This is a genomic window from Eggerthella sinensis (assembly GCF_003339815.1).
In the GTDB taxonomy this organism is placed as follows: Bacteria; Actinomycetota; Coriobacteriia; order Coriobacteriales; family Eggerthellaceae; genus Eggerthella; species Eggerthella sinensis.
The window spans coordinates 1-97071 of sequence record NZ_PPTT01000014.1 but is presented as its reverse complement, the minus strand read 5'-3'; the positions used below and the strand labels follow the sequence as shown (position 1 = coordinate 97071).

The window sequence follows — 97071 nt, the reverse complement described above, 5'->3', positions numbered from 1 at the left end:
GGAGGAAGGGGCTGGAGGGCAAGCAACCTACCCGGCAAGCGCCTGTCCGGCGGCTACGCCGTCGCCTATGCTGCTGACGCCGCAGATGGTGTTGCGGGCTTCTCCGGCGGCGTAGAGGCCGGGGATGGGGGCGCCGGATTCGTCGAGCACTTCGTGCGTCTCGTCGTCGGCGGTGAGGCCGCCGAGGGTGATGTGGGCGGCCCAGGTGGCGGGGGAGGCGAAGAACGGGGGCTCTTCAACCGAGCTTAGCTCGGTGTAGATGTAGCGGCCGAACTCGTCGTCGTCGCCCGAGGCCGCGTGGGCGTTGAACGCGTCGATGGTGGCCTTCAGCGTTGCGGGATCGCAGCCCATCTGCTCGGCCAGCCCTTCGATGGTGTCGGCCTTGAACAGCTGCTTCGTGCGCAGCAGCACCTCCTGACGCTCGGGCGAGGGGTAGTCGCTGCACTTGTTGTCGCAGACGAAGAAGCAATAGTTGTCGGTCTGCTGCATGAGCGCGTCGGCCAACGTGAAGCGGTCGGTGGTCTCGTCCGCGAAGCGCTTCCCTTCCTTGTTCACCACGGGGCTGTCGCCGAAGGCGCCCATGATGTCCTCGGCCGACAGGGTGATGGGGCTGTTGAACGGGAACAACATCTGGTTGCCCATGTCCTCCACGCCCGCGCCCAGCTCGACGGCCATGCGGATGCCGTCGCCGGTGTGGCCGTTGACGTTCGTGGTGGACAGCGGCCCGTCGGGGTAGTTCCACGAGGTGTTGTACTCCTTCAGCATGTCGGAGTTGCCGGCGAAGCCGCCCGAGGCGATGAGCACCTGCGGCGCGGACACCGTGTAGGCGGTGCCGTCCTCGCCGAGCGCCTTCACGCCCGCCACGGCGCCGTCCTCCACGATGAGCTCCTGCGCGGCGCAGGCCAGCATCACGTTCACGCCGAGGTCCTGCGTGCCCAGCACCTCGTCGAAGAAGTCGAAGTAGCCCTCGCCGCCTTCGCCCACCGTGGGGTTCGACCAGCGCGGATAGGTGTAGCCCGTGATGGCGTGCAGGGGCGTGGCCCACTCGAAGCCCAGGTCGGTCATCCAGTCGTTGAGGTTGGCGATGTTGTTCGCCGTGGGGCGGTACGCCTCGGGCGGAAGTCCCTCGCCGGAGGTGGCGGCGAAGTCAAGCGTGTAGAAGTCGAGCGAGTCGAACAGCTTCGTGGAGCCCGAGGCCTTGAACTCGTCGTACTGCGCGCGCACCTGCGCGATGAAGGCGGGGTCCGACGCCGCTGCCGTTTCGCTTGCCAGCACGTCTTCCACGTAGCGGTCGAATTCGGGCGTCATTGCGGGACGCGCCGCATCGGGGGCCGTGAGGTACTCCAGGTAGCCGCCCGACACGAGGCAGTTGCCGCCGATGTTCGAGTTCTTCTCGAGCACCACCACGCGCTTGCCGCCCTGTGCGGCCGCAATGGCGCCGCCCATGCCCGACGCGCCCGCGCCGATGACCACGACGTCGGCTTCGAGCTGCTCGACGGCTCCGGTGGGCTCCGTCGCGCCGACGCGCTTGAGGGCGCTCGCGCTGCCGCCCGCCTGCTCGACGCACGATGCCACCGCCTGCACGATGCCCATGCTGGTCAGCGTCGCGCCCGTGACGGTGTCCACGCCGAGGCCCTGCGCGCTCACGATGCGCGCGGGCATCTGCTCGAGCGCCGGGGCCGAGATGCGCTCGGTTTCGGCGCTGTACATCACGCGCACGCCCTCGATGGCCTGCTCTGAGAAGTCGGCCTCCACGACGATCTTGTCGAACTTGCCCTCGGCTTCGCCGGTGTACGTGCCGGCCTTATACGACGCCTCCTCGCCGGAGGCCTTCGGCGCGCACCCGGCCAAGCCGAACACGGCCACCTGCACGCCCGCCACCGCGGCCGCTCCTAAAAACGTCCTTCTGCTGATGCCCGTGCGGGCCCGGTTGTTTTCCATGGGTTCCTCTCGTTTCTCCCTTGCGCCCGAAACGCGTCGTTGCGGGCTGGTTCGCGTCGAAACCGTACCGAACGCGGCAAAAACCGGGTACACCCCAAAGGTGGGTTTCTGATATTTTCGCTGGTTACGCGCATATTGTGCGCGTTTGCACTATCATGGTCGGGCCGGGCTTTTCGCGCGGCATCTCAAACAGGAACATACAGGTGTAAGGTGGTTACCGTTATGACGAAGAAGGTGCTCGTTACCGAGAAGCTGGCCGACGCCGGCCTTGCGGTGCTTCGCGACAAGGGCTACGAGGTTGACGTCGTGTTGGAGCTGTCGCCCGAAGAGCTGATCGCGACCATTCCCGCCTACGACGCGCTCATCGTGCGTTCGGCGACGAAGGTGGACCGCGCGGTCATCGAAGCGGCGAAGAACCTGCGCATCATCGGCCGCGCCGGCGTGGGCGTGGACAACGTGGACGTGGAAGCCGCCACCGAATGCGGCGTCATCGTGTGCAACGCCCCCACGTCGAACATCGTGTCGGCCGCCGAGCACGCGCTGGGTCTCATGCTGGCCTGCGCGCGCAAGGTGCCGCAGGCGAACGCCTCCATGCACGAGGGGAAGTGGGAGCGCAGCAAGTTCACGGGCGTCGAGCTGTACGAGAAGACGCTGGCCATCTTCGGCCTCGGCCGCATCGGCGGGCTCGTGGCCGAGCGCGCACGCTCCTTCGGCATGAAGCTCATCGGCTACGACCCGTACTGCAGCCCCGAGCGCGCCGAGCAGCTGGGCGTCACGCTGTACGACGACGTGGACGCCATCGTGCCGCTCGCCGACTTCATCACCGTGCACCTGCCCAAGACGAAGGAAACCATCGGGATGTTCGGCCCCGACCAGTACGCGCGCATGAAGGACGGCGTGGTGCTGGTGAACGCCGCGCGCGGCGGCATCTACAACGTCGACTCGCTCGCCGACTTCCTGGCGGCCGGCAAGATCGGCGCCGTGGGCCTCGACGTGTACGAGAGCGAGCCGTGCCTGGCGAGCCCGCTGCACGAGTTCGACAACGCCATCCTCACGCCGCACCTCGGCGCGTCGACGAAGGAGGCGCAGCTGCGCGCCGGCGTGCAGACCGCCGAGTACGTGGCCGCCGGTCTCGAGGGCTCCATCGTGCCGACGGCCCTCAACATGGCGCCCGTGCCGCCCGAGGTGATGGACGCGGTGGGCCCGTACGTGCCCGCATGCCAGATGATGGGCAGCATGCTCGCGCAGATCGACGGCGAGATCCCGCAGTTCCTCAAGCTGACGGCCGCCGGCTCGCTGGCGAACGCCGACGTGTCCATCCTCGTGGCGGGCACGCTCAAGGGCCTGCTGTCGTACCAGAACACGGCCACGGTGACGCCGGTGAACGCCGATGCGGTGGCGAAGCGCCACGGCATCAAGGTCGACACGCTGTCGGCGCCGGACGCCGGCGGCTACGCGTCCACCGTGTCGGTGGTGGCGGACGGCACCGAGGTGGCCTGCACGCTGGCGGGCGAGGCGCAGGCCGCGCGCCTCGTGTCGCTGCTGGGCTACCAGCTGGACATCGCGCCGGCCAGCCAGTCGCTCGTGTTCGAGTACGTGGACGCGCCGGGCCGCGTGGGCACCATCGGCACCATCCTGGGCGAGGCGGGCATCAACATCACCACGATGCAGATCGGCACGAAGCCGGCCGAGCAGTGCGCGCTCGTGTACATGAACGTGGAGGGCGCGGTTGACGACGCCGTGCTGGCGAAGCTGCGCGCGGGCCTGGGAGACCTCAAGAACCTCTGGTACGTGAAGCTGTAGCCGGGCAGAAGCAGGAGCCATGTTCAGCCCGCTCATCGTCATCTACCTGTTCCTCGCGGGTGCCGGCTGCGGCGCGTTCGTCGCGGCCGTGTACCTGTCGTGGCGGGCGCGCACGGTGCCGGGGCTGGCGAAGCCGCTCGGGCGCATCGCGCTGCCGGCGCTCGTCGCGTCGTGCGGCATGGTGGCGGTGGGGGCGACGTGCCTCCTGCTCGACCTGGGGCGCCCTGAGCTGGCGCTCGAGGTGCTGCTGAACCCGGCGGGTTCGGTGCTGTCGGTGGGCGCGTGGGCGCTCGTGGCGTTCGTCGGCGCGGCCGTGCTGCTCATCGCGTGCAACACGAAGGCGCTGCGCCTCGGGCGCGGTGCCGTGCTGGCCGTGAAGACGGCGGGCTGCGCGAGCGCCGTCGTGGTGATGGTGTACTCGGGGCTGTTCCTGTCCACCATCTGGACGCTGCCGTTTCTGGGGTCGCCCCTCGTGCCCGTGCTGTTCGTGTGCTCGTCGCTGTCGTGCGGGGGCGGCGTGCTGCTCATCCTGCCGCTCGTGTGCGACGCGCCGTCGGGCGTGCTGTTCCGCGCCGTCGCGCGCGTCGATGCGGTGCTGCTCGTGCTCGAGGCCCTGGCGCTGACGGCGCTGCTTCTGCTGGCGATGACCGACCCGCTGTCGAGCGCGGCGGCCGCGCGCCTGGTGACGGGCGACTTGGCGCCCGTGTTCTGGAGCGCGCTCGCGGTGGCGGGTTTGGCGGCGCCGTTCGTGCTCGAGCTGGCCTTCTACCGCGCCGACGCGCGCACGAGCGCCTGCATCGGCATCCTGCTCCTGCTCGGCGGCTTCTTCCTGCGCTACTGCCTGTGCGTGGCCCCGTTCATGGAGCTTATCTCCTATCTATGAGCGTGCTCGATCGAATGCGCGATTCTCGCCACGATACGGCGTGCCGCGCGCTAAAATGTATACGGTCGTAGTTGGCTACGGATATAAGATAATGAGCGCCGGGATGGGAACTCGCGCCGAGGAAGCAACCATATGGAGAATTTCAGCATAGACGAACGCAGCGGCGTGCCCATCTGGGTGCAGCTGCGCAATCGCCTCGTCTTCCTTATTCAGACGGGCCAGTACCAGCCGGGCGATCAGCTTCCCACCGTGCACGAGATGGCCGTCAACCTCAACATCAACTACAACACCGTGAACAAGGTGTACCGCAGCATGGAAACCGCCGGCCTCATCATGTCGAAGCGCGGACGCGGCACGTTCGTGGCCGAAAACCCGGCGTTCGACGATGAGGATTCCGTCGAATCCACCGTCGATGCTATGATGAGCGACTTCATTCGCCAATGCGAGGAGCTGGGCATGACGCGCGAGGAGATCGCGGGGCGCTTCCAGGATAAAATCTCCCAGATGGGATAGGAGCGAGGTATGATCAAGTTCGGCAAACGCGGCAACGATCGATCGAACGACGTGCTCTCCGGCGGGGAAGAGACCGCCTCCGGACGGCGAAAAGCGTCGCGCCGCGGTGCGTTCGTGCTGGCCATCACGCTGTTTCTCATCGGGTTCGCCGTGGTGGTGGGCGTCACCTACCCCTTCCGCTCTGCGTTCACCGTGGGGCTGGGCGTGCTGGCGGGCCTCGGCTTGGCAAGCAGCGTGCACATCGCCTACGAGTGGGAGCGCGCCGTCGTGCTGCGCTTCGGGCGCTTCCGCCGGTTGGCTGGACCGGGCCTGTACGTCACCGTGCCCGTGGTCGATTCGGTGACCATCGTCATCGACCAGCGCATCTCGTCCATCGCGTGCTCGGCCGAGCAGGTGCTCACGGCCGACCTCGTGCCGGTGGACCTCGACGCCGTCGTGTTCTGGATGGTGTGGGACCCGAAGAAGGCGTGCCTGGCGGTGGAGGACTACGAGCACTCCGCATCGCTCGTGGCGCAGACCGCGCTGCGCGACGCCATCGGCCAGGTGGAGATCGCCGAGCTGTCCATGCAGCGCGCGCACATCGACAAGCAGCTGAAGAAGAACATCGAAGAGAAGACCGAGCAGTGGGGCGTCACCATCATCGACGTGGAAATCCGCGACATCCGCATGCCCCAGGAGCTGCAGAAGGCCATGTCGGCCGAAGCGCAGGCGCAGCAGGAGCGCAACGCCCGCGTGGTGCTGGCCGAGGTGGAGAAGGACATCTCCGACATGTTCATCGCGGCCGCCCACGCCTACCGCGAGGACGATCTCGCGCTGCAGCTGCGCATGATGAGCCTCGTGAACGAAAGCGTGAAGGAGGGCGGCAACATGGTGGTCGTGCCGAGCCCCTACGCGCAAGGCTTCACCGGCGACATCGCCTCCGCGCTGCGCAAAGGGAAGTAGGGGCCGAAAGGGGAGCGTCCCCGAACAAATGTTTCACGTGAAACATCGGGGGTGCGGGACGTCCCTCCGAACACATTCGTCAACAGATCATACTTAGTTCCTGACGTGGGTATACGATGCCCTTGACGCAGGATTCTCGTAAGCGAAAGGCCGCGGCGTCATCCGACGTGCGCGGCCTTCGTCGCTCTTCCGCTACCGTTTACCGCAGCTTGTGTTTATTCTTTGTTTGTATATATTCAATTTCCTATTTAACTATATTACTATGCAAATCAGTTAATAACGGTCGAGGAAACGGTCATGCGAGTCACTGAGAAAGGGGATGCAATGGCCATAGACGAGGCGAACGTAACGCGACGCGGATTCATCAAGGGAACCGCGGCCGCGGGAGCCGGCCTGGCGCTGTTCGGCGCTGCCGGTGCGATGGCGACATCCGAAGAATGGTTGGTGCCGGCCCATGCGGATTCGGGCGAGGAGTACACGGCGTACACGTACCACCAGTCGCACTGCGGCGGCATGTGCCCGCTCGCGTGCACGGTGCGCGACGGCCGCATGGTGTCGGTGCAGCCGAACAACTGCTGCGACGACCGGTACGAGACCATCTGCGTGAAGGGCATCTCCGAGGTCCAGCACATCTACGGCGACCACCGCGTGCAGACCCCTCTCAAGCGGACGGGCGAGCGCGGCGCGGGCGAGTTCACGCCCATCTCCTGGGACGAAGCGCTCGACGAGGTGTGCGACACCCTCAAAGAGCTCCAGGCCAAGCACGGCAAGGACTGCGTGGTCATCTCCTCGGGCGCCGAGGCCAACTTCCCCTGGCTCGCCGCCACGCTCGGCGCGCAGGTCGACGGCAGCTCGGGCATCGACGTGGGCATCGGCAACGGCCTGGACCCCGCCATCGGCTTCGGCGGCGGCTACGCCATGGCCACCTGCGAAGCGCGCGACTGGGTGAACTCCAACCTCGTGCTCAACGTGGGCAGCAACTTCCTCGAATCGAGCCTGCCCAACGTGCGCCTGTTCTTCGAGGCGAAGGAGTCCGGCACCCGCATGGTGACGGTGGACCCGCACTTCTCCACGACGGCCGGCAAGTCCGACCAGTGGGTGCCCATCACGCCGGGCACCGATGCGGCCTTCTTCCTGGGCATGGCCAGCGTCATCCTCGACGAGCAGCTCTACGACGAGGACTTCGTGCTGAACCACACCTCGCTGCCGTTCCTCGTGGACGCCTCCACCGGCAAGCTGCTGCGCGACCATGCCGAAGACCCGGCGGCCGAAGAGCCCGAGACGGGCGAGCAGAACCCCTTCTTCGTGTGGGACGCGGCCGCAGGCGCGAAGGCGCCGCACACCGACGCCACGGTCACGCCGGCGCTCGAGGGCACCTTCACCGTTGACGGCACGCAGTGCACTACCGTGTTCTCCCTGCTCAAGAAGAAGCAGGCCTCCTACACCGCCGAATGGGCCGAAGGCGTGTCCGGCGTTCCCGCCGACACCATCCGCGAGCTCGCCCGCGAATACGCCGAAGGCCCCGCGTGCCTGGCGCTCGGGTGGGGCGGCAACGACAAGATGGGCAACGCCGACATCGCCGGCCATGCCGCCGCCACGCTCGTGGCCCTCACGGGCAACGTGGGCAAGGTGGGCGCCGGCGTGGGCGTGTTCGTCGGCGGCAGCTACAACGGCCATGCCGGCGCGCTCGGCGCGTGGGAGCTGCCCGAGGAGATGGCGGCCGGCACGCTCGAGATGCCGCTGTACGACGCCCGCGAGGGCAACGCGAAGGTGCGCGCCTGCGTGTTCTGCGGCGACGTGCTGCAGCAGCATATTGGCAACATGAACAAGACCGCCGATTTCGCGCGCGGCCTCGACTTCATCGTCACCATCGACCCGTACTTCACCGAGGGCGCCAAGTGGGCCGACATCATCCTGCCCGCCTGCACGCGCTTCGAGAACGACACCGAGGTGGGCAACGTCAAGGTGGGCTACAGCAACATCGTGCTGCAGAACAAGATCATCGACCCGCTGTTCGAGGCCCGCACCGACTTCTGGATCGGCAAGGAGATCGCGAAGCGCTTCGGCGTGGACCAGTACCTGCCGAAGACCTCTGACGAGTGGGTGGCGAAGGTGCTGTCCTCCTCCGAGGACCCCTACGTCTCGTCGCTCACCATCGACAAGATCAACGAAAAGCAGGGCGTGTACCCGCTCGAGGGCATCGAGGAGCCGCGCCGCGAGTTCATGGACCGCGTGTTCGCCACCACCTCCACCCGCATGGACGTGTACTACGACGGCCTGGTGGCCTACGACCAGGCGCTGCCCACCTACGAGCCGCCGCTCGAGGCGCACGCCGACAGCGAGCTGGCGGGGAAGTACCCCCTGCAGCTGGCCAACGTGCGCACGCGCTACCGCATCCACAACCAGTTCAACGACGCGAAGTGGCTGCAGCAGTTCGCCGAGCCGCGCATCGAGCTCAACCCGGTGGAGATGGAGACGCGCGGGCTTGCCACGGGCGACGCCGTCGAGGTGTTCAACGACCGCGGCTCCTACCAGTGCCGCGTGAAGGCCAACGAGTCCATCCGCCCCGGCAGCGCGCGCATGTTCGAAGGCCAGACGGCCGACTACCTCATCGAGGGCAACGTGCAGAACGTGACGAACGACGGGTACGTAGAGCGCGGCGCCGAGCTGATGTGCGGCCCGGTCATCCCGTTCTCCGACACCCTCGTCGAGATCAAGAAAGCGTAGGTGAGCAACCATGACGAAGCTTGGCATCGCCATCAACCTCGAGCGTTGCGTTGGGTGCAACACCTGCGCCAACGCCTGCAAGATGCAGAACAACATCCCCATGAACATGCTGTACATCCGCGTGGAGACCGACGGCGTGGACACGGTGGACGGCGCGCAGGGAACCTACCCGAACCTCAGCCGCACGTACATCCCCGTGGCCTGCCAGCACTGCGAGAACCCCGCGTGCCTCAAGGTGTGCCCGGTGGGCGCCACGTACAAGGACGATAAGGGCCGCGTCGAGATCCACTACGACAAGTGCATCGGCTGCCGCATCTGCATGGCCGCGTGCCCGTACAACGCCCGCGTGTTCAACTGGAACGAGCCCGAGCGCGACCCCAACTGGAACTACGGCGACAAAGACGTGCCGGTGCGCCCGAAGGGCGTCGCCGAGAAGTGCACGCTGTGCAAGGAGCGCACCGACCGCGGCGACATCCCCATGTGCGTGCGCGTGTGTCCCGGCCGCGCCCGCGTGTTCGGCGACCTGGACGATCCCGATTCCGAGATCTCGAAGGTCGTGCGCGAGAACAAGGCCCATCAGCTGCTCGAGGAGTTCGGCACCCGCCCGCAGCTCCGCTACTACAACGACTAGGGGGTAGGAATGCAAACGAAACGAATCTCCCGGCCGGTGATGATCGTCTTGGCCGTCATCGCCGCCTTCGGAGCCGCTGCCTGGATCTACCAGACCATGTTCGGCCTGGGCGTGACCGGCATGAACAACGGCACCTCCTGGGGCCTGTACATCGCCTCGTTCATGTTCTTCGTGGGACTCTCCGCCGGCGGCCTCATCGTGGCCTCCTCGGCGTCGATCTTCCACGTGACCGAGTTCAAGAAGGTGGCGCTGCCGGCCGTGTGCGTGTCCACGGTGTGCATCTGCTGCGCGGGCCTGCTGGTCATCCTCGACCTCGGCGGCGTGGCGCGCCTGTTCAACCTCATCCTGTCGCCGAACCTCATCTCGCCTTTGTTCTGGGATATCTGCGTCATCACGTTGTACCTCGTCATCAACCTGATCTACCTGTACTTCATGACCTCGAAGAAGGCCGACAAGTCCAAGATCGCCATCGTGTCGCGCTTCGCCCTGCCCATCGCCATCCTCGTGCACACGGTGACGGCGTGGATCTTCGCCCTGCAGATCGCCCGCGAGGGCTGGCACAGCGCCATCATGGGCCCGCTGTTCGTCGCGTCCGCCATGGACTCCGGCCTGGCGCTGCTGCTCATCGCGCTCGTGTGGCTCAACAAGCGCGGCATCTTCGAAACGTCGAAGAAGCTGTTGGCCATGCTGGCGGGACTGTTGGCCACCTGCATCGCCGTCGACGGCTACATGGTGGGCTGCGAGCTTCTGACCACCGCGTATCCCGGCACGGAGGGCGGTTGGAACGTGCTGTCCCAGATGTTCTTCGGCGCCACCGCCCCGTACTTCTGGATCGAGATCATCGTGGGCGTGCTCATCCCGTTCACCATCCTCGTGTTCGCCAAGAACCGCCAGAAGACCGGTCTCATCGTGTTCTCCTCGGCGTGCGTCGTGGTGGGCGTGTTCTGCAAGCGCGTGTGGCTGCTGTTCACCTCGTTCATCACGCCGAACACCTACGGTGCCCCCGGTCTCATCGACGGTACGTCGGCGAGCGCCACAGGGATGGACGTGTGGGCTGTGACCAGCTGGTACGCGCCTTCCTGGGTGGAGATCGCCGTGCTGTGCGGCGTCATCGCCCTCGGCGCGCTGGCCTTCCTCGTCCTCACCGAGCGCTTCATCATGAAGGCCTCGCCGAACGACCTGCTCGTCGCCGATGGCGACCACGGCGCGACGGGCGCCGACGCGAAAGCGAGCTCACCCTCCTGCTAGCGCGTGCGACCTCCTCTTCAGCACGTCGTCGGCATCGGGCCCGGCAAGCGCTCCCTGCGCTTGCCGGGCTTCTTTTTCGCGCGCCGGGAGACAATCCGAAGCGATACGCCTGGCATATTTGCTATGATAGTCAAACTATATAGTGGGTCGAGAAGGAAGGAACACGCACATGACTCGCAAGATTGACATCTTCGACACGACGCTCCGCGACGGCGAACAGTCGCCGGGCGCCTCCATGAACACCGAGGAGAAGCTGGTCGTGGCGCGTCAACTTCTGCGACTCAACGTCGACGTCATCGAGGCGGGCTTCCCCATCTCGAGCCCCGGCGACTTCGAGTCCGTCCGCCGCATCGCCGAGCTCGCGGGCGACCAGGCCACGGTGTGCGGCCTCACGCGCGCGGTGGAGAAGGACATCGACGCGGCGGCCGACGCGCTCAAGTACGCCAAGCGCCCGCGCATCCACACGGGCATCGGCGTGAGCCCGAGCCACATGCGCGACAAGCTGCGCATCACCGAGGACGAGTGCGTCGAGCGCGCGGTGAAGGCCGTGTCCTACGCCAAGAAATTCGTCGAGGACGTGCAGTTCTACGCCGAGGACGCGGGCCGCTCCGACTACGCCTTCCTCGCGCGCGTCATCGAAGCCGTCATCAAGGCCGGCGCCACCGTGGTGAACATCCCCGACACCACGGGCTACTCGCTGCCCGAGGAGTTCGGCTGCCGCATCAAGTACCTCATGGACCACGTGGACGGCATCGAGCGTGCCACCGTGTCGGTGCACTGCCACAACGACCTCGGCATGGCCACGGCGCTGTCGCTGGCCGGCGTGAGATGCGGCGCCACGCAGGTGGAATGCACCATCAACGGCTTGGGCGAGCGCGCGGGCAACACGGCCATGGAAGAAGTGGTCATGGGCATCCGCATGCACGGCGACGAGCTGGACGCCCACACCGATATCAACGCGCGCGAGTTCATCAAGGCGAGCCGCCTCGTGTCGTCCATCACGGGCATGAACGTGCAGGCCAACAAGGCCATCGTGGGCGCGAACGCCTTCGCGCACTCCTCCGGCATCCACCAGGACGGCGTGCTCAAGAAGCGCGACACCTACGAGATCATCGACCCGGCCGACGTGGGCGCGGGCACCAGCCAGATCGTGCTCACGGCGCGCTCGGGCCATGCGGCCCTGAAGCACCGCCTCGACGAGCTGGGCTACGAGCTTGAGGGCGAGGCGCTCGATCAGGTGTACGAGGCGTTCCTCAACCTGGCCGACAAGAAGAAGGAAGTGTACGACGAGGATCTGGAAAGCCTCGTGAACGAGCGCGAACGCAACGAGAGCGCGCTGTACACGCTCGAGGGCGTGCAGATCAGCTGCGGCTTCCCGCTCACGCCGACGGCCACCGTCACGCTGCGCAACCAGGCCGACCAGGTGGTCACCGCCTGCGAGTACGGCGCGGGCCCCATCGACGCCATGTGCAAGGCCGTGAACAAGATCGTGCAGGTGGACAACGACCTCACCGAGTTCTCGGTGCAGTCCGTCACGCGCGGCATCGACGCGCTGGGCGAGGTCACCATCCGCGTGACCGACCCGTCGGGCGACGCCTACACGGGCCGCGGCGCCGACGGCGACATCGTCGTGTCGTCCACGAAAGCCTACCTCAACGCGCTCAACCGCCTGCTCAACGACAAGCAGGAGCAGCGCCGCTAGGGCGACCCGCGGCGCGACGACGCGCCGACCTGCGGCCGCATCGCTGCGGCACGCAAAGCACTGCGCACGTCTCGAGGGCGCGCGGCGATCATGCGCCGCGCGCCCTTTTCAGCGCGGCTTCCAGACGAAGGCGCGGGCGAAGGCGATGAAGCTCTCGAGCGCGCGGGTTTTGAAGGCGCTCGTCTTGTACACGAGGTTGATGGCGTGGAAGGCGTCGTCGACGCCGGCGAGCGGCTTGACCGCGATGTCGGCGAACGGGGCGAGGCCGATGGTGTCGAGCGCGAGGCCGACGGCGCCCTGCGTGCTTTCCACCATGCTGGCCAGGGTGATCTCGTCGTGGTAGAAGGGCCCGGCGAGCGCGATGCCGTGGCGCTCGAGCAGGCGCGCCACCTCGCATCCGACGGGCGTCTGCGGCGGGTAGGACAGCAGCCGCTCGGCGGCGTGCACGTCGTCGAAGGTGACCTCGTCAGCTGCGGCAAGCGGGTGGCGGCGGTGCATGATGGCCACGAGCCGCTGCTCGAACACGGGCACGAACGTGAGCTTCGGCTTGCCGGGCACGTGCGCCGCGAACACCACCTCGTAGCGGTCGCGCTCGAGGTCCTCGACGAGGGGCAGCGTGAGCCCCTGGGAGACGTTCGTGGTGACGGCCGTTCCGCAGGCGGCGCGGTAGGCGCTCATGAGCGCGGGCAGGTAGTCGCCCTGGATGCTGTAGACGGTGCCGATCTCGATGGTGCCGGACAGGGAGCCGGCGTGCTCGTGCGCGATGGCCACGCCCTTGTCGAGCAGCTGGAGCGCCTGGCTCGCGTAGGCGTAGAACTCCTCGCCGTAGCGCGTGAGCCGCACGGCGCGGTTCTCGCGCTCGAACAGGGGGATGCCCAGCTCGCGCTCGAGCTGGGAGATGGAGTTCGACAGCGTGGGCTGCGAGATGAACAGCTCCTTCGCCGCACGCGTGTAGTGCTGCACCTCGGCCAGCTTCTTGAAGTAGCGCACCTGTGAGAGATTCATGGTCGGCCCCCGTTTCGCGTTCGAGGCCAGTGTAGCTCACGAGCGCCCCTGCGCGGCCGGTCAACCTCGCGCATCTAGGGGGTGCGCGAGGAAACGGCCGCGGCGCAGCGGTTTCCCCGCACGGGGAGGGCTAGGCGAACGTGTAGTCGAGGGCGCCGCCGCGGGCTTCGGCCTCGCGGGCGATGGTGATGCGCTGCACGCAGGGCGCGCCTTCCTCGAGCCACATGGCGCGGCAGTCGCGGTATAGGCGCTCGACGGGGCCGTAGGGGCAGTCCTCGAAGTAGCCGTCGCCGCCGAATATCTCCAGCATCTCGTCGGACACGAGCTTCACCGTGTCGATGGAGAACAGCTTGCAGATGGCGGCCTTCTCGGTGATCTGCGGGTTGTGCGGGTCGCGGTCGAAGTCGCGCGCGAAATCGTACACGGCGCAGCGCAGCACGTGCACCATCTTCTGCATGTCGGCGATCTTCGCCTTGATCATCTGACGCGCGGCGATGGGCTTGCCGAAGGTCACGCGGTCCTGCGCGCGCTTGAGGGAGATTTCCAACATGCGCTGCGCCATGCCGAGGTTCGACATGGCGATGTGGACGCGCGACACCGACAGCGAGTGGATGGCCACCTCCATGCCCTGGCCTTCCTCGCCGAGCAGGTAGAGCGGGTCGAGCCTGACGTCGGTGAACCTAAGCGCGGCATGGCCCGCGCCGCGGCAGCCCATCATATGGGGCATGGGCACCACTTCGAAGCCGGGAGCGTCGTTGGGCACGAAGAACGCCGAGAGACGGCTGTCCTTGTCGCTCGCGGGGTCGGTGACGGCGATGACGTAGGTGAAGTCCGAGCAGTCGGTGTGCGAGATGAGCCACTTCTCGCCGTTGAGCAGGTAGGTGCCGTCGGGCTGCTTGAGGGCGGTGGCGTGGATGTCGGCGCCCGTGCCGCCCGTCTGCTCGGTGATGGCGAAGTTGCAGTACACGCCCTTGTCCTGGAAGCGCTGCATGTGGCGCGCCTTGAGCTCGGGCTTGCCGTAGTCGTCGAGGATGCGCCAGTTCATGTCGGCCGCGTGATGCAGGTGCATGCGCATGCCGCCGGGGCCGCGCGAGAACTCCTCCTGCACGCGCAGGATCTCGAGCTCGCTGAGGTTCCAGCCGCCGTAGCAGGCGGGCAGGTAGAAGCGGTAGAGGTCGTTCTCGCGCGCCAGCTCGTAGAACTCGTCGGGGAAGGCGTTGGTCACCTCCACCTCCTTCTGCAGCTCCTCGAAGGGGCCTTCGACAAGCGCGCGGATCTGCGCGAGGTAGGCTTCGAACTGTTCGTCGGTGATGGTGGCGTTCGGGTTCATCTCATCCTCCTGATGTCTGCGTCTCGAGCGGCGCCGCGCCGCCTGCTTCCAGTATGGCGCGCGGCGGCGCATCCCTCCAATTCAAGGTGGCCGCGAATTGGCGGCGTATCCATTTGGAAAAGGAATACCAGCCTCGGAGCGCTTTTCTATGGTCGCGCGGCCCGTGCGCGGGGCATTCATTGGTCAAACCCGCACCTTCTGATGGCCGAGCGCATTCGAAGGCCAGAATAACAGCAGGTCAAACACCATAGAGCGGCGAGCGCCCGCGTCGTTATCCACATGAGCAAGAATCATTCATTGAAACCTTCAATGGAATGCGCGAAGGGTGGCAAGAGGGCGATTTCTGTCCGTGTTCGGCGCGGGCGGCGGCCTGTAGCCTGTGTCCCATGCGATCCCGGATGCTCAGGGTCACCGGGACGAACCGTATCTGAGGAGGAACAACATGAGTGTGTACCAGGAGAAGTACTGCGTCCCCGAGTTCACGTACGACAACTACGAGAAGATCACCGTCGAGAAGGACGGCCCCGTCTACATCGTCTCGTTCAACGACCCCGGCAACCTCAACGCCATGTCCTACGCGCAGATGGCCGAGTTCAACGAGTTCCTCATCAAGGTGCGCATGGACCACGAGTGCCGCGTCATCGTGCTGACGGGCGAGGGCCGCGCCTTCTGCGCCGGCTTCAACCTGAACGACCTGGCCATGGAGCATCCCGACGACATGGGCGACGTGCAGACGATGTACTACCTCATGCAGCGCATCTGCTCCGACCAGGTGGTGTACATGCACCGCTGCGAGCAGCCCATCATCGGTGCCCTCAAGGGCTACGCCGTGGGCGGCGGCATGTCGTTGTCCTGCGCCTGCGACATGCGCATCCTGGGCGAGTCGTTCAAGATGAACGCCGGCTACCTGGCCATCGGCTACACCGGCACCGACATGTCCGGCTCGTTCTACCTGCCGAAGATCGTCGGCTACGAGCGCGCCTTCCGCATCATGTCCTCGCCGGACCGCTGGGATGCCGAAACGCTGCACAGCTGGGGCTTCGGCCTCGAAGTGGTGCCCGACGACGAGGTGGTGGCGAAGGCCGTCGAGCTCGCGCACCACATGTGCGACACCACGGCTCCCATGGCGCTGCGCCTCACGAAGGAGTCCATCCATGCGGCCGTCGACGGCACGAGCTTCGAGACGCAGGTCAAGATGGAGAACCGCAACCAGGTGCTTGGCGCCGTGTCTCAGGACGGCGTGATCGGCCGCGCGAAGATGAACCCGCGCAACAAGCAGGACGTCAAGGACAATCCTGAGAAGTACCAGTTCAAGAACCTCTAATCTCCGCCGCGCCTCGGCGCTGGCACCCCACCCTGCGAACCCGGACGCCGCTCAACGTCCGGGTTCGTTCCACCCATTTCAAGAGGGGGTTGTATGGCTACTCAAGCACGCGAGAAACTCTCGTCGCGTCATCTGCTCGTCGTTCTCACCGGCATCATGATCACGTTCGGATGTTCGGCGCTCTGCTTTTCAACCTGGGGATTGTTCCAACCGGTCGTGTCGGAGGCCCTCGGCATCCCCACGACCTCGTTCGCGCTGTACGTGACCATCATGTACCTCACCATGACCGTCGCCTCGCCCTTCGCCGGCAAGCTGCTGCAGAAGGTGGACGTGCGCATCATCTTGAGCGCATCGGCCTGCAGCGTGGCCGCTGCGTTCGCGCTGATGGGCTTCTCGACCAATATCTACCTGTTCTACGTGGCCGGCGTGCTGCTGGGCCTCGGCGAGATATCCATCCTGTGGCTGGCCATTCCCGTGCTGGTCAACAACTGGTTCTACGAGCGGGCCGGGTTCTTCATCGGCCTGTGCATGGCCTTCACCGGCATCGGCGGGGCGCTGTGGTCCATGGTGTTCACCGCGCTCAAGTCCGGCGGCATGGACTTCCATCAGATCTACCTCATCTGGGCGGTCATCGCGCTGGTCACCTCGCTGCCGTTCACGCTGTTCTGCGTGCGCACGCGCCCGTCCGACTGCGGCCTGGCGCCCTACGGCGCCACGGTGTCCGAGGGCAAGGAGGCGCCGAAGCCGCAGGGGTTGTCCGCGTCGCTCGCCATGAAGTCGTCGGCGTTCTACCTCGTGTGCATCTGCGCGGGCATCATCAACATCGCGAACCTCATCGCCATGCAGTTCCCCACGTACACGAAGTCGCTCACGGGCGTGGCCTTCGATGTGCTCGTGGTGGGCGGCATCATGTCCACCGTCATGATGGTGGGGCAGGCGCTGTTCAAGATCATCCTGGGCGCGGCCGTGGACAAGAGCGTCAAGGGCGCCTTGTGGTTCGCGTTCGCGGCCGGCGTGGTGGGCATCTTCCTGTGCTGGTTCGGCTTCGCCTCGGAATTCATGCTGTACGGCGGCGCGTTCATCTTCGGCGCGTTCTACGCCACGGCGGTGGTGCTCGTGCCGGCGCTCACGCGCTCCATCTTCGGCACGCGCGAGTACCCGGTGATCTACTCGCGCATCTCCACCGTGTTCAACCTCATCGGCGCGTTCGCCTCGATGATCTGGGCGTGGGTGGGCTCGTCGTACGGGTTCGACACCGTGTTCGTGGTGGGGCTCGTCATGCTCGTGGTGGTGCTGGTCACCGGCCTGGCGGCCATCTCCATCGGCAAGCGAAAACTGCGGGCGCTGTGGGAATAGGCGTTTGGAGGGGCGCGCACGATGCGCGCCCTTTTTGCAGCGCAACAGAACGCTCAGGCTGGCCGTGGCGTCGTCCGCGATAAGGGCCTAGGATAGGGACAAGGGCCGAACGTCGGCATCGCGGCGGCAGATGAGGAGGCATCCATGAACAACTCTTCTTCGCTTTCCCTTTCGCAGCTGTACAACTTCAAGAAGCTGGCGGAGACGCAGCACATGACCCGCGCGGCGAAAGAGCTCTATATCACCCAGCCCACGCTCAGCCTGTCCATCAAGGCGCTCGAGCACGAGCTGGGCGTGCCCCTGTTCTTCCGCGACGGGCGCCAGATCAAGCTCACGAAGCACGGGCGCGACTTCTACGCCGACGTCGCCGGGGTGCTCGGCGAGCTCGACCGTTCCATCGCGTCGGTGCGCGCGCAGGGCACGGTGAACTGCGGCTCGCTCAGCATCGGCACCATCCCCACCATCCAGCACGACTTCCTTCCCGCGCTGCTGCAGCAGTTCTGGCAGGAGTACGGCTACGAGGTGAAGATGGGGTTCTCCGTGGAGTTCACGCTGCCGCTCATCCGCTCGCTCAAGGCGCAGGAGTTCGACCTCATCTTCGCGTCGAAGGCCGAAAACGAGCCGAACCTGTGCTTCGTGCCCATGCTGTCGAAGCGCCTCGTGCTGGTGGTGCACGAGGACAGCCCCTTCGCCGCGCGCGACAGCGTGTCGCTGTCCGAGCTTGCGGGCGTGCCGTTCGCCAGCTACGCGCCGGGCACGCCGCTCGGGTTGGAGGTGAGGCGGCTGTTCGAGGGGCACGGCATCCAGCCCACCATCGTGTACGACGACGAGTTCATGCTGACGAGCGTCGTCGTGGCCAACCACGCCATGCCGGGCGTCATGCTGGACACGTTCGCCATCGAGCGGTTCGACCACGTGAAAAAGCTCGAACTCGTCGACGTGCCCGACGATCTGCACATCATCTACCTCGCCTACGACAAGCGCATCTACCGCAGCCAGGTGGTGGAGAGCTTCATCGAGACGGCCACGCGCTTCTCGTCCATCGCCTCGGCGTCCGAGCCCGCCGCGACGGAGCCTGCCGCGTCCGACGAGGCGGAGCGCACGTTCGCCGTGCCTGCCTGATCATTCCTCGCGCGGCTTGGCGTTGGGAGGCAGCTCGCAGAGGAAGCGCAGGCCGGCTCCGTCGGCGCGCAGCACGTACAGCTTGAAGCCGCGCTTGCAGCGCGCCACGCACCACTCGCAGGGATCGAGGTCGCAGTAGCAGTAGGCGTCCTCGTCGGCGAGGAAGAACGTGACGGTGCGGCCGCGCGGCGCGTCCGCCACTTGCAGGCCGGTGAACGTCTTGAGCACCGCGAGCGTCGGCGCGGGCGTTTCGGGCGCCCAGGAAAGCGTGAGCCTGTTCGCGTCCATGCCGCCGGTGAAGGCGTAGGAGAACCCCTCGTCGGCGGCGCACGCGGCGCGAAACGCCACGGGCTGCAGCAGGTCGGGGGAGCAGGAAGCGCACGAAGCGCACGAGGCGCAGGCGGGCTCGGCGTAGGGGGAGCGCACGATGGTCGAGCGCCACAGGTCGGTGTCGACGGAGGCCGCCGCGGCTCCCACTGCCACGAGGACGCGCCCGCAGCGGGCGCATCGGTACACGGGCACGTCCGCCTCGTCCACCCGAGGCTTCCAGGTGGCGCGCGTGCGCGTGGGCGAGAGCCGTTGGGGTGCGCACGCGCGCGAGGAGGATGTCGAAGGAACGGTCATGCAGCCGAGACGCTAGTCGCGGTACGCCATCTGGCCGCCGTGCTTGATGCAGTCGCGCGCGATGGTGATGCGTTGCACCGTGGGCGCGCCCTCTTCGAGCCACATGGCGCGGCAGTCGCGGTAGAGGCGCTCGACGGGGCCGAAGGGGTTGTCCTCGAAGTAGCCGTCGCCGCCGAAGATCTCCAGCATCTCGTCGGACACGAGACGCGTCGTGTCGATGGAGAACAGCTTGCAGCACGCCGCCTTCTCGGCGATGTAGGCGCCGTTGGGCTCGGCCATGTAGTCCTTGCAGAAGTCGTACACCATCGTGCGCAGCGCGTGGATGTACATCTGCATGTTCGCGATCTTCATCTTGATGGCCTGGCGCGAGATGATGGGCTTGCCGAACGTGATGCGGTCGTTGGCGCGCGCGAGGGAGATTTCCAGCATGCGCTGCGCCATGCCGAGGTTCGACGCGGCGATGTGCACGCGCGACACGGCCAGCGAGTGCATGGCGATCTCCATGCCCTGGCCTTCCTCGCCGAGCAGGTACTTCTTGTCAACCTTCATGTTGGTGAACTTGAGGCCCGTGTGGCCGGCGCCGCGGCAGCCCATCATGTGGGGCATGGGCGTGACCTCGTAGCCCGGGGTGTCCACCGGCACGTAGAACGTGGACAGGCGATGGTCGGGGTCGGCGGCGGGGTCGGTGACGGCGTGGATGTAGGAGTGGGTGTTCATGTCGGTGAACGAGATGAGCCACTTCTCGCCGTTGAGGATGTAGTCGCCGTTCTCGTCCTTCACGGCCGTGGTGTGGAGGTCGGCGCCCGTGCCGCCCGTGGCCTCGGTGAGGCACCAGGCCGAGAAGATGGACTTGTCCTGGAACTTCGGCATGAGCTCGGCCTTGAGCTCCTCGGAGCCGTAGTCGTAGAGCGGGCGCCAGTTGAGATCCTGGGCGAAGTGCATGTGCATGCGCATGCCGCCGGGGCCGCGGGAGAACTCCTCCTGGCACTTGAGCGTCTCGAGCTCGTTGAGCCCCCAGCCGCCGTACTCCTCCGGCAGCGACATGCGGTAGATGTTGTGCTCGTTGCACTGGTCGTAGAACTCCTGCGGGAACTTGTTCGTCACCTCGATGTCGGCTTGCATCTCCTCGCAGGGCCCCTCGACGAAGGCGCGCAGTGCTTTGAGGTGCGCATCGAATTCCTCTGGCGTGAGCTTACCCATGGTTCCTCCTCTGCTTCGAGCGCCGCGGTACTGCGGCGCGGTCTACCTGCCGTCCATTGTCCGTGCCCGCGTGCGCGCCCGTCCAATTGAAAAGGCGCGCCCTTTCGATTGAAACGTTTTATGCAACGGTCTCATGCGCGCGAGTTCGCTCGTGCGACCTGGCGATATAGGTTGCGCGAGCACCTTTCATTGGCAATGCCAATGAAAGCGCCCTCCTCGGCGGGGCGCGGGTGGGGTATCGTTGGGGAAGGGTTCGAGCGCGCGATGCGCGCAGGTTCGAAAGGAGCGACTCATGGGCAATCCCTCGTTCGCGCGGCTGCGCGTGCTCGATTTGTCGCGGTACCTGCCCGGCGGCTACGCCACGCAGGTGCTCGCCGATTTAGGGGCCGACGTCATCAAGGTGGAGGACACGGGGCTCGGCGACTTCTGCCGCCACGAGCATCCGCAGCGCGGCGGCATGAGCTACTACATCGAGGCGCTCGGGCGCAACAAGCGCTCGGTGGCGCTCGACTTGAAGGACGCCGACGCGCACGCGGCGTTCATGAAGCTCGTGAAGGGCGCCGACGTGGTGGTGGAAAGCTTCCGCCCCGGCGTCACGAAGAAGCTCGGCATCGACTACGCGGCTGTGCGCGCCGTCAACCCGCGCATCGTGTACTGCTCGTTCTCGGGCTACGGCCAGGACGACCCGCGCAGCCAGCTGCCGCTGCACGATTTGAACATGCAGGCGCAGAGCGGCTACCTCTCGCTCAACGGCGGCGTGAAGGCGCCGCTGCACCTGTGCGACCTCGCCAGCTCCATGGTGGCGGCGCAGAGCATGCTCGCGGCGCTGTACGACCGCGAGATATCGGGGGAGGGGCGCTTCATCGACGTGTCGATGTTCGACTCGTTCGTGTGGTGGAACTCGCTCATCGACACGCGGTGGGGCTTCCAGGACGAATCGATCAGCGAGGACACCATCGCGTTTCCCGAGCGCTGCTGCTTCTACAACATCTACGAGACGTCCGACGGCGGCCGCTTGGCGTTCGGGCTCATCGAGGACAAGTTCTGGGCGTCGTTCTGCGAGGACGCGGGCGTGCCCGAGCTCATCGACCAGCCCGACGACGCCTACGAGCGCATGTGCGCGCTCGTGGCCTCGCGCACGCTGGCCGAATGGGAGGCGTGGCTGGCCGACAAGGACCTGTGCATCGCGGCGGTCATCGACAAGAACGCGGCCCTCGCGCAGCTCATGGAGCGCGAGCCGTCCATGGTGGCCTACCGCGACTTCCCGCGCGCCGGGCGCGTGCTGCAGACGAACCTGCCGCACGCCATCGCCGGCATGCGGCCCTCCCTCGACGACGCCGTCGAGGCGCCCGCCCACGGCGAGCACACCGCGGAGGTGCTGCGCGAGCTGGGCTTCGACGCCGACGCGGTGGACGAGCTGGCGCGCCGGGGCGCCGTGCGCTGCGGGTCGTAGGGCGGCGGGCATGACCCGAACCGTGCGGTTTGGCCGTGTCGCGGCGCGGCGCGGGACGCTACCATGAAAGGAGGATACGACGAAGAGGGAAGGGCGGCACGCGCTATGGGCACCATGAATCCGGATCATGCGAACGCGGTGATGGAGCTGATCAACCGCTCGCCGTACTTCGAGCTGCTCGGCATCGAGCTCGTGGAACTGGCCGAGGGGTCGTGCCGCGTGGCGTGCACGTTCGAGCGCAAGCATATGAACGCGTTCGGCGGGGCCCACGGCGGCGCGTACGCCTCGCTGCTGGACTGCGCCGCGTACTGGGCGCTGTACGGCTCGCTCGCCGAGGACGAGGGGTTCACCACGATCGACCTGTCCACGACCTGCCTGAAGGCGACCGGCACGGGGCCCGTCACGGCAACGGGGCGCGTCATCAAGCGCGGGCGCACCATGTGCCTGTGCGAGGCCGAGGCGTTTGACGGGCGCGGCGCGCTCCTGGCGCACGCGACGTCGAAGATGCTCGTGGGAGCGCACCTGCAGCCGATGAGCGCCGCCGTGCGCGAGCTGGGCGCGGCGGCGCTGCCAGTGAAGTTCGCGGACTGAGCGCGCTCGCAGGCGCGGGCCTACAGGTTGCGGCGCAGCTGCGCTTCTTTGATCTGCGCTTCGAGCGAGCTGTGGATGATGTTGGCGAAGGGCCCGGCCTGCCCGGTGAGGCGGTCGGCGCCGGGCTGGTCGCACTTGCGGATGAAGTAGTACAGGAAGGCGCACGTGTAGAACTCCGCGAGGAACTGGATGTTCTCCTGCGGCAGGTAGCGGTTCGCCAGGATGAGGTCGATGTCGTTGCGCAGCGCGGGCAGGTACAGGTGGTACAGGTAGTTGCGCAGCGAGTACGGGTTCGTGTCGGCGAGGGCCTGGGTGTAGAAGTGGCGCTTCGCCTCGAGCACGCGCGCGAAGCACTCGAAGAACTCGGCGTGATCGAGCGAGCGCACGCCCGACTTCTGCAGGATGTAGAAGGGGAACTGCGCCGAGGAGTCGTTCGTGCCGGCCTCGTACACGAGGGCGCTTTCGGGAAAGCGGCGCTTGAGCTCCTGGCCGAGGTCGTAGCGGAAGATCCACGTGATGAGGCAGTCCTTGTTCTCGAAGTGGTAGTAGAACGTCTTGCGGTTCTTGCCCGTGCGCTCGATGATGTCGCTGATGGACACCTTCTTGAGGGGCATTTCGTCGCAGAGGGACACGAAGGTGTCGGCGATGAGGAGCATCGTGCTGAGCGCGTTCATGGGATCGGGCCTCGCTCTCGGTAATGATGATAGTGCCAGAGCTATTATACGTCGCGTTTTCGGACATTTCTAGGACAAAGAACAAAATATGTGCAGTATTCTTCGGAACCATATCCGGTCGAGTGCCCCTGTTTTGGGGGAATTACCCGTGATTAGCGGTTCATCTTGCCTTAAATTGGGAGACTTTTTTAACGCTTACTCTACAAACTGATAATTCTGTCCATCGTATCGAGCTTTTAGGGAGCCTACAATGATGGCAGCGGGGTGAGCGGACGCGTTGAGAGGGATAGTTCGCATAGATCGACCTCGCGACAATCGCGCAGAGAGACGCTTGAGCACTGCATAAAGCGGAAAGGGGTTTGCATCGTGGCAAAGTATCAGAAGCTGCTGGAACCGTTCAGCATCGGAGACGTTGAGATCAGGAACCGGTTCGTCATGCTGCCCATGACCACCGAGATGGTCGACAACTACTACATCACCGATGCCATCGTCGACTTCTACGAGGAGCGCGCCAAGGGCGGCACGGGTCTGCTGGAGCTGGGCAGCGCCTACATCAGCGACTGCTTCAACGCGACGCCGAAGTACCACACCACCACCGGTGCGGCCGGCATCTGGGACGACGCCTTCGTTCCCGGCCTCGCCCGCATCAACGAGGCGTGCCACAAGCACGGTGCCAAGACGGCCGTGCAGCTGCAGCTGTGCTACGAGTGGCGCGCGTCGGGCGACGACGAGCTGAAGTCCTACGCCCCGTCGAAGGACGTGCCGAGCGGCCCGTTCGTGGGCATGCCCGAGTGCGAGTACACCAAGGAAGAAATCGCCATCGTGGTGAAGCAGTACGGCGAGGCCGCGCGCCGCGCCGTCGAAGCCGGCTTCGACATCATCGAGATCCACGCGGGCATCGGCTACATGGTCATGCGCTTCCTGTCCAAGTACTCGAACCACCGCACCGACGAGTACGGCGGAAGCCCCGAGAACCGCGCCCGCCTGCTCACCGAGATCCTCGACGAAGTGCATCGCGTCTGCCCGAACACCCCGGTGCTCGTGCGCATCTCCGCCGACGACCTCATGCCGAACGGCAACCGCATCGAGGACACCCTCGAGCTCATCCCGATCATCGAGAAGCACGGCGTGGACGCCTGGTCGGTGCAGGCCGGCTTCCATGAGGCCCCGCGCCCCGTGGCGAACCAGATCGTGCCCGAAGGCGAGTTCATCGACCTGGCCAAGCAGGTGAAGACCGTCACGGACAAGCCCGTGTTCCCCGGCACGCGCATCAACACGCTGGACATGTGCGACAAGGTGGTCACGCAGGGCTACGGCGACGCCGTGGGCATGGCGCGCCAGTTCATCGCCGATCCGGAGACGGCCGGCAAGGTGGCCGCGGGCCATCCCGAGCAGGTTCGCCCCTGCATCGTGTGCAGCCGCTGCCTCGACCACACGTTCCTCGGCCAGCCCATCTGGTGCTCGGTGAACGGCAACATCGACAACATCGCCATCGGGCATCCCGAGGACAAGCCCGCCGACGAGAAGAAGCACATCGTCGTCGTGGGCGCCGGCCCCGGCGGCCTCGAGACGGCGCGCGTGGCGGCCGTGCGCGGCCACAAGGTGACCGTGCTCGACAAGTCCGACCGCGTGGGCGGCCTGCTCAACATGGCGCAGGTGCTCAACGAGAAGATCGAGCCCCTCGTGACCTACTGGAAAGAGGAGATGAAGCTCCATCCCAACATCGAGCTCAAGCTGAGCACGTACGTGAACGCCGACACCATCAAGGCGCTCAACCCCGACGAGGTCATCGTCGCGCCCGGCGGCGAGGTCATCGGCGTGGACGTGCCGGGCATCGACGGCAAGAACGTCGTGAGCTCGCAGGACATCAAGGACATGGTTGCCGGTATCGTGCCCGAGGGCAAGGGCCTCATCTGGAAGGCGGCCGTGGCGGCTATCAAGGCGCAGGGCGGCACCGTGGGCTTCATGCGCATGGGCCTCAACATGGCGAGCGGCCCCACCGCTATCGTGGGCAAGCGCGTCGTGGTGGTGGGCGGCGGCTTCGCCGGCCTCGAGGTTGCCGAATCCATGAGCGACGGCCGCGAGATCACGGTCATCGAAGAGGCCAAGAAGATGGGCAACGGCATCGGCATCATCGACAAGAACCCCACCATCAACCTCGTGAAGCAGAAGGGCGTCAAGCTCATGCCCCTCACCAAGCTCGTCGAGGTGACGAAGAAGGGCGCGAAGGTCCAGAACGTCGAGACGGGCGAGGAGCAGCTGCTCGAGTGCGATACCGTGCTGCTGTCCCTGGGCGTCGAGGCCAACACGAAGCTGTACGACGAGGTGGTCAAGGCGTTCCCGAACGCCAAGCTCATCGGCGACGCCACCACGCCCGCCGGCAAGGTGTACCGCACGCTCGAGGCCGTGAACGCGGGCTACAAAGAGGCCATGGCGTTCTAGGCGCTGCCCGGCACGACCGGCGCCCGCCTCGTCCGCTGCACGAGGGGGCGGGCGCCGCAGAACTTCGGTTCAAACACGCACGTGTTTTGAATATAGGGAAAATCGTTAAGGAGGAAGCATGGATTTCGCATACAGTGAGGAACAGCTCCGCATCAAGAGGGGCATCCGCGAGTGGGCCAAGGAGAACCTGACGGAAGAGGTTATCGCGGCGGGCTACAAGAACCGCGGCATCGCTCCCGAAGTGGCGAAGGCCTGGGTCGATTCGGGTTGGGGCATGTACGGCCTGCCCGAGGAATACGGCGGAAAGCCGGTCGACCATCAGACGATGGCCATGATCATCGAAGAGCTCAACCACGCCGGCGGCAACATCCCTATGGCTCCCAACCTGCTCATCATGTTCGACGTGTGCGAGTTCGGCACGCCGGAGCAGATCAAGTACGCGATGGACTACTACGTTGAGAACGGCTACCCCCCGTACTGCCTGGCCATCTCCGAGCCCGAGGCCGGCTCCGACAACCAGGGCATGGAATGCCTGGCCACCCGCACGGGCGACGGCAAGGTGCACATCAACGGCGTGAAGACCTGGGTGACCCAGGGCGAGCACGTCGACGGTTTCATCGTGGTGTGCAAGGACGAGGACCCGTCCCGCGAGAACAAGAACATGTCCATGTACCTCGTGCCGGCCAACGCCAAGGGCGTCACCATCGAGCCGCTCAACAAGATCGGCATGCAGATCATGCCGTTCGCGATGATCCACTTCGACGACGTGGTCATCGACGAGAGCGACCTCTTGGGCATCCAGGGCAAGGGCTTCTACCAGCTCATGAAGAACTTCGAGTGGGAGCGCTGCGTGCTTCTGGCCGAGCTGCTCGGCGAGGCGCAGGCCGCCATGGAAGACGCGTGCGCCTGGACCAACGAGCGCATGCAGTTCGGCAAGGGCATCAAGACCTACCAGCTCGTGCAGGAGCACATCGTCGAGATGCAGATCGAGCTCTCGAACACGCGTAACTTCCTGTATCGCACCTGCTGGAAGATGGACAACGGCATCCCGGTGAACAACGACGCCGCCATGCTCAAGCGCTACGGCGCCCCGGCGCTCACCGACTGCTGCTCGCGCGCCCTGCAGCTCATGGGCGGCCTCGGCTTCACCGACGAGACCCGCGTGTCCCGCCTCATGCTCGACTGCCGCGGTTTCCAGATCGGCGGCGGCACCGTGGAGATCATGGTGCACATCTCCGGTCGCGGCATCCTCAAAGAGTACGCCAAGGTTGCCGAGGATCCCGATTACCTGTACACGATCTAACCCATCGTCGCACCCCGAGGCGTTTCGCCCGCCTCGCCCCAGCGCCCCGACCGGATGGTCGGGGCGCTCTTCTGTAGGGCTTGAGCTTGCGTGGCAAGTTTTTTCGCGATTGCGATGGATTGCGAGCATTCGACGCGCGGGAGAAAATCGCGACCTGGGGTTTCTTTCGTATTCGAGCGCAGCAGGAGCCGAAAGCAGGCGAAATCAGGGCCGAAATCCCGCAATCGCGAAAAAACTTGCCATTCGGCAGGCCTCCGCGCATAGAAGGGGGCCGGGATGCCCGCTTCGCGCCCCGACTCTTGCTCGCGGCCCGTGCATCCGCCGAAAGGGGAGGCGCCGCCCTCCGATGCGGGCGGCGAAGGCGGCGAAGGCGGAGGCGGCGAAGGCGGCGGGGGTGCCGCCTCCGCTATTTCGCGAAGGTGCCTTTGGCGCCGTGGCAGGTCATGCCGATGGCGCGGATGGAGCAGTAGGAGCGGTACTTGCAGCGCCCGCAGGCGCGCTTGCGGTTCTTCTGCGACGGGTCGTAGAGGCCCACGACGCCCACCGTGCTGTAGCGGGGGGAGAACGCGCCGTCGGCGCCCAGCTTGAGGCCGAGGCGCTTCTCCGACTGGGTGTAGAACACGAACTGCGAGCGCGTGTCGAGCGGGAAGTCGCCCATGCCGGGGCTCAGACGGTCGTCGGTGTAGAGGTCCTCCTCGAGCGCCGCGCTCACGATGGCGGCGTTCACGTGGTCGGCCGCGCACTCCACGAGCGCCTTCGCGCAGGCGTCGGCCAGCGCGCGGTCGAGCTCGTCGGCGTCGGCGGGCAGCGCCTCGGGGTTGTCGGGACCGATGGTCACCGCCATGAGCGCGCAGTGCGCCGCGCGGCGCAGGCGCTCGTACACGCTCTGGCCGTGGAACATCATCATGGTGCCCACGAGCTTGATGGCCGGCTCGACGTACTCGGGCGGCAGCGTGCAGATGGCGGGGTTGAACACCTTGTACGCCCCGCGCGGCTCGTAGGCCGCCAGGCACGCCGCGCTCGCGGCGTCGATGCGCCGCGCGGCCTCGTCGCTCAGCTCGGGCGCGGACTCGGGCTCGGCCGCGCTCAGGGCATCCGGGTCGAGGCCGAGCGCGCGCAGGGCGGGCGCGTCGAGCTGCCGCAGCACCTCGAATCGCGGGATGGCGTCGACGGTGCAGGGGACTTCGATGATCGGCCGGAGCGGTGCGGGCATGGTTGATACTCCTTCGAAACGTGATTCCTTCTACAGAGATCATAGAACAGCAGATGTCCTCGTGAACCGGCTATTTTGACCCGAATGTGCGGTTTTGTCGCAGGACGGTGCCGCACCGTCGATGCCGGCCCCGCCGCGCAGCGGGCGCTCGATGATCGTGCCAACAAACGCGAGCGTTTGACCAGTTCGTATGCTCATGACCGTTCTTTTGACCATGGTCAATCAATAGACACAGCCTATTATTTTAAGGGGAATCAATAGGCAAAGGAAATGAATCATGGCTACGGGGAAGGGGTTCCATGTACGAGCTGACGCAAGAAGAGCGCATGATCCTCGCGATGGTGGACGACGTGTGCGTGGACGTGGTGGCGCAGCGCGCCGCCGAGATCGACGAGGAGGACGCGTTCCCGCACGACATCTACGACCTGTTCGTGGAGCAGGGGCTGTTCGCCCTGGCTTACGGCGAGGAATTCGGCGGGGTGGACGTGTCCATGCACTGCTGGGTGCAGGTGATCGAGCGCATCGCGCGCGAGTCGCCGGCCGTGGCGCTCATGATCCTCATCTCGGCCATCGGCTCCGACGCGCTCGTGTTCTCGGGAACGCCGGCGCAGAAGGAGGCCATCCTGCCCGCGCTGGCGGCCGGCGAGGCGAAGATCTGCTTCGCGCTCACCGAGCCGAACGCCGGCTCCGACATCTCGTCCATCGCCACGACGGCGCTGCCCGACGGCGAGGGCTACGTGATCAACGGCAGCAAGATATTCATCACGAACGGCGAGGTGGGCGACTGGTTCACCGTGTTCGCGCGCGTGGCGGAGGACGGGCAGTCGAAGCCGTCGTGCTTCGTCGTGCATCGCGACACGCCCGGCCTCGTCATCGGGCGCAAGGAGGACAAGATGGGCCTGCGCGGCTCGGTGACCTCGCAGCTGTTCTTCGAGAACATGCACGTGGGCCCCGAGGCGCTCGTGGGCGCGGTAGGCGACGGCTTCGAGATCGCGCACCACACGCTCAACCGCGGGCGCTTGGCCGTGGCGGCGCTGGCCACGGGTGTGACGGCCGCCTCGCTCGCGGCTGCGGCGGCGTACGCGAAGGAGCGCATCCAGTTCGGCAAGCACATCGCCGATCTGCAGGCCATCCGCTTCATGCTGGCCGACCTCGAGATCTCGCTCGAATCGTCGCGGCTGCTGCTCGACCAGGCCGCGACGGCCTACGGCGGCGACGTGGCCACGATGATGAAGACGGCGTCGGTGGCGAAGGTGTACTGCTCGGAGGCGGCCGTGAAGGCGTCCGAGACGGCCGTGCAGATATTCGGCGGCTACGGCCTGTGCAAGGACTACCCGGTGGAGCGCTACTACCGCGACGCCAAGTCGTTCACCATCGTGGAGGGCACGAGCCAGGTGCAGCGCACGCTCATCGCGAAGTCCGTGCTGAAGGAATACTAGGGAAGGGGCGAAGCATGAACATCGTCGTATGCATCAAGCAGACCGTGGACACCGAGGCCGCCGTGAGCGCCGACGCCGAAGGGCGCCTGCTCGCCGACGGGCAGACGCTCGTCATCGACCCGTACAGCGAGTTCGCCGTGGAGCGCGCCGTGCAGCTGGTGGAGGAGCACGGCGGCGAGGCGGCCGTCGTGTGCATCGGGGGCGACGAGGCGCTGCCGGCCGTGCGCCACGCGCTGTCCATGGGCGCGAGCGCGGGCTACCTGATCGACGATGCGGCGCTGGCGGGCGCCGACGCCGCCGCGCGCTCGCGCGTGCTGGCCGCGGCGCTCGCGCGCATTCCGGCCGACCTCGTGCTGGGCGGCTGCAAGTCGGCCGACACGTCGAGCGCGCAGACCATGCCGCGCCTGGCCGTGCTGCTGGGTTTGCCGTGCGTGGGAGTGGCGACGGCGCTCGCGGTCGACCCGGCGGCCGGCACGGCGCGCGTCACGCGCGAGATCGACGACGGCGTGGCCGTGGTGGAGGTGCCGCTGCCGGCCGTGGTGACCGCGCAGCAGGGCCTGGCCGAGCCGCGCTATCCCAACGTGCGCGCCATCATGCAGTCGAAGAAGAAGCCCGTCACCGTGTGGGCGCTGGCCGACCTCGGCGTCGAGGCGGCCGACGCGGGCGCCGAAGCGTCCCGCACGCGCGTGCTGCGCTACCGCGCCAAGCCCGCGCGGCAGGGCGGGCGCATCGTAGAGGGCGAGACGGTGCCTGAGGCGGTTGCCGCCACGGTGGAGCTGCTGGCCATCGAAGCCAAGGTCTGGTAGGGACGGGGAAGGGAGTTCATCCATGGCAGGAATCTGGGTATACGCGGAGCCGAAGCGCGGGGCCTTCCCGCGCGTCGCCTTCGAGATGCTGGCCGTCGCGCGCCGCATGGCGCGGGCGGGCGGGGCCGACGTGTCGGCCGTCGTGCTGGGCAGCGGGCTGGCCGATGCGGACACGGCCGCCTTGGGCGCGGCGGGCGCCGATGCGGTGCTCGTGCTTGACGACGCGGCGCTCGGCGCCTGCGCCGTCGAGGCGCACGCGGCGGCGCTCGAGCAGCTCGTCGCATCGCACGAGCCGGACGCGCTGCTGTTCGCGGACGGGGCGATGGGCCTGGCCGTGGGGCCGCTGCTGGCGCAGCGGCTCGACACGGGCTTCGTGGCCGACGTGGTGGCCGTCGAGGCCGACGACGAGGCGGGCTTCGTGTTCACGCGCGAACCGTACTCGGGCAAGGTGCAGGCCGACGTGGCCTTCGCCGCCGACGCGCGCCCGATGATCGCCACCGTGCGCCCGAAGGCGTTCGAGCCGGCCGCGCCCGACCCGACGCGTCATGCGCCCGTGGTCGCCCAGCAGGTGGACGGCTTCGGCGACGTGCGGCAGACGGTGGCCGACGTGGTGCGCAAGGCGTCGGGCCGCGTGGAGCTCACCGAGGCCGACGTCGTGGTGTCGGGCGGGCGCGGCGTGAAGGGCGCCGACGGGTTCGCCCTCGTCGAGGAGCTGGCCGACGTGCTGGGCGCCGCCGTGGGCGCGTCGCGCCCCGCGGTGGACGAGGGGTGGATCGACATCCAGTACCAGGTGGGGCAGACGGGCAAGACCGTGGCGCCGTCGCTGTACATCGCGTGCGGCATCTCGGGCTCCATCCAGCACATGGCGGGCGCGGCGGCGTCGAAGTGCATCGTGGCGGTGAACCGCGACGCGCAGGCCGACATCTTCAAGGTGGCCGACTACGGCATCGTGGCCGACCTGTTCGAGGCGGTGCCGCTGTTGACCGAGGCCTTCCGCGCCCGCGCCGCGAAGGCGTCCTGACGTGGATGCGGCGACGCCTTCGCGCGAGGCGCTCTGGAACATCGAGGGGTCGTGGATCATGTATCCGTGCTTCCTCGCCGTGCTCGCCGTGGCCGCGTACTTCTTCTGGCGGCGCTACCGCCTGTGGCGCATCGGCCGCCCGCTCGACCGCGCCGACCGGCCGCGCACGCGCCTCAAGGGCGCCTTCGTCGACGCGCTTTTGCAGGCCACCGTGGTGAAGGAGCGCGGCATCGGCATCGCGCACCTCGGGATGTACGTGGGGATGGCCGTCATGGTGGTGGCCACGGTGAGCTACGCCGCGCAGGTCGACCTGGGGCTCGACATCGCGAAGGGCGACTACTACCTCTACGTGCTGGCGCTCGGCACCGACATCGCCGGTCTCGCGTTCTGCATCGCCATGGTGGCGTGCATCGTGCGGCGCGCGGCGGGGCGGCACCCCGAGCTGGAAACGAAGCCCGCCGACATCGTCGTGCTCGTCTGGCTGCTCGTCATCGGCGTGACGGGCTTCGCGGTGGAGGGCCTGCGCATCATGGCCACGGGCGACCCGTGGGCCGCGTGGTCGCCCATCGGCAACCTCGCCGCGCAGCTGTTCGCGGGGTGGAGCGCGGGGCAGCTGTCGGCGGCGCACCAGGTGCTGTGGTGGTTCCACATGGCCATCGCGTTCGGCATCCTGGCGTACTGGGTGTACTCGAAGCTCGTGCACGTGCTGCTCGTGCCCGCCACCGTGTACTGCCGCCCGCTCGAGCCGAAGGGCACGCTGCCCTTCGTCGACCTCGAGGACGAGGAGCTCGAGGAGTTCGGCGTGGGCAAGCTGGAAGACTTCACGTGGAAGGATCTGCTCGACGCCGAGGCGTGCGTGCGCTGCGGGCGCTGCGAGACGGTGTGCCCCGCCCACGCGAGCGGCAAGCCGCTGTCGCCGAAGAGCCTCGTCCAGGCGCTCGACGAGCATCTTGAGGAGCGCGGCCCGCTCGTGCGGGCGCAGCGCGCGGCCGAGGCGCGCGGGGAGGCCTTCGAGCCCGACGAGCGGCAGCGGGCGGTGCTCGACCGCACGCTCGTGGGCGACGTCGTGACGCCCGAGGCGCTGTGGTCGTGCACGACGTGCGGCGCGTGCACCGAGGCCTGCCCGGCCCTGCTCGAGCATGTGCCGAAGGTGGTGGGCATGCGCACGTACCAGGTGTCGATGGAAAGCGCGTTTCCCGCCGAGGCGAAGGGGACGTTCCGCAACCTCGAGACGAACGGCAACCCGTGGGGCCTCGGGTGGCAGAGTCGCCTGTCGTGGGCCGAGGGGCTCGACGTGCCCACGCTGGAGGAGCGGCCGGGGGCCGAGTACGTGTACTGGCCCGGCTGCGCGGGCGCCTTCGACGCGCGCAACCGCCGCGTGTCGCGCGCTCTCGTGGGGCTGCTCAAGCGCGCCGGGGTGGACTTCGCCGTCGTCGGCGCGCAGGAGAAGTGCTGCGGCGACGCGGCGCGCCGGCTGGGCAACGAGTTTCTGTACTACCAGCTGGCCACCGAGAACATCGAGACGCTGAACGCCTACGGCGCGAAGAAGATCATCGTGCAGTGCCCCCACTGCGCCCAGGTGCTCGAGCGCGACTATCCGCAGCTCGGCGGCACGTTCGAGGTGGTGCGCCACGCGCAGCTGCTCGCGCGGCTCGTGGCCGAGGGGGCGCTCGCGCCCGACGGCGACGCCCGTGCCCGCGCCTGCGCCGATGCAACCGCGGCGCTCGGGCGCGTCACGTACCACGACTCGTGCTACCTCGGACGCTACGCCGGCGTGTACGACGAGCCCCGCGCGGTGGTGGCGGCGTGCGGCGCCGAGGTGGTGGAGATGGAGCGCACGCGCGAGAAGAGCTTCTGCTGCGGCGCGGGCGGCGGGCGCATGTGGCTCGAGGAGCGTGCGGGGGAGCGCATGAACGTGCAGCGCACCGAGCAGGCGCTGGCGACGGGGGCCGACGCGGTGGCCACGGCCTGCCCGTTCTGCCTGTCCATGTTCGAGGACGGGCTGGCCTCGAAGGACGCCGCCGTGCCGGTACGGGACATCGCCGAGCTGTTGTCCGACGCATTGGCCCTTCCGCGGTGATACCATGAAGCAAACCCCTCTTTCTCGGTGAGAGAAGGGGGACAGCGAACACGGTACGCGCAAGGAGAGAGCCTATGCAGTGGTGGAAGGCGGGCGAGACGCTCGGGGTGCCCATGGGCGAGCAGCAGGCGCGCGCCTACGCCGCGTTCCGTGCGGAGGGCGCGCCGCCGGCCACGCCGCGCTTGGCTGCTACGGTGATGCTCGTGCGCGACCCGCGCGAGGTGTTCATGCTGCGCCGCGCGGCCACCATGGCGTTCGTGCCCGAAGCCGTCGTGTTCCCCGGCGGCGGCGTGGACCCGCGCGACAGCGAGGAGCAGGTTGCGTGGGAGGGTCCCGCGCCCGCCGTATGGGCGCGGCGCATGGGCACCGACGAGGACGTGGCGCGGCGCGTGGTAACGGCGGCGGCGCGCGAGGTGTTCGAGGAATGCGGCGTGCTGCTGGCGGGCGGGACGCGCGGCGTGCCGGCCGCGAACGTCGCCGACCCCGTGTGGGTCGAGGAACGGCGGCGGCTCGTCGAGCACGAGGCGTCCTTCGCCGAGGTGCTCGCGCGCCACGACCTCACGCTGCGCGCCGACCTCTTGGGCCTGCGCTCGCATTGGCTCACGCCCGTCTACGAGCCCCGGCGCTACGACACGTACTTCTTCGCGGCGCTGTCGCCCGCCGATCAGGCACCCGACAGCTGCACGACCGAGGCGAACGGCGCCGGTTGGGCCGATCCGCAGGCCGTACTGGAGCGCGGGGCGCAGGGCGCGCTGCGGCTCGTGCCGCCGACCGCCTACAACCTCGCGCATCTGGCGCACGCGGCGAGCGCGGAGGCCTTCGCCGCCGGCGTGGACGACGTGCGGCGCATCATGCTCGAGCCGTCCGTCGACGACGAGGGGAAGGCGGTGCTCTCATGCCTGCTCCCGTAGCGCAGCAGTCCCGGTCGACGGCGCCCGCGTGCGCCTGGGGCAGCGCCCGCGTGTCGCCCCGAGCGCGCATCGTGCTGGCCGACAATCCCTCGCCCCTCACGTACCTCGGCACGAACACCTGGGTGCTCGCGGAGCCGGATGCCGCGGCCTGCGTTGTGGTCGATCCCGGTCCCGACAGCACGGCGCACCTGCGCGCCGTGCAGCATGCATGCGCCGAAGACGGGCGCGAGGTGGCCGCCATCCTGCTGACGCACGACCATGCCGACCATGCGGAAGGCGCCGAGCGCTTCTCCGCGTGGACGGGCGCGCCCGTGCTGTCGCGCAAGGACGGCACGCTGCCCGACGGGCCGCTCGCGCTCGGGCAGGGCGCGCCGCAGCTCGAGGTGGTGCTGCTGCCGGGCCACGCGAGCGACCTCGTGGGGTTCCTCTATCCGGCCGACGCGTCCGTGATCACGGGCGACATGCTGTTCCGCCAAAGCTCGACGCTCATCTGCTGGCCCGACGGCAGCCTGGCCGATTACTTCGCCAGCTTGGAGCGCCTTCGCGCCGTGGTGGAGGAGCGCGGCGTCGCGCGGCTGCTCACGGCGCACGGGCCGCTCATCGACGATCCGCTGGGCGCGATCGACCGCGCCTACCGCCACCGCCTCGAGCGCCTCGAGCACGTGCGCGCCGCCGTGGAGGGCGGTGCCGGACGCGACCTCGACCGCATCATCGACGCGGTGTACCGTGACGTCGACGCCCGCCTCGACCCCGCCGCCCGCATCAACATCCGCTCCCAGCTCGACTACCTCGAGCAGCGGGAACTGCTGTCATCCTGAGCGCGGGCCGCACGAAAAAGAACCGGGGCCGCGGCCCCGGTTCTTTTTCGTGCTTGCTCGTGCGCCCTACGCGTTCTTCATGCGTTCGGCCAGTTCGGCGGCCAGCAGGTGGCGCTTCACCTTGCCGGTGGCCGTCTTGGGGATGGCGTCGATGTACTCGATGCGCTCGGGCCACAGGCGCTTCGGCACATGCTGCCCGTCAAGGTAGCTCGTGATGTCGGCCAGCTCGGGGCGGCGCTCGTCGGTGGGCACGGCGAACGTGCAGATGCGCTCGCCCAGGCGCTCGTCGGGCATGCCGATGGTGGCGTGGTCGCCGATGCCGGGGCACTCCATGAGGTTCTCGTCGATCTCGTTCGCGCAGATGTTCTCGCCGCCGCGGATGATGATCTCCTTTTTGCGGCCGTTGATGCGGATGCGGCCTTCCTCGTCCATGTAGCACAGATCGCCGCTGTAGAACCATCCCTCGTCGTCGAGCGCGCGATCGGTGCGCTCCTTGTCGTTGAGGTAGCCCACGAACTGGTGCGGCCCGCGCGAGATCTCCTCGCCCTGCGTGCCGCGCGGCACCTCTTCGTGATTCTCGTCCACCACGCGCACCTCGATGCCGGGCAGCGGCACGCCCGACCAGGCGCCGTTCCACTCCAGACAGCGCTCGGGCGGGACGAACGCGTGCGGGCAGCTCTCGGTGGAGCCGTAGCATTCGCACAGCAGGATGCCGTGCGAATGCGCGCACTGCACGAGCGTGCCGGGAACGGGTGCGCCGCCGCACACGAACAGGCGCAGCGTGTCGAACGACCCCAGCTTCTCGTTCGTGAGGTACTTGAGGATGTCGTAGACGAACGGCGTGGCGCCCATCGACCAGGTGACGCCTTCGCGGTTGCACAGCGCAAGCGCGTCCGCCGCGTCGAAGTGCTGCTGCAGCACCGTGCGGCCGCCCAGGATCATGGGGGAGATGAGGCCGTGGTAGAAGCCCGTCGCGTGGTTGAGCGGCGAGGGCATGAACATGACGTCATCGGCGGTGCGTCCCAGTCCCTTGACGAAGGAGCGCTCGGAGAACAGGATGTTGTTGTGCGTGAACAGCACGGCCTTCTGACGGCCGGTGGTGCCCGACGTGGACAGGATGCACGCCACGTCGTCGGACGAGACCGCGGGACGCTCCGTCACGGGCTCGTACGCGGCGCAGATGCTGCTCAGGCTGGGCGCGCCCTCGGGCGCGGGCGCCTGCTTGTCCACGAACGCGATGGACGCGAGCGTGGGAATGCGGTCCTTCACCGCATAGGCCTGCTTCACGAAGTCGCAGCGATGGAACGCGGTCGGGCAGATGAACGCGCGCGACCCCACCTTGTTCATGTTGTACACGAGGTCCTCGTCGTTGAAGTTCGGCGGGACGGGATGCATGACGGCGCCGCACTTGAGGCAGGCGACGTACACGATGCAGAATTCGGCCCAGATGGGCATTTGGAACGTGACCACGTCCCCCGGCTCGATCCCTTCTTCGATCAGCCATGCCGCCAGGCGGCCGGCGCGGTCGTCGACCTCGCCGTAGGTATAGGAAGAGCCTTGATCGTCGGTAACGTACGTGCGCTCCGGATGGGAGGCTATGCGGTCGGCCCACACATCGCCGATCGACTTTTCGGTCCAGTACCCTTTCTCGTAGTAGAAACGTTTTCGCTCGGCATTGATTTTGAGATCGGTAATCATCACCCCTGAGTCCTCTCTTGATGACGGCTTGCTTCTCTCACCCGGTTTTCCCCGCCGGATGCTTCGCATGAACTCGATCTGCCTGCGCTTCGACGCTTTTGACGCTGATGGAACGATGCGGTGCGCTGCGACCCCCTCCGGCCCGTGCCCCGCAGTGCGGCGAACGTCAGACGCCACGATGTGTCCTTCGTGACCTCCTCAGTGTCCCTCATTGTAGGCCCGGGGTTGATGGTCGATGAGGCGCATTTGTGGGTTAACTAATAGGAACTTTCTATGTATTGATAGCCACAGCCTATTAGATATAAAAACCCCAGGTCAACATCGAGGAAATGAGAAGATGACCCCCACCGTCAACGGATGGGAGAAGCGGCGAGACGTGCCAACAGGGGAGGGAGAAAAGGAGTATTTCCCACGAACCAGCGTCTGATTTTGCTTCACGGCACCTGTTTTGCATCAAAATGATGGACAAAATAGAAGTAATGATGGAAATCGATTTCCTGCATTAGACAGTACGGCTCGATTGTCCGTAGATAAAGGGAACGCAACAGGCGATTATAGAGAAGGGCCCGTGAGCACGGCCCGCAGAACGTATCGAAACGCAACGAGCGACATATGAACCAACAGGGAAAGGGGTAGTGCCAATGAGCGTGTACCAGGAGAATTACCATCTGCCGGAGTTCGAGTACGACTACGAGAAGCTCATCATCGACCGTCGCGGTCCGGTGTACGTGTGCAGCTTCAACGACGCCGCGAACCTCAACGCCATGTCCTACGCCCAGATGGCGGAGTTCAACGACTTCCTCATCAAGGTGCGCATGGACAAGGATTGCCGCGCCATCGTGCTGACGGGCGAGGGCAAGTCCTTCTGCGCCGGCTTCAACCTGAACGACCTCGCGCTCGAGCCGCCCGAGGACATGGGCCGCATCCAGCGCGACTTCTACATCATGCAGCGCATGTGCTCCGACCAGATCATCAACATGCGCCGTTGCGAGCAGCCCATCATCGGCGCGCTCAAGGGCTACGCCGTGGGCGGCGGCCTGTCGATCTCCTGCGCCTGCGACATGCGCGTGCTGGGCGAGAGCTTCAAGATGAACGCCGGCTACCTGTCCATCGGCTATACCGGCACCGACATGGGCGGCGCGTTCTTCCTGCCCAAGATCGTCGGCTACGCCCGCGCCTGCGAGATCCTCATGAATCCCAACCGTTTCGGCGCCGAGAAGCTGCTCGAGTGGGGCTTCGCGAACAAGGTTGTCGCCGACGACGACGTGGTTGAAGAGGCCGTGGCCTTCGCGCAGCAGATGTGCGACGCCACCGCGCCGTTCGGCCTGCGTCTGACGAAGGAGTGCCTGCAGGCCTCCCTCGACGGCACGAGCTTCGAGAACGTCATCAAGATGGAGAACCGCAACCAGGTTCTGGCCTCCAACACCAACGACGGCCAGATGGGCGTGGGCAAGATGAACCCGAAGAACAAGCAGGACGTGAAGGACAACCCGGAGAAGTACCAGTTCCACAACATGTAAGGCGCCGATCTGCACCTGCGCCTCGACGCCCCCGGCCCGCTCAGCGGTCGGGGGCGTTTCGCGTTTCGGCGCGCGGGGGCGCGGCGGCGCGGGCGGATCGGCCGAGAGAAGGGACGAGACATGCGCATACTGGCCATCAACGGAAGCCATCGGGCGGGCAAGGGCACGGCGGCCCTGCTGCAGGCCGCGCTCGACGAGGCGGCGGCGCTCGGGGCGAACACGTCGCTTGTGGAGCTCTCGCAGCTCGACATCGGCTACTGCATCGGTTGCAACGCCTGTTTGGCGAAGCCGTGCTGCACGCTGCACGACGACATGGACGGCCTCGTGGAGCAGATGAAGGCGGCCGACGGCATCATCCTGGGCTCGCCCGACTACTTCGCCAACGTCACGGCGCGCACGAAGACGTTCATCGATCGCACCCGCCCGCTCCACATGGTGGAGAACGCGCTCAAGGGCAAGGTGGGCGGCATGGTGACGTCGTCGGGGCTGGGGGACTGCGGGGCCGAGGAGGCCCTCGGGGTGATGGACCGCTTCTTCGCCGCGCACGAGATGCTGGTCGTGCATCCGCGCCCGGCGGGCCCGGTGCTCGCAAACGGCGTGGCGGCCTGCCAGTTCGCCGGCTTCGACGAGACGGGGCGCGTGCAGTGGCGCCGCGTGCAGGACGACGCCGTGGCCTTCTCGTTCGCGCGTCAGCTGGGACGCGACATGGTGGAGCTGGCGGGGAAGCTGGCCTAGGTTCGACATCTGCGGAAAGCGTACGGATGTTTCACGTGAAACATCCGTACCGGACCAGCAAAAAAGGAGGGAGCCGCGGCTCCCTCCTTTCGTTCGTGCGGATTCGGTTCGGCCTACCAGTTGCAGGGGGCCTCGCCGGCGAGCTGACGCTCGGACTTGAAGATGACGTCGGGCACTTCGTCGCCGTGCCAGCACTTGATGGCGTCCTTCTCCTCCATGGCGGCGATTTCCTCGTCGCTGTAGCCCAGGTCCTTGAGGAACTCGGCCGTGTGGTAGCCGACGGGCTTGGACAGGATGATCGGCGGATCGCCGTAGTCGTCGAAGCGCAACGGCGACATGGGGATGGCCTTCTTACCGAACTCCTCGTACTCCACCCAGCGCAGGGAGTCGTTGGCGTACGCCTCTTCGTCCTTGATGATGTCGGTGTAGCGGAAGCACTTCTGGTGGGGCACCTCGTGCTCGCGCAGGATCTCGTCCCACTCCTCGAACGTCTTGGTGGCGAAGGCGGCCTCGAGCCAGCTGATGACCTCAGGCTGCTTCTCGGACTTCTTGAGTGCCGGCAGGTTGCAGGTGTCGGGCTGATCCTTGTGCTCTTCGTTGCCCGTGATCTCCATCATCATGTTGTAATACTTGTCGTACTGCGGCATGCAGATGAGCATCCACTTCTCGTCCTTCGTGCGGTACGTGTTGTTGAACGGGTTGGGCACGTGCTTGCGCGACTTCGGGTACGGAGCGCCGAACTGCGTGGCCATGACGCCGATGTTGCCGCCCCAGATGGCTGCGCCGTACAGGTTGCAGGTGACCTTCTCGCCCTTGCCCGTGCGGGTGCGGTTGAACAGCGCGGCCAGGATGCCGCCGGAAAGGATGGACGCCGCGTTGTAGTCGCCGAACGCCTGAGGCGGGATGGCGGGGGACTGGCCGTCCTCGCGGAACACGTTCGCCACGCCGCCGCGCGCCGCCCAGCACACCGCGTCGAAGCCGGGGGTGTCGCGCTCGGGGCCGAACTCGCCGTAGCCGCGCATCTGCGCCCAGATGAGGGTCGGGTACTTCTCCTTGAGCGTGGCGTAGTCCAGACCGAGCTTCACGAGCGCCTTATCGCGCAGGTTGTTCACGAACACGTCGGCGGTGGCCAGCAGCTGGTGCATGACCTTGGAGCCCTCTTCGGTCTTCAGGTTGAGCGACAGCCAGTTCTTGTTCGTGTTGTTCAGGTCGATGGTGGGGTCCTCGCGGTCGGTCTGCTCGCATCCGAACCCGGGGCCCTGCGTGCGCTGTGCATCGCCGTGCAGGGGCTCGACCTTGATGATCTCGGCTCCCATCTCGGACAAAACGCGCACCGTCGCAGGTGCCGCCACCCATTCGCACAGCTCGACGACTTTGACGCCGTTCAGAGGACCATACCCGTTCAGTTTCTCTGTCACTGACATACGACGGTTCTCCTTTCCTTGACAAGTTGTTGTTTTCCTCCTGGGGATATGCTCACATGTTCTCGGTTTTGTTGCTATGGACAATTGTTTATACTTGATGGTCACCGTAGTTTTTTAGCAGGTTGCGAGTGTTTAACTCACAGGTTCCCTGTTTTGTTGGCCATATACGGATGTCAAGGGGACTAAAAGGGGTAATTCGTCCATCCTTTTGGGTAATTCAACCAATTTGGGGGTGATGCGCACGCCCAGTCTCAGTATACTGGTAACAAGTAATCCCAGCTTGCAGCGTTGCCGGGTGCATGCGGGAGCCGCCCGCATCCCGGCGACGTTTTGAAGGAAAGAAGGTCCCCCGTGGATTTCGAACTGACTGATACGCAACGCAAGCTCGTCGAGACGTTCCGCGCGTTCGGCGAGGAGACGTTCACGCCCGAGCACGTGCATCAATGGCGTCGCGACCAGGGTCTGCCCGACGAGGTGGTCAAGGGGTTCGTCGATCTGTACTTCGGGCTGGAAGAGCTCGAGGACGGCGACGGCACGTTCAGCCTGTGCTCGCAGGCGCTCATCATCGAGGAGTTGTCCCGCTGCGCCGGCGCCACGCTGCCGTTCCAGAACGACCTGTTCAACCTGTCCATCGTGCGCCAGTTCGCCGGGGCGGGCGAGTTCGCCGACGTGCTGAAGGACTACCGCGAGACGGGGCGTTTGCTGTTCGCGCTCGCCATCTCCGAGCCCGAGGCCGGCTCGGACGCCATGAACATGCAGACGTACACGCGCACCATCGACGAGCACCTTATACTGAACGGTCACAAGACGTACGTGAACAACGGCGAGTACGCGCCCTATATCATGGTGGCCGCCATCGACCGCGACGCCGAGACGCCGGGCAAGTACCCGCCCATGACGTTCTGGCTCCTGCCGCGCAACCTCAAGGGCGTGAGCGCGTATCCCATCAACAAGATCGGGCAGTCCATGCTGCCGTTCGCCACGCTGCTGTTCGACAACGTGGAGCTGTCGCCGTCGTACCGCCTCAACGGGCGGCAGGAGGGCTTCCGCCAGCTGTTCCGCCTGCTCGAGTTCGGGCGCGTGTTCACGTGCGCCTCGTCGCTCGGCATGGCGCGCGCGGCCATGGAGGATGCGGTGCGCCACGCGCGCGACCGCAAGGCCTTCGGCGTGCAGATCGGCCGCTTCCAGCAGATCGAGCAGATGCTGACGGACATGGAGGTGAGCATCTACAACATGCGCTCCATGCTGTATCGCGCCGCCATCGACGTGGACAAGGGCGCCCCCGACGAGCGCCTGTCCGTCGCGCTCATGAAGCGCTACGTGCCGAACGCCGCCACCGAGGTGGCCTCGAGCGCCATGCAGATCCTCGGCGGCATGGGCTACACCGAAGGGGCCCGCGTGAGCCAGCTGTGGCAGGACTGCCGCGGAAACCAGATTGCGGAGGGCACCGACCAGATCATGGTGTACATCGCCTCGCCGCTCATCATGGAGAAGTACTGACGCCGCATCGCGCGACACCAGGATGTCCGGACGCCGGTACGCCCGGATGTCGAAGGGGTGCCCGCCGCCACGAGCGACGGGCACCCCTTTTTGATGCTTTGGGATACGGACGTTCGGCAGGAGGGCGAATCTGTCGGGCAGCGACCCGCATGAGTCCGGCAAATTGTTACTCAATTCTTCAATATTATCCATTGTACCCGCTGTTTCTCGGTCAGTTCTGAGGTTATGACCATTCTCCCTTGTCGAGCCGCACGGAATAATGTCAGCTAGAGAGCCTGCTGTCAGCAGAAAGTGTTCAGGGGTGCCGTTCCCCTCCGTGTGCGCTCAATACCACGAAGGGGGACGACGGAGAAATTAGGAGGACAAATTGAGTACCGCAGCTAAGAAAGAGAAGATGAGCGTGCGCCACATGCTCGTCGTTCTCACGGGCATCATGATCACCTTCGGGTGCTCGGCCCTGTGCTTTTCCACGTGGGGCCTGTTCCAGCCGGTCGTCGCCGAGGGTCTGGGCGTCGAGATCACCGCGTTCGCCATGTACGTCACCGTCATGTACCTGACGATGACCGTGGCTTCGCCCTTCGCCGGCAAGCTCATCCAGTCCATGGACATCCGCATCATCCTCACCATTTCGGCGTGTCTGGTGGGCGGGGCGTTCATCCTCATGAGCTTCTCGTACAACATCATCATGTTCTACGTCGCCGCCGTCCTGCTGGGCCTCGGCGAGATATCCATCCTGTGGCTCGCCATTCCGCAGCTCATCAACCGTTGGTTCGCCGAGCGCGCCGGCTTCTTCATCGGCCTGTGCATGGCGTTCACGGGCATCGGCGGCGCGGTGTGGTCCGCCGTGTTCACGGCGCTGCGCTCCGGCGGCATGGATTACCACACGATTTACCTGATCTGGGGCATCATCGCGCTCGTCACGTCCATTCCGTTCACGCTGTTCTGCATCCGCAGCCACCCGTCCGACGTGGGGCTTGCTCCCTACGGCGCGAAGGCCGTGGCCGCAGGCGCCGAGCCGGCGAAGCCCACCGGCATCTCCGCGGGCGCTGCCATGAAGATGCCCGTGTTCTACGCGCTGTGCCTGTTCGCCGGCATCATCAACGTGGCCGTGCTCATCGCGCAGCAGTTCCCCACCTACACGAAGTCCCTCACGGGCGCTGCGTTCGACGTGCTCGTCGTGGGCGGCATCATGGTCACCGTCATGATGGTGGGCCAGGCTATCTTCAAGATCGTGCTCGGCGCCGCCGCCGACAAGAACGCCAAGGGCGCGCTCATCTTCGCGTTCGTCTGCGGGGTGGGCGGCGTGCTGCTGTGCTGGTTCGGCTCGGCCTCCGAGATCATGATGTACGTGGGCGCGTTCGTGTTCGGCGCCTTCTACGCCACGGCCGTCGTGCTCGTGCCCATCGTGGTCAAGCAGGTGTTCGGTCTGCGCGACAACGCCATCATCTACTCCCGCATCTCGACCGTGTTCAACCTGATCGCCGCGTTCGCCTCCATGTTCTGGGCTTGGATCAGCTCGGGCTTCGGCTTCAACGCAGTGTTCATCGCCGGCCTTATCATGATCGTGGCCGTGCTGCTGCTGGGCCTGTACTCGTTCGCTCAGGCGAAGAAGCTTCGCAGCCAGTGGACCGACTAAGCTCGGCTATACTCTGCTAAACAGCTCTGCTTCTCATTCGGGGGCCCGCTTGGGCCCCCGCTTCGCTGAGACGTCGCGTAGCGCGTCGTCGTCAACCGATCGAGATCGTGGGGGAGTATCGGTATGAACCTGTCCCAGCTCTACTACTTCAAGAAGCTTGCCGAACTGCAGCACTACACACGCGCTGCCAAAGAGCTCTACATCGCCCAGCCGACGCTCTCCGACGCCATCAGCTCGTTGGAGAAGGAGCTGGGCGTTGCGCTGTTCTGCCGCGACGGGCGCAGCGTGAAGCTGACGCCCGACGGCAAGGAGTTCCACCGCTACGTGAGCGACAGCCTGCGCGCCCTCGACGACGGCATCGAGGTCATGGCGCGGCGCAAGCAGCAGATGGGCGGCACCGTCAACCTGGGCACGACGTTCACCGTGCAGGACGACTACCTGCCCGCGCTGCTCAAGGCCTACCACGAGCGCTACGGCGACGACGTGCGCATCGAGACGTACCAGGCCTTCACGAACTACCTCACGCAGAGCCTGCACAACGAGACGCTCGACGTGTCGTTCTGCGGACGACGCGATCACGAGCCCGACATCGAGTACCTTCCCGTGCTCAACCGCAGCCTCGAGCTGGGCGTGCGCGTGGACCATCCGCTGGCCAACCGCGCGTCGGTGTCGCTCGAGGAGCTGCGCGGCCTGCGCCTCATCACGTACCGCCGGGGCACGCCCATCGGCGAGGAGGTGCAGCGCTTGCTGGAGCAGAGCCCGCTCGAGGGCGTCGAGGCTCTCTACGACGACGACATCACCATGGCGTCCACCGTGTCGGTAGACGGGGGCCTCGCGGCGCTCATGCTGAACTCCATCGGCCTCAAGCTGTTCTCGAACATCACGACGGTGCCCCTTGAGGGCGTGCGTCCCGATTTCTACTGGGTGTATCTTGCGCACAGCAAGAAGCACGCCAAAACCGCCGCCGTGCAGTCGTTCATCGACTTCGTGCAAGAGTTCGACGCCGCCGGCGTAGACCTGGGATACCGGTTGGATAGCGAGGGAGAGCAGTGACGAAGCGCGGGGCGCTTCGTCACTGCTCTCTACCCGATGGCTTCTCGGTGCACGGCTACGGCCACGAGGCCTAGCTGCTCGACGTAGGCGTAGAGCTCGAAGCCGCGCTTGCAGCGGAACGTGCAGCTGACGCAGGGGTTCTTGTCGCAGTACGCGTAGGCGTCCTCGTCGCCGAGGGCGAACACGACGGGCTGGCGCTTGCCGGGCAGCACGTACTTGAGCTGCATGCCCGTGAACGTCTTGAGCGCGAACCAGCGCGGCGTGCAGTCGTCTTCGCGCACTTTCCAGAACACGCGCAGCGCGTTCATGTCGAACCCGCCCACCACGTCGTACGTGATCTCGATGCGCTCGGCGCATGCGGGGGCCTCGAGCGCATCGAGGCGCTCGAGCGCTCCCTCGTCGCACGCGGCGGGATCGGGGGCGGGCGCGTAGGGCAACTCGATGGTGGGACGGCGCCCGTCGCCTGCGTAGCGCGGGCCTTCGCCGCCGTCGACGCCCATGAGCACCGCGCCGCAGCCGGCGCAGCCGTAGAAGGGCACGGGCTCGTCGGCCACGCCGGGCTTCCAGGTGGCGCGCGTGCGGGTGGGGCTCAGGGTGTTGTTCGTATCCGCCATGCGATCCTCCGGGGGTAGGGGCGAGTCGGGTCAGTCGATGTAGCGGGCGTTCGGGTCCGCCTCGAGCGCCCGGTTGTCCGTGACGTACTGGATGAAGTGGTCGACGCAGTACGGGTGGTAGTTCTTCGTGCTGTAGGCCATGTACACGCGGTGGTAGCACGTGCGCCGCTCGAGCGGGCTCAGGTAGAACGGCCGGATGACCACGTTGTCTACGCTGCGCAGGAAGAACGTGTCCAGCATGAGGGCCGCCTCCACGCCGTTGGCCGCGAAGCCGGCCAGGATGGACTCGTCGAGGTAGCTGTACTCCACGTTGGCAACCTCGCGGTCGTCGAGCATGCGCTTGATGGCGCGGCCGAGCGGGATGGTGTCCACGTACGTGATGAGGTGCTGTTCCTGCAGGTCGGCCGGCGTGATGAACGCCTTGTCGACGAGCGGGCAGTCGGCGCTCATGGCCACGACCACCTTCTGCGTGAGCACGGGGATGTACGTGAGGTCGGGGTCGTCGTCGCCGCGGGCGCAGAACACCACGTCGTAGCAGCCGCTCAGCAGGTCCTTCACGAGGGGCTGGGACGTGTCCTCGCGCACGTTGAACGACACGCCGGCCGTGTGGGCCTTGTAGTCGTTGAGCAGCTTGGGGATGTAGTCGGTCTGCACGGTGATGATGCAGCCGAGGTCGATCTTGCCGCCGTCGCTCGTGCCGGCGTAGTTCTTCATGATGGCGATGCCCTTGTCGATTTGCTCGAGGCCCTTCGTCACGTAGATGAGGAACTCGCTGCCGTACTTGGTGAGGTGGATGTTGCGACCGGTTTTCTGGAACAGGGAGACGCCCAATTCCTGCTCGAGCGAGCTGATGGCGTTCGACAGGGAAGGCTGGGTGATGTAGAGCTCCTTCGCCGCCTTGGCGTAGTGCTGCAGTTCGGCTAGTTTACGGAAATAGTACAGCTGCGAAAGGTTCATGATCTCCCCCTGGAGTCAAACGTCGCATCCAACACCACCTCTATTATACGGGGGAAGCGCAGGGTTGCTGCTACACAAAACGCCTGATCTAGGTAATTTTGGAGGCCGTCTCGCCGCAACGGCCTCCCTGATGCAGCGTTTTATCCGTAGCGGTACTCGACGCCCATCGTGGGTTGCGGGTATTCCCAGCGCTTCACGATGGTGGAACCGCACAGGATGCGGCACGTGCCGCACTCGAGGCAGCCCGCGTAGTCGAACGAGCGCGCGCCCTGCTCGTCGATCTTGTACAGCGCGGCGGGGCAGGCCAGCACGAGCTTGCGGAACTCCGCGGCGTCGGCGTTGTCCACGAGCTCGATGTGCGCGTGCTCCTCGTCCACGTTGTACTTGTTGAGGGCCAGTTTGGCGTCGACGTTCACGTCGATGCTGATGGGGTTGCTCATAGGGCCTTCATCCCCTTCCTGCCGTCCTGGGCGAGCGTCCACAGGCCCACGCGCTTGAGCGGCGCCATGAGCTTGTCCTTGATGCGCGCCTGCGGATGCCCGTCCACCTTGAACAGGTTGAGCATGATGTCGCGGGCCATGACCGGGTATTCGTTGAAGATGCGGGTGGTTTCCTCCATGTAGTGGGGGAAACGGCGGAAGCGCTTGAGGTCCTGCAGCACGTAGCTGCCGTCGAGCAGCTGCTCGTAGGCGGCCAGGCGCGTCGCCGACACGTCGTCGGCCTCGAGCGCGCGCATCGCGGCCTGAGCCGCCGCATCGCCCGAGCTCACGGCGAAGTCCATGCCGCGCACGGAGTAGCCGAGGTTCATGCACAGCATGGCCGCGTCGCCGCACACGAGCACGCCGTCGCCGTAGAGCTTCGGCACCATGTCGAATCCGCCTTCGGGCACGAGGTGGCCGGAGTATTCCAGCAGCTCGCCGCCCTTGACGAGCGGGGCGATGTCGGCGCGCTGCTTGAAGTCCTCGAGCATCTGGTAGATCGGCACGTCGCCCGCGGCGAGGTCGGACAGCGTGGCCACGAGCCCGAGGGAGATCGAGTCGTCGTTGGTGTAGAGGAAGCCGCCGCCGATGCGGCCCTTCGTGCAGTCGCCGGCGAACATCCACGCCGCGCCCTCGCCGGGCGCGCACAGGAAGCGGTCTTCGATGACCGACGGCGGCAGGGCGATGGTCTCCTTCACGCCCACGGCCATCTGGTGGGGCGCCGGGCACGCGTCGGCCAGCCCGGCCTTGTGGGTGAGCAGGGAGTTCACGCCGTCGGCCAGCACGGTGATGCGGGCCTCCACCTCGTCGCCTCCCGCGACGACGCCGCATACGCGGCCGTCGCGCACGATGAGGTCCTCCACGGCGATGCCGTAGATGAAGTCGGCGCCCGCCTCCTCGGCCTGCTCGGCCAGCCACTGGTCGAAGGGCCCGCGCAGCACGGCGTAGGAGTCCTTGCCGGACTCGCGCAGCTCGTCGGCCGTGAAGTCCATGGTGAACAGGGCGTCGGGCGCGGCGAGCGATATCTTCTCGTGCGTGATGCGGCGCTGCAGGGGCGCGCGATCCTCGAAGTCGGGGAAGACCTCGGCCAGCGCATGCGTGTAGATGCGCCCGCCGGTCATGTTCTTCGCGCCGGCGTAGTTGCCGCGCTCCACCACGAGCACGGCCAGGCCCGCCGAGGCCAATCGGTAGGCCGCGACCGCGCCGGCGCATCCCGCGCCGACGACGATCGCGTCGAACTGATCTTCGGACATAGGGAATTCCTTCCGCGAGTCGGTTCGGTTAGGAGAGCTTCTCGACGAGGGCCGGCAGGGCCTCGTGCAGGTCGCCCACGAGGCCGAAGTCGGCCTGCGAGAACACGGGCGCGTTCTGGTCCTTGTTGATGGCCACGATGACGTCGGCGTTGTGCACGCCGATCATGTGCTGCATCTGGCCCGAGATGCCGATGGCGAAGTACACCTTCGGCGACACCATGCGGCCCGACACGCCCAGGTAGAGGTTCTTCGGCAGCCACTTCTCGTTCTCGGCGAGGGGACGCGAGCAGGCGATCTCGCCGTGCACAGCCGACGCGAGGTCGCGCGCGAGGTCGAGGTCCTCGACGTGGGCGAAGCCGCGGCCGGCGCCCACGATGACCGACGCGCGGCCCAGATCGGCGCCCACGTGCGGCACCTCGTGCGTGCCGCGCAGCTTGAGGGCGCGCTCGGGCGCGACGAACGCGCGGGTTTCCACGACGTCCGTGCCGCTGGCCTCGGCGTTCGCGAAGGCGCTGCCGTTGCTCGAGTAGAAGGCGCGCTCGCCCGTGGCCTGCTGCGTCTTCGTGGCGAGGCCGCCGAAGTACAGGCTGATCGCCTGCTCGCCGTCAAGCGCGGTGATGTCGCTCATGACGCTCGTGCCCGCATGCGCGGCAAGGCGGCCGCCGACGATCTTGAGGCGCGCGGTGGGTTCGAAGATCACCGCGTCGGGGTTCGTCTCGTCGTACAGGGCGGCCACGGTGTCGTAGGCGTTCTCCACGAGCTCGCCTTCCGGCAGCTCGATGTGGTAGGCCACGTCGGCCACGCCCGTCTGAGGCGCGCGCCCGATGGAGACGAGCAGGACGTCGTCGGCGAGCGTGCGGGCTCCGGCGCACAGCTCCTTCTGCGCATCTGCCGATTCAGCGATAACGAATGCTTTCATGATTAAGGCCTCTCTCTCATCTCTCGGCTACGGGCGGACGGCTGCGGCCACCGCAGCGGCGAACGCGTCGAAGTCCCCGTCGTTTTTCATGTCGAACACCTGACGCTTGCGCTCGGCCAGCTCGGGCGCGGTGATGCTGGCGATTTCCACCGCGGGCGTCGTGTCCACGCCGGCGTCGGCGGCCGAGGTCACCGTGGTCGGCTTCTTGCCGGCGGCCAGGATCTCGCGCATGCCGGCGATGCGGGGGAACGCGCACTCGGGCGTGACGGCCACTACGGCGGGCAGGGGCACTTCGATCTCCTCCACCACGTCGGGCAGCGTGCGCTCCACCACCACGGCGCCGTCCTCGAGCTTGAGGGACGTGACGGCGTTGATGACGGGCAGGCCCAGCTCGGCGGCCAGCTGCACGTCAACCTGGCCGGCGTACATGTCGGCCGAGCCGTCACCGCACACGATGAGGTCGACGTCGCCGATGCCCTCCACGAGCTTCGCCAGAGCGCGCGCCGTCGTGCGGGCGTCGGCGAACTGGAAGGCGTCGTCGGCGATGAGGCGCAGCTCCGCGGGGCCGCGCGACAGAATGCTCTTCTTCACCTTGAGGTCGTCGGCCTTCGCGTTGCTCGCGCTGATGGCGTACAACGTGGCGCCCGTCGCCTCGGCCAGCAGCGTGGCGGCCTCGATGGCGTTGAGGTCGTACTCGCTCACGATCTGGTGCGCCTTGGAGTAGTCGAGGGTGCGGTCGCTTGCGACGACGATGTCCTGATCGTCGGGCACCACTTTCACTGCAACGGCAATGTTCATCTCGGTTCCTTTCGTTCGTTCGGTCGGATTCGACGGGGTCGGTACGGCTTCGCTACTTCGCGTAGCGCTTGAGGATCTGGCGTCCGGCGATGTAGCTCATGATTTCCACGGTGCCGCCGGCAAGCTGGTTGCCGCGCAGGTCGGTCCAGATGCGGCCGACGCGCGAGGCCGTGGTGTAGCCGAGCGCCGCGAAGATCTCGAGCGCCATGTCGGCCACCTTCGTGCAGCCCACCGTGGCGTAGCGCTTGAGCAGCGCCGCTTCGGTACGGACGGATTCGCCCTGGTCGAGCTGCCACAGGGTCTTGTACAGCATGTTGCGCGAGTTCTCCAGGATGGTTTCCATCTCGGCCAGCATGTCCTGGATCATGGGGTTCCAGCCGATGGGCTTGCCGAAGGCGTAGCGCTCGTTGGCGTAGGCCGCCGCGTCGTCCATGCAGGCTTGCGCGAGGCCGAGCGACTGGGCCACCACGAGGCAGCGCTCGATCTCGAAGTTCTTCATGAGCAGCAAAAAGCCCTCGCCCTCCTTGCCGAGGCGCATGTCCTCGGTGAGCACGACCTCGTCGAAGAACACGTCCACGAAGGGGATGATCTGCTGGCCGATCTTCTCGAGCGGGGCGGTGGACAGGCCGGGGGTATCGGTGGGGATGAGCCACAGCGACATGCTCTCGTTGGCGTGCGCCGGGTGCTCGTCCTTCGACACCACCAGCATATAGGGGGTGTTGCCGCCGTTCGTGACCCAGGTCTTCTGGCCGTTCATGATGTACGTGCCGTCTTCCTGGCGCTTCGTGTACGTGCTCATGGCCTTGTTGTCGGAACCGGCGCCCGGCTCGGACAGGGCGAGCGAGGCGATGGGCTTGCCCGACTTGTTATATTGGTCGACCACGAGGGACACCTGCTCGGGGGTGCCGAACTCCGCCACGTCGGCCGTGGCCAGCATGGCCGTCATGAACGGGGTCATGCAGCCGGTGGCGTGGTAGAGCGTCTCGGTCATGAGGCCGAGCGTGAGCTTGTCGCAGGGGATGCCGCCGCATTCTTCGGGCAGTCCCATGAAGGCGAATCCCGCGTCGCGGTACGCCTCGCCGATCTCGTCGGGGATGCCGTGGTTCTCGTACATGGCGCTCACGGTCTCTTCATCGAAGTACCGGTCGGCGAATTCTTGGATGCTCTCGACCAGCAGTTCCTGATCGACGGTCAAGCTGAAATCCATAGTCAACGCTCCTTTACTGTCCAGGTTCTGTTCCCTCGTTCGTGCGCTTCACCCCGCCGCGCCCCGGGCTTTCCCGAAGAGCAGTACCGCACATTGATAGTTCTGACGGATGCTAAGCACAGTTTGCACCCAGAATCACGTCAGTGTCCAATAGGTTCTTTTCAGCTATTCATAGGTTAATTCATAGGTTTCTTCTATTGATGGCGGGGGAGTCGCGGGGGCGCTCTGCGGTGCCAATACTAGCAATACTGCATATGAACAGGTATAATATAAATTGTGGCACAAGGGGCGGCGACGGAAAAACGGGAATAACCGCGCAAAACGGCGGCGAATCATAGCTAAAACCTATCTTTGGCAAATGATTCATCATCATTTACCTATTGGACAAAATAATCGTTTAGGGTGCAAACTGTGAGCAACGAGGTTGCCGCTCACCGACACACGACGGCGAAGCAGCCCGAAACCCATCAGTCTGGCAAGACGTTGAAGGAGGATGTATGAGCAAGCTTACCCCTGAGGAGTTCCGCGAATACCTCAAGACCGTGCGTGCGCTCGCCGAGGGACCGTTCGAGGAAATGCAGAAGGAGGTCGAGGTCACCAACGCGTTCCCGCAGGAATTCTACGACCTCGCCATCGAGAACAACCTGTACCGCTACGCGCTGCCCGAAGAGTACGGCGGATGGGGCCTGTCCGAGAAGGAGATCCTGCAGGTGCAGGAGGAGTTCTCCCGCGGCCCGGGCGGCATGCGCATGCACCTGCACTACGCTGCCGACCTCAACTGGCGCATCCTTGACGATTACGGCAAGCCGGAGCTCAAGGCCGAGTTCATGGACAAGTTCCAGGACAAGACCATCTTCACGAACTTCGCGCTGACCGAGCAGACCGGCGGCACCGGTGCCGACCTGCACACCACCGCCCTCAAGGACGAGAACGGCAACTACGTGCTGAACGGCGAGAAGTGGCTCATCTCCCACACCGACTGCTCGCAGTACGCCTACGTCATCGCCGTGACCGATCCCGAGAAGCAGGGCGACGAGCGTCTGTCCGCCTTCTTCGTGCCCATGGACACGCCGGGCTTCGAGCTCGTCCCCATGCCGCACATGATGGGCTGCCGCGGCGCGGGCCATGCGGGCTTCAAGATGACGAACGTCGTGCTCGACCCGAAGTACCTGCTCGGCGAAGAGGGCCAGGGCATGGAAGTGGCCATGCACTCGCTCGCCATCTCCCGCGTGCACATCGCCGACTCGAACCTCGGCATGTCCCAGCGCATGCTCGAAATGTCCATCGCCCGTGCTCGCGACCGCGTCACCTTCGGCAAGCCGATCATCCAGCGTCAGGCCATCAAGATGAAGCTGGCGAACATGGCCACGAACATCCACGCGCTGCGCTGCATGATCATGGACTTCGCCGACGAGTACGACGTCGATCCGCACAACGAGTTCGTCGACGAGAAGGCCGCCATGTGCAAGCTGTTCTCCATCGACACCGTGAAGATGGTTTCCGACGAGATGCTGGAGATCTTTGGCGGCGACGGCTACTTCGAGGACTCGCCGTACGGCCCGACCGAGCGCCTGTACCGTGACTGCCGCGCCATGTGGCTTGAGGAAGGCGCTCCCACCGTGCAGCGCATCACCATCGCCCGTGGCGTCGACAAGCACGACGGCCACGTGGAGTACGCCGACTGGATTGCCGGCACGGCTCTGTAAGCACCACCCGCATTACCTTCCCCTTAACGAACGAAGGGCCCCGGTTTCCGCCGGGGCCCTTCGTTCGTTTCGAGGGGCCCGGCGCTTCCGTCGGCCGCTGGAACGTCGTGCCGCTTCCGGCGCGAGGCGGGCCGTTCGCCGGAAATGCTTCTTGATCGGCAACGTTTCTCGACCGTTGCCGGGTTTACACGAAACGGCGACTGACAACGCCCCTGCTCGCACGCTATGCTGGGGACAGCAGGCGGCGCGGGGTGCGCCGCAAGAACGAAAGGAAGCGCCCATGAACAACCCTGCTCAGAAATCCTACCAGCTCTACATCGACGGCCAGTGGGTCGACGCGTCGGACGGCGGAACGCTCGACGTGTACTGCCCGGCCAACGGTGAACAGCTTTCAACTATCGCCGACGCCACGAAGGAAGATGTCGATCGCGCGGTCGACGCCGCGTGGGAGGCGTTCAAAACCTGGGGCAAGACCACCAAGGCCGAGCGAGCCATCATCTTGAACAAGGTGGCCGACCTCATCGAGGAGAACGCGGAGAAGTTCGCGCTGCTCGAGTCGCTCGACAACGGCAAGCCCATTCGCGAGACGCGCGCCATCGACGTGGCGCTGTCCGTGGACCATTTCCGCTACTTCGCCGGCGTGCTCTTGGCCGACACGGGCGAGACCGACAAGCTGCCCGGCAACCTGCTGTCCATCGTGCTGCACGAGCCCATCGGCGTCGTCGGCCAGATCGTGCCGTGGAACTTCCCGTTCCTCATGGCCGCCTGGAAGCTGGCTCCCGTGCTGGCCGCCGGCGACTGCACGGTGTTCAAGCCCTCGTCCACGACGTCGCTCACGGTGCTCGAGCTGGCGAAGCTCACGCAGGACATCATCCCGGCCGGCGTGTTCAACGTGGTGACGGGCCGCGGCTCGAAGTCGGGTCAGTACATCCTCGACAACCCGAAGATCAGCAAGCTCGCGTTCACCGGCTCCACCGAAGTGGGCCGCGACGTGGCCCGCGCGGCGGCCGAGCGCCTCATCCCGGCCACGCTCGAGCTGGGCGGCAAGTCGGCGAACATCATCTTCGACGACGCCAAGTGGGACATGGTGATGGACGGCGTGCAGCTGGGCATCCTGTTCAACCAGGGCCAGGTGTGCTGCGCCGGCAGCCGCATCTTCGTGCAGGAGGACATCTACGACAAGTTCGTGCACGACGCGTGCGAGGCCTTCAACAACGTGAAGGTGGGCATGCCCTGGGAGGACGACACCCAGATGGGCAGCCAGATCGACGAGAACCAGCTCAACAAGATCCTCGAGTACGTGGAGATCGCCAAGCAGGAGGGCGGCCGCGTGCTCTGCGGCGGCGAGCGCAACACCGAGGGCGACCTTGCCAAGGGCGCGTTCATGAAGCCGACGCTGCTCGAGGTGCCGAACAACTCGTGCCGCGTGGCGCAGGAGGAGATCTTCGGGCCGGTGGCCGTGGTCATCAAGTTCAAGGACGAGCAGGAAGTCATCGACATGGCGAACGACTCGGTGTACGGCCTGGGCGGTGCCGTGTGGACGCGCGACATCAACCGCGCCTTCCGCGTGGCCGAGGGCATTCAGACGGGCCGCATGTGGGTGAACACCTACAACCAGATTCCGTCGGGCGCGCCGTTCGGCGGCTATAAGGAATCCGGCATCGGCCGCGAGACGCACAAGGTGATGCTCGAGCACTACACGCAGGCGAAGAACATCATGATCAACCTCGGCGAAGAGCCGAGCGGGTTCTACCCGGCGAAGTAAACCGCGAAGGATCAGAAGCGCCCCGGGAAACCGGGGCGCTTTTTTGTCCCCTTCTTTTCCATGGCGCGGCATACGCTTGCTTGTCCTCGCTGCGTTTGCCGCGCCGATCGCACGCCGCGCCCATCCCGAATCGGCGCGGAACGCGCGCGTCCGTCCGCATGATCACCCCCGCGCCAAAAGGGGTGCGGGCACCCGCCCCCGCGCCATGGAGACCCCTCCTACCTTACAACCTCGTGAACGGAAGCCCACGTGCCTGTTGCGGGGCGGGCACGCTCCGGTGGCAGAATGCGCTTCGTCATCGTTCGGCGCTCCGGTAGGCCTTATGCTCCCAGCATAGCGTTGAGCCGTCCCCTTACCGGCCGCGCTCCCGAACCGAACAAGCACCACCCATTGCAGGGGCCCCTTCGGGTCGCGCGAAGCGCTGTCTTTTTCGCGAAAACCACCCGTCACCTGCGATGGCCGACCCCCTGCAGCGCAATCGCTTCCTTGCATGCCCGGCACGTACGGGCGCACTCGGCAAGCGGGATCGCGAGCGTCGCATCGGCGAACACGCCGCCGCGACGCGGAATACGAGACGGGAGGAGCCCGTCCCCACCCCGGTATGAAAGGAAGACAGATGGAACAGAGGTTATCTGGGCTGTCGGGAAGGATGATGGCCGTGCTCGTGACGGTCGCGCTCGCCGCCTCGATGGCGCTCGGTGCCGCTCCGGCGTTCGCGCTCAACAACGGCGGCCTGACCGACGACGGCACCGCGTCGATCACCGTGCACAAGTACCGCACGCCGGCGGCATCGTCCGAGCCCGGCACCGGATCGGCATCGGATGCGGGCAACCTGCCCACCGGCGCCGAGCCGATGAAGGACGTGGACTTCACGCTGTACAAGCTCGACTCCGCCAAGGTCGAGGGCTCGGTGGCCGGCACGGCCGCCGTCAGCACGGCGCCGACGCTCGACGGCGTGACGGCCTTCTTGAACCTGTACAAGGCCAACAGCTTCACGCCCGTCGTGAAGACCACCGACGTGGACGGCACGGCCACCTTCGGCAGCCTGTCGTTCGGCTACTACCTGCTCGTGGAAACGGATGCGGGCGGGGCGAACGTCGACGTGAGCGTGCCCAGCATCATCACGCTGCCCTATGCGCAGCAGGCGACGGGCGGCGCCACCACGTACCTCAAGGACGTGAACGTGTACCCCAAGAACGTCAGCAAGGAAGAGGTTGAGAAGACTATCATCGACGAGCCCGACCTCGTGAAGCCGGGCGACACGCTGAGCTACCAGATCGCGTTCAAGATTCCCAGCCCGTCCAACATCTTCACCGACCCTGCGAACTGCCTCAAGGGCACCATCGTGGATACGCTGCCGAAGAACGGCGCGGGCCAGCCCACCATCACCATCAAGAACGACTACACCGTGGTGGCGCTTGCGCAGGACGGCACCGAGAACGTGCTGACCCCCGGCGACATCGGCTTCTCCGACACGTCGACCACGAACGGCCAGGCCACCTGGACCATCACGCCGGCTATCGCGCAGGCCATCAACGTCATCAACGTGGCGAACACCGCCACGCCCGCCAAGCAGATCGGCAAGGTGCTCATCCGCGTGAACGCGACGGTGAACAACAACGCCTTCAACGCGGGCGTCGACGCGAACGGGCTGCCCATCGTGCAGAACACCGCGACGGTCACCATCATCGATGCGCTGGGCAACACCACCATCGACACCAAGACGAGCGTGACGAACCCCATCCCGCTCATCGGCTTCCAGTTCGTGAAGGTTGACGTGGACGGCCATGCCATCCTCACCGACTCCGCCACGTTCAAGCTTGCCACCTCCTACGACAACGCGGTTGCGGGCACGTTCCTCAAGAACGCCACCGCCACCGCCGACCTCACCGCCACGACGAACGTCGCCGACGGCAAGGCCGTGTTCTCGGGTCTGAGCTTCGACAACCTCACGTCGGGCGGCACGGCCTACACCGCCATCGAGCAGGCCGTGACGGCTGCGCGCTCCAGCCTGGGCACCGTGCAGACCGTGGAGCTGTGGATGTGCGAGACGAAGGCCCCGAACGGCTACCGCATCCTGCAGGCGCCCCAGAAGGTGACGCTGCAAATCGTGAAGGCGACGGCCGACGCCAAGGTGACCACCTCGGTGGTGGGCGGCCCGCTGTCCCTCATCAACACGCGTGACGGCCAGGAAGGCGGCGGCAACTTCGCCCTGCCGAACACGGGCGGCACGGGCGCGCTGATCTTCGGCATCGTGGGCGCCGTGCTCATCGGTGCGGCGGTGACGTACTTCGTGCGTTCCCGCAAGCGCGACCAGAACAAGCAGTCCTAACCGCCGTTGCAGGGCGAGGCCCCGTTCGAGGCCTCGCCCTGCGCGCGGGGAGCCGGGTGCGGCAGACGACCGATCGTGGGAAGAGCGAGGTGTGATCGAGTGGAATCAGCGAACGAACGCATGCACGGCCGGAATGCCGTGCGAAGCCTGACGGCGCTCGGCGTCGCGCTCGTCCTCGCCCTGCTCGCCGTCGTCTGCGGCGCGGCGCTCTGCCCGGGCGCAGCCTGGGCGGCGGATGAGCGCACCGGTTCCATCGTGGTGCACGAGTACCGCACGCAGCTCGGAGCCACGCAGCCGGGCACGGGCGACGCAGGCGCTATCCTGCCCGCCGACGCCGAGCCGCTGGCGGACGTGCCGCTGACGCTCTATCGGCTTTCCGAAGACCCGCAGGCGGCCAACGGCTTCGACCCGTCCGTCACGGTGGATTCGCCTCCGCTCGCCTCGTTCGACCCGCGCACGGGCTCGACCGACGCGCAGGGCGCGCTCGCGTTCGGCGACCTGCCGCGCGGCGTGTACCTGCTCGTGCAGGGCGCCATGCCCGGCCTGCAGCCCGCGCAGCAGAAGCTGCTCGTGGCCGTGCCCATGGAGAACGCCGCGAGCGACGAGGCGCGCTGGGACGTGCACGTGTACCCGAAATCGTACGCCGTGGCGTCCATCGCCAAGCAGGCCGTCGACCCGGATACCGTGTACGGCGTGGGCGACGAGGCCTCGTGGCGCATCGTGCTGCCCGTGCCGGCCGAGCTCAAAGCGAACGGCGCCGACGGCACGGTGCGCTACGGCAGCGCGCTTGCGGTGCGCGACCCGCTTGACGCCCGGCTCGACTTCGTGGAGGGCGCGCAGGTGGCGCTCGTGGACGAGCACGGCGCGCCGAGCGCGACCGCGCTCGTGGCCGGCGTGGACTACGAGGAGGCGTTCGACGCGCGCACCCGCACGGCGAGCTGGACGTTCACCGACGAGGCGCTCAAGCGCATCGCCGACGCGGGCGCGCACGACCTCGTCATCACGCTGACCACGCGGGTGAACGAAGCCGCCTACGATGCGCCCGGCGCCATCTACAACGACGCATCGGCGTCGTTCACGAGCGCGACGGGCAAGCCCGTGCAGGTGGTGGTCGTGCCCGGCGGCACGCCCGACCCGGAGAACCCCGCGCACCCGCGCATCTACACGGGCGGTCTGCGCATCGACAAGCACCTCGACGCGACGGGGGAGAAGCTCTCCGGCGCCGTGTTCAAGGTGGCGCGCTCCTACGACGATGCGCGCGCCGGGCGCTTCATCCCCCGCACGGCGGGCGGCGCGGCGCAGGACATCGAGCTTGTCACCGACGCGAACGGCGCCGCATCCCTCGCCGGCCTCGCCGCAGGCACGTACTGGCTCGTGGAGACGCAGGCGCCGTCGTATGCGGATGCGCACGGCGCGACCCATGCATGCGTGCGCCTCACCGAGCCGGCGGCCGTCACCGTGCCCGACGATCCGGCGTCGGCAACGGTGGGCGTTTCGGTGGCGAACCGTCTTGAAACGCCGCTCGACCAGGCGGGGAGCGCGGCGTGGACGACGCTCGTCAAAACGGGCGACGCCGGATGGCTTGCAGCGGCGGCGCTGCTCGTCGCGCTTGCCGCCGGCATCGGCGCCGCGGCGTATCGACGCAGCGTGCGCGTGCGCGACGAACGTACGGACGAGAGGTAGGAGGAACGGCTATGAAGAAGCTCGAACCGAGGCGCACGGCGCCGCGCCCGCTGCGTTGCGCGTGGCGCATGCTGCTGTGCGCGCTGCTCGCCCTCACGCTCGTGCCCTCCCTCGCCGCCGGCGCGCCTGCCGACGCTGCCGCTGCCGGCTCCGCTTCCGCCGCCTCCTCCGACGCGCCCGTCGCGTCCGATGCCGCGCATGACGACGAACCCTCGGCCGTCGAGCCGCCTGCGGGCGATGCCGACCCCGAGACGCCGACGCCCCCGCCCGCCGACGATGCATCCGACGACGAGGATTCCCCCGACGGCGCCGAAGCCGACGCCGACGCGGGAGCGCCCGAAGCCGCGCCCGAAGCCGACGCCGACGCTCCCGACGACGATGCCGCCGCCGCGGCCGCTGCGGCGGCCGAGCCGCGCGCTGCGGGCGACACCCTGTACGTGTCGGCCGCGGGCAACGACCTCACGGGCGACGGCACGCACGCCAAGCCGCTGGCAACGCTCCAGGCCGCGGTGCAGAAGGCGTCGGCGAGCACGCCCACCATCGTCGCCGTCATCGGCAACCTCACCGCCACCACGACGGCTGCCGTGGGGGAGAAAACCATCACGGTCACCACCGATGCCGCCCAGGCGACGCCCGCCGTCGTCACGGGCCGCACGGCGGTCACGCTGTTCACCGTCAACACCGGCTCCCTCACGTTCGCCAACGTCGTCATCGACGGCGCCTCGACGTCGGTCGACCATCGCGTGGCCGACGTGTCGGGCACGAACGGCCAGCTCGTGCTTGCGTCGGGCACCACCATCAGGAACTGGTACAGCTCGGGGTTCGCCGGCGCGCTTCGCCTGCATGCGAACAACGCGTCGCTGCTCATGCAGACGGGCAGCACCATCCAGGGCTGCCGTCTCGTCACCTCGGGCGCCCATGCGGGCGGCGCGGCCGTCAACGTCATGGCGAACCGCACGCCCGGCATCACCACGTCGCCGCTGTCGTCGAACCGCGCCTCGTTCACCATGCAGAGCGGCGCGTCCATCGTCGACTGCGACACCCAGCTCACCTCGAACGCGAGCCTCTCGGGCGGCGGCGCCGTCCACGCGGCGGACGCGGTCGTGTCCATCCAGGCCGGCGCCTCCCTGAACTCCTCCGACCTCACGTACCAAAACGCGCTCGGCCTGCTGTTCGACCCGACGGGCACGCGCCAGGGCGGCGGCGGGCTGTTCGCCAACAACTGCAAGGTGGACATCGCCGGCACGGTGGACTCCTGCAACGTGAAGAGCTCGGTGAACATCTCGACGGCCAGCTTCTACGCGGGCGGCGGGGGCGTGTTCCTCTACGACTACGGCTGCACGACGGGCAACGCCGTGGACTGCCGCACCGTCATCAGCGGCACGGTGTCGAACTGCTCGGCCATCGCGGGCGGCGGCGTGTTCTACTGGAGCGAGGCCGACGGCTACGGCGAGGGCGACAACCTGTGGGTGGGCACGGGCGGCGCGCCGCTCACGTCGGCCAGCCAGGTGGTGGACAAGGTGTACGACACGCTCACGCTGAGCGGCAGCATCACGAACTGCTCCACCACCGACGTGGGCACGCTGCGCACCATCTCGCTGGGCGCGTACGGCGATTTCGAGCGCTACGGCATCGGCGGCGGCGCCATCTGCGGCGCCTACAACGGCCTCATCGTGCTGGCCGACGGCGCGCGCATCGACGCGTGTTCCACGTACAGCGAGGGCGGCGGCGTGTCGAACTACGGCGTGTCGGTGTTCTGCCTCGACAACTCGGCCAACCTGAGCGGCGGCCCGAAGGTGACGAACTGCTCGTCGGGCAAGATCGCCGGCGGTCTGAGCTTCGGCGCGGCCGGCTCTATCGAGAGCGTCATCGTGGACGGCTGCACGGCCGGCGCGTTCGGCGGCGGGCTGTACCTCTACAGCGGCTCGACCACCATCTACAACTGCTCGGTCACGAACTGCTCGGCCGATCTGTATGGCGGCGGCATCATGCAGGACATGATCCACGACCTGTTCTGGTACGGCGGCACGGTGAAGGACAACCACGCCGTCCTCGGCGGGGGCGGCATGGCGCTGTACGGCTTCTACGGCGGCTCGTCGGGCTCGCCGCGCGGCGCCGTGTTCAACTATCCTGTCACGGCGAACAACGGCTTCACGAACCCCACCTACTACAAGTCGGCCATCCTCGCGAACAAGATCGTGGCGCCCAGCATCCTGCGGGCCAACACGCAGGGGCTCACGAACGCGGCGTCGGACGTGTGGACGAACGCGCTGGGAGCCTCGTCGCGCATCGACGTGCGCGGCAGCTTCGTGGACGGCTCGAAGATCGGCGTCATCGTGTCCGAAGGCCTCGTCACGCTCAACACGAGCGGCGCCCAGTTCGGCACGGTCTACCAGTCCGGCGCGAACCTGGTCCCCTTCGCCAACGACGTGAACGCCACGCTCGTGGCGGCGGCGAACGGCACGCGCCTCGTGTGGGCGGACGGCTTCGTGGTGGACTACCAGGCCAACGCCCCTCTCGGATCGACGCTCACCGGTTCGGCGCCCTTCGACGGCGCCGACGGCATGGCGAACGCCTACGCCCGCTCGAACGGCTCGGCCACCGTGCTCGGCCAGGGAACGATGGCCGTCAACGGCTACACGTTCAAGGGATGGGCGGCTGCGGCCACCGATACCGCGCCGCGCTTCCAGCCGGGCGCCGCCATCACCTACGATGCGTCGCTCGACCCGCTCAAGAACGGCCATATGGTGCTGTACGCCGTGTGGCAGGCGCCCCCGCGCGTGTGCCAGATCATCCGCGACACGAACGGCGACGGCACGCCCGACACGTTCTACAAGGCCTACACCACGCTCTACGAGGCGTTCAACGACGTCCAGACGAACGATCGCATCGAGATGCTGCGCGACGCGTCCCTCGTGGACTTCTCGGCCGCCGCAGGCCAGCAGCCCGCCGATGGCGGCGTGAAGCTTGCCGCGGGCAAGACCGGCGTCGTGCTCACCACGGCGCCGCTCGTGCAGATCATCCCGGGCGCCCAGGGCTGGCTCGGTTCCGTGCCCTCTTCGGGCCTGCTCACGGCTACGATCACGCGCACCGCCTCCGGTTCGACCACGTCGTGGCTGTCCGTCGCGGGCGGCCTGACGGTGACGAACCTCGTGATGGACGGCGCGTGCGCCCTGCGGCAGGGGCAGAGCGGCACGGGCGTCGTCGGACAGCAGGCGCTGATCGAGGTGGCGGGCGCGTCGTCGTCGCTCGCGCTCAACGCGGGCACCACGCTCAAGAACGCCTGCAATGCGACGGGCCCCGGCGGCGCGGTGCACGCGAGCGCCCAGGCGACCGTGCGCCTGTCCACGGGCGCGGCCGTCACCGGGTGCACGGCCGCCGACGGCGGCGGCGTGGCCGTGGAGAACGCCACGTTCACGCAGGCCGGCGGCTCGGTGAACGGGTGCACGGCCGCGCGCTTCGGCGGCGGCGTGTACGTCGGGCCCCAGGCGACGGCGAGCATGGCGGGCCTCGCGGAGGTGCGCGGCAACGTGGCGAAGCGCTCGGGCGGCGGCCTGTACGTGGACGCCGCGGCGCGCCTCACGCTGTCGGGCGGCACGGTGGCCGCCAACGCGTGCTCGGCCGAGAACAACGACGGGGGAGCCTACGCCGGCGCCTTCGTCGGCGGCATCGGGCTGGGCTCGTATGCGTCCGCGACGCCGCTCGTCACCCTGAGCGGGGCCACACTCGTGTCGGGCAACCTCGGGCGCCCGCCGAAGGGCCTGTCCACCGACAGCCCGAAGGCGTCCGACCTCGAGGTGGCGCGCGCGGGCACGTCGTACTCGCTGGCCGTGGACGCGTCGGGCCTCGCTCCCACGGCGGCCGTCGGCATCACGTCGGCCAGCTCGTCGCTGCTCGCGGCGGGCGCGCAGTTCGCTTCGCGCGTGGGAACGGCCCCCATCGTGGGCCTGCAGCTGTTCTTCAACAACGCCAACGCGGGTCTCGCGGCCGTGGCGGGAGCGGGCGACGCCGTGGTGTGGCGCGGCCTCTCCGCCGACGTGTCGTTCACGAAGGTGGGCCTCGACCAGGCCACGGGCAAGACGGTGAAGCTGGCGGGCGCGAAGTTCGCGGTGTACCGCTACGTGGGCTCCCTCAACATCACCCCGATCACCATCAACGGCGGCTCCATCGATCTGGCCACCACGCTGTCCACCCAATGGGCGCCCGTCGTCGCGGCCGACGGCACGACGGGCACGGCGGGCGATCCGTCGAACGTGCCCTACGTGTTCACGTCCTCGTCGAGCGCCGACACGCTGGGCGTGGTGAACCTCACGCAGCTCACGCCGGCGGCATGGTACATGCTCGTCGAGGTGGAGGCGCCTGCGGGCTATCAGCAGCCCACCGGCCAGTGGGCGTTCCAGGCGCTCGAGCTGTCGGGATCGGTGGGAGGCTACGGCATCGACGTGAGCACGCTGCTGGCGCGCAAGGGCGACGGCGGCCTGCTGCCCACCGCCTTCTCCACGTCCGTCACCCTGGGCGGCACGGTGCAGCGCGGCGTGTTCCTGACGAACGTGCCGCTGTACAACCTGCCCTTCGCCGGCTCGCCGACGGCGGGGCCCTTCGTCGGCGTGCTTGCGGGCCTCGCGCTCGTCGCGGCGGCCCTCCTGCTGCATCGCGCGCGCCGCTCCACCTCATGAGGGCGCGCGACCGCGTTCGGCGCGTCCTCATGGCGATCTGCCTCGTGGCGGGCATCGGCCTCATCCTGTACCCCGTGGTGGGCACGTACCTCAACGAGCGCTCGTTCGACGAGGTGGTGAGCCGCTACGAGGAAACGGTGCAGACCCTGCCCGAGGACGAGCGCACGGAGATGCTGGCGGAGGCGCGCGCCTACAACGAGAGCCTGCGGGGCGATCCCGTGCACGACCCCTTCGTGGCCAACAGCGGCTACGCGGTGCCCGACAACTACGACGACCTGCTGAACGTGGACGGCACGGGGCTCATGGGCACCGTGTCCATCCCCGCCATCGACCTCACGCTGCCGCTCTACCACGGCACGTCCGACGACGTGCTGTCCCACGGTGCCGGCCACATCCCCCAAACGTCGCTGCCGGTGGGCGGCGCGGGCACCCATGCCGTCATCACGGGCCACACGGGCCTGCCCACGGCGCGCCTGTTCACCGACCTCGAGCGTCTGCAGAAGGGCGACGTGTTCGTGGTGGAGGTGCTGGGCGAGCGCCACGCCTACGCGGTGGACGATATCGAGGTGGTGGAGCCCGACGACGTGTCGTCCATCCGCGTGGAGGACGGCGCCGAATACGTCACCCTGCTCACGTGCACGCCCTACGGCATCAACTCGCACCGCCTGCTCGTGCGCGGCGCGCCCTGCGAGCTGCCCGCCGACGACGCCCTGGCCCCGACGCCCGGCGCGCCCTGGCCGCTCGTGGCGGCGCTCGGCGCGGCGGCGGCGCTTGCGGCTGCGCTGCTGGTTCGGCGCGCCTGGAAGCGCCGCCGCGGGCGCGGGCCGACGGGAGGGGAGGGCCGATGAGCGCCGCGCGTTCCGCCGACGCCCGCCCGCCGCGCCGACGCGCCGCGCGCTGGTTCTTCGGCCTCGTGCTGGTCGTCGGGGTGGCGTGCGTGCTCTATCCCGTCGTGACGAACATCGCCTACCAGATGGGCGCGTACAGCGCGGTGGCGTCCTACGACGACGCGGTGAGCCGGCGCACGCCCGAGGAGCTCGCGCGCCTGTGGGCCGACGCCTACGCCTACAACGACGAGCTGGCCGCGCCCGAGGTGCGCGACCCCTTCACCGTCGACGAGGTCACGTCTCCGCTCGACCGCTACTACGACGTGCTCGACCCCGACGGCACGGGCATGATGGGCTACGTGGAGGTGCCCTCCGCCGGCATCGAGCTGCCGCTCTACCACGGCACGGGCGACGAGGTGCTGCAGACGGGCGCCGGGCATATCGCCACGACGGCGCTGCCCATCGACGGGGAGTCCATCCACCCCGTCGTCACAGGGCACACGGGCCTGCCCGACAAGCTGCTGTTCACGAACCTCATGTTCGTGCAGGAGGGCGACGTGTTCCGCGTGAAGATCCTCGACCGCACGTTCTCGTACCGGGTGGCGTCCGTCGACGTCGTCGAGCCCGACGACACGGCGCTGCTGCAGCCCGTCGAAGGGGAAGACCGCCTCACGCTGCTCACGTGCACCCCCTACGGCATCAACTCCCAGCGCCTGCTCATCACGGGCGTTCCCACCGTCGAAGACGACGAGCAAGGCGCCCGCCCGCTGGTGCTCCCGTTCGTCGTTGCGGGAGCGCTGCTCGTCGGAGGAGCCGTGCTCGCATGGAGAAGAGCGGGGAAGCGCCCGAAGCGCCCGTGACCCTTCCATGGCGCGGCGTATGCTTCGGGACAAGCGCGCCCGACCCTTTTATGGCGCGGCATATGCTCCGGGATGAGTGCGCCTGACGCCGCGCCGATCGCACGCCGCGCCCCTCCCGAATCGGCGCGGAACGCGCCCATCGGCCCGCATGATTGCCTCCGCGCCAAAAAAAGTGGAGCGCCCGTCCTGCACCGCTGATGCGCGTCTCCGCGACGCCCCCCCCTAGAAATCGCTTCGCTGCATGTTCAGGTAGTTCAGCAGCTCGCTGCGCTTGTGGATCTGCATCTTCTCGTAGATGTGGCGGATGTGGGTGTTCACCGTGTAGGGCGAGATCACCAGCTTGTCGGCCATGTTGTTCGTGGTGTAGCCGCGCGCGATGAGCACGAGGATCTCCGCCTCGCGCCCCGACAGGCCGAACTCCTTCGCCACTTCGGCGCAGATCTCGTCGATCTCGGCCTTCGACGGCGGGGCCGCCGTCAGCGCGGCGATGTTGAACTCCTGGCGCACGAGCGGCACGAGCAGCGCGGCCAGCACGCACATGAGCGCCAGGCAGGTTTCGGGCGTGATGGCGAACGCCAGGTCGGGCGCCAGCTCGTAGCCCACGGCCCAGGTGTTGCCCACCGCGATGCCGGCGCGCACGAACGCGCCGGAGAACGCGAAGGCCACCGCCGGGGTCACGTAGCCCTTCGACGTGAGGATGCCGAAGTACATGATGAGGAGGATCTCCAGAAGCGACGAGATGCCCGTGGCCATGATGAAGGCCGGCAGGTAGGCTACTTGATCGGCCAGGAAGAGCGCGAATGCCGCGATCAGCAGCACGAGGAGCCAGGGGAACATCTTGAAGATGCTGGCCTTGTCCTTCGACACGATGCTGATGCCGGCGATGGCCAGCATGATGATGGCGCCGCCGAGGATGCCCAACGTGAAGGTGACGTCGCCGGTGGGCAGCACCTGCCACGGAATGATGGCCACGAGGAAGTAGCACGCCACGCTGGCCACGAACGTGATGACGCTCACCGTCACCATGTTCTTGAGGCCGCCCTGCGCCGCGCTTTTGGGCAGCAGCACGGGAAACGCCCGCGAGCCGTCGCGGCGGGCGGCCACGAGCAGCACGCCGGAGGCGATGGGCAGCAGCGAGACGAACACCGTCGTCACGTACACGGGCAGCGTCCACGCCAACACGATGGTCACGAACAGCGCCAGGCCGAACGTCGTGCCGATGTGACGCAACGAGAAGTTCGCCTTCACGCAGGCGTAGCGCTCGCCCCAGAGAATCCACATGACGGATTCGGCGATGCCGGTGAAGAAGGCCAGCGCGTACAGCAGACCGGGCACGGTGAACACCTGCGGGGGCAGGCACATGGCCAAGGTGGCGAGACAAGTGAGGATGGGTGCGGCCGCATAGAGCCAGCGATGCGTCGAAAGGTGGCGCGTGCGTCCCAACGCGAGCGCGATGAGCAGCAGGGTGACCACGGCGGCGCCCAGGTTCACGAGCCAGGCGATGGTCACGCGGTCGTCGAGCAGCTCGGTCTGCACGAACATGTGCGGCACGAACCACAACGCGTAATGCCACGCCAACAGAAGCGCGAATCCCACGTACTTGAGGGCAGGGCGCGTCGCAAATTCGGTGAGAGACGTTGCCGCTCCGTCATGTGATCCCGCAGGTTCCCCTGATTGGTGCGCCATGAGCGGACCATCCTTCCTAACATGCGTTTGCGATGGATGATGATGCTGCTGAACTGCCCGGACTCCATTAAACCTCACAAAGCGGGTCCGTGTTCACCATTGCGAAAATCTATCACCAATTCATCATGAACACCTCGCAAGAAAGTAAGTATTGAGGTAATTAGTGGAGATTTTGCGATGGCAAATCGACGGGAGGCGAACAGAATGCACCCAACGGCTCGGTTCACCGCCGGTCGCCGCCATGAACGTGCCGGCGACCGACTGAGAGACCGGGCGAAGACAAGGAGAAAGGAAGACAAGATGTCACTGCTTGCCAAGAGCAAGGGCGAGGTCACCTACAAGGAGCTCACCACGCTCCATAAATGGGCTCTCGTCGTACTCATCTCGATGGGCTCGTCGATCATCTACGCGCCGATGTATCTGAAGAACGTGTTCTACGATCCGCTGATGCAGGCCCTCGGCGCCACGAACGCCGACCTCGGCCTCATGGTGTCGGCCTACGGCATCGCCGCCATGATCTGCTACCTGCCTTCCGGCATCGTGGCCGACAAGTTCCGCATGCGCACGCTGGCATGGGTCGGCTTCATCGCCACCGCCGTGCTCGTGTTCGTGTACGCGATGCTGCCCTCCGTGCAGATCTGCCTGATCCTCTTCGTCCTCATGGGCGTCACGTCCATCCTGGTATGGTGGGGCACGCGCTTCAAGGTCATCCGCCTGTGCTGCGAGGAGAACGAGTACGCCTCCAAGATCGGCATCAGCTACTCCATCTACGGCGTCACCGGCCTCGTCATCGGCCTCATCAACGCCGGCATCATCGCCGCCATCTCCGGCGCGGCGGGCGTGCAGGCCATGCTCATCTTCCTGGGCGTCGTCATCGCCATCCTGGGCGTGGTCTCCTTCTTCCTCATCCCCGACTTCAAGGGCGAGATCAACAAGGACGCTAAGCTGTTCAGCGTCAAAGAGGCCATCCAGTCCATCAAGCACCCCGGCGTCATCTGGGCCTGCATTGCGTACTTCGCCTGCTACGCCGTGTACCAGGGCGCTACCTACACCACGCCGTACCTCTCGCAGTGCTTCAACGCCGACGGCAACATCGTGAACATCGTCGGCCTCATCCGCACCTACGGCATCGGCCTCGTTGCCGGTCCGGTCGTGGGCTTCATCGCCACGAAAATCAAGAGCCCCTCGAAGACCATCCTGGGCGCGTTCATCCTGTCCATCGCGGTGCTCGTCGGCTTCATCCTGTTCCCGCAGGACGCTTCCGGTGCGATGATCGCCTCCGTCCTCGTGGTCGTGTTCGGCTTCACCACCTACGGCGCCTTCTCCATCGGCTCCTCGCCCCTGTCCGAGGTCAAGATCCCCATGGCCATCTTCGGCACCGCCTCTGGCCTGCTCTCCGTCATCGGCTTCCTGCCCGACGTGTTCATCCACACCTGGTACGGCGGCATGATCGACGCCCAGGGCACGGCAGCGTTCTCGAGCATCTTCGGCTTCGAGATCATGTTCGGCGTCATCGGCTGCGCGGCTCTGGTCATGTTGCTCCGCAGCATCAAGAAGCACTTCGGTGCCGAGGCTGCCGCTCCGGCCGTCGAAGACGCCGAGACCACTCAGGCGTAAGTTCCTCTCACGAGTGCGGGGGCGCGCTGCTGCAAGCCGCGCCCCCTCATCTCAAACCGGTATCACCCGCACGTCCTGCGTTCACTATCGGAAACGAATCGGGAAAGAAGGCATCATGAACAAACTCGACGTCCTGTCCAAGATCAACCCGCAGATGAAAGCGGTCCTCGCCAAAGAGGACGAGCTGGCGGGCGACGCGAACGACACAAGCGTGGGGTTCGAGCAGATGCGCAAGAACTACGTCGCCGGCCGCGCGTTCTGGGCCGAGGGCGGCCCGGTCATGGTCGAGCAGCTCGACGCCACGGTGGCCGGCCCTTACGGCGACATCCCGGTTCGGTACTACTATCCCACCGAAGCTGCCGCGGCGGCGCTCGGCGGCGCGGCGCCCGCGCAGCCGGCCATCGTGTATGTGCACGGCGGTGGCTTCGTCCTGGGCAACCTCGACACGCACGACCGTGTCTGCCGCGTGCTCGCCGACCATGCGGGCGTGCCCGTGGTGGCCGTCGACTACCGCCTGTCGCCCGAGGCCAAGTTCCCGAGCGCCGTGGAGGAAGTGGCCGCCGTGGCCGCCTACCTGCACGAGCAGGGCGCGAAGCACGGCATCGACGGCGAGCGCCTGTCGTTCGCGGGCGATTCGGGCGGGGCGCACCTGGGCCTTGCGGCCACGATGTACCTGCGCGAAGAGCGCGGCGGCAGCGACTTCGTCAAGTGCTGTCTCCTGTACTACGGCTGGTTCGGCCTGACGGACTCGTCCTCGATGCGCCTGCTGGGCGGCCCGTGGGACGGTCTGACCGAGGCCGAGTGGCAGTGGTACATGGAGATGTACGCGAACGACCCCGCCGAGCTCATGGCCAGCCCGTACGCGAACCTGTTCCTGAACGACATGGAGCACGACATGCCGGCCTGCTACATCGCGGCGGCGGAGTACGACCCGCTGCGCGACGACTCGGCCACGTTGGCGGCCATCTGCGAGCAGTACGGGACCCCCGTCCGCCACGAGGTGTTCGAGGGCGTCATCCACGCGTTTCTGCACTACACCAAGATGCTCGATGCGGCGAACGACGCCCTCGAGCACGGTGCAATCTTCTATCGTCAGCAGCTGGGGCTGTAATCCCCGCACCAACCATCGGGTTTCGCGGCATCACGAAGATGCCGACACAAACAAAAGGAGGATCGTCATGGATTTCAAGTTGACGGACGAGCAGGAGCTTATCGTCGATAGCTACCGCGAGTACATGGAGAGCGAGAACTGGGAGACCTACTTCCACGAGTGCGACGAGAAGCACGAGTACCCGCTGCGCTGGGTCAAGGGCCTCTGCGAGCTCGGCTTCGACCAGATCATGCTCCCCGAGAGCCATGGTGGCCTGGGCCTCGAGCAGCCCTGCGTGACGCTCATGGCCGTCTACGAGGTGCTCGGCCGCTACGGCGCCCCCACCTACGTGCTCTACCAGCTCCCGGGCTTCGAGACCGTCATCCGCGAGGGCAGCGAAGAGCAGATCGAGGCCGTGCTGTCCACGCTGGGCTCCGGCGAGCAGATCTGGAACTCCGCCTGCACCGAGCCGGGCGCCGGCTCCGACGTGAGCTCGCTCGCCACGAACTACAAGCGCGAGAACGGCAAGATCTACCTCAACGGCACCAAGACGTTCATCACCTCCTCGCTGGGCGTGAAGTACCTCGTCATCATGGCGAAGAACGCCGACGATCCCACCGTGTTCACCGAGTTCTTCCTCGACATGTCCAAGCCGGGCGTGAAGCTGTCCCCGCTCACCAAGCTGGGCCTGCGCATGGACAGCTGCTGCGAGGTCTACATGGACAACGTGGAGCTTGAGGAGAAGGACATCTTCGGCAAAGAGGGCAACGGCTTCATGCGCGGCGTGTCCGACTTCAACTTCGAGCGCTGGCTCGTGGGCGCCTGCGACTACGGCACCGCCATCAGCGCGTTCGAGGACGCCATGGCGCACGCGAACAGCCGCATCGCCTTCGGCAAGCCCATCAGCCGCTTCCAGCTCAACCAGATCAAGATCACCGATATGTGCATCAAGCTGACCAACATGAAGAACATGCTGTACGAGGCCGCTTGGAACGCCGACAACAACGACGGCAACTTCGACCCGGCCGCGGCCGCCATGTGCAAGTACTACTGCGCCAACGCCTCCTTCGAGGTCGTCGACGACGCCATGCAGATCATGGGCGGCATCGCCGTGGCTTCCGAGCACCGCATCAACCGCATCTGGCGCGACCTGCGCGTCGACCGCGTCTCCGGCGGCACCGACGAGATGATGATCCTCGCCACCTCCAAGGGCGCCTCCATCAAGTACAAGCAGAAGTAAAGAGCGTTCCACCGAAGGAGGGCCCCGGCCTGAGGGGCGGGGCCCCGGACACGAACCGCGATTCAAGGAGGAAACAACCATGGCACTACCTACCGAAAAGCCGTCCTACGGCCCTCTCGACGGCGTCAAGGTCGTCTACGCGGCGGTCGAGCTGGCCTGCCCGAAGGCCGCCGACCTCATGGCCGACTGGGGTGCTGACGTCATCTGGCTCGAGAACACGGGCGCGGGCGACACCATCCGCGACACCCCGTACGTGAAGCAGGCCGAGCGCCGCAACCAGCGTTCCGTCTCGCTGAACTACTTCTCCGAAGAGGGCAAGAAGGTGTTCTTCGACATGGTCAAGGACGCCGACATCTTCATGGAAGCCTCCAAGGGCGGCACCTGGGCGCGCAAGGGCATCACCGACGACGTGCTGTGGGAGCTCAACCCGAAGATGGTCATCGTGCACGTCTCCGGCTTCGGCCAGGAGGGCGACCCCAAGATGGTGAAGCGCGCGGCCTACGACCTCACCGTCATGGCGTACTCGGGCATCATCATGCAGAACGGCACGGAGGAGCAGCCCATGCTCCCCGGACCCTACGCCGGCGACTACTTCAACACGCTCATGATCGCCTCCTCCGCGCTCGCGGCCCTCTACAAGGCCGAGAAGAGCGGCAAGGGCGAGAGCATCGACCTGGCCATGTACGAGACGCTGCTGGCCATCGGCCAGTACTACCTGGTGGACTACCTGAACGAGGGCATCAAGTGGCCCCGTCCGGGCGCCCGCAACCAGAACCTCTGCGGCATCGGCGAGTTCAAGTGCAAGGACGGCTTCCTGGGCGTGTGCCTCTACGGCGTCGACCAGAACAAGTACTTCCTCGAGCAGATCGGCCTCGGCCACCTGTGGGGCACCGAGGACATCCCCGAGGACACCTCGGGCCTGTGGCTGTCCAACCCGCACGCCGACGAGATCCAGAAGGCGTTCGAGGACTACTGCCTCGCGCGTTCCAAGTACGACATCGAAGCGGACTTCGCGGCCCATCGCATCGCCGCCCAGGTGGTCAACGACATGGAGGACCTCGTGGCCGAAGAGCACCTGAAGCTGCGCAACACGTGGGTTGACTGGGAGACGGTCGACGGCGAGACGTTCCACGGCCTCGGCGTGTTCCCGAAGTTCAAGAACAACCCCGGCCAGATCTGGCGCCCGATGCCGAAGCAGGGCGGCGACACCGTCGACGTCATGACGAAGCTCGGCTACACGCAGGAGCAGATCGACGAGCTGGCCGCTGCCGGCATCGTGAAGATCAGCGAATAGCGCTGCAGCGCGCGTCCGGAGCTCCGGCCCCGGACGCGCAACGCGGATGCGCGGCCCGAAGCGTTGCGCCGCGCATCCGCACGATGCCGCCTTTCAGGGCCGTGCCGCGGGAAGACGGCATCGTGCGGATATCTCAAGGATCGAGTGACGGAGAAGGGTGGGACGATGACCGACATCGTGGGAAACGAAACGGTGCGCAGCCTGTGGGACGGCCTCGTGGCCGCCTGCGGCGACCGCGTCTTCCTTCGCTTCCGCGACCGCGCGGACGCGACGAGCACGTACACGTACCGTGCGTTCAACGAGGAGATCGACCGCACCGCCAACGTGTTCCTGTCGATGGGCGTGCAGGCGGGCGAGCGCGTGTGCGTGCAGCTGTGCACGTGCCCGGAATTCATGATGTGCCTGTTCGGCCTCGCGAAGATCGGCGCCGTCATGGTTCCCATGAACGAGCAGAACCTCGTGGAGGAGGCCGCCTACGTGCTCGACCGCACCGGGGCCACCTGCGCGCTCGTGGAGCCGAAGTTCCTCGACCTGTACCGCGCTGTGCGCGCGGAGGGCCCCTACCTGCCGAAGGGCGTGCTCGTGGCCCGCACCGCCGAGGAGGGCGTCGAGGGGCTGGGCGAGGCCTTGGCGGCGCTCGAGCAGGACGATGCGCTGCGCGACTTCTCGCAGCTGCGCGCCGCCGCCGCGGCCGAGCTCGACGAGGTGCGCCCGCTCAGCGCGGACGATCCGGCCGAGATCATCTTCACGAGCGGCACGACGTCGCGCCCGAAGGGCGTCGTGCTCACCCATGCGAACATCCTGTTCAGCGGCCTGTACGGCGACTGGGAGGTCACGCTCACGCGCGACGACCGCCTGCTCACCACCATGCCGGCCTGCCATTCCAACTTCCAGCTGGCCGCGCTCATGCCGGTGCTCACCGCGGGAGCCGAGCTCATCGTGGTGGAGAAGTACAGCGCGCGCCGCTTCTGGTCGCAGATCCGCGAGTTCGGGGCCACGGTCACGCAGTGCGTCGCCATGATGCTGCGCACGCTCATGCTGCAGCCCGCATCGCCCGACGACCGGAACCACACGCTGCGCGAGATGCTGTACTTCCTGCCGGTGTCCGACGCCGAGAAGGCCGCCTTCGAGGAGCGCTTCGGCGTGCGCCTCATGAACACGTACGGCTCCACCGAGTCCATCGGCTGGGTGCTCACCGACCCGCCCGCCGGCCCGCGCCGCTGGCCGAGCGTGGGGCGCGCGGGGCTCGGCTACGAGGTGCGCATCATGCGCGAGGACGGCGTGCAGGCCGCTCCCGGCGAAATCGGCGAGATCCAGGTGCACGGGCAGCGCGGACGCACTATCATGAAGGAGTATTTCAACGACCCGGAGGCCACCGCGCGCACGTTCACGGACGACGGCTGGCTCAAGACGGGCGACAAGGGCTACGTGGACGAGGACGGCTGGTTCTTCTTCGTCGACCGCAAGGTGAACATGATCAAGCGGGCGGGGGAGAACATCTCCACCACCGAGCTGGAGAACGTGCTGGTGGACCATCCCCTCATCGCGGAAGCGGCCGTCATCGGCGTGGACGACCCTATCCGCGACCAGGCGGTCAAGGCGTTCGTGCTGCCGTGCGCCGGCGCTGAGCTCACCGAGGAGGACGTGCTTTCGTACTGCGAGGGGCACATGGCCGGCTTCAAGGTGCCCTCGTACGTGGAGATCGTGCACTCGTTCCCGCGCACGTGCAGCATGAAGATAGAGAAGCGGTTGTTGCGCTGATCTGACGATCAGCGCAAGGAGTCGACGCTGCGGCTTTCCGTGGCGCCTCATCTCGCGGCGAGGCCGAGGGCTCGCGTACCGAAGTATCCCCTACGGGGACTTCCTTCGGGGCGCGCTTCGCCCTCGCCCTCCCCACGATCTGGGGCGCCACGGAAACCCTCGCTGACGTTGCAGGACCGGTGAGTTTTGAAATACGAAAAAAGGAGAGGGAGCTATGGCTATCAGCACTGAAATTGTGGGCAAGGAGTTCGGCCCGTTCGTGCGGGAGTACACGTTCAAGGACCTCGAGATCTGCGCGCTCGGCTGCAACGCCGGCTACGACGGCGTAACCGACCTCGAGTACGTCAACGAGTGCGACGCCGAGCACCCCGACCTCAAGGTGCTGCCCATCTTCGGCGTGCCGCTGACGGTGCACGAGGAGATGACGCGCACGCTCGACTACGGCTACAACTACGACGGCTCGCTGCACTACGGCTTCGAGATCAAGCTGCACGCCCCGTTCAAGATGAACGACCGCATCGAGACGTTCGTCACCCAGGACGCCCTGTACGACCGCGGCGAGGGCCGCGGGTGCCTCTCGAAGCAGACGGGCCGCTCCTACTCCTCCGACGGCACGCTTCTGTGCGAGACCGAGACGTGGGACGTGTGCATCTACGACGGCGGCTGGGGCGGCGCGAAGCCTCCAAAGGACATCGTCGAGATGCCCGACCGCGCGCCCGACGCCGTGGTCGAGGAGACCATGCCGCTCAACATGCCGCTCATCTACCGCCTCATGGGCGACTGGCATCAGCAGCACATCGACTTCGCCTACACCGAGCAGACGGGCCTCGAGCGCCCCATCGCGCACGGCGTGAGCCTGGGCGGCTTCGCGATGCGCCACATCATCAGCTCGTTCTTCCCGGGCGAGCCCGAGCGCATGAAGCGCTTCAAGACCCGCATCACCTCGCCGGTGCTGCCGGGCACCACGCTGCAGACCCGCATGTGGAAGGTGGGGGACAAGGAGATCCGCTTCCAGCTCGTCGACGCCGACGCCGACGAGACCGGCGCCAAGCCGCACCTGAACTTCGGCATCTGCGAGTGGGAGTAAGCGCGGGCTGCCATCCTGATCGCAGCGCGGGGTCGGAGGACCCCGCGCCGCGCCAGCCAAGAAAACCAGCAAGCAAGGAGACGTGAGCATGAGCAACGTGAAACAGATGACGCAGGTGACAAGCCCCCCGATGCGCGACGTTGCCGACGGCGCGAAGCAGATCGGCGGGGACGTGGTCGACAAGGTGAAGAAGTCGGCCAAGCGCACCATCGACGACGTGGCCATGACGCCGTTTCTGCTCAAGATCACGTTCTTCTCGAGCGGCGGCTCGTTTCTCGACGGCTACGTGCTCTCGCTCATCGGGGTGGCGCTCACGCAGATCACGCCCCTGTTCAGCCTTACCGACGCCTGGAGCGCCGCCATCGGCGCGTCGGTGCTGCTGGGCATCTTCGTCGGCACCATCGCCGGCGGGTACCTCACCGACCGCATCGGGCGGCGCACGATGTTCATCATCGATGTCGTGGCCATCGGCCTGTTCTCCATCCTGTCGGTGTTCGCTTCCGACCCGTTGCAGCTCGTCCTCGCGCGCTTCGTCATCGGCGTGTTCGTGGGCGCAGACTATCCCATAGCCACGTCGCTCATCGCCGAGTTCACGCCTAAGCAGCACCGTTCCATCTCCATGGGCATGGTGTCGGCTGCGTGGTATCTCGGCGCCACGGTGGCCGCGTTCGTGGGGTACTTCCTGTACAGCGTGCCGAACGGTTGGCAGTGGATGCTCGGCTCGGCCGTCGTGCCCTGCATCATCCTGCTGGTCGGCCGCCACGACATCCCCGAGTCGCCCATGTGGCTCGCGCAGAAGGGCCGCACGGAGGAAGCGCAAGCCATCATGCATCGCGTGTTCGGCGACGACGTGGAGCTCGAGCTGGAGGAACCCGGCGAGAAGACCACGCTTGGGAAGGTGTTTCGCGGCGGCTACGCCAAGCGCATCGTGTTCCTGGGTATTCTGACGTTGTGCCAGGTGGTTCCCATGTACGCCATCTACACGTTCGGACCTGAGATCATGACGGCGTTCGGCTTGGGCGTGGGGCACGAGGCCATCCTCGGCGAGAGCGTGGTCAGCCTGTTCTTCCTCATCGGCTCCATTCCGGCCATGTTCTGGCTGAACTCCATGGGGCGCCGGCCCCTGCTTATCCGGTCGCTCGCGCTCATGGCCGTGGGTCTGGTCATCTTGGGGGTGTTCCCCGATGCGCCTGTCTTCGTGATCATCCTCGGGTTCGGCCTGTACGCGTTCTTCAGCGGCGGCCCGGGCATCCTGCAGTGGCTCTATCCCAACGAGCTGTTCCCGACCGAGGTGCGCGCCTCGGCGGTGGGCATCGCCATCGCGTTCTCGCGCATCGGCACCATCGTCGCCACCTACGGCACGCCGCTGTTCCTGGCCGCGTTCGGCGTGGGGCCCACCATGCTCGTGGCGGCGGGGCTCGTGATTCTCGGGCTCGTGCTGTCGGTGTTCATGGCGCCCGAGACGAAGGGCAAGTCGCTTCTTGAGACGAGCGCGCTCGACGCCGACGAGACGCGCCCGCACGGCGCGTAGGGGAGCGCGGGGCGGGCGCGGGGCGTGGGACGCGAGGCGCGGGGCGCGGCGTCGGGCGCGGTGCACCGCGAAACGCCCCTCGGTGGCAAAAAATGACGCGATTGCGGGCGAAGGGCGGCGCGAACCCTTCGCCCGTTTTTCGCGACCAGGCATTATGCGAAGCGCTGCGCCTCCAGTCGATCTCACGGGGCCGAAAAAGCGCCTTTCAGACCGCAATCGCGAAAAAACTTGCCATTTTGCGTCGACGTTCCGGTGCAGCGCCGTCATCGCGGGGCGTCGGGAACGCCGAGCAGCGTGCCGTGAAGGCGATGCTGCCGCTCCGGCCAGCTTCGCGCGTCTGGGCGCAGCCTCTTGCCGAGCTTGCGGGCCAGCAGGTGCGCCACCTGATCGAGCTCGATGAGGTTCTGCACGGTTCGGGTGGTGACCGGCACGACGGTTATCCCGTGCGCGAGCAGGTCGTTGCGCCTGCGCGCGTCGTCGGCCAGCTTGCCCTTCTTGCTGTGATGCTGGAAGCTCTCGTACTCGACGGCGACCGCTGCGTCGCGCCACAGCAGGTCGCATGCGAACCGCTTGTCGGCGGCGCGGCGCACGGTGCTCCACCGCGCGTTCATGCCCCGGTTCATCTCGGGCCGGGGAAGGCCGTAGCCTCCCTTGGAAAGCGGAAGGCACAGCAGCATGACCAGCGCGGTTTCGAACGGCGAAGCGGACCCGTCCACGACGGAGCGCAGCGCGCGTCGCGCCTGTTTCGCCCCCGGCACCGGGCCGATCTCGTCGATGAAGCGCCCGAGGCGCTCGACGGTGGTGTAGGGGTGCGCGCGATCGAAATCCACCTGGTTGACCGTGGGTACGCCGTAGGTGCCGCAAAGCTCCATGCCCAGCCTGACGAGGTGCGCCTGCGGCAGCGTTTCCGCCATCTGCACGAAGCACAGCTCCGGCCCGCTCGCGCACGCGTCCGGCGCGAGGCGCCAGAACGACCGGCGGGGGAAGGAACCCGAGCGCACATGGCAGACTGCGCGCGCGTCGCCGGTGCGCGCGGCGGCGCTCGGGACGAGCAGATGCACGGGCTTCTCGGGGCGGGGAAGGCTCCGGTCGAACAGCGCGTCGAGGGCGGCGGTGCTCGCGACGCAGGCGGGCGGCAGCGGGCCCGCGATGCGCGGGGTGGCGCGGCGCAGCGCGTCGGAAGGCGCCACGTCCGCCGAGCGGGCGATGCAGGCGAGCGCTGAGAGGTGGCTGAGATACAGGGTCATGGTTCGAGCATACGACGCGGCCGGTGCGAGCGCCAAGGGGCGGCCCGCATCGTTAACCGACCGTAAACTTGCGCTTGACCTGCGCTTGACCTGCGCTGGAACCACGCTAGATTCCCGTTGGAGCCGCGCTGGAAAACCGCTGGAACCGCGCTCGATTCCGCGCACGGAGAGCCTGAACCCGGTTCTCGCGCACGCCTTTAGCGCGCGTCAGCTCTTCGGGCACCCCGCGCCGTAGAGGCGGATGGGCGCGCCTTCGTTGTCGGTCGCCATGCAGAGGAACTCCCAGCCGCAGCGTTCGTACAGCCGCTCGTGGTCGGTGACGAGGTACAGGCGATCGCAGCCGCGCGCTCCCATGTCGCGCCGTGCGAAATCGAGCAGCCGACGTGCGATCCCCTCGCCGCGCCGCGCCGGCTCCACGTAGAGCGCGCAGAGGTTGGGCGCGAGGTCGGGCCGGTCGTGGAAATCGTTCTCGATGATGCCGCAGCCGGCCACGATGGCTCCGTCGTCGTCCAGCACCGCGTACCATTGCGGCACGTCGCCGGGGTGCTCCGCGCAGGCGGTCATGCTCGCGCGGTACGCTTCGGCGGGCACGTCCCAACGCTCGGCGAACCAGGCGGCCGCCCGGTCGAGCAGGTCGGGCCGTTCGCGCAGGCAGGTGATCGGGTTCATGCGGGCTTCCTTTCGGTCGTGGTTCCCAGCGGACGGTCGCCGCGTGCCAGGGCGTCGTCCACCTGCTCGGGCGGAGAACCCTCGTCTTCGGCGCGCATCCTCTCCCTGTTCGCTCCCATTATCGCCCGAAAGGCGCGAGAGCGCCAACGTCGGGGCGCCCCGTTCGGGCGGCGGTTGACCACCCGTTGCTTGTCCGCGTCGCGCAGCGGCCATACACTGAATGCATGATGAGAGCCCTCAGAGACATCGAACCCGCCGTCCGCGCCGCTTTCGCGCGCCTGGGCGCCTGGTCGGCGCGGCCCTTCCAGAGCCTGTACCGTTGGGCCGTGCCGCTCGCGCTCGTGGCGGCGCTGTGCTTCGCGCTGCCGCCGGGCGCGGGGTTCGTCGTGTTCGCGCCCTTCGCCGCCGCGTTCGCGCTCAAGGCGGTGCGCGTGTCGCGGCGCATCCACCGCCTCGCGTACGTGACGCTCGTCGTGGACGAGGACGGCCGTGCGACGCTCGACACCGAGGCCGACCGCCTGCAACGCGCTTGGGTGCTGGGGTGCGTGGCCATCGTGGCGCTGTCGTGCGCGCTGTTGGCCTCGCGCGCCGCCTTCGCCTTCGTGCCGGGCCTCGAGCCGTCGGGCTCCATCGCGCTGTACCTGGGATTCGCCTCGGTGCTCGTGGGCGGCTTCCTGCTGTGCTACTACGGCGCGCTCAGGCTCGACAGCGCGCTGCTGCGCGGGCTTGCCAGCGTCACGGTCACGCTGCCGGCGTTCTTCGTCATCGTCGCGCTGCTGAGCGTGCTCCTCTCCTGGGGCATGCGCATCGTGGCGGCCCTCGGCCTGTCGGCCGAGTCGATGATCGCCGACGGCTTCGCCTGGGTCTACGACGTGCAGCGCGTGCTGGGCTCGGCCACCACCTACTTCGTGCAGCAGGACGCGGTGGTCATCGGGGGCTCCATCGTGTTCGCGGCGGTGCTGCTGCTGGCCTACGCCTACACGGTGCCGTACTACTGGATGGCCAGCGTCGCGCGCTGGTTCAAGGGCCTCGGCCTGGCGGCGGTCGTGTTCTCGGGCGCGGCCATCGTGTTCGCAGGTGCCTGGGTGGTGGACGTGCAGCGCTGGGCCGCCGAGAGCGAGAGCGGCCAGTTCGCGCACGCCATCGACGCCGAGGTGCTCAGCAGCCAGGCGCAGACGCTCGCAGGCTACCGCACCGACGACCTCATCGCCCTCGTCAAGGCCTTCGTGCTGCCCTACACGGTGGGCGTGTTCGTGGCGAACGCCGTGGTGGCGTACCGCAAGGCGAAGGCGAAGCGCACGAGCGACGCCATCCTCGACGGCTTCGCCCGCACGGGCACCGTCGACGAGGACCGGCTTCCCGAGCAGGAGAAGCGCTACCTGTTCTACGGCGGCCGGCGCACATTGTGGGACATCGCCCTGCGCTCCATCGGCCACGACGTCTCGCTTCCGCACCCCTTCGCCCCGCGCAAGCTCACCTGGAAGGAACGCCTCACCGGCGAGCTGGAAGACGCCTAGGCGAAGGCCGCACCCCGCCCGCGCCCCGCGCACCCCGCTCGCACCCCGCATCTCAGGAAACCTGGTGCCTCCTGAACGACCATGCGGCCAGCGGCACGCACAGCGCGATCACCGCCACCTGCACGACCACCGCCATGGTCTGCAGGTCGAGCACGAGCGTCCCGAAGGGATACGATACGAGCGCGTTGAACAGGTTCGTGAAGTCGATGCTGTTCATGGGCGCCAGGTACAGCAGATGGTTCACGATGCCGAACGGCGTCTTGGGCAGGAATCCGGGAAGGACGACCACGGCGGCCGCGATGGCGAAGATGGACAGCGGCGACTTCATCCTGGCCGACAGCAGCAGCGTGAGCGCCGTCAAGCCGAGCGTGACCAGGTAGCCGATTCCCAGGCAGATGCCCACCGCCTGGGACATGGTCACGTCGTAGGGGATCGCGAGCCCGTTGAGCTGCACGGGCAAGTCGGCGCCGGCGGCGCCGTAGCAGGCGAGCGGGATGCCCACCGCCACCGCCGCGTTGGTGGCGAACACGGCGGTGGCGAACGCAAACGCCGCGATGATCTTGGCCGCAACCAGCTTGCTCTTGCCGTAGCGCGTCGACAGGATCACCGCGTCGGTTCGATCCTGGTACTCGGCTGCGAACACGGGGGCGATGCCGATGCAGACGGCGACGATGCCGAAGAACAGGAAGTTGATGCAGTCGAGGATGCCGCTCCAGCCTCCCGCGTAGCCGTACGCGACGGGCGTCGGCACCGCGTGCAGCTTCTCGGTCCACAGCGCCCGCTCGGCGTCGCTGTAGGTCCACGAGCCGTTCATGCCCTCGTCCAGCTGGCGCTCGAGCCGCTTCTCGCGCGCGCCGTACAGATCGTCGGCGCCCGAGGAGGCGACGCGGGACGCCACGACGCCGGTCGGTTCGTAGCCGTTCATCGACGGCGTGAGGATGAGGTGCAGGTAGCTGCCGTTGGCCGCGTCGAAGCGGGTGAATTCGGCGCGGGCCTGCTCGTCGGTTTCGACGGATTCCAGCACGTCGCCCTTCTCGTCGAAGAACCGCGCATAGCTCGCGACAGCCTCTGCGGCGGCCTCGTCGGTGAGGGGCCCTTCCAGCGCTTCGGCGTAGCTTCGGTTCTGCTCGATGGCCGCGAATCCGCCGAGCTGCCGGCCCTGCTCGTCGAAGGCCACCTGCTGGAAAACGTTCAGCCCGAACACGAGCGCGGTCAGCGCGAACAGCGCGAGCACCGAGACGCGCGTCACCTTGCGGGCGACGATCTTCTTGAGTTCGAACACGACGAGATCACGCATGACGGCCTCCTTGCCGGTGCGCCGTCGGCATCGGCGCTTCGTCTCGGAACAGGTGCAGGTACAGATCCTCGAGCGTGGGCGCAAGGGGTTCGGCGCCCGCGATGGGCGGTCGGTCGCTCACCACGCGCAGCACGGCGCCGCCCGTCGCGTCGTAGTGCATGTTGCTCACGCACAGCCGCGCCGCCATCTCGTCGGCCGCGCGCGCGTCGACGCGACACTCCCATACCTTGCCGCGCACCTGCTCGACGATGCGCGCCGGGGTGCCGTCGAGCACGAAGGCGCCCTTCTTCATGACGAGTATCTCGTCGGCGATGCACTCGACGTCCGACACGATGTGCGTGGAGAGGATGACGATCTTGTCCTGCGAGAAGCTCGAGATCAGGTTGCGGAAGCGCACGCGCTCTTTCGGGTCGAGCCCGGCGGTGGGCTCGTCGAGCACGAGCACGGCCGGCTCGTTGACGGCGGCCTGCGCGATGCCGAGGCGCTGCTTCATGCCGCCCGAGAACGTCTTGATCTTCGACTTCGCCACGTCCTGCAATCCCACCAGCTCCAGCAGCTCCCATGTCCGCCGCTGCGCGAGCGGCCGCCTGAGGCCCTTGAGCGCTGCGAGGTACAGCATGAAGTCGAGCGCGGTGAAATCGGGGTAGTAGCCGAAGTCCTGCGGAAGGTAGCCCAGCTTGGTGCGGTACGACTCCCCGAGGCGCGCGATGTCGCGCCCGTCGAAGAGCAGCTGTCCGGACGTGGGGCTGAGCACGTCGCAGATCATGCGCATGAGGGTGGTTTTGCCGGCTCCGTTCGCCCCGAGCAGCCCGTAGACCCCCGGCGTGAAAACGGCCGACACGCGATCGACGGCAATCGTGCTGCCGAACTGCTTGCTCAAGCGGTCGAGTTTCAATTCCATGCGATGCTCCTTACGTGGCTCTCATCGGGCGTTCGGTTGGTGCTGCAGGTGGTCGAGTCCGAACTCGACGCGCCTGAGGTAGCTTCTCGCCTGCGAGAAGGTCGCGGCGACGACGATGCAGAACAGCGCGATCCACACCCAGAGGGAAACGGACAGGTAGAGCTTCGGCAGCGCTTGCCACAGGAGCATCGCCGCCAACGCCGCCGAGGCGGTCAGCGTGACGCAGAGCTGCGTGCCGATGCGGCCCCTCGTATGGTTCACGATCCACAGGCAGCCGGCGCAGGAGGCGAAGTACGGGATGCAGGCGAACAGGAACACGTCGGCGGGCTGCAGGGTTCCCAGGGCGGGGGCGGCCAGCATCGCGCAGGTGAGCATGACGATGTCCGAAAGGCCCAGGATCACGAAGCGCGCCAGCACCGTGTGGCGGCAGTCGAACCGGCAGGCGTACTCCAGCTCGGCCATGCCGTGATCGCTGCTCTTGAGCAGCTCCGGCAACCCGACGGCCACCGTGAGCGCCGCGATGGCCGCGATGGCGGGCGCGGCCTCCAATCCCGCGCGGTACCAGGCGCACACGGCGAACGCGGCGGCCAGCAGCGCGGCTTGCGCGGCCCACACCCTGCCGCTCACGAAGCGCACCTGCCCCATGACGAAGCGCGGGAACGAGGCGAAGGCCCCGGCGCGTGCATCGCCCAGGGCGGCGAGCGCGTGCGCGTCGGCCTCGTCGGCCGCGGCGGCCGCGACGAGGGCCAGGGCCGCCGCCTTGGCGGCCTCGTCGGGTTCCGGGCGGTTCTCGTCGAAATGGGCTTGCAGGGCCCGTTTCAGGTCGCGATCGTTCATGGTCTCACCTCTGTCCTCGTTCGGCCAGCGTCATCTGGTGTCGCAGATCCGCGAGCGCGCTTTTCAGCTTTCGGGCCACGGCGAAGCGCGAAAGCCCCGTGACCGCGCCGATTTCCACCGTCGTCAGGCCCTGGTCGTACTTCAAGGCGATGATCTCCCGCTCGTCGTCGGGCAGCTTGGAGATCATATCGGCCAGCTCGAGCCCGCAGCTCTCGGGGCGGGGGTCGGCCGTCTGCTCGTCGAGCGGAACCTGGGCGCGCCGCGCGCGGAAGCTGTCGGCGCAGACGTTGCGCGCGATGACCAGCAGGTAGGCCAGCGGCTTGCCGCGCTCGGAGTAGCGATGCTGGTTGCGCACGAAGCGGAGGAACACCTCCTGGGTCGCATCCTGCGCGTCCTCGCGCGAGCCGCTGTGCCGGTAGCAGTAGCGGTACACGTCGTCGTAATGCCGCAGCGCCAAGCGCTCCGCATCCGACGCGTCGTCGTATGGTCGTGGGCTCAAGCTTTTCACCTCCTGACGCCTATAACGCGCTGCGAGCGGCAAACGAGCGCTTCTCGCAGAAAAAAGTTCGCTCGCGACTATACAAAAAAAGAACCCCGGGCGTACCCGGGGTTCTTCGGAAGCGCGGCGACGTTGTCGCGAGAAGCTACTTGCCCTGCCACATCGGCGTGCGCTTCTCGACGAAGGCGGCCGGGCCCTCGATGCCGTCGGCGGTCTTCTCGAGGAAGCGGTAGGCGGCGTCGGAGTAGCGCATGGCGTCCTCTTCGGACATCTGGTCGGCGGCGTGCACGATGTACTTCGTCCACTTCAGGGCCAGCGGCGCGTTCTTCAGGCACTGCTCGGCCAGCTCGATGGCCTTGTCCATGACTTCCTCAGCCGGCACGACGTAGTTGATCAGGCCGAGCGCCTTGGCCTCGGGAGCCAGGATCTTCTTGCCGGTGAGCAGCAGCTCCATGCAGTCCTTGCGGTTCACGTCGCGGGCGAGGCGCACGAGGCCGCCCGTGGAGGCGATGATGCCGAGGCCCACTTCGGTGCAGCCGAACTTGGCGCGCTCGGAGGCGACCACCATGTCGCAGGACAGCGCGATCTCCATGCCGCCGCCGGCCGCGGAGCCGTTGCACGCCGCGATGACGGGCTTGGAGCACAGACGGGCCGTGAGGCCGCCGAAGCCGTGCTCGGTCACGGTCTGGCACTCGCCGCCTTCGGAGAGCTCGGAGAGGTCCTCGCCGGCGCAGAACACCTTGCCGGTGCCGGTCACGATGATGGCGCGAACCGCGGGGTCGGCCTCAGCGTTGTTCATGATGTTCTCCATGGCTTTGGAGGTCTCGCCGTTGAGGGCGTTCGCCACGTCGGGACGGTTGATGCGGATGATCAGAAGGCCATCCTCGCGAAGTTCGGATACGACGGTGTCGGTACCAAAGTAATCTGCCATGCTTCCTCCTTGACGGTTTTTCTATCACGACAGGTCCCCGGGCGCGCTTCCCACACGCTCGAAAATCTGCAACCATCATAGGGATCGTCAACCATCCGACGCATCGTTAACAATGCAGTAATCGGACGATACTGAAAAACGAAGCATCGCAAAAAAAGCAGTAGAGGGGTCACTGAGGCTCGTATCGTGCCTGGTGGGGGAGCGCGCCCCGTCGCTCGACGCTATTCCAGCCCCTCGGCCTTCATGCGCTCGAGGTTCGCGTCCTCCGTCTCTCGCACGATGTCCAAGAACGATTGCAGCGCCGGCCCGTGCTTCTCGTTGCGCGTGAGCAGCGAGATCACCACGTACAGCGTCTGCTCGTGGCCGAACGGGCGCACGGCCTTGTACTTGTCGGCGAGGTAGTCGTCGGCCGACGTGAAGCCGGTGCGCTGCGTGGCGTCGAGGAAGACCACCCCGTCGCCGTAATCGCGCATCCAGAAGTCGCGGTTGTTGCTGACCGTGACGAACTCGATTTGCGGCAGGAAGCCCTCGCGCAGGCACAGCGAGCGGAAATCGTGGATGAAGGCGTCGTAGTTGCGGTTCGCGATGATGAAGAACCGCTGATTGGCGAAGTCCTTCAGGCGCAGGCGCTTGTCCTGCGCGAGCAGCGGGGAGCCCTTCGGCACGCCGAGGCGGAACTGCCCGAGGGAACCGTAGAGGGGCTGCATGCGCACGGTGCCCGGCATGTCGACGGGCGGCTGGAACGGCGATTCGGTGATGTTGAACTGGAAGCCGACGTCGATGGTGCCGGCTTCGAGCGCCTCGCGCGAGGTCTGGTGCGTCTTGCACTTCACCGTCTCGAACGTGATGTTGGGGTAGCGCTCGCGCACGGCTTTCTTGACGTCCTGCGAGCGCAGCGAAAGGTGCTCGAAGAACGTGAGGTCCTGGATGCGCACGAGCTCGGGCTTCTGGTGCTTGAGGCCCTCGAGGCGCAGCTGCATGGTCTCGGTCTGCGACACGACGCTGCTCGCGTACTCCATGGCGATGCGCCCGGCTTCGGTGAGGATGAGCGGGCGCTCGTCGAAGAACAGCTTGTAGCCGATCTGCTTCTCGAAGGCGGCGATGTGCTTGGAAAGCGTCGGCTGGGAGAGATAGAGCGCCTTGGCGGCGCCGGTGAAGCTGCCGTACTGCACGACGGCGATGAACTCGCGGAGCGTCTCGATCTGCATGCTTTCCTCTCAGACGGGGAACACCTGAAAGTCTACTATGCCCACCGGAATAAATCTATTCCCATTGCGAAGCTGCACCATTCGAATTGCACGCATCCCCTGTCCAAATGGCTATTTCTCCTATGCATCCGCGCCCGTTTAGGATGGATCGCGCCACAAGGCACCTCAGGAGAAAGGGGAACTACATGAAGCCAGCGAACACCCTCGTCATCTGCTGCGACCAGCATAACCCGGAGATCACCGGCTGCTACGGCAACGCGAAGGTGCATACGCCCAACCTCGATGCGCTCGCCCGCGAGGGCACCGTGTTCGATTGCGCGTACACCTCCACCCCCATCTGCGTGCCCGCCCGCGCCTCGCTGGCGTGCGGCGACTACGCGCATCGCCACGGATACTGGGACAACGCCCACCCGTTCACGGGCGACGAGATGTCGTGGGGCCGTCGCTTGAAGGAGGCCGGCGTGTCGGTGTCCACCATCGGCAAGCTGCACTTCAAGGACGATTCCGAGCACACGTTCCCCGGCCAGCGCATCCCGCTCAACGCCAAGGGAGGCGTGGGCGACATGATGACCGCCGCGCGCAACAGCGGCACGGGTACGACGAGGTTGCGCGAGCATGTCCAGCACGCGGGCGCCGGCGATTCCGACTACCTGCACTACGACCGCAACATCGCCGAGCACGCCGCGCGGTACCTCAAGGAGGAGGCCACGGCGGCCGAGGGTCCGTGGTGTCTGTACGTGGGCTTCGTGACGCCGCACTATCCGCTGATCGCGCCCGAGGATATCCTCGATCTGTACAAGCCGTTCGACCAGTTCCCCATCCCCGAGCAGTGGTACGACCCTTCCAGCCTGCACCCCGCCGTCCAGGCGTACAAGGAGCGCGTGCAGATGGACGAGCACGTGACGCCCGAGGAGCTGCAGCGCGCCATCGCTACCTACTACGCCATGGTCACGTTCCTCGACCAGCAGGTGGGCGTCGTGATGAACGCTCTGGAAGAGGCCGGCCTCAAGGACACCACCCGCGTCATCTATCTGGACGACCACGGCGATTCCGCCGGCGACCACGGCATCTTCTTCAAATCGAACATGTACGAGGGCTCCGTGCGCATCCCGCTCATCGCCGCGGGTCCCGACATCCCGGTCGGCACGCGCACGAGCGCCCCGGCGTCCATCCTCGACATCTATCCCACGCTCATGGACTTCCACGGCGTCGAGACGACCGACGAGGAGCGGGCGCTGCCCGGCGTCTCCCTCATGAAGACCATCGACGGCGAGAACGATCCCGACCGCGTCGTCTTCAGCGAGTACCACTGCTCCGGCTGGCGCTCGAGCATCTTCATGGTGCGCAAGGGCGCGTGGAAGCTCGTCAAGTACATGACCTACGACACGTGCTCGCTGTTCAACCTCGAGGACGATCCTCGGGAGATGAACGACCTCGGGGCCGACCCCGCGCACGCCGGCAAGGTGGCCGAGCTGTTGGCCGACCTCGAGGAAATCTGCGACACCGAGCAGGTCACGGCGCAGTCGTTCGCCGACCAGAAGGCGCTGCTCGATTCCGCCGGCGGGCTCAAGGCCGTGGCCGCGCGCGGCCTCACGCCGTTCAGCGCCGTGCCCGAGGGGCTGGGCATGGACGATGGGAAGAGCGCTCGTTAGAAAGCACGTTTCGGGGGCGGCCCGGCTGCAGGCCGCCCCGCACCGGATGAGAAGGGGGTCGAATCCGCCATGCCGTCAATCACCGTGATGCTGAAGCCGGCTTCGGGGCTGTGCACCATGCGCTGCACGTACTGCTTCTACGCCGACGAGGTGGCCGCGCGGCGCGTTCCCTGCTGCGGCGTCATGAGCGAGGACGTGCTGCGCGGCGTGCTCGCGCGGGTGCTCGATTACGCCACGGACCGCTGCACCATCGCGTTTCAGGGCGGCGAGCCCACCTTGGCGGGACTGCCCTTCTACCGGCGCCTCATCGAGCTCGAGCGCGAGCTCAACGAGCACGGGGCCGCCATCTCCCATGCGCTGCAGACGAACGGCTGCGATCTGGACGACGAGTGGGCCGCGTTCTTCGCCGAGCACGACTTCCTCGTGGGCGTCTCGCTCGACGGCGATCGGGACATCCACGACGCCAATCGCGTGGATGTCGAGGGGAGGGGCACGTTCGATCGCGTCATGGCGTCCATCGGCCTGCTGAAGAAGCACGGCGTGCGGTTCAACATCCTGTCGGTGGTCACGGAGCAGAGCGCGCGCCGCACGCAGAGCACCGGGCGCTTCTTCGAGCGCCGAGGCCTCGACTTCCAGCAGTACATACCCTGCCTCGATCCTTTGGACGAAGAGCCCGGCGGCCACGCGTGGTCGCTCACGTCCGACGGGTTCGAGCAGCACCTCAAGACGAGCTTCGACCAGTGGTACCGGGCGGCGCAGCGCGGCGAGCTGCGCTACCACCGCTTCTTCGTCAACCTGCTCAACCTCATGGACGGGCAGCGGCCTGAGGCGTGCGATCTGTGCGGCGCGTGCAGCCGCCAGCTCGTGGTGGAGGCCGACGGCAGCGTGTATCCCTGCGATTTCTACATGCGGGACGAGTATCGGCTGGGCAATCTCGCCACCGACACGCTCGACGAGATCGAGCGCGCCCGCGACGAGCTGGGGTTCGTGCAAGCATCGGCGGCCCTCAAGGCGTCATGCGCCGGCTGCGCGTGGGAGCGCTTGTGCCGCGGCGGCTGCCGCCGCTACTGGGAGCCGTTGGGGGGTGAGGCGCAGGCTCCCCGAAACCGCTTCTGCGACGCGTACAAAAGCTTCTTCGCGTACGCCTATCCGAAACTCAGCTGCCTGTTGGGGCAGCTCAGGGGAAAGTAACGAACACGAGCGCTCCGCCTGCGGGGCGCACGAGAGAGATCAAAGGAGGGTGTTGCATATGAAAACGATCCTGCAATTGTACGGGATATTCTTCAAAATCGGCCTGTTCACGCTCGGCGGGGGCAGCGCGGTCATCCCGGTCGTGCTGAAGGAGGCGACGTCGCGCGCGTGGTTGACGCGCGAGCAGTTCCTCGACGCCATCGGCCTCATCAACTGCCTGCCGGGGCCCATTTCCACCAACGTCTCGACGTTCACCGGCTACCAGGTGAAGCGGGTGCCGGGCGCGCTGGCGGCTCTGCTCGGCGTCATCACGCCGTCCATCGTCATCGTCATCCTGCTGACGATGCTGTTCCAACAGATCATGGACTATCCGGTCGTGCAGGCCGTGTTCAACGGCATCCGTCCCGCGGTGGTGGCCATCGTTTTGAACGCCATCTACCTGTTGGCCAAACCCGCCCAGCTCAACAAGTACTTCAACTGGTTCGTGGCGCTTATCGGGTTCGCCGGTATCGCGCTGTTCGACATCCATCCGGTCATCCTGGTCGTCGCTGCCGCTCTGTACGGGCTCTTCCTCCGCGATCGCGTCGTGAAGGCGATGGACGGGCGCGCGACCAAGAAGGGGGGCGATTCCCATGCTGCTTAGCCTTATCCTGTCGTTCCTGCAAATCGGCGCGTTCGCCTTCGGCGGAGGCTACGCGGTGCTGGCCTTCATCCAGAAGGAGATCATCGTCGCCCAGCAGCTCATCACGCCCGAGGTGTTCGTGAACCTCGTCGCCATCGCCCAGATGACGCCCGGCTCCATGGCCGTCAACGCCTCGGCCGCCATCGGCTACACGCTGTGCGGCATCCCCGGCGGCATCCTGTGCCCCATCGCCACCATGGCCATTCCGTTCGTCCTCGCGCTCGCCATCTCGGTGTTCTACGACAAGCTCAAGGACAACGTCACCGTGCGCAAGGCCTTCGCCGGCATCCGCCCGCTGGCCATCGGCATCGTGGCGGCCGCCTGCCTGTCCGTCGCGCAGACCGCCCTCACGAGCCTTTCGAGCATCCTGTTCGTGGCCGTGGGCCTGTTCCTCGTCGCCAAGCTCAAGACCACGCCCATCCTCACCGTCGTCATCTGCGGCGCGCTGGGCGGCGTCGTGTACACGGTGTTCCCCGTGTTGAGCACCATCTAGGCGGCGTGCCTGCGCCTATGCCGAATCGCATCGGGGGGTATGCCGCGGAGGCGGCCCCGCGATGCGGATCGGCGCCGGGGCGCGAGCGAATCGGTATTTCTCCCATGCAGGGCCGAGTGCCTAGCATGGGGTATGCAGAAAAAGAAACCTCGTCAAAAGGAAAGGGATAGCTATGAAACCTTTGGAAGGCGTCACGGTCGTCGAGCTGAGCAGCTACTTCGCCGTGCCAGCATGCGGGAGGGTGCTGGCCACGCAAGGCGCCCGCGTCATCAAGGTGGAACCGCCGAAGGGCGACGTGCAGCGCTTCTTCGCCACGCCGTTCGGCGTGCCGTGCTCGAACGAGGAGAACATGCTGTTCGACACCATCAACGGCGGCAAGGACTTCGTGAGCCTCGACTTGCGCGATCCCGAGGACATGCAGCGCTTCCATCAGCTGCTCGGGCAGGCCGATGTCTTCTTGACGAACAACCGCACCAAGGCGCTCGCCAAGATGGGCCTCGACTACGACAGCCTCAAGGGGCGCTACCCGCGCCTCGTGTGCGCCACGTTCTCGGGCTACGGCGACAAGGGCGCCATGAAGGACGCGCCGGGCTTCGACCTCGTGGCCCTGTTCGCCGAGACCGGCTTCTCGAAGGGCATGATGGTGGAAACCGAGAAGTCCTACCCGATGGGCGCCGCCTACGGCTTCGGCGACATCGCGTGCGGCACGATGCTGGCCGGCGCCATCGGCACCGCGCTGTACCGCCGCGCGAAGACGGGGGAGGGCGACTACGTCACCTCCTCGCTGTACGGCACGGGCGTGTGGCTCACCTCCATCCTCTCGGCCCTCAACGTGAACGGCTACGAGTACCCGCGCACCCGCCAGACGTGCCCGCCGAACTCCTCGCCGTACCGCACGCGCGACGGCGAGTGGGTGTCCATCACCATCAACGAGTACGACCGCTACTGGGGCCCGCTGTGCACGGCGCTCGGCATCCCCGAGCTCATCGACGACGAGCGCTACAACACCAAGATGGCCATCCACGACCCGCAGAACAAGATCGAGGCGCTCGACCACCTCGAGCGGGCGTTCGCGCAGTTCGACGCCGATGACATCGTGCAGCGCCTGCGCGCGGCCGACATCGTGGTGACGAAGCTCGCCGACTTCAAGGACAACCACGAGAACCCCCAGGCGCTCGAGAACCGCTTCATGGCCCCCATCACCTATCCCAACGGCAAGCAGACCACGCTCGGCCAGCCGCCCATCCGCTTCAACGGCATGGACGAGCCCGAGGCCGCGCAGGGCAAGCCCATCGGCGCGGACAACGCCAAGGTGTTCCAGGAATTCGGCATCGAGTAGAGAGGGAGCACGACTATGACCACTGAAGAAAAGGCCCCGGAGCAGGCCCCCGAGAAGCCCAAGCACGTCCCGGCTATCAAGGTGCTCGCCCAGCTTTCCGAGAAGATGTACGAGCAGGCCTACGAGGCGAAGGAGCGCGGCGAGATGGTGGGCTGGTGCTCGTCGAACTTCCCGCCGGAGATCGCCGAGACGTTCGGGCTGCACGTGGTGTACCCCGAAAGCCAGGCGGCCGCCATCTCGGCGAAGGGCGGCAGCCTGCCCCTCATCGAGCACGCCGAGGGCGAGCTTGGGTTCTCCAACGACATCTGCGCCTACGCGCGCATCAACCTCGCCTACGCCGATCTGGGCGCATGCCCGAACGGCGAGCGCGACATGCCCCTGCCCGACTTCGTGCTGGGCGCCACGTCCATCTGCGAGACCATGATGCCCTGGTACGAGGACCTGTCCTATATGCTCGACGTGCCCATGCTGTTCTTCGACATCCCGTTCAACGACCAGCACGACGTGGACGACAAGCGCATCAAATACCTCAAGGCGCAGTACGAGTACCTCGTTGAGCAGCTGGAGAAGATCACGGGCAAGACCTGGGACGAGGAGCGTTTCCAGGAGGTGTGCGACACGTCGGTGGCCGTGAGCAAGGCGTGGCTCGAGGCCACGTCGTACGTGCAGTACGACCCCTCGCCCATGAACGGCTTCGACCTGTTCAACCACATGGCCATCGCCACCACCGCACGCCCGAAGAAGGAGTCGCTCGACGCGTTCACCTACCTCATCGACGAGTGCAGGCAGTACGTGAAAATCAACAAGTCCACGTTCAAGCCCGACGAGCAGTACCGCATCCTCTACGAGGGCATCGCGGTGTGGCCGTACCTGCGCGCCACGTCCATGCCTATGTGGGCGAACGGCGTCAACGTCACCGGCTGCGTGTACTGCCCGGCGTTCTCCGGCGTGTACGAGGACGTGGACGGATGGATGAAGGCCTGCATCGACGTGCCGAACTGCCAGAACCTCGAGCGCGCCACCGAGGCCCGCGAGAAGCTGTGCAAGGACGGCAAGTGCGACGGCGCGCTCATTCACATCAACCGCTCCTGCAAGATGTGGTCGGGCTTCATGCCCGAGATGGGCCGCCGCATCTCGCGCGACCTCAACATCCCCGTCGTCCTGTTCGACGGCGATCAGTCCGACCCGCGCAACTTCAGCGAGGCGCAGTACGAGACGCGCCTGCAGGGCCTTGTGGAAATCATGCAGAACAACAAGAAGGGGGAATAGACCATGTCGGATATCAAGGAGCTGCTGGCGCCCTTCGCCGCGGCGGCATCGAACCCGTCCGCGCAGGTCGAGCGCTACGTTGCCGAGGGCAAGCGCATCATCGGCGTGGGACCGTACTACGTGCCCGAGGAGCTCGTCCACGCCGGCGGCGGCGTGCCGTTCGGCGTGTGGGGCATGGTGGGGCCGGCCGTCGAGGCCAAGAAGTACTTCCCGCCGTTCTTCTGCTCCATCTGCCAGATGACGCTTGAGATGGGCCTCACCGGCAAGCTGGACCAGCTGTCCGGCATGATGATCACGGGGCTGTGCGACAACCTGCGGCCCTTCTCGCAGAACTGGTCGGCGGGCGTGGGGTCGAAGATCCCCATGATCTTCGTGTCGCAGCCGCAGAACCGCGCCTTCCCGGGCGGCCGCCAGTACGCCATCGACTCCTACACCGAAGTCAAGCGAGACGTGGAGGAGTGCCTCGGCACCATCATCGAGGACGACGACCTGCGCGCCTCCATCGCGCTGTACAACGAGTGGCGCGCCGCCATGCGCACGTTCGTGCAGCTGGCCGGGCAGCATCCGGCCGAGGTGTCCGTCACCGACCGCGTGAACGTGATCAACGCCGGCTACTACCTGCTCAAAGACGAGCACCTGCCCCTCGTGCGCGCGCTCAACGAGGCTTTGGCCGCGCTGCCGTCGAGCCTGGAGGGCTACAAGCCCATCGTGCTGTCGGGCATCTACGAGGACATCCCGTCCATCAGCGCCATCCTCGAGGACAACAAGTTCGCCATCGTGGCCGACGACCTCGCCAAGGAATCGCGCGCGTTCGCGCTGCAGGTTCCCGAGGAAGGCGACCCCGTCGAGGCCCTCGCCGACGGCTGGTGCGCGCTGAAGTGCGACTCGGTGCTGTTCGACCCGCACAAAGACCACTGCCGCCGCATCCCGGCCCTCGCGCAGGAGGCGGGCGCCGCGGGCGTGGTCATCCTCATGGCCAAGTTCTGCGACCCGGAGGAGTACGACGAGCCCATCACGAAGCGGGAGTGCAAGGCCGCCGGCGTGCCCGTGGTCACCATCGAGGTGGACCAGAGCACCGAGACCTACGGCCAGGCGCGCACGCAGCTCGAAACGTTCGCCGAGCTCATCGGCTAGAAAGCAGGTTCGCTATGGGAACGCGGTGGTATCTGGGCATCGACGTGGGCTCCACGGCCTCGAAGTGCGTCATCGTCGACGAGCGCGGCGAGGTGGCGGGCACGGGCCTGCACCCGAGCGGCGCCGGCACGGCCGGTCCGCAGAAGGCGCTCGCCGCAGCGTTCGACGCGCTGGGCGACGGCAGCACGATGGCAACCATGGCGGCCGTGTGCTCGACGGGCTACGGCCGGCATCTGCTCGCCGACGCCGACGAGCAGCTGTCCGAGCTGTCGTGCCACGCGAAGGGGGCGGCGCGCCTGTTCCCCGGCGTGCGCACCATCGTGGACATCGGCGGGCAGGACGCCAAGGTGCTGCGCGTCGACGAGCGCGGCCGGTTGGAGAACTTCGTCATGAACGACAAGTGCGCCGCCGGCACCGGGCGCTTCCTCGACGTGATGGCCTCCATCTTCGGCTGCACGGTGGCCGACCTGTCCGCGTACGACGCGCGGGCCGAGAAGGTGTCGCCCGTATCGTCCACGTGCACCGTGTTCGCCGAATCCGAGGTGATCTCGAAGCTGTCCCAGGGCGAGTCCATACCGAACATCGTCGCGGGCATCCACCTGTCCGTGGTCGAGCGCACCCACGGCCTCATGCGACGCGTCGGCGTGGAGCCTGGCGTGGCCATGACCGGGGGCGTGGCCCTCAACGAGGGGCTGCGCCGCCGTTTGGCCGCCCTGGCCGGGTACGACATCGTCACCTCGCCGCTTGCCCAGTACAACGGCGCGCTGGGCGCCGCCCTGTACGCCCTCGAGAAGGCGTCGGCCGCGTAGGCTCGCGCCGTCCGTTCAACCAATGCGGCCGCCCTGACGCGCGGCCGCGCCGAAGATAGGAGCATGACCATGGATTTTGCATTGACCGATGAGCAGCAGCTGCTGCTCGACAGCGTGCGCGAGCTGATGGCGCGCGGCAACTACGACGCGTACTTCAAGGAGTGCGACGCCAAAGGCGAGCTGCCGCAGAAGGCCATCGACGCCGCGGTGGAAGCCGGCTTCGCCACGCTCGGCATCCCCGAGGAGATGGGCGGCACGCCCTGCGACGAGCTGACGAAGTTCCTCGTGGCCGAAGAGGCCATCGCGCTCGGCTGGCCGTCGCTCACCTGGGTGAACCAGTCGCTCGAGGTGGACGACATCCTGAGCTTCGGCTCGCCCGAGCAGCAGAAGATCATCTGCGATCTGGGCCTCAAGGGCATCAAGCCCTTCACGTTGGGCTTCTCCGAGCCGCAGGCCGGCTCGGATTCCGCCGCGGCCACCACCACCGTCAAGCAGAAGGACGGCAAGCTGTACGTGAACGGCACCAAGACGTTCAACACGGGCGCGAACTGCTCGCCGTACATGCTGTGCGTCGTGCGCGACTTCGAGTCGGAGAACGTGACGCACGACTTCAGCATGTACCTTTTGCGCATGGACCAGCCCGGCGTGAAGATGGCCAAGCTCGACAAGATCGGCAACAACATGATGCACACCTACGAGGTGTACCTCGACGACGTGGAAGTGAGCCCGGACGACCTCGTGGGCACGAAGGGCGAGGGCTTCATCCAGCTGATGAAGAACTTCGACATCGAGCGCCTCATGAGCTGCGTCTACAACGTGGGCATGGCCCGCTGCGCCTACGACCAGGCCGCCAAGCACGCCGCCTCGCGCATCCAGTTCAACAAGCCCATCGGATCGTTCCAGCTCATCCAGGAAAAGATCACCGATATGAAGATCAAGATCGAGAACATGCAGAACATGTGCTACAAGGCCCTGTGGAAGCGCATGAACGGCCAGAGCATCTCCATCGACGCCTCGCTGGCCAAGCGCTACACCGGCCAGGCGGCCTTCGAGGTCATCGACGACGCCCTGCAGGTCATGGGCGGCATCGGCTACTGCCACGACTGCACGATCTCGCGTCTCTGGCGCGATCAGCGCGTGTACCGTATCATGGCGGGTACCGAGGAGATCATGGTGCACACGGCCGGCCGCGCGCTGGTCAAGCAGGCGAAACAGTAAGCGCGGCAGCGAGCCGCGAGGGGCTGCGCGCCCGCGACCTTCGGGGACGGGCGCGCAGGTTGGACACCGGTGCGCAAGGGGAGTGGCTACATGAACGATGCAGTGCAGAGGTTCTTCTACCGCATGCAGCAGACGCCCGAGAGGGAGGCGGTGTACGACAGCGCGGCCGGGAGGCGCTACACCTACGGCGAGCTGGGCGACCGCGCCCGGCGGCTCGCGGCGTACCTCGTCGACGAGCAGGGGCTCGCACCGGGGGACGTCGTGGGGCTTGCCGCGGAGAACTGCACGGCGTTCGTCGACGCGTTCTACGCGAGCTGCCTCACGGGCATCGTCATCACCACGTACAACTGCCGTCTGCGCGCGGTCGATCTGGCGCCGCTCGTGGAGCGCGAGCAGCCGCGCGTGGTGTTCGCGTCCGAGCGGCATCGGGCCGCCATGGAGGCGTGCGTGCGGATGGCGCGCGCGGCCTGCGTCCTCGTCTCGATCGACGGGGACGTCGCGCGCGACGGGCGCTCGGCCTACGAGCGCATCGTGGACGGCGGCGCGGACGCCTCCCGCACGGCGGACGGAAGCGCCCGCTTCGCGGCGCGCGGCGGCTTCGGCTTCGAGGACCCGCAGATGCTCGTCCATACGGGCGGCACGACGGGCCTGCCCAAATCGGCGGTGCTCAGCTTCCGCGCGGTGTTCTACAACGCCATGAGCGAGCTGCTCACCACCGGCATGACCGCGGCCGATTGCGGCGTGGTGTTCCTGCCCTTCTTCCACACGGCCGGCTGGAACTCCGCCGTGCTGCCGCTGCTGCTGGCCGGCGGCCGCATCGTGCTCACCGACACGCTCGAACCCGGCGTCCTGCTGCGCCTCATCGAGCAGGAGCGGCCCACCGTGGGCATCGCCATCGAGGCCATCTACCTCAGGCTGGCCTCGCACCCCGCCTTCGCCACGACGGACCTGTCGAGCTACGAGCGCCTCACGAACGGCGCAAGCGCCATCTCGGAGTCGACGATGATGGCGTATTGGGAGCGCGGCATCAAGATACTCAACGCCTACGGCATGACCGAGACGGGCCCGAACAACTGCTACCCGCCGGCGAACGACCTCTCGCTCGACGACGTGCGCGCGCACTGGGGGACCGTGGGCAAGCCGATGTACTTCAACGAGCTGCGTATCGTGGACGAGGACGGGCGCGAGGTGGCCGCCGGCGAGGACGGCGAGCTATGGTGGCGCGGCCCGGTCACGTTCTCCGGCTACTGGAAGGACCCGGCGGCCACCGCCGAGGTGCTCGACGAGGACGGGTGGGTGCACTCGGGCGACATCGGGCACCGCGACGCCGAGGGCTACGTGCACCTGCAAGGCCGCAAGAAGAACATGCTCATCTGCAACGGCGAGAACGTGTTTCCCATCGAGATTGAGAACGCGCTGAAGGCCCATCCGTCCGTGGAGGACTGCCGCGTCCTCGGCGTGCCCGACGGCGCGCGGGGCGAGGTGCCCAAGGCGCTCGTGCTCCTGCGCGAGGGCGCCGCTTTCGACCGGGACGCGCTCGAGCGCTTCGCCCGCGCGCGTCTGGCGTCCATCAAGGTGCCGCGCTACTACGTCGCCCTCGACGATTTCCCGCGATGCGGCATGAAAGTGAGCCTCGAAGCGCTGCGCGCCGCCCACGGATTCGCGGGGGAGTGATTCGGCGGCTTTCAGGCCGGTTTCCAAGGTTCATCTGCCCTTTCATCCGTTCTTCAAGGGTGGTGAGTGCATCGTTAAAATATGAGTAATGATGGTTTCACAGCGATTTTGCGATGACGCGAAGGTTACGGCGTCGCACACTGCAATCAACGCGCCGGGAGGCATCGTTCGCAGGGTCGAACGTGGCGATGCGAGGCACCCGGCCAGCTTCATGCAAGCACATACATAAGGCAAACGAGAAGGGAAAGGTACAGGATGAACATCGTTGCTGCTTTCAAGGTGGTTCCCGACGATCAGGATATCCAGGTGTCGGCCGACGGTTCTCTGGACTACTCCAAGGCGAAGAACACCGTGTCCGCCTACGACCTGAACGCCATTGAGGCCGCCGCTCAGCTGGCTGCCGCCAACGAGGGCTCGAAGGTGATCGCCATGACCGTGGGAGGCGCCGACATCG

Annotated in this window: 76 protein-coding genes and 1 pseudogene; 52 read left to right on the top strand and 25 right to left on the bottom strand. The window is 66.7% G+C overall.

The window, feature by feature from the left end; translation table 11 throughout:
* Window positions 1–27: 27 nt before the first annotated feature.
* Entirely contained in the window at window positions 28–1941 is a 1914-nt protein-coding gene (locus C1876_RS09435; protein WP_114546478.1) for an FAD-dependent oxidoreductase, read from the bottom strand.
* 222 nt (window positions 1942–2163) lie between these two features.
* Here C1876_RS09435 and serA point away from each other — a divergent pair, with 222 nt between their 5' ends.
* From serA to C1876_RS09395, 8 genes are all read left to right on the top strand, one after another.
* Window positions 2164–3744, top strand: coding sequence for a phosphoglycerate dehydrogenase (gene serA / locus C1876_RS09430; RefSeq protein ID WP_114546477.1), 1581 nt, complete (start codon window positions 2164–2166; stop codon window positions 3742–3744).
* A 19-nt stretch (window positions 3745–3763) separates the two neighbouring features.
* Complete coding sequence (gene nrfD / locus C1876_RS09425; RefSeq protein WP_114546476.1) at window positions 3764–4627, top strand: NrfD/PsrC family molybdoenzyme membrane anchor subunit; 864 nt, start codon at window positions 3764–3766, stop codon at window positions 4625–4627.
* Window positions 4628–4759: 132 nt separating this feature from the next.
* Complete coding sequence (locus C1876_RS09420; RefSeq protein ID WP_114546475.1) at window positions 4760–5140, top strand: GntR family transcriptional regulator; 381 nt, start codon at window positions 4760–4762, stop codon at window positions 5138–5140.
* A gap of 9 nt (window positions 5141–5149) precedes the next feature.
* Window positions 5150–6082 (top strand): slipin family protein, encoded by a 933-nt coding sequence (locus C1876_RS09415; RefSeq protein ID WP_114546474.1) that lies wholly within the window; start codon window positions 5150–5152, stop codon window positions 6080–6082.
* Window positions 6083–6406: 324 nt separating this feature from the next.
* Window positions 6407–8809 (top strand): molybdopterin-dependent oxidoreductase, encoded by a 2403-nt coding sequence (locus tag C1876_RS09410; RefSeq protein WP_114546473.1) that lies wholly within the window; start codon window positions 6407–6409, stop codon window positions 8807–8809.
* A 10-nt stretch (window positions 8810–8819) separates the two neighbouring features.
* Window positions 8820–9440, top strand: coding sequence for a 4Fe-4S dicluster domain-containing protein (locus C1876_RS09405; protein WP_114546472.1), 621 nt, complete (start codon window positions 8820–8822; stop codon window positions 9438–9440).
* A gap of 9 nt (window positions 9441–9449) precedes the next feature.
* On the top strand, window positions 9450–10688 hold the full coding sequence (gene nrfD, locus C1876_RS09400) for an NrfD/PsrC family molybdoenzyme membrane anchor subunit (RefSeq protein ID WP_114546471.1): 1239 nt from the start codon (window positions 9450–9452) through the stop codon (window positions 10686–10688).
* Between the two features lie 169 nt (window positions 10689–10857).
* Window positions 10858–12390 carry a 2-isopropylmalate synthase gene (locus C1876_RS09395; protein WP_114546470.1) on the top strand — a complete coding sequence of 511 codons (1533 nt, stop codon included), beginning with the start codon at window positions 10858–10860 and terminating at the stop codon, window positions 12388–12390.
* A gap of 108 nt (window positions 12391–12498) precedes the next feature.
* Here C1876_RS09395 and C1876_RS09390 read toward each other — a convergent pair whose 3' ends face one another.
* Window positions 12499–13395: a LysR family transcriptional regulator gene (locus C1876_RS09390; protein WP_114546469.1), complete on the bottom strand. Its 897-nt coding sequence runs from the start codon at window positions 13393–13395 to the stop codon at window positions 12499–12501.
* Between the two features lie 130 nt (window positions 13396–13525).
* On the bottom strand, window positions 13526–14725 hold the full coding sequence (locus C1876_RS09385; RefSeq protein WP_114546468.1) for an acyl-CoA dehydrogenase family protein: 1200 nt from the start codon (window positions 14723–14725) through the stop codon (window positions 13526–13528).
* Between the two features lie 442 nt (window positions 14726–15167).
* On the opposite strand from C1876_RS09385, the gene C1876_RS09380 reads away from it, so the two are divergent.
* The 3 genes from C1876_RS09380 (at window position 15168) to C1876_RS09370 (ending at window position 18527) form a co-directional block, all read left to right on the top strand.
* Complete coding sequence (locus C1876_RS09380; RefSeq protein WP_114546467.1) at window positions 15168–16049, top strand: enoyl-CoA hydratase/isomerase family protein; 882 nt, start codon at window positions 15168–15170, stop codon at window positions 16047–16049.
* Window positions 16050–16142: 93 nt separating this feature from the next.
* The gene (locus C1876_RS09375) at window positions 16143–17405 is read left to right on the top strand and encodes an MFS transporter (protein WP_114546466.1); all 1263 of its coding nucleotides are present in this window, start codon (window positions 16143–16145) and stop codon (window positions 17403–17405) included.
* 144 nt (window positions 17406–17549) lie between these two features.
* A complete protein-coding gene (locus C1876_RS09370) occupies window positions 17550–18527 on the top strand; it encodes a LysR family transcriptional regulator (RefSeq protein WP_114546465.1) in 978 nt (325 codons plus the stop codon).
* Here C1876_RS09370 and C1876_RS09365 read toward each other — a convergent pair whose 3' ends face one another.
* Both C1876_RS09365 and C1876_RS09360 read right to left on the bottom strand, forming a co-directional pair.
* Window positions 18528–19064, bottom strand: a complete 537-nt coding sequence (locus C1876_RS09365; RefSeq protein ID WP_114546464.1) for a hypothetical protein — start codon at window positions 19062–19064, stop codon at window positions 18528–18530.
* Between the two features lie 99 nt (window positions 19065–19163).
* Window positions 19164–20351, bottom strand: a complete 1188-nt coding sequence (locus C1876_RS09360; protein WP_114546463.1) for an acyl-CoA dehydrogenase family protein — start codon at window positions 20349–20351, stop codon at window positions 19164–19166.
* A 292-nt stretch (window positions 20352–20643) separates the two neighbouring features.
* On the opposite strand from C1876_RS09360, the gene C1876_RS09355 reads away from it, so the two are divergent.
* Window positions 20644–21804, top strand: a complete 1161-nt coding sequence (locus C1876_RS09355) for a CaiB/BaiF CoA transferase family protein (RefSeq protein ID WP_114546462.1) — start codon at window positions 20644–20646, stop codon at window positions 21802–21804.
* A 105-nt stretch (window positions 21805–21909) separates the two neighbouring features.
* Complete coding sequence (locus C1876_RS09350; RefSeq protein ID WP_114546461.1) at window positions 21910–22395, top strand: PaaI family thioesterase; 486 nt, start codon at window positions 21910–21912, stop codon at window positions 22393–22395.
* Between the two features lie 20 nt (window positions 22396–22415).
* Here the strand turns inward: C1876_RS09350 and C1876_RS09345 are convergent, their stop codons facing one another.
* Window positions 22416–23069, bottom strand: coding sequence for a TetR/AcrR family transcriptional regulator C-terminal domain-containing protein (locus C1876_RS09345; protein ID WP_114546460.1), 654 nt, complete (start codon window positions 23067–23069; stop codon window positions 22416–22418).
* A 366-nt stretch (window positions 23070–23435) separates the two neighbouring features.
* On the opposite strand from C1876_RS09345, the gene C1876_RS09340 reads away from it, so the two are divergent.
* Both C1876_RS09340 and C1876_RS09335 read left to right on the top strand, forming a co-directional pair.
* Window positions 23436–25511 (top strand): oxidoreductase, encoded by a 2076-nt coding sequence (locus tag C1876_RS09340; protein ID WP_114546459.1) that lies wholly within the window; start codon window positions 23436–23438, stop codon window positions 25509–25511.
* A 118-nt stretch (window positions 25512–25629) separates the two neighbouring features.
* Window positions 25630–26814, top strand: a complete 1185-nt coding sequence (locus tag C1876_RS09335; protein ID WP_114546458.1) for an acyl-CoA dehydrogenase family protein — start codon at window positions 25630–25632, stop codon at window positions 26812–26814.
* Between the two features lie 406 nt (window positions 26815–27220).
* Here the strand turns inward: C1876_RS09335 and C1876_RS09330 are convergent, their stop codons facing one another.
* On the bottom strand, window positions 27221–28027 hold the full coding sequence (locus C1876_RS09330) for a phage tail protein (RefSeq protein ID WP_114546457.1): 807 nt from the start codon (window positions 28025–28027) through the stop codon (window positions 27221–27223).
* A gap of 299 nt (window positions 28028–28326) precedes the next feature.
* Between C1876_RS09330 and C1876_RS09325 the strand changes: the two genes are divergently transcribed.
* The 6 genes from C1876_RS09325 to C1876_RS09300 all read left to right on the top strand — a co-directional run bounded on the left by C1876_RS09325 (window position 28327) and on the right by C1876_RS09300 (window position 35102).
* Window positions 28327–29466, top strand: coding sequence for an acyl-CoA dehydrogenase family protein (locus tag C1876_RS09325; protein WP_114546456.1), 1140 nt, complete (start codon window positions 28327–28329; stop codon window positions 29464–29466).
* 14 nt (window positions 29467–29480) lie between these two features.
* Window positions 29481–30272, top strand: a complete 792-nt coding sequence (locus tag C1876_RS09320; protein WP_114546455.1) for an electron transfer flavoprotein subunit beta/FixA family protein — start codon at window positions 29481–29483, stop codon at window positions 30270–30272.
* Between the two features lie 22 nt (window positions 30273–30294).
* The gene (locus C1876_RS09315; protein WP_114546454.1) at window positions 30295–31293 is read left to right on the top strand and encodes an electron transfer flavoprotein subunit alpha/FixB family protein; all 999 of its coding nucleotides are present in this window, start codon (window positions 30295–30297) and stop codon (window positions 31291–31293) included.
* A 1-nt stretch (window position 31294) separates the two neighbouring features.
* A complete protein-coding gene (locus C1876_RS09310; RefSeq protein ID WP_114546453.1) occupies window positions 31295–33373 on the top strand; it encodes a heterodisulfide reductase-related iron-sulfur binding cluster in 2079 nt (692 codons plus the stop codon).
* Between the two features lie 74 nt (window positions 33374–33447).
* Window positions 33448–34284 (top strand): NUDIX hydrolase, encoded by an 837-nt coding sequence (locus tag C1876_RS09305; RefSeq protein ID WP_114546452.1) that lies wholly within the window; start codon window positions 33448–33450, stop codon window positions 34282–34284.
* Window positions 34269–35102 carry an MBL fold metallo-hydrolase gene (locus C1876_RS09300; RefSeq protein ID WP_114546451.1) on the top strand — a complete coding sequence of 278 codons (834 nt, stop codon included), beginning with the start codon at window positions 34269–34271 and terminating at the stop codon, window positions 35100–35102. The genes C1876_RS09305 and C1876_RS09300 overlap by 16 nt, the downstream gene beginning before the upstream one ends.
* A gap of 66 nt (window positions 35103–35168) precedes the next feature.
* On the opposite strand, the gene fadK is transcribed toward C1876_RS09300, so the two are convergent.
* The gene (gene fadK, locus C1876_RS09295) at window positions 35169–36800 is read right to left on the bottom strand and encodes a medium-chain fatty-acid--CoA ligase (protein WP_114546450.1); all 1632 of its coding nucleotides are present in this window, start codon (window positions 36798–36800) and stop codon (window positions 35169–35171) included.
* 641 nt (window positions 36801–37441) lie between these two features.
* Here fadK and C1876_RS09290 point away from each other — a divergent pair.
* Window positions 37442–38320 carry an enoyl-CoA hydratase/isomerase family protein gene (locus C1876_RS09290; RefSeq protein ID WP_114546449.1) on the top strand — a complete coding sequence of 293 codons (879 nt, stop codon included), beginning with the start codon at window positions 37442–37444 and terminating at the stop codon, window positions 38318–38320.
* 120 nt (window positions 38321–38440) lie between these two features.
* The gene (locus tag C1876_RS09285) at window positions 38441–39055 is read left to right on the top strand and encodes a flavodoxin family protein (RefSeq protein WP_114546448.1); all 615 of its coding nucleotides are present in this window, start codon (window positions 38441–38443) and stop codon (window positions 39053–39055) included.
* 113 nt (window positions 39056–39168) lie between these two features.
* Here C1876_RS09285 and C1876_RS09280 read toward each other — a convergent pair whose 3' ends face one another.
* Window positions 39169–40479: a CaiB/BaiF CoA transferase family protein gene (locus tag C1876_RS09280; protein ID WP_114546447.1), complete on the bottom strand. Its 1311-nt coding sequence runs from the start codon at window positions 40477–40479 to the stop codon at window positions 39169–39171.
* Between the two features lie 351 nt (window positions 40480–40830).
* Between C1876_RS09280 and C1876_RS09275 the strand changes: the two genes are divergently transcribed.
* The 3 genes from C1876_RS09275 to C1876_RS09265 all read left to right on the top strand — a co-directional run bounded on the left by C1876_RS09275 (window position 40831) and on the right by C1876_RS09265 (window position 44668).
* On the top strand, window positions 40831–41979 hold the full coding sequence (locus C1876_RS09275; protein WP_114546446.1) for an acyl-CoA dehydrogenase family protein: 1149 nt from the start codon (window positions 40831–40833) through the stop codon (window positions 41977–41979).
* A gap of 367 nt (window positions 41980–42346) precedes the next feature.
* Entirely contained in the window at window positions 42347–43615 is a 1269-nt protein-coding gene (locus tag C1876_RS09270) for an MFS transporter (RefSeq protein ID WP_227113299.1), read from the top strand.
* 123 nt (window positions 43616–43738) lie between these two features.
* The gene (locus C1876_RS09265) at window positions 43739–44668 is read left to right on the top strand and encodes a LysR family transcriptional regulator (protein ID WP_114546444.1); all 930 of its coding nucleotides are present in this window, start codon (window positions 43739–43741) and stop codon (window positions 44666–44668) included.
* 29 nt (window positions 44669–44697) lie between these two features.
* Here the strand turns inward: C1876_RS09265 and C1876_RS09260 are convergent, their stop codons facing one another.
* The 7 genes from C1876_RS09260 to C1876_RS09230 all read right to left on the bottom strand — a co-directional run bounded on the left by C1876_RS09260 (window position 44698) and on the right by C1876_RS09230 (window position 50895).
* On the bottom strand, window positions 44698–45282 hold the full coding sequence (locus tag C1876_RS09260; protein ID WP_114546443.1) for a hypothetical protein: 585 nt from the start codon (window positions 45280–45282) through the stop codon (window positions 44698–44700).
* A 30-nt stretch (window positions 45283–45312) separates the two neighbouring features.
* The gene (locus C1876_RS09255) at window positions 45313–46239 is read right to left on the bottom strand and encodes a LysR family transcriptional regulator (protein WP_114546442.1); all 927 of its coding nucleotides are present in this window, start codon (window positions 46237–46239) and stop codon (window positions 45313–45315) included.
* Window positions 46240–46379: 140 nt separating this feature from the next.
* Window positions 46380–46679, bottom strand: coding sequence for a ferredoxin family protein (locus C1876_RS09250; RefSeq protein ID WP_114546441.1), 300 nt, complete (start codon window positions 46677–46679; stop codon window positions 46380–46382).
* Window positions 46676–47971: an FAD-dependent oxidoreductase gene (locus C1876_RS09245; protein ID WP_114546440.1), complete on the bottom strand. Its 1296-nt coding sequence runs from the start codon at window positions 47969–47971 to the stop codon at window positions 46676–46678. Before C1876_RS09245 ends, C1876_RS09250 begins: the two co-directional genes overlap by 4 nt.
* Window positions 47972–47999: 28 nt before the next feature.
* Complete coding sequence (locus C1876_RS09240; protein WP_114546439.1) at window positions 48000–48890, bottom strand: electron transfer flavoprotein subunit alpha/FixB family protein; 891 nt, start codon at window positions 48888–48890, stop codon at window positions 48000–48002.
* Window positions 48891–48917: 27 nt separating this feature from the next.
* The gene (locus C1876_RS09235) at window positions 48918–49688 is read right to left on the bottom strand and encodes an adenine nucleotide alpha hydrolase family protein (protein ID WP_114546438.1); all 771 of its coding nucleotides are present in this window, start codon (window positions 49686–49688) and stop codon (window positions 48918–48920) included.
* Window positions 49689–49740: 52 nt separating this feature from the next.
* Window positions 49741–50895 (bottom strand): acyl-CoA dehydrogenase family protein, encoded by a 1155-nt coding sequence (locus tag C1876_RS09230; RefSeq protein ID WP_114546437.1) that lies wholly within the window; start codon window positions 50893–50895, stop codon window positions 49741–49743.
* A gap of 497 nt (window positions 50896–51392) precedes the next feature.
* On the opposite strand from C1876_RS09230, the gene C1876_RS09225 reads away from it, so the two are divergent.
* The 7 genes from C1876_RS09225 to C1876_RS09195 all read left to right on the top strand — a co-directional run bounded on the left by C1876_RS09225 (window position 51393) and on the right by C1876_RS09195 (window position 64744).
* Window positions 51393–52601: an acyl-CoA dehydrogenase family protein gene (locus C1876_RS09225; RefSeq protein WP_114546436.1), complete on the top strand. Its 1209-nt coding sequence runs from the start codon at window positions 51393–51395 to the stop codon at window positions 52599–52601.
* 280 nt (window positions 52602–52881) lie between these two features.
* Window positions 52882–54366: an aldehyde dehydrogenase family protein gene (locus C1876_RS09220; protein ID WP_114546435.1), complete on the top strand. Its 1485-nt coding sequence runs from the start codon at window positions 52882–52884 to the stop codon at window positions 54364–54366.
* Window positions 54367–54982: 616 nt separating this feature from the next.
* Complete coding sequence (locus tag C1876_RS09215) at window positions 54983–56698, top strand: SpaH/EbpB family LPXTG-anchored major pilin (RefSeq protein WP_148044609.1); 1716 nt, start codon at window positions 54983–54985, stop codon at window positions 56696–56698.
* A 99-nt stretch (window positions 56699–56797) separates the two neighbouring features.
* Window positions 56798–58381 carry a SpaH/EbpB family LPXTG-anchored major pilin gene (locus tag C1876_RS09210; RefSeq protein ID WP_148707941.1) on the top strand — a complete coding sequence of 528 codons (1584 nt, stop codon included), beginning with the start codon at window positions 56798–56800 and terminating at the stop codon, window positions 58379–58381.
* An 11-nt stretch (window positions 58382–58392) separates the two neighbouring features.
* Entirely contained in the window at window positions 58393–63057 is a 4665-nt protein-coding gene (locus C1876_RS17620; protein WP_114546432.1) for a SpaA isopeptide-forming pilin-related protein, read from the top strand.
* A 29-nt stretch (window positions 63058–63086) separates the two neighbouring features.
* Window positions 63087–63905 (top strand): class C sortase, encoded by an 819-nt coding sequence (locus C1876_RS17615; protein WP_114546431.1) that lies wholly within the window; start codon window positions 63087–63089, stop codon window positions 63903–63905.
* Complete coding sequence (locus C1876_RS09195) at window positions 63902–64744, top strand: class C sortase (RefSeq protein ID WP_114546430.1); 843 nt, start codon at window positions 63902–63904, stop codon at window positions 64742–64744. Before C1876_RS17615 ends, C1876_RS09195 begins: the two co-directional genes overlap by 4 nt.
* Before the next feature lie 222 nt (window positions 64745–64966).
* On the opposite strand, the gene C1876_RS09190 is transcribed toward C1876_RS09195, so the two are convergent.
* Window positions 64967–66430 carry a helix-turn-helix transcriptional regulator gene (locus tag C1876_RS09190; protein ID WP_114546429.1) on the bottom strand — a complete coding sequence of 488 codons (1464 nt, stop codon included), beginning with the start codon at window positions 66428–66430 and terminating at the stop codon, window positions 64967–64969.
* Window positions 66431–66730: 300 nt separating this feature from the next.
* On the opposite strand from C1876_RS09190, the gene C1876_RS09185 reads away from it, so the two are divergent.
* The 7 genes from C1876_RS09185 to C1876_RS09150 all read left to right on the top strand — a co-directional run bounded on the left by C1876_RS09185 (window position 66731) and on the right by C1876_RS09150 (window position 76050).
* Window positions 66731–68047, top strand: a complete 1317-nt coding sequence (locus tag C1876_RS09185; protein WP_114546428.1) for an MFS transporter — start codon at window positions 66731–66733, stop codon at window positions 68045–68047.
* 115 nt (window positions 68048–68162) lie between these two features.
* Window positions 68163–69158: an acetyl esterase gene (gene aes / locus C1876_RS09180; RefSeq protein ID WP_114546427.1), complete on the top strand. Its 996-nt coding sequence runs from the start codon at window positions 68163–68165 to the stop codon at window positions 69156–69158.
* Window positions 69159–69225: 67 nt separating this feature from the next.
* Window positions 69226–70377 carry a crotonobetainyl-CoA dehydrogenase gene (gene caiA, locus C1876_RS09175; RefSeq protein ID WP_114546426.1) on the top strand — a complete coding sequence of 384 codons (1152 nt, stop codon included), beginning with the start codon at window positions 69226–69228 and terminating at the stop codon, window positions 70375–70377.
* 79 nt (window positions 70378–70456) lie between these two features.
* Window positions 70457–71671, top strand: coding sequence for an L-carnitine CoA-transferase (caiB, locus tag C1876_RS09170; RefSeq protein ID WP_114546425.1), 1215 nt, complete (start codon window positions 70457–70459; stop codon window positions 71669–71671).
* Between the two features lie 165 nt (window positions 71672–71836).
* Window positions 71837–73432, top strand: coding sequence for a crotonobetaine/carnitine-CoA ligase (caiC, locus tag C1876_RS09165; protein ID WP_114546424.1), 1596 nt, complete (start codon window positions 71837–71839; stop codon window positions 73430–73432).
* A gap of 214 nt (window positions 73433–73646) precedes the next feature.
* Window positions 73647–74519, top strand: coding sequence for a MaoC/PaaZ C-terminal domain-containing protein (locus C1876_RS09155; RefSeq protein WP_114546423.1), 873 nt, complete (start codon window positions 73647–73649; stop codon window positions 74517–74519).
* 88 nt (window positions 74520–74607) lie between these two features.
* Complete coding sequence (locus C1876_RS09150) at window positions 74608–76050, top strand: MFS transporter (RefSeq protein WP_114546422.1); 1443 nt, start codon at window positions 74608–74610, stop codon at window positions 76048–76050.
* A 263-nt stretch (window positions 76051–76313) separates the two neighbouring features.
* Here the strand turns inward: C1876_RS09150 and C1876_RS09145 are convergent, their stop codons facing one another.
* Complete coding sequence (locus tag C1876_RS09145) at window positions 76314–77297, bottom strand: hypothetical protein (protein ID WP_148044618.1); 984 nt, start codon at window positions 77295–77297, stop codon at window positions 76314–76316.
* 207 nt (window positions 77298–77504) lie between these two features.
* Window positions 77505–77966, bottom strand: a complete 462-nt coding sequence (locus tag C1876_RS09140) for a GNAT family N-acetyltransferase (protein ID WP_114546420.1) — start codon at window positions 77964–77966, stop codon at window positions 77505–77507.
* Between the two features lie 227 nt (window positions 77967–78193).
* Between C1876_RS09140 and C1876_RS09135 the strand changes: the two genes are divergently transcribed.
* Window positions 78194–79483, top strand: a complete 1290-nt coding sequence (locus C1876_RS09135; RefSeq protein WP_244910098.1) for a hypothetical protein — start codon at window positions 78194–78196, stop codon at window positions 79481–79483.
* A 52-nt stretch (window positions 79484–79535) separates the two neighbouring features.
* On the opposite strand, the gene C1876_RS09130 is transcribed toward C1876_RS09135, so the two are convergent.
* From C1876_RS09130 to C1876_RS09105, 6 genes are all read right to left on the bottom strand, one after another.
* Complete coding sequence (locus tag C1876_RS09130) at window positions 79536–80780, bottom strand: ABC transporter permease subunit (protein WP_114546418.1); 1245 nt, start codon at window positions 80778–80780, stop codon at window positions 79536–79538.
* Window positions 80773–81681: an ABC transporter ATP-binding protein gene (locus tag C1876_RS09125; RefSeq protein WP_114546417.1), complete on the bottom strand. Its 909-nt coding sequence runs from the start codon at window positions 81679–81681 to the stop codon at window positions 80773–80775. Before C1876_RS09125 ends, C1876_RS09130 begins: the two co-directional genes overlap by 8 nt.
* A 21-nt stretch (window positions 81682–81702) precedes the next feature.
* Complete coding sequence (locus C1876_RS09120; protein ID WP_114546416.1) at window positions 81703–82518, bottom strand: hypothetical protein; 816 nt, start codon at window positions 82516–82518, stop codon at window positions 81703–81705.
* A 4-nt stretch (window positions 82519–82522) separates the two neighbouring features.
* A complete protein-coding gene (locus tag C1876_RS09115; RefSeq protein ID WP_114546415.1) occupies window positions 82523–83017 on the bottom strand; it encodes an RNA polymerase sigma factor in 495 nt (164 codons plus the stop codon).
* 145 nt (window positions 83018–83162) lie between these two features.
* The gene (locus C1876_RS09110) at window positions 83163–83948 is read right to left on the bottom strand and encodes an enoyl-CoA hydratase/isomerase family protein (RefSeq protein WP_114546414.1); all 786 of its coding nucleotides are present in this window, start codon (window positions 83946–83948) and stop codon (window positions 83163–83165) included.
* A gap of 221 nt (window positions 83949–84169) precedes the next feature.
* Window positions 84170–85156 carry a LysR family transcriptional regulator gene (locus C1876_RS09105; protein WP_114546413.1) on the bottom strand — a complete coding sequence of 329 codons (987 nt, stop codon included), beginning with the start codon at window positions 85154–85156 and terminating at the stop codon, window positions 84170–84172.
* 185 nt (window positions 85157–85341) lie between these two features.
* Between C1876_RS09105 and C1876_RS09100 the strand changes: the two genes are divergently transcribed.
* The 11 genes and pseudogenes from C1876_RS09100 to C1876_RS09050 all read left to right on the top strand — a co-directional run.
* Window positions 85342–86808: a sulfatase family protein gene (locus C1876_RS09100; protein WP_158544658.1), complete on the top strand. Its 1467-nt coding sequence runs from the start codon at window positions 85342–85344 to the stop codon at window positions 86806–86808.
* Between the two features lie 69 nt (window positions 86809–86877).
* Entirely contained in the window at window positions 86878–87999 is a 1122-nt protein-coding gene (locus tag C1876_RS09095; protein WP_114546411.1) for a radical SAM/SPASM domain-containing protein, read from the top strand.
* A 58-nt stretch (window positions 88000–88057) separates the two neighbouring features.
* Complete coding sequence (locus C1876_RS09090; protein WP_114546410.1) at window positions 88058–88642, top strand: chromate transporter; 585 nt, start codon at window positions 88058–88060, stop codon at window positions 88640–88642.
* Entirely contained in the window at window positions 88632–89174 is a 543-nt protein-coding gene (locus tag C1876_RS09085) for a chromate transporter (RefSeq protein WP_114546409.1), read from the top strand. The genes C1876_RS09090 and C1876_RS09085 overlap by 11 nt, the downstream gene beginning before the upstream one ends.
* A gap of 172 nt (window positions 89175–89346) precedes the next feature.
* Complete coding sequence (locus tag C1876_RS09080; protein WP_114546408.1) at window positions 89347–90513, top strand: CaiB/BaiF CoA transferase family protein; 1167 nt, start codon at window positions 89347–89349, stop codon at window positions 90511–90513.
* Between the two features lie 15 nt (window positions 90514–90528).
* A complete protein-coding gene (locus C1876_RS09075; RefSeq protein WP_114546407.1) occupies window positions 90529–91782 on the top strand; it encodes a 2-hydroxyacyl-CoA dehydratase subunit D in 1254 nt (417 codons plus the stop codon).
* A gap of 3 nt (window positions 91783–91785) precedes the next feature.
* Complete coding sequence (locus tag C1876_RS09070; RefSeq protein ID WP_114546406.1) at window positions 91786–92916, top strand: 2-hydroxyacyl-CoA dehydratase subunit D; 1131 nt, start codon at window positions 91786–91788, stop codon at window positions 92914–92916.
* Between the two features lie 14 nt (window positions 92917–92930).
* Complete coding sequence (locus tag C1876_RS09065) at window positions 92931–93725, top strand: acyl-CoA dehydratase activase (protein WP_114546405.1); 795 nt, start codon at window positions 92931–92933, stop codon at window positions 93723–93725.
* 69 nt (window positions 93726–93794) lie between these two features.
* On the top strand, window positions 93795–94943 hold the full coding sequence (locus C1876_RS09060; RefSeq protein WP_114546479.1) for an acyl-CoA dehydrogenase family protein: 1149 nt from the start codon (window positions 93795–93797) through the stop codon (window positions 94941–94943).
* Between the two features lie 90 nt (window positions 94944–95033).
* Window positions 95034–96617, top strand: a complete 1584-nt coding sequence (locus tag C1876_RS09055) for a class I adenylate-forming enzyme family protein (RefSeq protein ID WP_114546404.1) — start codon at window positions 95034–95036, stop codon at window positions 96615–96617.
* A 255-nt stretch (window positions 96618–96872) separates the two neighbouring features.
* Window positions 96873–97071 (top strand): annotated as a pseudogene (locus C1876_RS09050) (electron transfer flavoprotein); the annotation flags it as partial.

Coding starts and splice junctions, on each gene's coding strand:
- C1876_RS09280 (WP_114546447.1), bottom strand. CDS start 40,479: ATGTCAGTGACAGAGAAACTGAACGGGTATGGTCCTCTGAACGGCGTC.
- nrfD (WP_114546471.1), top strand. CDS start 9,450: ATGCAAACGAAACGAATCTCCCGGCCGGTGATGATCGTCTTGGCCGTC.
- fadK (WP_114546450.1), bottom strand. CDS start 36,800: ATGATTACCGATCTCAAAATCAATGCCGAGCGAAAACGTTTCTACTAC.
- C1876_RS09070 (WP_114546406.1), top strand. CDS start 91,786: ATGTCGGATATCAAGGAGCTGCTGGCGCCCTTCGCCGCGGCGGCATCG.
- C1876_RS09405 (WP_114546472.1), top strand. CDS start 8,820: ATGACGAAGCTTGGCATCGCCATCAACCTCGAGCGTTGCGTTGGGTGC.
- C1876_RS09135 (WP_244910098.1), top strand. CDS start 78,194: ATGAGAGCCCTCAGAGACATCGAACCCGCCGTCCGCGCCGCTTTCGCG.
- C1876_RS09345 (WP_114546460.1), bottom strand. CDS start 23,069: ATGAACGCGCTCAGCACGATGCTCCTCATCGCCGACACCTTCGTGTCC.
- C1876_RS09080 (WP_114546408.1), top strand. CDS start 89,347: ATGAAACCTTTGGAAGGCGTCACGGTCGTCGAGCTGAGCAGCTACTTC.
- C1876_RS09130 (WP_114546418.1), bottom strand. CDS start 80,780: ATGCGTGATCTCGTCGTGTTCGAACTCAAGAAGATCGTCGCCCGCAAG.
- C1876_RS09420 (WP_114546475.1), top strand. CDS start 4,760: ATGGAGAATTTCAGCATAGACGAACGCAGCGGCGTGCCCATCTGGGTG.
- C1876_RS09105 (WP_114546413.1), bottom strand. CDS start 85,156: ATGCAGATCGAGACGCTCCGCGAGTTCATCGCCGTCGTGCAGTACGGC.
- C1876_RS09325 (WP_114546456.1), top strand. CDS start 28,327: ATGTACGAGCTGACGCAAGAAGAGCGCATGATCCTCGCGATGGTGGAC.
- C1876_RS09230 (WP_114546437.1), bottom strand. CDS start 50,895: ATGGATTTCAGCTTGACCGTCGATCAGGAACTGCTGGTCGAGAGCATC.
- C1876_RS09305 (WP_114546452.1), top strand. CDS start 33,448: ATGCAGTGGTGGAAGGCGGGCGAGACGCTCGGGGTGCCCATGGGCGAG.
- C1876_RS09125 (WP_114546417.1), bottom strand. CDS start 81,681: ATGGAATTGAAACTCGACCGCTTGAGCAAGCAGTTCGGCAGCACGATT.
- C1876_RS09140 (WP_114546420.1), bottom strand. CDS start 77,966: ATGAACCCGATCACCTGCCTGCGCGAACGGCCCGACCTGCTCGACCGG.
- C1876_RS09285 (WP_114546448.1), top strand. CDS start 38,441: ATGCGCATACTGGCCATCAACGGAAGCCATCGGGCGGGCAAGGGCACG.
- serA (WP_114546477.1), top strand. CDS start 2,164: ATGACGAAGAAGGTGCTCGTTACCGAGAAGCTGGCCGACGCCGGCCTT.
- C1876_RS09260 (WP_114546443.1), bottom strand. CDS start 45,282: ATGGCGGATACGAACAACACCCTGAGCCCCACCCGCACGCGCGCCACC.
- C1876_RS09410 (WP_114546473.1), top strand. CDS start 6,407: ATGGCCATAGACGAGGCGAACGTAACGCGACGCGGATTCATCAAGGGA.
- C1876_RS09225 (WP_114546436.1), top strand. CDS start 51,393: ATGAGCAAGCTTACCCCTGAGGAGTTCCGCGAATACCTCAAGACCGTG.
- C1876_RS09320 (WP_114546455.1), top strand. CDS start 29,481: ATGAACATCGTCGTATGCATCAAGCAGACCGTGGACACCGAGGCCGCC.
- C1876_RS09145 (WP_148044618.1), bottom strand. CDS start 77,297: ATGACCCTGTATCTCAGCCACCTCTCAGCGCTCGCCTGCATCGCCCGC.
- C1876_RS09335 (WP_114546458.1), top strand. CDS start 25,630: ATGGATTTCGCATACAGTGAGGAACAGCTCCGCATCAAGAGGGGCATC.
- C1876_RS09330 (WP_114546457.1), bottom strand. CDS start 28,027: ATGCCCGCACCGCTCCGGCCGATCATCGAAGTCCCCTGCACCGTCGAC.
- C1876_RS09055 (WP_114546404.1), top strand. CDS start 95,034: ATGAACGATGCAGTGCAGAGGTTCTTCTACCGCATGCAGCAGACGCCC.
- C1876_RS09435 (WP_114546478.1), bottom strand. CDS start 1,941: ATGGAAAACAACCGGGCCCGCACGGGCATCAGCAGAAGGACGTTTTTA.
- C1876_RS09385 (WP_114546468.1), bottom strand. CDS start 14,725: ATGAACCCGAACGCCACCATCACCGACGAACAGTTCGAAGCCTACCTC.
- C1876_RS09415 (WP_114546474.1), top strand. CDS start 5,150: ATGATCAAGTTCGGCAAACGCGGCAACGATCGATCGAACGACGTGCTC.
- C1876_RS09120 (WP_114546416.1), bottom strand. CDS start 82,518: ATGAACGATCGCGACCTGAAACGGGCCCTGCAAGCCCATTTCGACGAG.
- nrfD (WP_114546476.1), top strand. CDS start 3,764: ATGTTCAGCCCGCTCATCGTCATCTACCTGTTCCTCGCGGGTGCCGGC.
- C1876_RS09215 (WP_148044609.1), top strand. CDS start 54,983: ATGGAACAGAGGTTATCTGGGCTGTCGGGAAGGATGATGGCCGTGCTC.
- C1876_RS09370 (WP_114546465.1), top strand. CDS start 17,550: ATGAACAACTCTTCTTCGCTTTCCCTTTCGCAGCTGTACAACTTCAAG.
- caiC (WP_114546424.1), top strand. CDS start 71,837: ATGACCGACATCGTGGGAAACGAAACGGTGCGCAGCCTGTGGGACGGC.
- C1876_RS09250 (WP_114546441.1), bottom strand. CDS start 46,679: ATGAGCAACCCCATCAGCATCGACGTGAACGTCGACGCCAAACTGGCC.
- C1876_RS17615 (WP_114546431.1), top strand. CDS start 63,087: ATGGCGATCTGCCTCGTGGCGGGCATCGGCCTCATCCTGTACCCCGTG.
- C1876_RS09240 (WP_114546439.1), bottom strand. CDS start 48,890: ATGAAAGCATTCGTTATCGCTGAATCGGCAGATGCGCAGAAGGAGCTG.
- C1876_RS09235 (WP_114546438.1), bottom strand. CDS start 49,688: ATGAACATTGCCGTTGCAGTGAAAGTGGTGCCCGACGATCAGGACATC.
- caiA (WP_114546426.1), top strand. CDS start 69,226: ATGGATTTCAAGTTGACGGACGAGCAGGAGCTTATCGTCGATAGCTAC.
- C1876_RS09065 (WP_114546405.1), top strand. CDS start 92,931: ATGGGAACGCGGTGGTATCTGGGCATCGACGTGGGCTCCACGGCCTCG.
- C1876_RS09150 (WP_114546422.1), top strand. CDS start 74,608: ATGAGCAACGTGAAACAGATGACGCAGGTGACAAGCCCCCCGATGCGC.
- C1876_RS09190 (WP_114546429.1), bottom strand. CDS start 66,430: ATGGCGCACCAATCAGGGGAACCTGCGGGATCACATGACGGAGCGGCA.
- C1876_RS09380 (WP_114546467.1), top strand. CDS start 15,168: ATGAGTGTGTACCAGGAGAAGTACTGCGTCCCCGAGTTCACGTACGAC.
- C1876_RS09265 (WP_114546444.1), top strand. CDS start 43,739: ATGAACCTGTCCCAGCTCTACTACTTCAAGAAGCTTGCCGAACTGCAG.
- C1876_RS09290 (WP_114546449.1), top strand. CDS start 37,442: ATGAGCGTGTACCAGGAGAATTACCATCTGCCGGAGTTCGAGTACGAC.
- C1876_RS09100 (WP_158544658.1), top strand. CDS start 85,342: ATGAAGCCAGCGAACACCCTCGTCATCTGCTGCGACCAGCATAACCCG.
- caiB (WP_114546425.1), top strand. CDS start 70,457: ATGGCACTACCTACCGAAAAGCCGTCCTACGGCCCTCTCGACGGCGTC.
- C1876_RS09095 (WP_114546411.1), top strand. CDS start 86,878: ATGCCGTCAATCACCGTGATGCTGAAGCCGGCTTCGGGGCTGTGCACC.
- C1876_RS09155 (WP_114546423.1), top strand. CDS start 73,647: ATGGCTATCAGCACTGAAATTGTGGGCAAGGAGTTCGGCCCGTTCGTG.
- C1876_RS09195 (WP_114546430.1), top strand. CDS start 63,902: ATGAGCGCCGCGCGTTCCGCCGACGCCCGCCCGCCGCGCCGACGCGCC.
- C1876_RS09110 (WP_114546414.1), bottom strand. CDS start 83,948: ATGGCAGATTACTTTGGTACCGACACCGTCGTATCCGAACTTCGCGAG.
- C1876_RS09315 (WP_114546454.1), top strand. CDS start 30,295: ATGGCAGGAATCTGGGTATACGCGGAGCCGAAGCGCGGGGCCTTCCCG.
- C1876_RS09360 (WP_114546463.1), bottom strand. CDS start 20,351: ATGGGTAAGCTCACGCCAGAGGAATTCGATGCGCACCTCAAAGCACTG.
- C1876_RS09245 (WP_114546440.1), bottom strand. CDS start 47,971: ATGTCCGAAGATCAGTTCGACGCGATCGTCGTCGGCGCGGGATGCGCC.
- C1876_RS09390 (WP_114546469.1), bottom strand. CDS start 13,395: ATGAATCTCTCACAGGTGCGCTACTTCAAGAAGCTGGCCGAGGTGCAG.
- C1876_RS09355 (WP_114546462.1), top strand. CDS start 20,644: ATGGGCAATCCCTCGTTCGCGCGGCTGCGCGTGCTCGATTTGTCGCGG.
- C1876_RS09375 (WP_114546466.1), top strand. CDS start 16,143: ATGGCTACTCAAGCACGCGAGAAACTCTCGTCGCGTCATCTGCTCGTC.
- C1876_RS09300 (WP_114546451.1), top strand. CDS start 34,269: ATGCCTGCTCCCGTAGCGCAGCAGTCCCGGTCGACGGCGCCCGCGTGC.
- C1876_RS09350 (WP_114546461.1), top strand. CDS start 21,910: ATGGGCACCATGAATCCGGATCATGCGAACGCGGTGATGGAGCTGATC.
- C1876_RS17620 (WP_114546432.1), top strand. CDS start 58,393: ATGAAGAAGCTCGAACCGAGGCGCACGGCGCCGCGCCCGCTGCGTTGC.
- aes (WP_114546427.1), top strand. CDS start 68,163: ATGAACAAACTCGACGTCCTGTCCAAGATCAACCCGCAGATGAAAGCG.
- C1876_RS09060 (WP_114546479.1), top strand. CDS start 93,795: ATGGATTTTGCATTGACCGATGAGCAGCAGCTGCTGCTCGACAGCGTG.
- C1876_RS09085 (WP_114546409.1), top strand. CDS start 88,632: ATGCTGCTTAGCCTTATCCTGTCGTTCCTGCAAATCGGCGCGTTCGCC.
- C1876_RS09220 (WP_114546435.1), top strand. CDS start 52,882: ATGAACAACCCTGCTCAGAAATCCTACCAGCTCTACATCGACGGCCAG.
- C1876_RS09185 (WP_114546428.1), top strand. CDS start 66,731: ATGTCACTGCTTGCCAAGAGCAAGGGCGAGGTCACCTACAAGGAGCTC.
- C1876_RS09075 (WP_114546407.1), top strand. CDS start 90,529: ATGACCACTGAAGAAAAGGCCCCGGAGCAGGCCCCCGAGAAGCCCAAG.
- C1876_RS09255 (WP_114546442.1), bottom strand. CDS start 46,239: ATGAACCTTTCGCAGCTGTACTATTTCCGTAAACTAGCCGAACTGCAG.
- C1876_RS09395 (WP_114546470.1), top strand. CDS start 10,858: ATGACTCGCAAGATTGACATCTTCGACACGACGCTCCGCGACGGCGAA.
- C1876_RS09090 (WP_114546410.1), top strand. CDS start 88,058: ATGAAAACGATCCTGCAATTGTACGGGATATTCTTCAAAATCGGCCTG.